This window comes from Polynucleobacter sp. KF022, from assembly GCF_027924105.1.
In the GTDB taxonomy this organism is placed as follows: domain Bacteria; phylum Pseudomonadota; class Gammaproteobacteria; order Burkholderiales; family Burkholderiaceae; genus Polynucleobacter.
The window spans coordinates 341,941-454,213 of sequence record NZ_AP026972.1 but is presented as its reverse complement, the minus strand read 5'-3'; the positions used below and the strand labels follow the sequence as shown (position 1 = coordinate 454,213).

Sequence of the window (112,273 nt, the reverse complement as noted above, 5' to 3'; positions counted from 1 at the left end):
TGACCCGCAAGAACTCATTGCGACGATCGGCTTTTAGCCAATCAAAGTCAGCACGCATTAAATACGATTGAGAGAGTTTGGCTTCGCGTCCTTGCAGCTTCAAAATGAATGGGCGAACAAACAATAAGAAAGTTACAAAACTAGAGACCGGATTACCAGGTAGACCAATAAACCAAGCCTCACCGTCTTTTGACTCATTTGATTTGCGTACCGCTCCAAATGCCAGAGGCTTTCCAGGCTTGATTGCGATTTGCCACAGATCCAATCTTCCTTCCGCAGTCACCGCAGGTTTAATGTGGTCTTCTTCACCAACGGATACACCACCGGAGGTAATAATTAAATCGTGATCTTTGCTTGCTTTACGCAACGCTTCACGAGTTGCGTCCAAACGATCGGGAACAATACCTAGATCCGTTGCATCGCAACCCAGGGACTTCAAGCAGGCCAATAAGGTATCGCGATTCGAGTTGTAGATGCCTCCTGGCTTTAAGGGCTCGCCTGGAAGGGCTAACTCGTCACCCGTAAAGAATGCAGCCACCTTTACACGACGCTTAACATTGAGGTGAGTTTGGCCTGCTGAAGCAGCCATACCCAACTCTTGCGGGCGCAAGAATGTACCAGCGACCAGACATGTCTTACCCGCCGTTAAATCCTCACCTCTACGACGAATCCACTGACCCAACGTCGGAGCAATATTGATAGTCACTTGATCGGACTGCCCATCAACCGTGCAATCTTCTTGCATCACTACCGCATCAGCACCGGGAGGAACTGGAGCGCCCGTGAAAATTCTGGCAACTGTGCCGGACTCTAATAGCACGCCTACTGAACCAGCTGGAATGCGTTGCGCAATCTTGAGCGCTTGACCTGGAGTTGCAGTATCCGAACAGCGAACAGCATAACCGTCCATTGAGGTGTTATCCAGCGGCGGAACATCCACCAAGCTTTTTAAGTCTTCAGCCAGCACCCTTCCCAAAGCGGCTTGTGTATTGACCTTCTCACACTCTTTGACCGCTATTGCATGAGAGAGTAAATGGTCTAAGGCCTGCTGCGCTGTCAACATCGGTGGCTTAGTCATAAGGTGATTCCTGATTGCTTAAAGCTTTGGGTTAAATCAATTAACCAAGATGCGTAGTAATGAAAGCTTTAACTTGATTTACATCGGCATCGATATTTTCTACGCGCTGCGGCTTCAATTTAATATCTTTAAAAGCAGGTGGGCACTCGGCGGGACGACCTAGAGCAAGCTCAATCGTCTCTTCAAACTTAATGGGTAATGCCGTCTCCAGGACGATCATTGGAATACCCGCTTGTAAGTGCTCACGTGCAACTTTCACACCATCAGCAGTATGCGTATCGATCATGACGCCATAGCGCTGATCAATGTCGCGAATAGTTGCAAGGCGATTCTCATGTGTACTGCGACCTGATTGGAAGCCGTACTTACCAATTTCTTTAAAAACAGTATCTTTGGAAATGTCAAAGCCGCCAGCCACATCCACTTGCTTAAACATAGCAGCAGTTGCTTTGCCATCTTGACCCATGAAATCAAATACGAAGCGTTCAAAGTTGCTCGCTTTAGAGATATCCATAGATGGGCTGGAGGTGTGCAGCGTTTCTGCTGACTTGCGAGCGCGATAGACGCCAGTTCGGAAGAACTCGTCAAGAACGTCATTCTCGTTGGTAGCAACATTTAAATGTTCAATGGGCAAACCCATCATGCGGGCAATGTGTCCAGCGCAAACATTACCGAAATTGCCTGATGGGACAGTAAATGAAACCTTCTCATTACTAGATTTGGTAGCCAATAAATAACCTTGGAAGTAGTAAACCACTTGAGCCACTACACGACCCCAGTTAATGGAGTTCACGGTACCAATCTGGTTCTTCGCTTTGAAAGCATGATCATTACTGACCGCCTTCACGATATCCTGGCAATCATCAAAGACGCCCGCTACCGCTAAGTTGAAAATATTCGGATCTTGCAAGGAATACATTTGTGCAGATTGGAATGCACTCATCTTGCCGCGCGGTGAAAGCATAAACACCTTTACACCCTCTTTACCGCGCATTGCATATTCTGCAGCACTGCCAGTATCGCCAGAAGTTGCACCCAAAATATTGAGATGCTGACCTTTTTTCTTAAGAGCGTATTCAAAGAGATTGCCAAGCAACTGCATGGCCATATCTTTAAAGGCTAATGTTGGTCCATTTGAGAGACTCAATAAACCAATACGTGTACCTTTTTCCTCGCCCAACCAATGTATTGGGGTAATGTCTTTGGCGTTGTCTTGTGGACGTCCATTGCAATAAACCTGCTCGGTATAAGTTTTACGCAAGAGTGCACGTAAGTCTGCCTCAGGAATATCGTCGGCATACAGACTTAAAACTTCGTAAGCCAAATCAGCATATGACAAACCACGCCAAGAATCTAACTGTGCTGCAGTGACCTTTGGATATTGAACCGGTAAATACAAGCCACCATCAGGCGCCAATCCACCTAACAAAATTTCTAAGAAGGATTGTTGCGGACTATTGCCGCGAGTAGATTGGTAACGCATGTAGTTTGCTAAATTTAACTTAAGACAGATTTTCTAAACGGATCTTCACCACTTCACCGGCAACAGTTTTCAGAGCTTGAATCTCTTTAATTGCAGCAAGCATGTTCTTTTCTTTGGTTTCGTGAGTCAAAGCTACCAAATCCGTCTGACTCTCACCTTCGTCAGCTTCTTTTTGCAAGAGCGCATCGATTGAAACACCATGTGAAGCCAAAATTTTGGTGATGTCAGCCAAGACGCCGGCTTGATCGGCCACGCGCAAGCGCAGGTAATAACTAGTAGTGATCTCGCCAATTGGTAGTACAGGGGTGTCCTGTACAGCATTTGCCTGGAAGGCCAAATATGGAACACGATGCTCAGGATCGGCATTTAATAAGCGGGTGATGTCGACCAAGTCAGCGATTACAGCAGAAGCAGTTGGCTCAGAACCCGCGCCTTTACCGTAATACAAGGTGGTGCCAACTGCATCACCAAATACTTGCACGGCATTCATGGCGCCTTCAACGTTTGCAATCAAACGCTTAGATGGAATGAGTGTTGGGTGTACGCGCAACTCAACACCGGTTGGTGTTTTCTTAGCAATACCTAGCAACTTAATGCGATAGCCTAATTGCTCGGCGTATTTAATATCAATCGCATCTAACTTAGTAATACCTTCAACGTGTGCTTTTTCAAACTGCATTGGAATGCCAAATGCAATCGCACTCATGATGGTCGCTTTATGCGCTGCGTCTACGCCTTCAATATCAAAAGTTGGATCTGCCTCCGCGTAGCCTAAGCGTTGCGCTTCTTTCAGAACTGTTTGGAAATCCAAACCTTTGTCTCGCATCTCAGACAAGATGAAATTCGTTGTGCCATTAATGATGCCGGCAATCCATTCGATGCGGTTGGCAGTTAAGCCCTCGCGCAAAGCTTTAATAATGGGGATACCGCCTGCAACTGCAGCTTCAAAAGCCACCATCACACCTTTGGCATGTGCTGCTTTAAAAATCTCATTGCCGTGTACCGCGATCAATGCCTTATTGGCTGTCACTACGTGCTTACCAGCGGCAATCGCCTCTAGAACTAAGTCCTTAGCAATTCCATAACCACCAATCAATTCAACAACGATATCAATCTCTGGGTTATTAATTACTGCGCGGGCATCACTCACCACTTGTGCGCGATCCTTCACCAACTCTTTGGCACGATCTACATTGAGATCAGCAACGGTATTAATATGAATACCACGGCCAGCGCGACGAGTAATCTCATCCTGGTTACGTTCGAGAACGGTGAATACGCCACCACCAACAGTGCCAATACCTAATAGACCTACTTGAATCGGTTTCATGATGCCTTTGCTGCAGTTGAGGAAGCCTTACGGCTGTGCTTATTACGATAACGCTCCAGAAAACGTGCGAGACGGCCAATAGCCTCCTTGAGCACATCTTCGTGAGGCAAGAACACTACACGGAAGTGGTCAGGCTTGCCCCAGTTAAAACCAGAGCCCTGAACTAACAATACTTTTTCTTCCTTCAAAAGATCGGCAACAAACTGCTGATCATCTTCTATTGGATATACCTCAGGATCAAGTCTTGGAAATAGATACAAAGCTGATTTAGGCTTCACGCAAGTCACACCCGGAATATCAGTAATCAATTTCCATGCGAGATCACGTTGTTTTGCAAGACGACCACCGTCGCCCACCAAGTCATTAATACTTTGATAACCACCTAGTGCAGTTTGAATTGCATATTGGCCTGGCACGTTTGCACACAAGCGCATCGAAGCCAGCATATTCAGACCTTCAATGTAATCACGGACCATTTCTTTATCTCCAGAAACAATCATCCAGCCAGCGCGGTATCCACATGAACGGTAATTCTTGGATAGGCCGTTAAAGGTGATAGTGACTACATCTGTCGATAAAGACGCAAGAGAAATATGCTTCTCACCGTCATACAACATCTTGTCGTAAATCTCATCAGCAAACAAAATCAAACCGTGTTCGCGGGCAATCTGCGTCAGCTCAAGCAAAACTTCTTTGGAATAAATTGCGCCAGTAGGATTGTTGGGATTAATCACCACAATTGCTTTGGTGCGAGGTGTAATTTTTTTACGCAGATCATTTAAGTCTGGAGCCCAATCTTTGGATTCATCACAAAGATAGTGCACAGGCGTGCCACTCGATAAACTCACTGCAGCTGTCCATAACGGATAGTCTGGAGTTGGGACCAATACTTCATCGCCATCATTTAATAGCGCATTCATCGACAGCACGATGAGCTCAGAAACGCCATTGCCGGTATAGACGTCATCCAAGGTCACACCCTGGATACCCTTTTCCTGGCAATACTGCATGATTGCTTTACGAGCAGAAAAGATTCCTTTGGAATCGGAATATGCTGAGGCATTACTTAAATTGCGGATCATGTCCAACTGAATCTCTTCAGGAGGATCAAAACCGAAAACCCCTACGTTTCCGATGTTTAATTTGATGATTTTGTGACCCTCTTCCTCCATGCGCTGAGCAAGCTCGAGCACCGGCCCACGTATGTCATAACAGACGTTATCAAGCTTTTGGGACTTTCGGATTGGTTTCACAATAAATTAAAGGGTAAGTTCTTGAAATATGAGAAAAAACAGCTAGCTATAATCCACATAATTATGACAGAGAGTCCACTTGAAGCTTCAATCTGACCCCCATTCCGGAGCGAATACGATCACTGGCTACGGCGATGGTTACGTAGAGATCAATAAGACTCCTTACGCCCATGCTGTTGTCCTGAGCTCGGATGGTGCCATCTCAGAGTGGTCAGCCCAGTCATTTGATAACTTGGAAGCCTATCACTTCTCGCAACTCGTTGATTTAAAACCAGAATTAATTCTTATTGGGACTGGAAAACACCAGCGCTTTCCCAAACCAGAACTCCTAAAAACTCTGATTTCAGCCAAAATTGGCTTTGAAATCATGGATTCTCAAGCTGCCTGCCGTACTTACAACATTCTGGTGGGTGAAGGACGTCAAGTCTTACTGGCCCTGATTGTGGAGCCTCTTTAATGCAATTTGGCCAAATTCGGCAGTCATCAGCCCTCCATCCAGGCAAGATTTTGCTCTTGGTCATCATTTACGCCCTGCTCTGGTTTGGCACTCTCAACTACCGCCACCTCATTCCATCAGACGAGGGACGCTATGCAGAAATTGCTCGAGAAATGCTGGTTACCGGCGATTGGATTACACCGCGTTACAACGGCTATAAGTATTTTGAAAAACCACCACTACAAGCTTGGGCAACTGCAGCAGCTTTTCAAGTATTCGGTATTGGTGATTGGCAAGCGAGATTGTGGACTGCATTAACAGGCTTTCTGACTATTCTCTTAGTTGGATTTACTGGTGCCCGAATTTATAACGCCAGAACAGGATGGTTAGCAGCAGTGGTATTAGCTTCAAGCCCAATGTGGATCATCAGCGGCCACTTCAATTCATTAGATATGGGCTTGTCTGCTTTTTTGGTGGCTGCTCTGTGTAGCTTATTACTCTCCCAAACCTCCCACAACAAAAACAGCTGCCGAAATTGGATGTGGGCTTGCTGGATATTTATGGCGCTCGCCACTTTATCGAAAGGCGTTATTGGTGCAGCGATTCCTGCGATGGTATTTATGGCTTACTCCATTAGTACCTGGGACTGGAAAATTTGGACTCGACTACGCTTAATTAGCGGAACTATTTTGTTCTTAGCAATCACCGCGCCTTGGTTTGTTTTGGTAGCGCAGCGCAATCCTGAATTTTTAGAATTCTTCTTCATTCATGAGCATCTGCAACGCTTCACACAAGATGCCCACAGCAGAACTGGTCCTATTTATTACTTTGTACCACTACTGTTAATTGGGTTGCTTCCTTGGGTACTTCAAATCCCCGGAGCCATTGCGCAAGCCTGGAGCGAACGCCGCCGCGAATTTTCTGCCGGGTGGTTGTTAGTCTGCTGGTTTGTCGTAATCTTTGCGTTCTTTAGCGTTTCACGTTCTAAATTACCTGGCTACATCATCCCCATTTTCCCAGCCCTTGCTCTCATTATTGGCAACCGTTTAGATCGCTTGCTCGGTCACACTAATACCATGGCAGTGCCATGGAAATTACAAACGCTTGGCTTTGCAATTCTTGGTTGTATTGGTTTTTTCTTTTTAGATGCCATTGGCAAGCAAGCTAGACCTGATGAGATTGAGGCTTATGCGCAATATACGTACTGGGTAATTGCCGCATTGGTAGCGTTAGTTATTTTTAGCATTTATGCCTCTTGGCAAAGTAAGCGCAATGGCATTCAAAGTATCGTGAGTTTTGCTTGCGGATTTTTTCTCTGTGCCATCATCGCAGGCACAGGTCATGAAACATTAGGTCGCGCAGTCTCCGGCATCGATTTAGTTGAACGTGTAAAGGCTTCCATTCCTGAGAAAGTCAATTTCTATTCAGTGCGACTCTTGGATCACACCGTGCCATTCTATTTAGGTAGAACTATGATCATGGTGGAGTCTCCAGATGAGCTCGAGTTTGGCGTTAAGCAAGAACCAGATCTCTGGATGCCTACTCTAGATGCATTTATCGCCCGCTGGAAAGAAGACCAAACGGCCTACGCGATCATGGTTCCAGAACAGTTTGATGCACTTCAGGCACAAAATTTTCCAATGCAAGAAGTTGATCGTGATTCTCGTAGAGTCATTGTGAAACATCCAGAAGCTTCGCAGTAAGCCATTCAAGTAATATAAGTCATCATGTCAGACTCTCGCCAGCCATTCATCCCCTTCACCCGCCCAAGCTTCAATCAAGAAACCATTGATGCCGTTTCAGAAGTATTGCGTTCTGGCTGGGTGACCTCAGGCCCTAAGTTGGCTGAGTTTGAAGCCAGCTTAAGCACCTACTTTGGCGGTCGCCCTGTACGCTGTTTTGCTAACGGCACAGCAACTATGAAGATTGCACTTCAAGTCGCAGGCATTGGTGAAGGTGATGAGGTCATTACAACGCCTATTTCTTGGGTGGCAACATCGAACGTCATTTTGAGTGTTGGTGCTAAACCGGTGTTTGTAGATATTGATCCGGTCACACGCAATATTGATCTCAGCAAAGTATCGACAGCAATTACATCCAAGACTCGCGCCATCATGCCAGTCTATTTAGCCGGCCTGCCTGTCGATATGGATCAACTTTACGCATTAGCCAAACAACATGATCTGCGCGTGATCGAAGATGCCGCACAAGCCTTTGGGTCTCTGTGGAAAGGCAAGAAGATTGGTAGCTTTGGCGACTTAGTCAGCTTTAGCTTTCAGGCGAATAAGAATCTCACCACTGTTGAAGGTGGTTGCCTTGTTCTCAATAATGTAGATGAGGCAAAGCTTGCTGAGAAATTTCGCCTACAAGGATTAACCCGCCAGGGTATGGACGGTATGGATGTCGATGTATTGGGCGGCAAAGATAATTTGACTGATGTGAATGCGGCAATTGGTCTTGAGCAACTCAAGCAACTTCCCTCATATCAAGCACGTCGTGCTGCTTTAGCGCGCCAATACTTTGATGTCATTCGCGCTGAATTAAAAGCTGCTGCATTAGAGAATTTGAAGTTAGAACTTCCAGTTGAAAACTTTACTGAAAGTAACTGGCACATGTTCCAAGTGGTTTTACCGCTTGATCAGTTAAATACAGATCGCGCCCAAGTCATGACTGAGTTAAAAGATTTGGGTATTGGCACTGGCGTTCATTACCCCGCTATTACAGGCTTTACGCTGTATAAAAACCAAGGCTATAAAACCTCCGACACACCGATTGCAGAACGAATCGGTAAATCCATCCTCACCCTCCCCTTGTTTCCTGCAATGGGAGATGAGGATATTGGCCGCATAGCCAGGGGTTTGGTAGGAATTTTGCTGAAATACCGCAAAAACTAGTGTTATTAGGGCTAAGCCCAGAGAATCAGGCAAAATTGCGGCATGACTGCCAATTTAGTTGCCAACCCAACACTCAGTATTGTTATTCCCGTTTACAACGAGGAAGATGGCCTCCAGGCTCTATTTGATCGCCTCTATCCCGCTTTAGATGCACTAGCAGCTAAACGCAAAATCACCTATGAAGTTGTATTTGTGAATGATGGCAGCAAAGATCGCTCCGCCGGCATTCTTTCTAAGCAAGTGGAATTACGTCCCGACGTCACTCGAGCAGTTTTATTTCACAGCAACTTTGGCCAACATATGGCGATCATGGCTGGCTTTGAATATGCCCAAGGGGAATACATCATCACCTTGGATGCGGACTTACAAAATCCTCCTGAAGAAATTGATGCTTTGACAGAGCAATTATTAAAAGGTCATGACTACGTTGGCACTATTCGCGCCGATCGTCAGGACAGCTTCTTTAGAAAATTTGCATCTCGTGCGATGAATCGCTTACGTGAAAACATCACCCGCATCACGATGACTGATCAAGGCTGTATGCTGCGTGGCTATAGTCGTCGCATTGTTGATTTGGTTCGTCAATGTGATGAGAGCAATACTTTTATTCCGGCGCTGGCCTATACCTTTTCTGCTAACCCAGTGGAAATCTCAGTGAAACACGAAGAGCGTTTTGCAGGTGAATCTAAGTACACCCTGTATCAACTCATTCGCTTAAACTTTGACTTGGTTACCGGGTTTTCAATCATGCCACTGCAGATCTTTTCGATTCTCGGCATGCTCTTATCTCTTGCTGCTGGCAGCCTTTTCGCCTACCTACTAGTACGTCGCTTCGTTTTAGGCGCTGAGGTTGAGGGAGTATTTACCCTCTTCGCGCTGACCTTCTTCCTGATTGGCGTCATGCTCTTTGGGCTTGGTCTTTTAGGTGAATATATTGGTCGTATCTATCAGCAAATTCGCAAACGTCCACGTTATGTTGTGCAAACTGTTTTAGAGAAAAAGTAATTGCACGCAGTCGTCTTTGCTTATCACGATGTAGGCGTTAATTGCCTGAAAGCACTTCTCGGTGCCGGCATACAAGTTGACCTCGTGGTCACCCATCAAGATGATCCCAATGAAAATGTTTGGTTTGGGAGTGTGGCCAAACTGTGTGCCGAGAAAAATATTCCATACATCACACCAAATGCAAATGAATTGGTAGACCTCATTCCGAAGTTTCAAGCGCTGGCACCGGATTACATCTTTTCCTTCTACTATCGCTTCATGATTCCGGAGCAGATTCTGAAGTGCGCAAAAATTGCTGCACTTAATATGCATGGCTCACTACTACCAAAATATCGTGGACGTGCCCCAATCAACTGGGCAATCTTGCATGGTGAGGCTGAAACTGGAGCAACCTTGCATGTCATGGAAGCAAAGCCGGATGCGGGAGATATTGTTGGGCAAGCGGCCGTCGGCATCGACCCAGATGAAACTGCTACTGATGTATTTGGCAAAGTGAGCCAAGCTGCCGTGACCGTCATTGAGCAAGCTTTGCCCAGCCTGTTAGAGGGCAAAGTTCCTCGAAAGCCTAATGAACTCCAAAAAGGTAGCTATTTTGGGGGTCGAAAGCCCGCAGATGGTCAAATTCACTGGAATCAGACTGCCAAACAGGTCCATGACCTTGTCAGAGCAGTTGCACCCCCGTATCCAGGCGCTTTTACAGACCATGACAATAAGACCATGATCGTCGCCCGTACCAGCCTACATGGGGCATTTCCAGCCAATCTCGATCTTGGGGTTTGCGGCATCCAAGTGGTTGATAATCGAGTATTCGGCATTTGTGGCGACCATCAAGCGGTAGAAATCCTGGAATGGTTTCCAGTAAGCAAATAAATTAGATTAAAACGAGGCAGTAAAGATGAAAAAAGTACTCATTCTTGGCGTTAACGGTTTTATTGGTCACCACCTTTCAAAGCGCATTCTCGAGACAACCGACTGGGATGTCTATGGAATGGATATGCAAAACGATCGCCTTGGTGACTTAATTAATCATCCACGTATGCATTTCTTTGAAGGTGATATCACCATCAACAAAGAATGGGTTGAGTATCACATTCGTAAATGTGATGTCATTCTGCCTTTAGTTGCGATTGCCACACCTGCAACTTATGTACAGCAACCTCTCAAAGTGTTTGAGCTCGACTTCGAAGCTAACCTTCCGATCGTGCGCTCCGCAGTCAAATACAAAAAGCATTTGGTGTTCCCATCCACTTCTGAAGTGTATGGAATGTGTGAAGATAGTGAATTCGATCCCGCTAAATCCAATATGGTTTACGGCCCAATCAATAAGCCACGCTGGATCTACGCTTGCTCCAAGCAGTTAATGGATCGTGTGATTTGGGGCTATGGCATGGAAGGTCTGCGCTTCACCCTCTTCCGTCCATTTAACTGGATTGGCCCAGGCCTTGATAGCATTTACACACCAAAAGAAGGCTCTTCACGCGTAGTGACTCAGTTCTTGGGTCATATTGTTCGCGGCGAATCCATCAACGTGGTTGACGGTGGTGCCCAGAAGCGCGCCTTTACTTATGTTGACGATGGTATCGACGCCTTAATGCGCATCATCGACAACAAAGATGGTGTTGCAAATGGCAAGATCTACAACATCGGCAATCCAAAGAACAATCACTCTATTCGCGAACTAGCGAATCAGATGTTAGAAATCGCTCGTAGCATTCCTGAATATGCGAAGACTGCGAATGAAGTGAAGATTGTGGAAACTACATCTGGCGCTTACTACGGTGAAGGCTATCAAGATGTTCAGAACCGTGTTCCGGCGATTGACAACACGATGAACGAACTGGGTTGGAAGCCAACCACCACGATGTCTGATGCGCTCAAGAATATTTTTGAAGCGTATCGTGAAGACGTAGAAAAAGCGCGCACCTTAGTCGATAAAGAATAAGTAAATTTAAGAGTTCATGGCTAAGATTGCTCTCAAGGTTGATGTTGATACCTTACGCGGCACCAAAGAAGGTGTACCCAATCTAGCTCGTACTCTAGAGCGTTTTGGACTCAAAGCGACCTTTCTCTTTAGTCTTGGCCCTGATCACACTGGCTGGGCCTTAAAGCGTGTATTCCGCCCAGGTTTTCTGAAAAAAGTAAGTCGTACCTCTGTTGTAGAACACTACGGCATTAAGACCTTGCTCTATGGCGTTCTGCTACCAGGACCAGATATTGGCAAGAGAGCTGCAGTAGAAATGCGTGCCATTGATCAAGCAGGTCACGAGACTGGCATTCATACCTGGGATCACGTTGCTTGGCAAGATGCAGTGCGTACTCAAGATGTGACATGGACCAAAGCCATGATGCAAAAAAGTTGGGATCGCTTTGTAGAAATTTTTGGTCATGCACCAGTGACTTATGGTGCCGCTGGTTGGCAAATGAATGAGGCAGCTTTTGAGCAGCTCGATCAATGGGGTATTGCTTATTCCTCTGATGGCAGAGCAGAACCAAACCTCATGCCTTATCGACTTAATCTGTCTTCAGGCAAAGCTAAGCATGTCCAATATCCGACAACACTCCCCACTTTTGATGAGTTGATTGGCATCGACGGTGCAGATGAATTTGGTGCAGTGAAAAAGCTTTTAGAGATTACTCAAAGCAACCCTAACGACCAAGTCTTCACCCTGCACGCTGAACTAGAAGGGCAAAAGCTTTTGCCTGCCTTTGAACAGCTATTGGCTGGATGGCTAAATCAAGGTCATGATCTAGTCACTATGGGCCAACTTCACAAATCCTGGGAAGCCACCAAACAACTCGATAAAATAGCTGTATTACCGCTTACATGGGGTGAAATACCTAACCGCAGCGGCGATTTAATCATTCAAAATAATTAATAATCCATTAAGCATTAGAGACAACTAAAGAAGGATCATCATGACAGTAGCTATCGGTAAACCTATGCCGCAGTGCGCGATTCCAGCAACCTCTGGATTGACGTTTTCACCTGCGTCTGCCAAAGGCAAAAAACTGGTTCTCTACTTTTATCCAAAAGATATGACTCCTGGCTGCACAGCCGAGTCCGGAGAATTTAGAGACAATATTGAAGCATTCACCAAAGCTAATACTCTGGTGGTAGGGGTTTCCCGAGATAGCCTCAAGTCACACGATAACTTCCGCAGCAAATTGCAGCTCCCTTTCGAGCTAGTTGCCGATACCGAAGAAAAACTTTGCCAGATCTTTGGTGTGATGAAAATGAAGAATATGTACGGCAAACAAGTCCGTGGCGTAGAGCGCAGCACCTTCTTATTTGACTCCTCAGGGAATCTGGTTAAAGAGTGGCGCGGTCTTAAGGTTCCAGGCCATGTGACAGAGGTGTTACAAGCGGCCCAAGCCACTAAATAATTTTTACAACAATTTGTTCTGAGGTGCTTGCAAACCCCAAAATTTGGGGTAAAGTGATTCATATGCACCGTAAACGACGGGAAAGTCTGACAATCCGTTTGAATCAGAAACCTGAATATCTCAGATCAGGTGCGGAGAGTAACCCCCTCCGTTTTTTAAGTCTCGATGCAACCAGTTTCGTAATAAACCGTCAATGCACTCCGCTTGGCGGTTTTTTCTTTTAGGAGAGTCCATGCCACTGCCCCCAATCCCCACTCAAATTGCTGATCAAGTGAAACTCAGTCGCAAAGATACTCCTGACTTAAAGAAGCGCCCTGCTCCAGCAAAACCAGTGGTAGTAGAAGCAGTTGATTGGACCAATGATGCTGAGGAAGATTTAACTGAGGCAGAAGTAGCTCTCGAAAAAATTAAGGCGGATCATCGCCCTCTTCGACATGAGCGCAATGAAAGTAAAGCGCCAGCTCCTGCAAAACCAAAGCGCGTAATCCGCACTGGACCACCCAGCCTGTTTGTCTTAGACACTAACGTGCTAATGCATGATCCAAGCTCCCTGTTCCGCTTCTCAGAGCATGACCTGTATTTACCGATGACCACTCTGGAAGAGCTGGATAACCATAAAAAAGGGATGACTGAGGTTGCGCGCAATGCTCGTACCGTCAGCAGATCTCTAGATCAGCTTATTGCTGGCACCAGCGGCACCTTGGATGATGGTATTCCACTCAATAAATTAGGCAACCAAGATGTCACAGGTCGCTTATTTTTCCAGACTAAATTAACTACACAGGCTTTGCCAGAGGGCTTACCTGAAGGCAAAGGTGACAACCTTATTCTCGCCGTCGTTAGTGAGCTGCAAAAAACACGTAAGGGTCAAGAAGTGGTGCTGGTATCTAAAGATATCAACATGCGCATTAAAGCCCGTGCACTTGGCTTACCTGCTGAAGACTACTTCAATGACCAGGTATTAGAAGATCGCGATCTCATGTATGCCGGCGTGATGACATTGCCGGCTGATTTTTGGCCTAAGCATGGCAAAGACATGGAGAGCTGGGCTGATTCCAAATCTGGCACGATGTTCTACCGAGTGACTGGTCCGTCTGTAAATAGCATGCTGGTAAATCAATTTGTTTACCAAGAAAATCCTGATGGTTCCACGCCTTTCTATGCCCAAGTCAAAGAAATTAATGGCAAAACTGCTCTCTTACAAACTTTAAGAGACTTCTCACATCAGAAGAACAATGTCTGGAGCGTTACTGCACGTAACCGCGAGCAGAACTTTGCGATGAACTTGCTCATGAATCCAGACGTGGACTTTGTCACTCTGCTTGGGCAAGCAGGAACAGGAAAAACCTTACTGGCATTAGCAGCAGGTCTTGAACAGGTGCTTGATAGCAAGCGTTATAACGAGATCATCATCACTCGCGCTACAGTACCTGTTGGCGAAGACATTGGCTTCCTACCAGGCACCGAAGAAGAAAAAATGCAGCCTTGGATGGGTGCATTTGACGATAACCTCGAAGTTTTGCAGCGCAATGATGATGGAGCTGGCGAATGGGGTCGCGCTGCCACTCAAGAACTTATTCGCTCGCGCATTAAAGTGAAAAGCATGAACTTTATGCGGGGCAGAACTTTCGTAAGTAAGTTTGTCATCATCGATGAAGCACAAAACCTCACACCAAAGCAAATGAAAACTCTGGTTACCCGCGCGGGACCAGGAACCAAAATTGTTTGCTTAGGAAATATTGCTCAGATCGACACTCCATACTTAACAGAGGGCTCCTCTGGCTTAACTTATGTAGTTGATCGCTTCAAGGGTTGGCGTCATGGTGGTCATGTGACTCTAGCTCGAGGTGAGCGCTCTCGTCTTGCGGATCATGCTGCTGACGCACTCTAAGCAAACCCCCTCATGCCGCACTCTTCTTGGGTGCGGCATTTTTATTTGCAGCTTACTCATCCTAAGCGGATGTAGCACGTTCAGCAGTAAATCAGGATCCTCCTCCAGAGTCTCTCAATTCAAGCAAGACACTAGTGTTGGTACTGAAGATATCTCAATAGCAGCGGTAGGTTTAGTGGATGTACCTTACCGCTATGGCGGCAATACACCAAAAGGTGGTTTTGATTGCAGCGGTCTGATTGTTTATGTCTATAACAAAGCAGCTGGTATCAAACTGCCTCGTACTATTCAGCTGATGAGTACCAAAGGAAGGAGTATTGAAGGTCAACCACCTGCTCCAGGTGATCTAGTTTTCTTTAATACTACCGGTGAAAAATATTCCCACGCTGGTATCTATGTTGGACAAGGTAGATTTGTGCATGCTCCAAGTGCCGGCGGAACCGTACGCCTAGATTACATCACCTCACCTTATTGGGCAGCCAAATTTACTGAGGCCCGTCGTATAACACCCTGATAGCGAGATTCTTAAGGGTTAATAGCGCTTTCCCTATATTTCCTAAATTCATAATTTTGATTACAGTAATTTATCGAGCAATCCATTAACTGAATACCCTCACAGGAGATGTCATGAAAAGTATCATCGTCGCTTTAAGTATTACACTGAGTTTTGCAATCCCTACTTATGCATTTGCTGATCAAGCCGCTTGCGAAGCTAAAGCAGTCAGCAAAGATGGCAAGCCACTGTATGGCGCAGCTAAAGATGCCTCTATTAAGAAATGCATGAGTGATGCCAAGCCGAATGATTGCGAAGCTAAAGCAGTAAGCAAAGATGGTAAGCCACTGTATGGCGCAGCTAAAGATGCTTCCATCAAAAAATGTATGGGTGGTAAATAAGATTACTTATTACGATCTAATTTTTGATCCATTAAAAAAGCCTCACACTGTGAGGCTTTTTCTTTATCTGTTTATGTTTCAGTTTATTTTTTTATTGTTTCTTTACCTAGAACGGCTCGTAACCACCAGAAGAGTAACCGATAGAGCCCATCGCCAAGTTATCAAACTTGGTATACGGACCTTGCCAGCTTAAGCGCACTGTACCGATTGGGCCGTTACGTTGCTTACCAATAATGATCTCTGCAATACCTTTATCTGTCGTAGTATCTGGGTGATAAACCTCATCACGATAGATGAACATAATTAAGTCGGCATCTTGCTCAATAGCACCGGATTCACGCAAGTCGGACATGATCGGACGCTTATTAGGACGCTGCTCAAGGCCACGATTTAACTGGGAGAGGGCTACTACTGGGCATTGCAATTCTTTTGCAAGAGATTTCAGTGAGCGAGAGATTTCAGAGATTTCTGTTGCACGGTTTTCTGATCCAGAACCACTCATCAACTGCAAGTAGTCGATCACCACCAATCCAAGAGTGCCGCCAAAGTTTCTGGCGATACGACGTGCACGTGCGCGCAACTCTAGACTTGATAAAGAACCAGTCTCATCAATCAAAATTTGGGTATTACTTAAGCGCGCAATTGCATCAGTAACGCGTGGCCACTCATCATCCTGCAACTTGCCAGTACGCATGCGACCTTGATCTACGCGCCCTACCGATCCTAGTAAACGCGCTGCTAATTGTTCGCCTGACATCTCCATCGAGAAAACAACGACCGGCAATCCTTCAGCAAGAGCAACATTCTCCGCAATATTCAAGGCAAAGGCAGTGTTGTGAGTAACGACATAATCATTCGTTACATAAGTTCTTTGTGGGTGGCTAACTGAAATACATTGCGCCTCAGACATCCTAGAAGGCTCAATACTTTGAAATGAAAGTCTACGTTGGCGATCCCAGCTCGCTCTTAATCTTTCAGTCTTTTCAGGCAGAGTAAAGGCTTGAAAACCGGGGCCAAAACTCATATTTAAAACATAAGATAGACGACCTTGCTTCTTTTCACCCTTATAGGTATAGCTGGTTTGCTTGTACGCTATTGAGCAAAAACCCCCTAACGACCTAGCTAAAGCTGCAACATCTTCAGACAATTGCTTACTTGCCGTACAAAAGCGAATAGAGCCCCACTTCTCAATCCATCCATCGGTATCCATCAAACCTTGGAACAATGCAAGTCGAGAAGTCTTATTGGCCTCAAGATAAGTTGCTGGAATGTGTTTATCAAAACTTCTGCAGCCAAGAACGCCTATATCCTGCAATGCAGACCTGAAATAATTTTCTGGAACTGCTTGGCGTGCGCCATTGGCGGCGATTCTGGCCTTAGAGACAAGCCTCCAGTCGTACGCATTAGCGTGAGCCAACTCCATCTCAAAGCCCGCAAGCATATTTATGCGATCTATAAGCTCGGGAGACTTGGTTGAAAACATCACCGAGCTGTGAGATAGAGCCAACGTTCCATCTCCAAGCAACGCACCCAAAACCCACGGATGAACTGGCAATGCATTCGAATGTCCAAAATCACCTGAGACAGGATCAATCCATAATCTGTTTTTATATCGAACACATTGCAGCATTTCCATCAATCGGACGGTATTAATAACGCGTGGCTCAGACCAATCTCGATACATCACACGCCATAGGTGCTCATCGCAACACTCAGCCACTCGCCCATCGGAGAAGGTGACTTTATAAATCTGTTTAATACCTTGTGGATAAATACCGGTGACCATTGAATGCTGACCATCGACAGAGGCGAGGCGATCACCAAACTTCAGATCACCCATCAGCTTCCAACCATCAACCGTTTTCACTTTTGCGTCTAGTGGTTGCGCCTTACCCATAGACGGACGACCAGCAACAATCACGAGGTCGCCTTTTTGTAGGCCACTAGTTTGCTTATCTAAATCTAAGAAGCCAGTTGCAATGCCAGTAATGTCGCTACCGCCTTGGCGGTTATAGAGCTCATCAATGCGGGCTACAACAGCTTTGAGTAAAGGCTCAATCTCGAGGTAATCCGCTTTGCGACTACCCTCTTCACCAATTTGCAAAATGCGTGATTCTGCTTCATCCAAAAGCGTTCTAACAGTACGCCCCTCTGGAACGAATGCAGAATTTACAATGCTGTCTGAAACTTCAATCAAGCGACGCAGAATACTGCGGTCACGAACAATGTCGGCATAGCCTTTAATATTCGCTGCGCTAGGTGTGTTTTGCGCTAAAGAATTGAGATAGTCAATACTGACTAAGTCGCCACCCTGTTCAGACTTCACAGCGTCGTAAACAGTGATCACGTCAGCAGGATGATTGTCACCAACCAAACGTGCAATGACCTTGTAGATCAGAGCATGCTCAGGGCGATAGAAATCTTTATCGTTCAATACTCCGCCAAGGTTATCCCAAGAGGAGTTATCAATAAGTAGACCACCGAGCAGAGATTGCTCGGCTTCTACCGAATGTGGTGGAACTTTTAAAGCCTGCACGACTGCATCCCCAGAACCCATCATGCCGGGATTCAGCGTAACGGAACGTGAACGGGATTCAGCCATGAGGCTAGTTTACAGACTTAACTTAAGCTTGCTCGCCAACTACACGAATAGTGATGTCTGTAACTACGTCGGTATGAACAGCAACCGCTACAGGGTGATCACCAACCATTTTCAATGGGCCAGTAGGCATGCGAACTGAAGACTTCTCAATTGTGAAGCCTTTAGCTTTCAAAGCATCAGCGATGTCATGATTGGTTACAGAACCAAACAAACGACCGTCAACACCTGCTTTTTGACCGATTTCGAGAACCAAGTCTTTGAGCTTGATGCCAACTGCTTCAGCAGCAGCCAATTTCTCAGCAGCCAATTTCTCCAACTCAGCACGACGTACTGCAAAGTCAGCAATAGCTGCTTCAGTCGCACGACGAGCTTTACGTTGTGGGATTAAGAAGTTACGAGCGAAACCGTCTTTAACGCGAACGATGTCGCCGAGGTTGCCCAGGTTTGTTACTTTTTCTAAAAGAATGATTTGCATTGAGGGCTCCTAATTATTTCTTGTGTTGATCGGAGAATGGCAACAAAGCCAAGTAACGAGCACGCTTGATAGCAGTGTCTAATTGACGCTGATACTTTGCTTTTGTGCCTGTCAAACGAGCAGGAGTGATCTTGGCGTTTTCGCCAATGAAGTCCTTCAATGTATCTACATCTTTGTAATCAATCTGTTCTACGCCAGCAACAGTGAAACGGCAATAACGCTTACGCTTGAACAATGGGTTCTGAGCTGGTTTCTTTTTGAAATCGGGTTTCTTTCCAAACGCCATGATGATTTCCTCTTTAATTTTTCAATTGAATATGGGTAATATGGAAAACAAGTCTTTGATTACGTAGAGTCTTGGGTGCTAAGAATCCCTCAAACACTGCCTCAGTTCCTAAATCCATTCGCTCTAGATCCTTTTGTATCGGACCGATTGTGATGGCTTCAACGTTCATCTGAATTTTCCTCGCTACTCCTACCTCGTTTGCCTGGCCGCTATGTTCTAGCTGACAATGCATCACCGGTATTCCTGCTGGTGTAAATCGAATCGCGTCTTTAGATACCAAGATTGCAGTTAGGGTGAAATGATTCAACGCCGCTCCGCTTCTCTGATACGTTTTCTAGTCTGTGTATTCCTCTTCAAATTTCTAACTTAGGCTGCCGCTACAGGAGCGTCGGCTTGAGCTGATTTGCGCGCTTCTTCGCGTTGCACTTCTTTCATCATGATGGAAGGCTCTGTTTCAGCTTTCTTTGTCTTGATGATGAGGTGACGCAAAACAGCATCGTTAAATTTGAACGCATGCTCGAGCTCTTCCAGAGTTTTCTGGTCGCACTCAATGTTCATACAAACGTAATGGGCTTTAGCAAGCTTGTCGATCATGTAAGCCATCTGACGACGACCCCAGTCTTCCATACGATGAATTTTGCCGCCCGCAGCTGCTAATGTAGCTTTGTAACGATCGATCATCGCTGGCACTTGCTCGCTTTGGTCCGGATGGACGATAAAGACGATTTCATAATGACGCATCAAACACTCCTTAAGGATTAAGTCACCTGGGCGTCTTGCTAAGTTCTGATGGTTGTGAACTCAGCGCCAGTGTGACAAGGTAGTAACAAATTGTAGGTAGTACTTACAACACTTTTACAGCCGCTTTTCAGCGCTTACCGAATAACAGGCAAGACCGCTATTCTAGCAAAAAAATCCTGCCAAGTCAGGGATTTACCAGCGGCCTGAGCATGTTTTTCAGCATTGAGAGCTAATTGAAGCGCAATTCTGGCTCTGGGTGCTGAAAGACTGCCGGACGCCAAGCATCCAGAGATATCCTTTTCAGGGAGATTGGGAACGGTTTCTCCCGCCCCGGTTCTTGTAGTTCGCACCAGAGCAATCCCATGCTTGACTGCCGCCACCAGAGAATCCCTCCAGGCATCATGAAAGCCCCCCATGCCTGTACCGGCAAGCACTAGACCCTTTACTTTGGAGCTTAGCCATTGGGTAATCGTCTCCGCACGAGCGCCAGCATGACTAGTCAATATTTCTACCCAAGGCCATTCATTCTCTTTAGGAATCGGCAAATCCTCTACCCAAAGGGCTTGAACCGCCTTTACCCCAGAAAGCCACGAAGGATTAATCAACCCAACGGAGCTGCTTGGAGACCCCTGAATGGGTGCATTTAAGGCGCTGCCGTGTCGTTTAGCTAAATCCATAGCTAAACAGCCCCTGCCATCCATAACGGCATAAATACCACCGGGGCAGTTATCGATTGGGGTAGATGCCCAGCGAATAGCGTCCAGTAAATTGGATGGGCCATCTGCTTTAGGCGCATTTGCCGGCAACATGGCGCCGGTCAAGATGACCCTCTTGCCTAAATTTTGAGCATTTTTACCACAAGTCAGCTGTAAAAAGACGCCTGTTTCTTCGATAGTGTCAGTTCCGTGAGTGACCACTATGCCTTTAACCAAGGCATCAGCAAGGGACTCCTGAACAGCATTGCCAAGTTGCGTTAACAAGGCTTCAGTCAAGTTGCGACTATTGATGTTGGCCAACTGTCTAGAAACGAGCTTGACGCCTTCGGGCACCGCAGATTGGATTTGGGCTAACAAGGAAGTAATTTCAACTTGGCCCGCTTCATACTCCATTGGCTTTTCTGTTGGGTGCGGCGCCAAACCTGCAATTGTGCCGCCCATGCCTAGCACCAGGATATAAGGTGAAGTTTCTAAATGGTTTTCAATTGAGCTCATGCCCCATTATCCCCTCTAAATTACTTGATATATCAAATACTGCTGTATACAATCCCAGTATGGACATAAACACAGTCGATTTTCCGGAGGAGCTGACTGCCCTCCCCAAGCTCACTCCACGTCAGAATGAGATTTTGGAGTTGATCACAAAAGCCATTGATGAGAGTGGCTTACCCCCAACTCGTGCAGAAATTGCAACACAACTTGGCTTTGCTTCTGCCAATGCTGCCGAAGAACATTTGCGCGCCTTAGCGAAAAAAGGCTATATCGAATTAACGCCGGGCACTTCACGCGGCATTCGTATTCCACAGCGATTTAATCAATCACACCACAGCAACAAATATCGCCAACTTTCTTTGCCATCAGGCGCTTTGCAACAACTGACTCTGCCATTGATCGGACGAGTTGCTGCTGGCTCTCCAATCATGGCGGTTGAACATATTGAGAAACAAGTTCCAATTGATCCAAGTCTGTTTAGCAAAGGTGCTGATTACTTATTAAAAGTAAAAGGAATGAGCATGCGCGATGCGGGAATTTTGGATGGCGATTATTTGGCTATCAGAAAAACAACTGAAGTTCGCAACGGCGATATTGTTGTTGCTCGTCTTGATGATGAGGTCACAGTAAAGCGTTGGCAGCAAAAGAAAACTGCTGATGGCATGGTCATTGAGTTACAAGCAGAGAATCCAGACTTCAAAAATATTTTGGTAGATAGCCGTCAACCTAACTTTGCGATTGAAGGTCAAGCAGTTGGTCTCATTAGGGCTGAAGGGCTGTAAGCTAGAGCCCCTAAAGTAAAAGGCCTCTTTTAAGAGGCCTTTTTGTTTATTTGCGCTACCGAAAGAAATTACTTACGAGTTGGAGCAACCACATTTGCATTTTTAGGTGATGAAGTGATCACGATCACTGATTTTGGTCCACCCAAAGATCCATCTACTATTTCAATAGTTGCAGTTCTATCGCCTTTTGTGAAAACCAAGATGCTGGTTTTTGCTTTCACAGCAGTAACCGTTGTCCAACCAGCCTTTGGATATTCCGATTGAAAGAAAGCATAAACATCTGTTGAGCCTTGCAATGCATTAACGATTGCTCTACCAACCCACTCATTCCCACGACCGATAATGATCGAATCAGTGCCATTCAATCGCGCACCTTGTGGCAAGAGCATATCGCCCAATAACTGTGATTGAACTTCCTGCACCTCTTGAGGCGAGCCAGAAGGAGAGTCACCTGAGCTAGCGCACGCACCTAAGATCGCTGCCATAAATAATGCTAGGGCACTAACTTTGAGAGTTTGGGTTGTGATCATGTGTGTTTAATTTGATTAAGGTAGTTATCGCTTTTACTTGCAATAGTTAAAAGCATTTTAGGTGATACCCCTAATTCGTCAAGACAAATTACTGGAGGCGCGTGAGGGAATCGAACCCCCGTACGAAGCTTTGCAGGCTCCTGCCTAACCACTCGGCCAACGCGCCATACTCTTGAATCAAAAATGGGAAGCTTTTTAGGGCTTCCCATCGAACTTGGAGCGGGAAAGGAGGTTCGAACTCCCGACCTATACCTTGGCAAGGTATCGCTCTACCAGCTGAGCTATTCCCGCATAACAGGGCGATAGTTTAACAAACAATCGCAAAGAAAGCATTATTCCCAAAAATGGGGGGATGTAATTACCATGAAAACCGTATCCAGCTGGGCTTTTGAATACCTAGTCGATTTTTCCGGCTAACTGCGGCAACGCCTTTTTCATGTAATAGAACATCGACCAGAGCGTTAAAAATGAGGCAATCCAAATTAACCAAGTACCTACTTGCGCGCAATTTAACCAACCAAATAAGGTGTCATTGAGCAATAAAAATGGAATGGCTATAAGTTGAGCAGTCGTTTTTAGCTTACCAACCATATGAACGGCCACACTTTTTCCTGCACCTAACAAAGCCATCCACTCCCTCAAAGCAGAAATAGTAATTTCACGTCCAATAATGATGAGTGCCACCCAAACTTGTACTCGATCCATATTGAGCAATACCAATAATGCTGCCGCAACAATCAACTTATCCGCAACTGGATCCAAAAACTGGCCGAATGCGGATTCCTGCTTTAAACGACGCGCCAAGAAGCCATCCAACCAATCGGTAATCGCAGCAGAGATAAAAATAATTGCCGCGAATAAATTCTTTTCAAAAGGGGTAAGCCAAGCATTAGGTAGATAAAAAATTGCTACCAACAGCGGGATAGCAGCAACGCGTAACCAGGTTAGGGCTATTGGTAAATTGAATGGCATTTGTTAAGCATAAACCAAGTGACGCTGGCCCTAGTGGAGCTGACGATAGATTTGCTCAGCTAGGGTTAAAGAGACCCCCTCAACGCTGGCTATTTCTTCAATACTGGCGTTAGCAACCCCTTTTAAACCACCAAATCGAGCAAGCAATTTTTGACGACGTTTGGCGCCGATACCCTCAATCTCTTCTAAGCGAGAAATGGTTCTTGCTTTAGCGCGTTTTGCACGCATGCCTGTAATCGCAAAGCGATGAGCCTCATCCCGTATCTGGGCCACTAATAGCAATGCTGCGCTATCTATACCCAGCTCTAAAGCCTCACGGCCATCGGCAAAAATGAGCGTCTCGAGACCGACCTTGCGGCCCTCACCCTTGGCAACACCAACAATTAAACCCACATCCATACCAAACTCAGAGAGCACTTGGCGCGCTATCTCCACTTGACCTTTGCCGCCATCAATCAAAATAACTTGCGGAATTTTTTCTACTGGTAGCTCTTGAAAGTTAGCATAACGTCTTTGCAAAACTTGACGCATAGCTGCGTAATCATCCCCCGGGGTGATGTCATTGATATTGAAGCGTCGATACTCACTCGATTGCATTGCATTCTTAGCGTAGACCACACAAGATGCTTGAGTAGCTTCACCAGAAGTATGGCTAATATCAAAACATTCGATCCGCAACTGCTCCAGACTTTCTAACTCGAGTCCCAGGATGTCCGCCAAGGATCTTGCTCTAGCTAACTGCCCACCGGTTTCTACTAAGCGTTTAGTCAATGCAATCTTGGCATTGCCTTCAGCCATCGCTAACCAGTGCCGCCTTTGGCCCTGAGGCTGATGTAAGAAAGTAATTTTTCTACCTGCCTGCGTATTGAGTAGCTCATGCAAGTCTTCAGGTGGAGATTCATTTAACTGCGTGAGGTCATCGCTTGCCGATTGCAAGGCGTGATTTAAAACTAATACCGGTGGGATCAAATTGCTAGTTGTCTCACTAATATTTTCTTCCAAATAATGCTGGGTGATAAAGGCTTGCAATATCTCCGCAGGTGTTGGTAACTCACCAGAGCTTGTGCGCAAACCCTTAGGGAAATAAGCTCTGTCACCTAAATGACGACCGCCGCGGACCATTGCTAGGTTTACGCAGACCATGCCTTCCATTTGAGCTACGGCAATGATGTCTACGTCACCCTCGCCTTCAGCAACAACATCCATGGATTGCTGTTGTAAAACACTAGATAAGTCTGCAATGCGATCGCGCAATACGGCGGCCATCTCAAATTCCATTGATTCGCTATGCTTGTGCATTTCTTTTTCAAGCTCAGATAAAACTTGAGTGTGGTCGCCCTCTAAAAAACGTGTTGCTTGAGCAACATCTTGGCCATATTGCTCGACACTAAGACGCCCTACGCATGGCGCACTACAGCGATGAATTTGATGCAATAGGCATGGTCTGCTGCGATTTTTAAATACCGAATCCTCACAAGTCCTCAGTCGAAATACCTTTTGCAGAATCTGCACACTATTGCGCACTGCCCAGCTATTTGGGAATGGCCCAAAGTAATGATTACGTTTGTCTACTTTCCCGCGATAAGAGGCTAATCTTGGGAACTGATGCCCCGTTAACATCACATAAGGGTAGGACTTATCATCACGGAACAGAATATTGAATGGTGGAGCCAACTCTTTAATCAGGTTGTTCTCTAGAATGAGGGCTTCAGTTTCAGTCCGTGTTACCGTTGTCTCATAGCGGGCAATTTTACCTACCATCAGCTCGATACGCGGTGATAGCTGTGTTCGCTGAAAATAACTTGAAACGCGCTTTTTAAGGTTACGTGCTTTGCCTACATACAGAATATGTCCCGCTTCATCAAAAAAGCGATATACCCCCGGTAATCCGGGTAGCCGTTTAACATCCTGCTGAAGGGTTTCAAAAAGCGAATTGCTCATGCGTTGGGATATTTTCTGTCAAATCGTCGATAACTATGGTGATGCTGGTGTTTGCTGGCGTCTAGCCCGAAGCTTATCAAGCATTCATGGGCAAGAGGTGCGTATTTTTTGCGATGATCTGCCAACCCTTAATTTACTCGCTTCAGGTGTAGATCCTGCCATGAAGCAAAAAATTGATCTGCAACCATGGGAAGCTAGCTATGCGAATGCGCGGCACCCAGTCCAAACCCCCGATATTGTCATCGAGGCCTTTGGTTGTGAATTACCAGAGCGGTATCTTGCAGGCCTGTTTATTGCCCCCATTAAGCCCATCATCATCAACCTAGAGTACCTTAGCGCTGAGCCTTGGGTGATTGAGTTCCACGGTAAGGCGTCACCACAATCACACGGCATTCCTAAGTATTTTTTCTTCCCCGGCTTTCAAGATGAAGTCGGCGGGCTATTGCTCGATCCCATTCAACCAGAAGGTCATCTCGCCGAGAAACAAATACCGAAAGACCTACAAACCATCTGGTCAAAAATGCGCCCCAATGCAAAACGAATTAGCGTCTTTTGCTATCCAGGGGCACCTCTTAAAAAATGGTTAGATGATTTAGCTGGTTTTGGTGAAGATATTGATGTCTTGCTTGCCCAGGGTCATGTAGAGCAACTTAATCTTTATGGAGAGCAGCCAATATCCCTGCCAGAAAATCTACAGTTGCTATCCATGCCATTCGTTTCTCAGGATGCGTATGACTGGGTCTTATCGCAATGCGACTTCAATATTGTGCGCGGAGAAGATTCTTTTATACGAGCACAGCTTGCTGGTAAGCCCTTTATTTGGCATATCTACCCGCAAGAGGATCGCGCCCATGAAGTCAAATTAGCTGCCTTTCTAGATTTATATCTGGAGGAGGCCAGTCAAGAGTTAAGGTTGGCTACGATTGCTGCCATGACTTGGGCAATGCCCAGCGAATGGTTTGGAGACTTAAGCGGCTGGAATATGCATGCCAAGCACTGGCGCACCCATTTACTTGAAAAACAAGCAGATGGCGGCCTGCCAGCGCGTTTAATCCGCTTTGTCGCCTAATCCCAAGCAATAAAGGCTTGCGGGCGGTTACAATCTTGTTTTTGATAAAAACCGCAGAAAATTAGCTCTGCCCCCAGGAATAGCAAGATGAAAACAGCACAAGAACTCCGCGTTGGTAACGTAGTAATGATCGGTACTGATGCCCAAGTCGTTTTAAAAGCCGAATATAGCCGCTCTGGCCGCAACTCCTCTGTTGTGAAAATGAAATTTAAGAACTTGTTAACCGGTGCGCCGAATGAAGGCGTTTACAAAGCGGATGACAAGTTTGATGTTGTGATTCTCGATAAGAAAGAATGTACCTACTCTTATTTTGCAGATCCAATGTATGTGTTTATGGATGGTGATTACAACCAATATGAAGTCGAAGCCGAGTTCATGGGTGACGCATTGAATTACCTTGAAGAAAGCATGCCATGCGAAGTAGTGTTCTACGAAGGTAAGGCGCTGTCAGTAGCAATGCCTAATTCATTGGTTCGCGAAATTATTTATACAGAGCCAGCAGTGAAGGGTGATACCAGCTCAGGCAAAGTATTGAAGAACGCAAAATTGGCAACTGGCTATGAATTGCAAGTTCCTTTGTTCTGCAATACTGGCGATAAGATCGAAATAGATACTCGCACAGGTGAGTACCGTAGCCGCGCTAACTAATTAGCCCACTACAACAGTCAAAAAGCCCGGTTTGCCGGGCTTTTTTATTTGCTGAGTAAGGGTCATAATATCCAAATCATGAATAATGCCTCCTCCCCAGCAATTACTCGACTTGACCTCGCCGATCTCCCACAGTTAATTGACTGCGTTCGGCAGTGTTACGGCGAAAGCTACCCCAACAAAGTGATGTATGACATTAGTCAGCTAGAGGAACTTATCGAAAACAAGTTGATGCACTCGGTAGTTGCAAAACTTGGAGACGGTCAAATTGTTGGGCATTGCGCACTGACTTTTGATGGTACTCATAATGTCTCGCCTGAAGCTGGAAAGATGATGGTGGACCCCAACTTTAGGGGACAACATATCGCAGAAATCATGGCCAAGAAGCGCATTGAGATTGCACAAGAGCTATCTCTGCCAGGGTTTTGGACTGAGTGTGTCACTAACCATCCCTATAGCCAGCATGAAATGATTGCCTTTAATGCAAAGGAAACTGGCCTCTTTATTGGTGATACCCCAGCGACTATTTCTATGAAGGGTCTAGAAAATCATCCCGATACCCGGATGTCGCTGCTAGCGTTTTATCTGCAATTAAATGATCGGCCACACACCATATTTATGCCAGAGCAGCATGTTGAACATGCAAAAGCTCTGGTGCAAGACTTAAATCTACAACGCAAGATTGTGAGCACCAATATTGCGGCTAGCGGCCAGACCACCTTTCATACCGTAATTAACTCAAATATTCAGACTGCAAACCTTGCAATAGATCGTATCGGCAGTGATTTAGTTGCCGCAGTAAAACAGGAGCTCACAAAACTGGAGGCGCTCAACCTTGCATCTATTTATCTCGACATCCCAATCGAGCAAGAGACAGCAGCAGTAGCCTATCTCGAGCTAGAAAGTATTGGATTTTTTTGGGGGTCCTGGATGCCTAATTTTTCAACCAAGGGTGACTCACTAAGACTGCAGAAAATCTATCAGCCTGTAAACGTGGACACCATTGTTTGCGCCAGAGAGCAAGGCTATAGCATTAAAAATTATGTTCTCTCCGAATGGGAAAGAGTTTCAAAGCAATAATTAAGCTGCAGTTTGTTCAACTAATTTAGTTAATTCACTGAATTAACTTACTTAATGAGATTAAGTTGCTCCAATAATCCCTTAGCATGCTGATACTGAGGCTCACTTTGGAGCTCTTGCCAATTTAATGCCAAAGATGTTGGCATGAGCTTATTTAAGCGCCCCGTTGACTCTTGCAACTTCGCTTTTGATACTTTTAATTTACCCAATAACTGATCAGCCAGATCTGGGCGATTACAGATCAGCACCGCATCACAGCCAGCCTCAAGAGCCATTTCTGCACCCTTCACTACCGATCCTGCCACGCTGGCACCTTCCATAGATAAGTCATCACTGAAGATCACACCTTCAAAACCTAGCTCCTGGCGAAGAATGGAGTGCAGCCAAACTTTTGAAAAGCCTGCTGGATTGTTATCTACCTTTGGATAAATCACATGCGCTGGCATTACTGAAGCCAAACTTAGATCGAGCCATTCATATGGCTTGGCATCATCATTCAAGATTTCTTTGAGGCCACGCTCATCTACTGGAATAGCCACGTGTGAATCCGCCTCAGCCCAGCCATGCCCTGGAAAGTGTTTGCCACAGTTAGCCATTCCTGCGAGACGTAAACCCTCATTCAAGCTTTTTGATAATGCAAAAACAATTTGTGGGTCACGACTAAAAGATCGATCACCAATAACACCACTGCGACCAAAATCTAAATCAAGAACTGGCGTAAAACTGAAATCAACACCACATGCGCGTAGCTCAGATGCTAATACATAACCACAGGCTGTAGCTGCAGCCATGGCAATCGCAGCGGATTCGGCAGGATGGCTGGATTTACTCTTGGCACCCCATAATTCACCCAATTTGCGCATTGCAGGTAAATGAGTAAAGCCATCTGTCTTGGCGCGCTGTACTCGTCCACCCTCATGATCAATAGAGATGAGCACATCTGGGCGAAGCTTCTTAATGGCGGCAGTCAATTTGGTGAGTTGCCGGCGATTGGCGAAGTTTCGGCCAAACAAAATAACCCCGCCAGTCAGAGGATGCAAGATACGTCGACGATCCTCGGCATTTAATTCCAAACCAACTACATCTAAGGTAACTGGGCCAGGGGCCATCGTTGTCTTGCTCATTTCTTCCTCTATTTCAATTTTATTTTTTATTTACTCTTGAGTAACGATGACATGTGCAATTGCCATATCCTGCTCATCACTCACAGTAACGTGAGCTTCCCAATTTTTTTCTTGCATAAATTGCGCCAAAGCACCTAAGTAGCTGGTGACAGGCTTACCACTAGGCTCATTCAAAGTCTGGAGTGAACGCCATGTCATGGGCATTCTCATACCCAAGCCAATTGCTTTGGAGAAGGCTTCTTTTGCAGCAAAACGTGTAGCCAAGAAAGCAATGCCGCGCTTGTGATTACGAGCGAGACGATGCTTGAAAACCAACATCTCATCAGGCCCCAGAATTTTTTCAGCAAGACGGCCATTAGTGCGATCGTAAGCCGCTTGTAAGCGCTCAATCTGCAGAATGTCTGTACCGATACCGATGATCATTTTTTAATTTGTAGCTATTGTTTATTCTTGTGCGAGCGCTCTACCCTGGGCCATCAAGGTTTTCATATCGATGATTGCCTTTTGCCAACCCTTAAATAGGGCTTCAGCAACAATAGCGTGACCAATATTGAGCTCCGATAATTCAGCAATAGCCGCAATCGGTTTTACATTGCCTTCATGTAAGCCGTGGCCCGCATTGACCCTCATGCCAATACTTTTTCCAAAGATTGCCGCCTTACGAATACGTTCTAATTCTTTAGCTTGATCGGCGCCAGATAAGTCTGCATAACGACCAGTATGTAACTCCACTACGGTTGCACCCACATCTTTAGCCGCCTGAATTTGCTTTTCTTCTGGGTCAATAAATAAAGAGACTCGGATTCCAGCATCAATCAGTTTTTTTGTGGCGGCTTTTACCGGCTCGAAATGACCCACTACATCTAAACCACCCTCCGTAGTAACTTCCTCACGCTTCTCCGGAACTAGACACACATCATGTGGCTTTACTTGGCACGCAATATCAATCATCTCCGGCGTCACCGCACACTCAAGATTCATGCGGGTTTTAATCAGCGGTCGCAAAGCTAATAAGTCGGCATCTTTAATATGACGACGATCTTCACGCAAATGCAAGGTAATGAGATCTGCGCCAGCCTCCTCAGCCAACGCTGCCGCTCTTAATGGATCGGGATAGACCGTTCCTCGTGCATTACGTAAGGTGGCGACATGGTCGATATTGATACCTAGTTCAAGGCTTGGGTGGCTGCTCATCTCTGTAGATTACTAGATTTTCTTCAGATCAATCAAAATTTGACGCGTAGTCAGAGCTTGATCCTGTAAATGCAAGCCCAGCAGAAAACGCATTAACTGCTTACTCTCAGAAAGCGTCTCGGGATCTGAAAAATCACCAACTGCAATCGCTAACAACGATTTTCCAGTAAGAATAGGCCAATGCCCAGGGTCATCCACTTGCACTGGGCGTACACCACGCTCCGGTTGATAAACGTATTGCTCATGCGCTAGTGGAATTTCATTGGTCTCAACGCAACGATCCAAGGCTGCGGCATAGCCTGTCTCTTGCAAGAGCGATAGCTCGAATGGGCGCAGAATTTCTTCAAGCCCCTTAGATTCAAACTCCAAATTAGATAAAGCATTAATCGTTTCTGCGTAGCGGTCGTAAAGCTTTTCGTAATCATCTTCACGCGCTAAAAACTTGACGAGTAATTCATTTAAATAGAAACCACAAAGCAGGGCATCACCAACTAGAGAGGGCATGCCACCCACCCATTCTGACTTGGTTAAGGTACGTAACTCAGACTTGCCGCTCCAAGAAACCAGTAATGGCTGAAAACGCTGCAAAACGGGACGCAATGTGGAATGTGGACGTTTAGCACCCTTGGCAATCAAAGCCATGCGGCCATATTGCCGAGTAAATACATCCAGAATTAAGCTAGTCTCTTTATAGGGAATGCTGTGCAATACAAAAGCAGGTTCGTCAGCAACTCGAATCGAGGCCATTGAATTTATTCCAGCCCTTGCGCCCGTAATTCGGCACGATCATCAGCCCAACCACGCTTGACCTTTACCCAAGTCTCTAAAAAGACTTTGCCATCAAAGAGCTTTTCCATATCAATGCGAGCATCTGTTGAGATCTTTTTCAGACGTTCACCTTTTTGACCAATGATCATCGCCTTATGACTATCGCGATCAACCAGGATAGTTGCAGCAATACGACGCATCTTGCCATCCATCTTGAACTGATCAATTACTACCGTGCTGGTGTAGGGCAATTCTTCCCCAGTAAAGCGGAAAACTTTTTCACGCAAAATCTCGGCAGCCAAGAAACGCTCGCTGCGATCGGTGATAGTGTCGCCGTCGTATACAGCTGGTGCCTCAGGCAGGTAACCTTCAAGCACGTCTAGCAATCTTTCAATATCCCCCGGGCTCTTCGCACTCATCGGAACAATTTCTGCAAACTCGCACTTCTGATCTTCATGACCGCCTAATTCACACCAAGGGCGAGCCATATCTTTAATAAAGTTTAGTAAGGCCTGACCACGCTCTGATGGTGTCTGAAAGCGGCTATTGAATAAGTCCAACTTATTCAGCACCAGCACAACCGGTAGATCATCTGGCAACAACTTCAACACCTTCTTATCATCCTCACCAAAATAACCCGCCTCAACCACAAAGCAAGCGACATTCACATCCTGCAACGCAGTGGTAACGGTACGGTTGAGCGCCTTGTTCAGCGTATTCATTAAACGCGTCTGAAAACCAGGCGTATCGATAAATATGAACTGAGCTTCCTCGCGATTCTGGATTCCCAGAATACGATGGCGCGTAGTTTGCGCCTTACGAGAAGTAATGCTGATCTTTTGGCCGACCAACGCATTTAACAGTGTTGATTTACCCATATTAGGACGCCCAACAATGGCGATGGTGCCGCATCTAAACACGATTAGCCTTTCAGCTTAAGATTGAACTGCTCTTCGGTTACTTCTTTTTTTGCCGCTTTCTTTTTCGCCGATCGAGTCTTCTTGGGTTTACGAGATTCTTGTGGCAAAGCTTTGAGCATGGCTATCAAGGCCAACTTTGCAGCCGCTTGCTCAGCAGCACGGCGTGAAGCACCCTCACCCTTTACCGCCACCTTATGGCTAGGGATTAAGCACTCCACTTCAAATTGTTGGTTATGCGCTGCGCCAGTAGTGCCAGTAACGTTATAGGCAGGCAAAGGCAGTTGATAGCTTTGTAAACATTCTTGCAAAAGCGTTTTATCGTCTTTACCCAAGGTTTTGGGATCAACATGCTCCAAAATGATGGAGTACAGCTTACGTAAGCTTGTCTTAGCTGCTTCAAATCCACCATCCATAAAGATGGCGCCAGTGACGGCTTCTAAAGTATCTGCCAAGATTGAAGGGCGACGAAATCCACCGCTCTTCAATTCACCCTCGCCTAAGCGCAAGTAATCTGACAAAGAAAGGGTTTGAGCAATTTCATATAAGGCTTGCTGCTTTACTAAATTCGCACGCACGCGAGATAAATCACCTTCATCCAAATCGGAGTAGCGCTCGTAGAGCATTTCAGCGACAACGCAATTAAGAATAGAGTCGCCCAAAAACTCTAGGCGCTCATTGTTCTTTTTACTATGACTGCGATGAGTTAAAGCTTGATTTAGTAACTCGGGCTTCTTAAATGTATAGCCGAGGCGCTCTTGCAGTGGTCCGGTTTCGATAACGGCGCGCGCATTCATGATGGTTACTCGAATCCGCCTATACGGCCAAGGTTACCAAGGTTAAGCCAAACGAAGAAGGCCTTACCGACAATGTTTTTATCTGGCACAAAACCCCAATAACGGGAGTCTGCACTATTGTCACGGTTATCGCCCATAGCGAAGTAATGTCCCGCAGGCACCTTACATGTCATGCCGGACTGTTGATAGCGACAAAATTCAGAGCCAGGGAAGCGCTCGGTTGGAAACACTGTGGCTGGACGATCTGGATCATTGAGGATCTCATGGCGATTGCCCCCTAAGTCTGCTGGAAAGGTTTCTGTGAAACGCTTGGCATAACGCATATTCTCGGGATCAAGATAGGACTCGCCACCGCTGTATTGCAAGGGCTGACCATTAATCGTGAGTCGCTTATTTTCATAAGTGATTTCATCGCCAGGCAAAGCCACTACACGCTTGATGTAGTCCACGGATTCATCACGTGGGTAGCGAAATACCACCACATCACCTCGCTTTGGTGCACCCAAATCCACTACTTTTTGATTCAATACCGGCAAACGAATTCCATAGGTAAATTTATTGACCAAGATAAAGTCGCCAATTTGCAATGTCGGAATCATCGAACCAGAAGGAATCTTAAATGGCTCAGCAATGAAAGAGCGCAATATGAAAACTGCACAAATAACAGGGAAAAATCCTGCCGTGTACTCAAGCCATAAGGGCATACGATCGTTGCCCACTAAACGTCTTTGCGGCGCAAAGTGCAGCTTATCAGCAACCCAAGCGATGCCAGAAATGACTACGAGGATAAAAAGAATTAAAGCAAAGTTCATTAATCTTCCACCTGCAAAATAGCCAAGAAGGCTTCTTGTGGGATCTCTACGTTACCCACCTGCTTCATGCGCTTCTTACCTTCTTTTTGCTTCTCTAATAACTTACGCTTACGAGAAATGTCGCCACCATAGCACTTTGCTAAAACGTTTTTACGTAATGCTTTCACGTTTTCACGGGCAACAATATTGCTACCAATAGCTGCCTGAATTGCTACATCAAACATTTGACGGGGAATAATGCCGCGCATCTTCGCTACAACTTCGCGACCACGATGTTGACTATTACTGCGATGAACAATCACTGAAAGCGCATCAACCCGCTCACTATTAATGAGAATGTCGACCTTCACTACATCTGCTGGACGATATTCTTTGAACTCATAGTCCATCGAGGCATACCCACGTGAAATGGACTTCATCTTGTCAAAGAAATCCAAAACGATCTCCGCCATCGGTAACTCATAAGTGAGCTTTACCTGTCGACCGAGATAATTCATATCCATCTGAATGCCGCGCTTACCCACGCACAAGGTAATAATTGCGCCCACATACTCTTGAGGCATATACAAATTGACTGTCACGATAGGCTCAAGAATCGTATTGATCTTGCTAGCCTCAGGCATCTTTGATGGGTTATCAACCAGCACAATAGTTCCATCGGACTGCTCGACTTGATACACCACCGTTGGAGCAGTAGTGATGAGATTCATGCCGTATTGACGCTCTAAGCGCTCTTGCACAATCTCCATGTGCAATAAACCCAAGAAGCCGCAGCGAAAACCAAATCCAAGAGCTTGTGATACCTCTGGCTCATACAAGAGCGAAGCATCATTCAGTTGTAACTTCTCTAAAGATTCGCGCAACTGATCGTATTCACTGGATTCAACAGGATATAAACCAGCGAATACTTGTGGCTTAACCTCTTTAAAACCAGGAAGTGGCGCAGCCGCAGGAACTCGACCTTGCTGTCCCGGTGAATGGGTAACGGTGTCACCAACCTTGGCAGCTTTTAATTCCTTAATACCAGCAATCACAAAACCTACTTGACCAGCAGATAACTCTGGACGATCTACCGACTTCGGGCTAAAGACGCCAACATGCTCAACTAAATGACTAGAACCGTTAGCCATTAAGGTAATTTTTTCTTTTGGCTTCAGAGTGCCGTTCACAACGCGTACCAACATAACAACACCAACATAGTTATCAAACCAAGAGTCGATAATTAAGGCTTGCAAGGGATCTGCTGCGTTACCCGTTGGCGGAGGTACTCTGGCAATCATTTCTTCGATCACATCCTCAACGCCCATACCTGTCTTAGCTGAGCAGGTGACCGCTTCTGATGCATCAATACCAATGACGTCTTCAATTTCTTTTTTAGCGCGGTCAGGATCAGCCTGAGGTAAGTCGATCTTATTCAGCACTGGCACCACCTCGACACCCAACTCCAGAGCCATGTAACAGTTGGCCACTGTTTGCGCCTCAACACCTTGGCTAGCATCAACCACCAATAAAGCACCCTCACACGCAGATAAAGAGCGGCTAACCTCATAAGAGAAGTCAACGTGTCCCGGGGTATCGATCAAATTGATGTTGTAGATCTTGCCATCTTTAGCTTTGTAATTTAAAGCAGCCGTTTGGGCCTTAATGGTGATGCCGCGCTCACGCTCAATATCCATTGAGTCGAGCACCTGAGCTTCCATTTCGCGATCAGAAAGACCGCCACAGAGTTGAATAATACGATCAGCAAGCGTCGATTTGCCGTGATCAATGTGGGCGATGATAGAAAAATTGCGGATTAAATCCATAGCGTCTTAATAGGTCATTCAAAAAACGCCTTGTCAGAACGCACCACAATGATGCGCTGCAAAAAGGTGTCTTAAAGTGATTGTAATGGGTGGCGCCCAAAAGGCGCCGAACCTCATTTTTAAGCCCAAAATAGGGTTATTTTGGCCTTACAGGGACTACCAAGGTGCTATCAGCGCGGCGTATAAAGACCGGCACAGCCTTATTGGAATCTAAGCCTTTGACCAAGGACTCAAACTGCTTGACGCCTGTAATATCAGCATCTGCAACCCGAATAATGACGTCGCCCGGCCGAATTCCGGCTCTAGCCAAGGGGCCATCCCCTAATCCAGTAACCTCAACCCCGCCTTTGATATTCAAATCCTTCTTTTTGGCGTCTGAAAGCTCTCCCACAGCCACTCCAAGGGCATTCGTACTATTACCAGTCGCAGCTGGAGCATCCGCTTTCTTATTGGCAACTTGGTTCGATTCAGCATCGGCTACGGTAACCGTTAAATCACGAGTGCCTCCTTTACGCCAAACTTGCAACGGTACTGAAGTGCCCGGTTTAATTTCACCCACCACTCTCGGTAAATCAGTTGATCTAGCAATTTCGCGCCCGTTGAAATTCAGAATCACATCGCCGGATTCAATTCCGCCAGCAGCAGCTGGGCCACCTGGCTCAACGTTACGAACATATGCGCCGCGAGGCTTACCTAAGCCAAGACTCTCAGCAACATCTTTAGTCATCTCCCCTAAAGCTACGCCGATACGACCACGCGTCATCTTTCCGTTCGTACGTAATTGATCTGCAACACGCATTGCTTCATCAATCGGAATCGCAAAAGAGATTCCCATGTAACCACCGGAGCGACTGAAGATTTGCGAGTTGATGCCAATCACTTGGCCAGCAGTATTTAATAATGGGCCGCCAGAATTTCCAGGGTTCACTGCAACGTCTGTTTGAATAAATGGCAAGTAGTCACCAGTATCACGACTCTTCGCAGATACAATCCCTGCGGTGACCGTGTTCTCGAGGCCAAACGGGGAGCCAATAGCTAAAACCCATTCACCTACACGCACTCTTGAAGAGTCGCCTAATGGCAGCTTAGGCAAATCGCGCGCTTCAATTTTGACAACAGCAACATCGGTACGTTTATCCATACCAAGCAACTTTGCTTTGAATTCACGCTTGTCAGTTAAGGTGACATAAATAGTAGTTGCACCCTCGACTACGTGAGCATTTGTCAAAATTAAGCCATTAGATTCAATAATGAAACCAGAGCCCACACCACGATCTGCTTCTTGCGGCTTACCGGAGTTCGGTTGCGCTTGCTTAGGACTATTTGGAATTCCAGGAATAGGCACACCAAAGAAACGGCGGAAGAATTCAGCTTGATCCTCGGGTATCCCAGGAATGCCGCCTTGAGCCTGCTGTTGGACAACCTTTTCAGTCGTGCGAATATTCACAACCGCTGGGCTCGCACGCTCAACCAAATCAGCAAAATCAGGAATCGTTACCCGTGGATTTTGCGCAGAGGCTGATGGAATAAATGCAACTTGCCCAAAGCTAAAGATAGCCATGAGCGCAATTAAGTACTTTTTCATAATGCTATAGACCTACTTGGTAAAGACCAACAATGAAGATACTATGAATATTAGGTCAGTTTGCCAAAAATCAATGTACCGTTAGTACCCCCAAAGCCAAAATTGTTTTTGACTGCATGGTCGATCTTCACATCCCTAGCGGTATTGGCGCAGTAGTCCAAGTCGCACTCTGGATCTTGATTGAAGATATTGATGGTAGGCGGCGATTTCTGATGATGAAGCGCCAAAATAGTAAATACAGACTCCAAGCCGCCTGCACCGCCCAAAAGGTGGCCAGTCATCGACTTGGTAGAGTTAATTAAAGCCTTTTTGGCGTGATCGCCTAAAGCAGCTTTGATTGCCTCAGTTTCATTCTTATCACCTAGTGGCGTAGAAGTACCATGGGCATTCAGGTATTGAATCTGATCTGGATTCAGTTTGGCATCGCGCATCGCATTGACCATGCAACGACGTGGCCCATCCATATTGGGAGCAGTCATGTGATATGCATCACCACTCATACCAAAGCCTAATAGTTCGCAATATATTTTTGCACCACGAGCTTTTGCATGTTCGTATTCTTCGAGCACTACAACGCCAGCACCTTCACCGAGAACAAAACCATCACGGTCTTTATCCCAAGGGCGCGATGCAGTTGCAGGATCATCATTGCGTGTAGACAGCGCTCTTGCAGAGGCAAAACCGCCAACACCCAAAGCAGAGATAGTTGATTCAGCGCCACCAGCAACCATGACATCGGCATCGCCATACTGAATTAAACGCGCAGCCAAACCAATGCTGTGCAAACCAGTTGTACAGGCAGTGACCGCAGCAACGTTTGGACCCTTAAGGCCAAACAAAATGCTCAGATGCCCAGAAATCATATTAATGATTGAGCCCGGAACAAAGAATGGTGAGATACGACGCGGGCCACGAGCTAAAAGCTCAGCGCCTGTTTCTTCAATCATTGGCAGGCCGCCGATACCGGATCCAACCATGACGCCAACACGCTCGGCGTTTTGTTCGGTGATCTCTAAACCACTGTCGCGAAGTGCTTGCGTACCAGCAGCGATACCGTAATGGATAAAAGTATCCATATGGCGCGCCTCTTTGGCAGAAACATATTCTTCGACATTGAAATCTTTCACCTCTCCAGCGAAATGAACGCTTAGCGGAGTATGGTCAAACTTAGTGATGGTAGCGATGCCTGATTTGCCCGCGAGCAAATTAGACCAAGCTACATCAACTGAATTACCAACAGGTGAGATGAGACCAAGGCCGGTAACTACTACCCGGCGTCGGCCATTTGATGCTGACACAGTAATACCTAGGCTAGGGAATTAACCCTGAGCTTTTGATTTAGCGAAGTCGATCGCGAGCTGAACTGTAGTGATTTTTTCAGCTTCCTCATCAGGAATTTCGATACCGAATTCATCTTCCAAAGCCATAACCAGCTCAACAGTGTCAAGAGAGTCAGCGCCCAAGTCGTTCACGAAAGAAGATTCATTCTTGATATCTCCTTCTGCGACGCCTAATTGCTCAGCGACGATTTTCTTAACGCGTTGTTCGATGTTGTCCATTAATTTCCCCAGGGGTTGTAAAAAACGATGAAAAGGATTTTATCAGTTTGGCGGACCGAATTAGCAAATTCGCCTAAAAATGACCAAATCCTCGCTTTGCCGTTAGGCTAAATATAGTCCGCCATTGACGTGTAGGGTATTACCCGTAATGTACCCAGCAGCTGGAGAGGCTAAAAACGCCACTGCCTGAGCCACATCTTCTGGGCTACCCAATCGAGCCAAAGGAATGTTCACTTTTAGGGCATTTTGCTGCTCTTCGCTCAAAGCACGGGTCATATCAGTATCGATAAATCCAGGCGCCACGCAATTTACGGTGATGTTTCGGCTTCCGATTTCCCGGGCTAGAGCACGAGTCATCCCAGAAACACCCGCTTTTGCGGCAGCATAATTTGCCTGGCCTGCATTGCCCATATGACCAACGATGGAGGTAATGTTAATAATGCGTCCGGCACGCGCCTTCATCATCGGACGCAATACAGCTTGAGAAAGACGGAAAACTGAACTTAAGTTGGTATCGATCACATCAGTCCACTCTTCTGACTTCATACGCATTGCCAAGTTATCACGAGTGATGCCGGCATTATTTACCAAGATATTGATGCCGCCATATTCTTTGACGATCAAATCAATCATTTCTTCACAAGCGTTTGGTAAGGTGACATTCAAGATCTTCCCTGCACCACCAGAAGCTTTTAAACGCTCATCAATAGCCTTAGCTCCACTCTCAGATGTGGCAGTGCCGATTACCTTGGCGCCGCACTTTACCAACTCATCTGCAATCGCTTGGCCAATGCCACGAGAGGCACCTGTTACGAGGGCAATTTGTCCGCTTAAGTCGAGATTCATATTTATCTTCCGCTGTCTTATTTATTTCTGTAATCTGGATTTTATTTAAGGCTTGCGAGAACTTCAGTCAAGCTAGCTTCATCAAACACTGGCACTCCAGTGACTTGATCATTAATGCGCTTGGTCAGGCCAGCCAATACTTTGCCTGGCCCGCACTCTACAACCTGAGTAATGCCTTGCCCAGCCATCGCCTGAATCGTTTCCTGCCAACGTACAGGCTTGGCGGCCTGCCGTACTAAAGCATCCTTAATAGCAATCGGATCACTCAAGATGGCGACATCGACGTTATTAATCACCGGAATGGTCGGCGCTTTAAATTCGATATTTGCCAAGTAACCTTGTAGCTTTTCAGAAGCAGGTTGCAATAAAGAAGAATGAAATGGTGCTGACACTGGCAATGGCAAAGCACGTTTAGCGCCTGCAGCTTTTAGTAGCTCACATGCTTTAGTAACAGCATCGCTTGCACCTGCAATCACCACTTGTCCTGGCGCATTGAAATTGACCGCTTCAACCACACCGCCAGAAGCAGCACTTGCTTCAGCGCAAACTTTAATCACGGTTGCATCATCTAGGCCCAAAATAGCAGCCATACCGCCAGTACCAACCGGAACGGCACTTTGCATTGCTTCAGCACGAAAACGTACCAAAGGTACGGCATCTTTAAATGAAATCACGCCTGCAGCAACCAAGGCAGAGTACTCGCCAAGACTATGGCCCGCCATCACTTTAGGAGCAGCACCACCAGCAGCCAACCAGGCGCGATAAAACGCCACGCCAGCAGTCAGCATTACAGGCTGAGTATTGGTTGTTAAAGACAATGCTTCAGCAGGGCCTTCGGCAATCAGTTTTGTGACATCTTCACCCAAGGCATCAGATGCCTCTTGCAATGTTGTGCGCACTTCTGGGCGCTGCGCAATAGAGTTGAGCATGCCAACAGATTGAGAACCTTGACCTGGGAATACGAATGCAAATGTCATGAGAATAATTCGCTAAATAATTAAATTAATGAAGGAAAAATTTTTAATACTTGAGAGCTACCGCACCCCAAGCAAAGCCGCCACCAACACCCTCTAATAAGAGATGTTGACCACGCTTAATCTGTCCAGAGCGCACGCCAGAATCTAAGGCCAATGGAATAGAGGCTGCAGATGTATTGCCATGCTCATGCACAGTCACAATGACCTTATCCATTGACATGCCCATCTTCTTGGCAGTGCCCTCCATGATGCGAATATTGGCTTGATGCGGAACTAGCCAGTCAATTTGCTCTGCTTTGAGATTGGCTTTATCAAGCGCCTCATGAGCTACCTGCTCGAGAACTTTAACCGCCAATTTAAATACTGCCTGTCCATCCATTGTCATAAATGGTGAACCGTGTACTTCGCCATTACCAGCACGCCCAGGCACACACAAGATATCGCGTTGACTACCATCAGCATGTAATGCTGTAGATAGGATGCCGGCCTCTTTTGAGGCTTCAAGTACAACTGCTCCAGCGCCGTCGCCGAACAAAACACAAGTTCCACGGTCTTGAAAATTCAGAATACGTGAGAAGGTTTCAGCACCAATCACCAGTACTTTTTTGTATGTGCCAGAGCGGATAAAAGCATCTGCAATAGCGAGTGCGTAAGTAAAGCCGGCACAAACTGCCTGTACATCGAAAGCCGCGCAAGATGTATGCGCACCTAATTTATCTTGCACTACACAAGCGGTGCTTGGAAATCCACCCAAATGATCAGGTGTAGAAGTAGCCAAAATAATGAGATCTAAATCTTCAGAGGTAATACCAGCGCTAGTGAGTGCAGCCTCTGCAGCCTTTACAGCCAAATCGCTTGTGAGCTCATTCTCAGCCGCAAAGTGACGAGCGGAAATACCGCTGCGCGTTTTAATCCATTCGTCGCTAGTCTCTAGGCCTGACTTAGCGAGGCGCTCTACTAAATCTTGATTAGTTAAACGCAGTTCAGGAAGATAACTTCCAGTGCCAGCTACTCTTGCAAAGATACTCATTCTTTTGTCTCCACCACAAAGGCTGCAGCAATGCGCTCTACCATGCGATTCTTGGCCGCCTCATAGGCGCGATCCAAAGCAAAACCAAACGCAAAGCGGTCAGCAGAGCCATGGCTCTTAATGACGCAACCACGTAAACCCAACAATACTGCACCGTTATAACGACGATGATCAACGCGCTTACGCACCCTAAGTAATGGCACCATTGCACAGATCGCCATTAACTTAGTTAACCATGAGCGATTGAATTCTTCTCGAATCATACCGCTCATCATTTTTGCCAAGCCTTCGCTAGCCTTTAAAACAACGTTACCCACAAAACCATCGCACACCACAATATCGGTGGTGCCCTTAAAGATGTCATTACCTTCTACGTTGCCATAAAAGTTTAAGGAAGTTTCACGTAGCAACTCGCTGGTTTGCTTCACAACTTCGTTCCCCTTAATGACTTCCTCGCCAATATTGAGAAGGCCAATCGAAGGATTTTGCTTACCATCAACCACTTGAACCATCACGTTGGCCATTTGAGCAAACTGAACCAAGTGCATTGGCTCGCAATCAGCGTTCGCACCCAAATCCAGCATCGTTGTGCCGCGTCCTAATTCATTGGGGATGGCTGTAGCAATCGCCGGACGATCAACACCTTCAAGGGTTTTAAGGATATAGCGAGAGATCGCCATGAGTGCGCCAGTGTTACCAGAAGAGATAACTGCGTCTGCTGCACCCTCTTTGACTTGCTCAATGGCAACACGCATTGAAGAATCTTTTTTGCGACGCAAAGCTACCTCAATGGGATCATCCATTAAGACCACTTCACTAGCGGGAATAATTTGAATACGCTCCATGGGAGCTTTAGAAGATTTACTCAAGACTTGCTTGATTAAATCGGGATCGCCGACAAGGGCGATCTTCACATCAACATGTTTTTCTAAAAAATCGCAGGCAGCTGGAACCGTCACGACGACTCCATGATCTCCGCCCATGGCATCAATAGCTAGAGTAACGCTCATAAACTCATTGATTGCTGCAAGTGATTTATCCAAGAAAAAAGCGGCTTTTAGTGGAGCCGCTTCTATCTGTTTAGACTAAAAAATTAGTCGTTTTTAGTTTTAACAACTTTACGACCACGATAGTAGCCGTTAGGTGAAATGTGGTGGCGCAAATGAGCCTCACCAGTTGTGGCTTCAACAGCCGTAGCAGGTGCGGTCAAAAAGTCGTGCGCACGATGCATGCCACGTTTGGAAGGTGATTTTTTGTTTTGTTGAACGGCCATATTGAACTCCTAAGCAAGGCGACATTCTAGCACGGAAAAGCGCCTAAATGCTTGATTTATTGACAAAAGGCACGCAAAACAACAGCTGAAATCAAAGCCCTGTTTTCAGTTTTTCCTCATATTTTTCAATATGTTAAAGGGATTTTCACGCTCATTTGACGTCTCTTCATCACCCTCATCCCCGAAAGTAGAGGTATGAGGCTCGCAAAAGCCTTCTGGATGCTTGGGAATAAGGGGTAAAGACAGCAAAACCTCATCCTCAATGGTTTCCAGGAGGTTGAAATGCTGGCTAATGACCAAAGGCTCTTGCTCTTCATCCTCCAAGGGATAGGCGTCAGCCTCTTCGTCAGTGGCCACAAGGACAAAACGCCGCTTTTCTTCCAAATCCACCGCGCAATCCTGTAAACAGCGCTGGCAGACTAGGTGCAGACGGCCTTTTAGGTCTAATTCGAGGATTTGACGTGGATCACTACCAGGTGAGTCTTCAAAATGTGTTTGAACCGACCAGTCAAATCCGTCACTCGGATTGATAGTTGAAGCCTCGTCAGCCACTCTTGGCAGATCTGGGATGCTTAAAAAACCAGCACCCTTATAAGATTGAGGGGCACAAAAATCTATCCTCTTTAAGGCGCTAGGCTCAGAGGATAGTTCGACTTGAGGTAAAACTTGATTACGATTCATAGCATCAGTCTAAATGAAGCGGCACTAGAAAGCACAGAACACGATGAGTAGTTTCCAAAACCCACCCTTAATTCTGGGGTCTACCTCCAAATACCGCCGCGAACTTTTAGAGCGCCTGCGGATTCCTTTTGAAGTCATTTCACCAAAGGTAAATGAAACACCCCTCACTGGTGAGAGCACTCTCGATTTAGCAATGCGTCTCGCGCACGCAAAGGCAGCTGCGGTTGCAAATGAACATCCCGATGCTTGGGTGATAGGATCTGATCAAGTTGCAGATCTTTGTGGCGCAGCAATTGGTAAGCCGGGTAATTTCGAACGCGCGTTAGCGCAATTACAACTCATGCGTGGTCAAACAGTCATTTTCCAAACTGCTCTATGCCTAATGAAAGGCGATACCCAAACTACTTTATGCGTTCCTACCGAAGTTACCTTTCGCAAACTTCCAGACAATGTCTTAGAGGCCTACTTACTTACTGAAGAACCATATGATTGCGCTGGCAGCGCCAAGTCTGAAGGCCTTGGTATTAGCCTGCTGGAATCCATTAGAAGCGATGATCCTACTGCACTCATTGGTCTACCTCTTATTGCATTAACAGGCTTATTGCGCGATGCTGGTTTTTCAATCCCAGCAAAAACTAAGCGCTAAAAAATAAAAGAGGTTATTTATGAGCAAACTCGGTACCCTATATTTAATTCCAAACACCTTGGGTGATGATGGCCGTGCCGAACAATTGCCATGGGTGCTTCCTGCGGAAACAATTACACAATCAGCCAAACTCAAACATTGGATTGTGGAAGACGCTAAAACAGCGCGTGCCCTATTAAAAGCAATTGAGTCTGCCTCACCTTTAGTCTGCACGATTCAAGAAATGCAAATGAGTGAATGGCGTGGTGCAGCACGTAATGCCAAATATGGTGATTCAGTAAAACCTGCTGACTTACTAAAACCTCTGCTTGCCGGAAACGATATGGGCCTCATGTCAGAAGCAGGAGTACCCGGCGTGGCTGATCCAGGCGCAGAGTTGGTTCTAGCAGCTCATAAGTTAGGCGCACAAGTAAAGCCATTGGTTGGGCCAAGCTCAATTTTGCTAGGGCTCATGGCTAGTGGGCTCAATGGTCAGCGCTTTGCATTTCAAGGCTACCTACCTCACGATACTCATGAGCGCACAGCAAAACTCAAGCAGCTGGAAGCTGAGTCTCGTAAATTGCAGCAAACCCAAATTTGGATTGAGACACCCTATCGCAATACCGCAATGCTGATGGCTTGCATGAACTCTTTAGCACCTCAGAGCTTGCTATGTCTTGGCGTCGATTTGAGCCTCCCATCAGAAATGATTACCACGTTGTCGGTTGCAGAATGGCGTAAGCGCTACCCCAATGAAACTGCTTGCGCCTCATTACAAAATAGGCCAACAGTATTTCTACTATTGGCCTAAGTCTTTAATGCTGTAGTTTTAGGTTACGTTTTTTTGCTTAATTTATTTAAGATCAGGCGCCTTAACTAAAGCCTTGCCAGCAGCAGCCCCAGCTTCTGCACCAAAGCGTTTAGCAACACGTTCAGCAAAATTCTCTTTCAAGGTGTAATCAAGAATATCCGGGGCTTTAAAGATATCGCGTGCCACTGTATCCACCGTGCCATATCCATCGGCTAAGCCAATCTTCACCGCTTGCTCGCCATTCCAAATGCGTCCAGAAAATAAATCCGGAACATCTTTTAATCGATCGCCTCGACCTTCCTTAACTACCGCAATAAATTGTTGATGAATCTCATCAATCATGGTTCTCACCATCTCTACTTGCTTAGGATCTTCTTTGCTAAATGGGTCCAGCATGCCTTTATTGGGGCCGGAAGTGATCATACGGCGAGTTACACCTAATTTATCCATCAAGCCTGTAAAACCAAAGCCTTCCATGATCACACCAATGGAACCCACCAAGCTTGCCTTGTCTACCAAGATTTGATCTGCTGCTACAGCAACGTAGTAGCCGCCAGATGCGCAGATATCTTCTACCACTACATAAAATGGTTTTTTGGGGTAGAGCTTGCGTAAGCGATGAATCTCATCATTAATCATCCCCGCTTGTACAGGGGAGCCACCTGGGCTGTTGATACGCAATACAACACCGGCACTACTTTCGTTTTCAAATGCTGCCAATAAGGATGAATTCACATCCATCGCATTGGCCAATGAACTAGAAGAGATCTCACCTTCAAGAGTGACTAGCGCAGTATGTTTTTCAACTCCCATGCCTTTGCCCGGAAGATGAAAATCAAATATTGCTAGCAGGGCGCCTACGATCACCAACAAAGTCAGCACTCGTAATACCGCTTTCCAACGACGTGCCTTACGAGTCTCTTTTAAATTTTCTAATAAGAGATGCTCTAGAGCTTGACGCTCCCAATTTGGGTTTGGATTTTTTTCCATCTTTTTACTTCCTTAGTGTTGCAGTTTATTTTTAAGCCATTGCGAGAGCTGCGCAACATCATCAACATGCGCCAATGATGGCGATTCTTTCAGAGCGCTTGGGGGATGGGCGCCATAAGTAACAGCTACAGCATCTACACCAGCATTAGCAGCCATGTCCAAGTCATGCGTGGTATCGCCAATCATGAGCATACGGCGTGTAGGAACCTGAGTAACGTCCGATAACTCCAACAGCATTCCTGGATGGGGCTTGGAGAATGACTCATCAGCTGTACGGGTCTCGTGGAAGAGGTGACCAATCTGATGATGCTTGAGTGAGCGATCTAAGCCTACTCGTGATTTACCAGTAGCGACGCCTAATAAATATTGCTGAGCATGCAATTCTTCTAAAAGCTCACGAATGCCAACAAACAAATCGAGTTCGTGATCTTTTGCTAAATAGTGATATCGAAAACGTTCAGTTAGCTTTGGAAAATGAGCTGGCTCAATCCAAGGCACCGCTCTTCTCAATGAGTCCTGAATCCCCAAGCCGATCACTGAACTTGCCAGGGTATCGTCTGGCGCCTTAAAGCCTAGATCACGACAGGCCTGCTGAATGCAATGCACGATCGTTGGCGTGGAATCCATAATAGTTCCGTCCCAATCCCAAACAATGAGGTCGTACGGTCGATTCGATTTATTCGTTTGAGACATTCTGATTTTTATTACTCAAAGGTTTTCATCATGGCAGTAAATTCTGGCGGCAGTGGCGACTCTATGCGCATCTTCTCGCCGGTGCGCGGATGGGTAAAGCCAGCCAGATGCGCATGCAGATACAGACGCTTAGATTTAATCACCTTATCCAAATCTTCAAAACCATACTTATCGTCGCCCAAAATAGCATGACCTAGTTTTTGTAGATGAACCCGAATTTGGTGTATGCGTCCCGTCTTTAGCTGGGCCTCTGCAAGCGTAATGGCAGCGCCCTCACGCTTGAGTGCTTTGGTCACCCTCAATGCGGTATGGCTTGGCAAGCCATCTGGGTCGACCCTTACACGACGCTCGCCATTCGGAAGAAGATATTTATGTAGCGGATATTTAAGCTGCATGGTTTGCGCGCCCTGGATGATTTCACCATGCGCTAGCAAGTAATAACGCTTATCCGTTTGACCTTCACGAATTTGGCGATGCAGCTCAACCAAGGCGCTTCGTTTTTTAGCCAAAAGCAAAACGCCTGAGGTATCTCGATCTAAGCGATGTACCAATTCCAAAAATTTGAGTTCGGGGCGAGTAATACGCAAAGTTTCGATTACCCCAAGTGCAATACCAGAACCACCATGCACAGCCAAACCTGCTGGCTTGTTCACTATTAAGAGTGCTTCATCTTCAAACAGAATTGGCATTTTGTCCGAGTAACCATGCGCCCGAGACTTGGTTTGAGCAGAATTCACGGCAGCCATTTGAGCTGGCTCAGCAATACGAACAGGCGGGACGCGCACCACATCACCCTCAACTAGGCGAGTTGTTGGCTCAGCACGCTTTTTATTAACCCGAACCTCTCCCGATCGAATAATTCGGTAAACGTGGCTTTTAGGAACCCCCTTGGCCCAGCGCAGCAAATAATTATCCAAACGCTGGCCTGCCTCTTCCGGACCGATGGTCTGAAGATGCACCGCAGCAGGCGCTGAATTAGTAGGCGTTTTTGCCATATAAGGCTTGGAAATGGGTTCAGATTTCATGATTTATCTCTCTTGCGACCCCGGCAGGGGACGACAAGGGACTCAACAATACCCCATTGTCACGCAACTTGTGCCGTATAATCAACGCTCTAGCCAATTTATTGGCCCGAGACCAACCTGAAGTCAGGTTTGAATCGTGGAGCTTGGAGTCGCCCTTTAAAAGACTCCCGGGGTTGCCCCTCCCCCGTTGCAATGAGGCGCAGGGTTGGTGTGCCGTATGCCGCGACCCGCGATTAGAAGACAGTTTTCAGGCGCGCGCCTGCATTGATGACCTAAAGGAGGTCTCTGCGGCGATCGTCAAGTGTGGCACCGATTTAACCAACCGTTAACTGGGTGAACTAAGCAAAAAGTGCTTAGATTTGCATGATCCACACTCATAAACCGCCTTAGGCTCAGTCCTAAGTGGTATTTAACTTGTCCCCTAACGCAGCGCGCAAGGTCACCCTCCCCCATAGGAGAGTGTTATGAAACGCATGTTGTTTAATGCAACTCAACAAGAAGAGTTGCGAGTTGCCATCGTTGATGGTCAAAAACTCATTGATATCGATATCGAAGCTGCCGGCCGTGAACAACGCAAAGGCAATATCTACAAAGGTGTCATTACCCGTATTGAACCTTCCCTTGAGGCCTGCTTTGTCAATTACGGCGAAGAGCGTCATGGCTTCTTGCCATTCAAGGAAGTAGCCCGCAGTTACTTTAAAGAAGGTATCGACGTTCGCAATGCTTCCATCAAGGATGCCTTGCGCGAAGGTCAAGAAATCATTGTTCAAGTAGAAAAAGAAGAGCGCGGCCAAAAAGGTGCAGCCCTCACCTCCTTTATCTCCTTGGCAGGTCGTTATTTGGTCTTAATGCCAAATAACCCACGTGGAGGCGGCGTATCCCGTCGCATTGAAGGTGAAGACCGTCAAGAACTCCGTGAAGCCATGTCTCAATTAGAAGTGGCTGATGGTATGAGCATCATTGCTCGTACCGCAGGTATTGGTCGCGATGCTACTGAATTGCAGTGGGACTTAAGTTACCTCATGCAATTATGGAAAGCGATCGATGAAGCCGCTAAAGGCAACTCTGCTCCACTATTGATCTATCTTGAATCTAGCTTGGTCATTCGTGCGATTCGCGATTACTTCCAGCCGGATATCGGCGAGATTCTCATCGATACCGATGACATCTACGAACAAGCTGCTGCATTTATGTCTGTTGTAATGCCAGACAACTTGCCACGCGTAAAGCGCTATCAAGATGATGTGCCTTTGTTCTCACGTTTCCAAATTGAGCATCAAATTGAAACTGCGTATTCACGTACAGTGCCACTGCCATCTGGCGGCGCAATCGTGATCGACCACACTGAAGCTTTGGTTTCAGTAGACGTGAACTCCGCACGCGCAACTCGCGGCTCTGATATTGAGGAGACTGCGACGCGCACCAACTTAGAAGCTGCCGATGAAATCGCACGTCAAGCTCGTTTACGTGACTTGGGCGGATTGATCGTGATTGACTTTATCGACATGGAATCAAGCAAGGCTCAGAAGGATGTTGAGAATCGCTTGCGCGATGCTCTGCGTCATGACCGCGCCCGCGTTCAAATGGGCAAGATCTCCAAGTTTGGCTTGATGGAAATGTCCCGCCAGCGCTTGCGTCCAGCATTGTCTGAGGGTAGCCATGTAACCTGCCCACGTTGTAATGGCACTGGCCACATCCGCGATACCGAGTCTTCTGCATTGCAAGTTCTACGCATCATCCAAGAAGAAGCGATGAAGGAAAACACAGCAGCGATTCATACTCAGGTACCAGTCGAAGTGGCTGCATTCCTCTTAAATGAAAAACGTGCTGAAGTGATCAAGATTGAGACTCGCTTCAAAGTGAACGTCTTAATGGTTCCGAATAAGCATTTAGAAACGCCGCATTACAAATTAGAGCGCTTACGTCATGATGATCCTCGTCTCGACGATCAAAAAGCAAGTTATGTCATGGCTGAAGAAGCTGCTCGTGAATTGGAAACCGACACAACTGTTAGCAAAAAAGATGCTGATGTTAAAGCGCGTCCAGAGGCAGCTGTTAAAGGCATTACACCAACACAACCGGCGCCAATTAGCCAACCACGCCCTGCCCGCACAGAAACAGTTAAAGCAGAAAGCTCCGGCGGATTCTTTGGATTTATTAAGAGCCTCTTTGGCTCATCCCCAACGGTTGAAGAAAAGCCAGCACCAAGCAACAATCGTGGTCGTAACCAAGGTCGTAACGGCAACGGCGGTGATCGCAATCGTGGTCGCAATCGTCGCGGAGACCGCACTGAGCGTCCTGCAGCAAATGCAGCTGAAGGCACGCCAAGCGAAGGTGGCAACAATAATCGCAACCGCAACAACCGAAACGGTAACCGCAATCAGGGCAATCAAAATGGTCCTAAGCCAGAACGTCAAGCTAATCCAGCCGCTGTAACGCCTGCAACTGAAGCTGCACCTGGTGGTGAAGCTACTCCAGGCGCAGATGGTGAAGAGCGTCGTGGTCGTGGACGCAATCGTCGTGGTCGTGGACGTGGTCAACGTGGTGAGCGTGTAGAGGGCGGTAATGACGCCACTAATCCACAAGCTACTGCTGTATCAGCAATTCCATTTGCAGGCCCTCCAGTGGGAATGGCTGGTGCATCTGCATCAATGCCAATTCAAAACCTCGCCAATAGCTTTGGTAATGCAAAGCCTGCAGCACAGAAACAGGAAAGACAGGAACGCGCACCCCGCGCCCCACGTCAATCTAATCGCCCTGCGCAAAATACTGCCTCTGCTCCTGCCGCAACTCCAGTTGCCCAAAGCGCATCACCTGTTGCCGTAGTAATGGCTGCTGCAGCTGAAGTCATTAGCAAGCCTGCCCCAGAACTTCCAAAGGTGTCTTTCCAGGCGCTTGAAGAAACTCCATTGCATAGTGTTGTGCAATCTGCTGGCATGATCTGGGTCGCTACAGACTCGTCAAAGCATGCTGAAGCGCAAAGTCAGATTCAGGCAGAGCCTATGGCACATAACTTAGGTAGAACACCTAAGCCTGCTGCCCAACTTCCTGAAGGCCCAATGGTTTTAGTTGAAACCGGCGGCCAAGAAAAAACGGTTTAAACCATCTAAAGCTTTTTCTCCAGACCGCCATTTATCCCAAAAGGATATTTGGCGGTTTGGCAGAAACCCCGTTTCACAGCCATAATTGCGAACATGGTTGAAAAAGTAATCCCCATCCGACTTGACGAAGGCAAAGGCCTGACGCCATCTATTGGCGCGCAGCTTGTTACACCCCATGGTCATACTAAAGATACTCGGGGGCGCACCTTAAGAGATTTACGCATATCTGTTACTGATCGTTGCAACTTCCGCTGCACCTATTGCATGCCTAAAGAAGTCTTTGATCAAAACTATCCGTATCTTGCTCACAAAGAATTACTGAGCTTCGAAGAAATCACCAGACTCACATCCATCTTCAGCACCCTGGGTGTTGAAAAAATTCGACTGACTGGTGGTGAGCCCTTGCTTCGTAAAAACTTAGAAGTGCTCATTGAGATGCTGGCAAAAATTCCAGCACTAGATGGCAAGCCATTAGATCTCACTCTCACCACTAACGGCAGTATCTTGCGTAAGAAAGCCGCTGCATTGAAAGCGGCTGGCTTACAGAGATTAACCGTCAGCCTTGATGGCTTAGATGACGCCATCTTCAAGAAAATGAATGACGTTGATTTTCCAGTGGCGGATGTACTTGATGGAATTGCCGCAGCACAAGAGGTAGGCTTTCAGAACATCAAAGTCAATATGGTCGTTAAAAAAGGAACTAATGATCATGAGATCATTGCAATGGCCAAACACTTTAAGGGCAGCGGAGTCATTCTGCGCTTTATTGAATTTATGGATGTAGGTAGCTCTAATGGTTGGAATATGGAGCAAGTCCTTCCTTCTAAAGAAGTCATTGCCCGCATTCAAGAAGTATTTCCAGTGGAACCTATTGAGGCGAACTACGCTGGCGAAGTTGCACAGCGTTGGCGCTATGTTGATGGATCAGGTGAGATTGGCGTGATCTCCAGTGTCACGCAGACCTTCTGTCACGAATGCTCTAGAGCACGCATCTCCACTGATGGGCAAATGTATCTCTGTCTCTTTGCTAACGAAGGCTTTGATTTCAAAACGTTGTTACGCTCTGGCAAATCTGATTTAGAAATTGCCAACGCCGTGATGAATACCTGGGCAGCCCGCGAGGATCACTATTCTGAGATTAGAGGCTCTAATACCGCAAAGCTAACCTCAGGCAATCGCAAGGTTGAAATGTCTTATATTGGTGGTTAATGATTTCTACTAAAGATATTACTGGGCTAATCCTTGCAGGCGGACGTGCACAACGCATGGGTGGCATTGATAAGGGTCTGATCCCATTTCACGGCAAACCACTAATCGAATCTGCCATTGCAAAACTCAAGCCCCAGGTACAAACCATTGTGATTAATGCCAATCGCAACATCACAAAGTATGCAACTTATGGCTACCCTGTCATCATGGACGAGACGCCTGATTTTTCAGGGCCATTGGCTGGATTCTCAGTGGGCTTGAAATCATGTAAGACTTCTTACCTGATGACTTCACCTTGCGACTCACCGCTACTACCGAGCAATCTCTCTGAACTATTAATCGCTGAGATGGAGCGCGGTGACTTTCAATTAGTTTATGCCTCAAGCAAAGAGGCGGACGGCAAAGTATGGGCACAGCCGGTTTTCTGCTTAATGCGTAGTAATTTACAAGACTCCTTAAATCAATTCCTCCAAAAGGGTGATCTGAAAATTGATCGCTGGTTTAAAGAGTTGCGTAGTAGCACAGTCATTTTTGATGATCCGCAAGTATTTGCCAACGTCAATACTCCTGAAGAACTTAAAGCATTAGAAGAAGTGTCTGCATGAGTCACTCCCCAAATCAGCCAATCCTTTTGACTTCATCACTGCATGTTGAGGATGCGCGCAAAGCAATTGCAGCGTTAGTAGATGACCTCATTCAAGAGTCCAGGGCCATTAATAATCCGGCTGATATTGAAACAGTAGCTCTAGACAAAGCCATTGACCGCATCTTGGCAGTAGACCTGCTCTCGCCAATTGATGTTCCGTCCTCAGATAACTCAGCGATGGACGGCTTTGCTTTTAATGGCATATGCCTCAATACAAGCAGTCCAGTTATTTCGTTGCGTATTGTCGGTACCGCCTTAGCAGGTAAGCCGTATGAGGGCAAAGTAGGGCCCGGCGAATGCCTCAGGATCATGACTGGCGCAGTCATGCCCATAGGCTGCGATACCGTGATTCCTCAAGAGTTCACCACTGCAAAAGATGAACTCACCATCGAATTTAAACAAGATCAATTAAAGCTTGGCGAGAACAGACGTTTACGCGGCGAAGATCTGCAACAAGGCAAACCCGCTATTGCTGCGGGCCGCTTGCTTCGTCCATCCGACTTAGGTCTCGCAGCCTCTTTAGGCATTCCAACACTCCAAGTAAAACGAAAACTGAAGGTAGCTATTCTATCTTCCGGAGATGAACTGCGATCTTTAGGTCAAGCATTGGATGCTGGAAGCATTTACGACAGTAATCGCTATAGTCTCACGGGCTTACTGAATCGATTAAATCTAGAAATTATTGACTGCGGTATTGTGCGTGATGATCCCGCCTCTTTGAAGCAAGCATTTATTGAAGCTGCTAAGAAAGCGGACGTATTGATTTCATCTGGCGGCGTATCTGTTGGTGAAGCGGATTTCACAAAGCAAATCATGCAAGAGTTAGGTGATGTGGGCTTCTGGAAAATCGCCATGCGTCCAGGGCGGCCAATGGCATTTGGTGTACTCAAGCCAGTCGCTGGAAAATCCCCCGCTCGAAAAACCCTCTTCTTTGGCTTGCCGGGAAACCCAGTTGCAGTGATGGTGACTTTCTACCAGTTTGTGCGTGCCGCCCTATTGCAGCTCAACGGCGCAAATCAAACTGAGCCTCCACTGACTCAGGCTATGGCAGAAATGCCAATCCGGAAAAAGCCCGGTCGCACTGAATTTCAACGTGCCATCTTGGGACGCAGCGCTGATGGCAAACCAACAGTCAAACTGACCGGCAGCCAAGGTGCTGGGATCTTACGCTCTATGAGTGAGGCTAATTGCTTTGTCATTCTTGGTCATGATCAAGGAAATGTTGCCGCTGGGGACTGGGTAGATATAGCACTTTTTGATGGACTGCTTTAAGATTGCGTCATCATGAAACTTAGCAAAAAAGAACTGGTCTTTCTTGACCCAATGCATACCGCCAAAACATTAGTTTTGGTTTACCTCTGTTTCTCCGTTCCAATCGTTTTGTTGGCGCTATTTGTTGCCTTCATTCGTGACGGTGCTATCCCTGGATTTACCGTGCTATCAGCCCTTATTCTGAATGCATTACTCGGCTTTGGATTGCTGTGGATTGCATGCAAAGTCTACAACTGGGTTGCAGGTAAGTTCGGCGGTATCGAATTAGCAATGCGCGAACTACCAGAAGAAATTGACGCTGAATAAATGAGCTGATATTTGGAGCTCTACTCCAGACAATAAAGCCGAGTTCTCACTCGGCTTTATTTTTTTGCTTAGTAAATCTGATTCAACTAAGGTTTATAAACTTCTGCATTAATCAAGCTAGGTGGCTTTTTACCATCAAGTGCAGCACGTAAGTTATCTACCGCTAGATCAACCATGGCTCTGCGTGTTTTTTCTGTCGCACTAGCAATATGCGGAGCCAGCACAACATTACTGAGCTTTAGTAACTCTGGGTGCACTTTGGGCTCTCCCTCAAAGACATCTAAACCGGCTGCAAATATTCTCTTTTCTTTAAGCGCCTGAGCCAGCGCAGCATCATCCACAATACCACCACGCGCAATGTTTATCAGGGTTGCGGTCGGTTTCATCAGCGCAATTTCTTTGGCGCCAATCGTATGATGACTCTCAGCGCTGTATGGCAATACCAAGACAACATGATCTGCTGTACGAAGTAATTCCTCCTTGGACACATACTTGGCAGCACAGGCTTTTTCATCAGTCTCTGATAAATGGCTGCGATTGTGATAAATCACATTCATTCCAAAACCCAATGCGCGCTTAGCAATACCTTGACCGATGCGGCCCATGCCAATGATACCTACTGTGCTGTGATGTAAATCCATCCCAAGAGGATTATTCACGATAGACCACTTATCCCAATGACCAGCACGTACCCAGTGCTCTGATTCAGTAATGCGTCTTGCAGTTGCCATCAACAATGCAAATCCAAAGTCAGCGGTTGTATCCGTTAATACATCTGGGGTGTTGGTAGCCATCACACCAGCAGCTGTAATTGCCGGAACATCAAAGTTGTTATATCCCACAGAGATATTGGCTACGATCTTTAGGTCTTTAGCGAGAGCTAGGGCATTCGTATCAATTCTTTCGCTCCCCGCAACTAAAGCCCCTACAACCCCAGAGAGTTCTTTTTGCAACTCTTCTGGACTAAAAATTCGATCCTCTTGGTTAGACCGCACATCAAAAGATTCCTCCAACTTGGTCAGAGCCTCAGGAAAAATGGCTCTCGCAACCAAAATTTTGGGTTTTTGCTTGTTAAATTGGGTATTGGACTGTGTATTCATAGGAGGAACTTTACCTCAAGTAAATTGACGCTTTGACCTGAAAAATAGGCTATTTCAGCTAAAATTGAGCTTTTATAACTTAGCACCCGGCTTTTTGGGGCTCTTGAAACAAATCCACCATGACTTACGTTGTTACCGAATCTTGTATCCGCTGCAAATACACCGACTGCGTTGATGTTTGCCCAGTTGACTGCTTTCGCGAGGGTCCCAATTTTCTCGTGATCGACCCAGACGAGTGCATCGATTGCGCAGTTTGCGTTCCCGAGTGCCCTGTCAATGCAATCTACGCTGAAGATGATGTGCCTGGTGATCAACAAGCATTTATTAAGCTCAATGCTGAACTCTCTCCTTCCTGGACTTCAATTACCAAGTCTAAAGCAGCGCTGCCTGATGCCGAGGAATGGAAAGACGTTAAAAACAAACTCGATCAGCTAGTAAAGTAATTTTCTAGCAAAATAATTCGTGTCACACTCACCCACACAAACCGATGCTGTCATCATTGGCGCCGGTCCTGTGGGTCTCTTTCAGGTCTTTGAGTTAGGGCTCCTAGAAATCAAAGCTCATGTGATTGATTCTCTGCCAGAAGTTGGTGGTCAATGCATCGAGCTTTATCCAGATAAACCCATCTACGATATCCCCGCTATTCCAGTTTGCACTGGACGTGAACTCACCAATAATTTACTGAAGCAAATTGAGCCCTTTGGTGCGCAATTTCATCTCGGTCAAGAGGTGACCAAGCTTGAGCGCCAAGTCGATGGTCGATTTCTTATTATCACCTCGCAAGATAAGCACTTCCTCAGCAAGACCGTCTTTATTGCTGCAGGAGTTGGCGCCTTCCAGCCGCGCACCATCAATCTTGATGGTATTGATCGCTTTATCGGCAAACAGCTCTTCTACCACGTTAAAAGCCCAGAGCAATTTACAGGCAAAAGAATTGTGATTTGTGGAGGCGGCGATGCTGCTCTAGATTGGGCCATTCATTTTTCTGAAATTGCTGCTAGCGTGACCTTAATTCATCGCCGTGATGAATTCAAGGCTGCACCTAAATCGATTGCGAGAATGCGTGAGCTTTGTACCAATCATCAAATGGAACTACTGATTGGACAAGTGAGCGGCTATGAGGCTAGCGATGATCAGCTAAAAGAAATTACCTTCACGAATATTGATAGCGAAACAAAACAGATACCACTGGATGATCTGCTGGTGTTTTTTGGACTTTCACCTAAATTAGGGCCCATTGCGGATTGGGGCCTGAATATCGATCGCAAACAAATTTGTGTGGACACTCAAAAATTCCAAACCAGCATCCCGGGTATTTATGCAGTTGGCGACATCAATGTCTATCCAGGCAAGAAAAAACTAATCCTCTCTGGGTTTCATGAGGCTGCCTTAGCCGCCTTTGCGGCCGCAGAGTACCTCAACCCCGAAAAGCAGATTCAACTCCAATACACCACGACCTCACCAAGGCTTCACAAGGCTCTGGGGGTGCTGTCGCCAACATTCGAGTAAGCTATCCATTATTCATTAATACACAATCATTTTTAGCCAATATATATGCGTCAATATCACGATCTCATGAAGGAAGTCCTCGCTAAGGGGGTGCAAAAGTCCGACAGAACTGGAACAGGCACCGTTTCCGTTTTTGGACACCAAATGCGCTTTAACCTAGCCGATGGCTTTCCGATGGTGACGACCAAAAAGCTGCACCTCAAATCCATCATTTATGAATTGCTCTGGTTCCTCAAAGGGAGCACAAATAACAACTGGCTTAAAGAACGTGGTGTTTCTATCTGGAATGAATGGGCTGCACCTGATGGTGATTTAGGTCCAATCTACGGGTATCAATGGCGCTCATGGCCTGCTCCAAACGGTCAACATATTGATCAAATCTCCGAAGTCGTAGAGACCATCAAAAAGAATCCAGACTCGCGTCGCATCATTGTCTCTGCATGGAACGTTGCTGATATTCCCCGTATGGCTTTAGCGCCTTGTCATGCATTCTTTCAGTTCTATGTGGCTGACGGGAAATTGTCATGCCAACTCTATCAGCGTAGTGCAGATATTTTCTTAGGCGTTCCATTTAATATTGCCAGCTATGCCCTTCTCACTCATATGATGGCGCAACAATGCAATTTAGAAGTAGGCGACTTTATTTGGACTGGTGGCGATTGCCATCTTTATAGTAACCACCTTGAGCAGGTAGAGCTACAGTTGTCTCGGGACTTCTTTCCTCTGCCTAAGCTTAATATCTTGCGCAAGCCTGATTCAATTTTTGATTACGAGTTCGAAGACTTCGAAATCGTAGGTTACGAATCTCACCCTCACATTAAAGCTCCTGTAGCTATTTAAGAATTGCCTCTATGACTCAACCCGCTATCTCTATGATTGTTGCGCGCTCGCGCAATCACGTCATTGGCCGTGACAATCAAATGCCTTGGAAGATCTCGGCTGATTTACAGTTCTTCAAACGCGTGACGATGGGTCACCCCGTCATCATGGGCCGCAAGACCTGGGAATCTATCGGCCGTCCACTTCCCGGTCGTCGCAATATCGTAGTTAGCCGCAATGCTAACTATTCTTTAGCTGGTGGCGAACTAGTGGGCTCACTTGATGAAGCCTTAAAGAGCTTAAGCGAATTTTCGCGGGTATTTGTGATTGGCGGCGAACAACTCTTTACACAGGCATTTGATAAAGCAGACCGTCTTTACATTACTGAAATCGATTTAGATATTGAAGGCGGTGATACCTTCTTTGAGGTGCCCAATGCATCAGCCTGGAAAGAGGTAGAGCGTACGCCCGGGTCTGAAGGCGATATTACCTTTAGCTTTATTACCTTAGAGCGCAAATAAAAAGGGCCCTATAGGGCCCTTTTTATATTGAGAGCAAGCTTTTTACTGAACAATAATTTTTGCATCTTTTGCAAGTTTTCCTAAAAACTCAAACTGCTTTCTTTGCACTAAACCTGCGCGAATAGCCGGCTTAGCCTGCTCAAATGTTGGTGGTTTACTTGATTTTTTATCTTCCAACTTCAGCAAATACCAACCTTGCTGCATCTGAATTGGTGATGGTGATACTTGCCCCTTTGAAAGAGTCACCAGTACCGAAGCTAATTGAGGGGCAACCTGACCAGGCTGAATCCAGCCTACAGCGCCACCTTGCACCTTATTCGGTGCCAAGGAAACGCTCTTAGCAACCTTATCAAATGGCTCCCCTTTTTTAATGCGCGCCAATGCAGCTTGAGCATCTGCTTCAGAGGCAAGCGCAATATCGCTCACTTTATATTCCACGATCATTCCTTGGGGACCCAAAGAAGCTAGCTCTCGGTTGTATTCAGCTTGCACATCAGCATCAGTAACTGGGTTTTGAGCCATATAAGTAGATAACTCAAGATCGGCTAGATAATTCTGACGAATGATCGCCAGCTGGGTATTAGCTCTTTCTGAATTCGCTAAGCCATCTTTTTCTGCTTGCTGAGAAAGTAGCAATACCTCGATAAACTTTTCAATCACCGCACCGCGCAGTTGAGGAGATTCTTTTTGCCCTTGAGCAATAGCAGCTCTAATTCCTTGCTCAACCATATCATTGGTAATGATGGTACCGTTAACGGAGGCTGCAGCATTAATTGGCAAGCCACTTTGCTGTGCAATGGAGCTACCAGCAAAAACGCTAATCAGGAGACCGATTGCAAGAAAGCGCACGATCATCGGATTGAATGCGGGGGAAAAGGATTTCATATGAAGAATGTCTTTCTAAAATTTAGCCTCAATACTACCAGCAGGCATAGGGCGGTTCAGAATAAGCCACAGTAAAATGACTTTATGTGTGTTCAATATCTCTCGACCGCCAATGTTGAATGGGTTAAAACCCATTTTGACCTAGATTTGCCCGCATCCCCCGCTCATGATGTATTTCCGACTTATCCAGGACCCATCATCTTGAAAAGTCACAATACCGGCTGTACAGCGATCGGCTTGGCGCGTTTTGGCTTACTGCCATCCTGGGCCAAAGAGGAAACTTTTGGCAGAAAAACGTATAACGCCAGAGTAGAAACCGTAGCCGAAAAACCATCCTATAAAAATGCTTGGGTAAAGCGACATTACGCCTTAGCTCTTGCAGATTCTTTTTATGAGCCCTGTTATGAGTCGGGCAAGGCAATGCGTACTGCCATTAAACAAGTCAATCAAGAGCCCATGGCAATTGCTTCAATCTGGGATACCTGGACTGAACCTGAGACAGGCGAACTCATTGTCTCTTTTTCTATGATCACCATTGATGCTAGTGATCATCCGGTAATGAAACGCATGCATAAACCTGAAGATGAAAAACGCACTGTGGTTCCGTTACGCCCTGAGCTTTTTAACGCATGGCTTAATGCTACGCCAGAAGAAGCCCAGGCTTTAATGCAATTGGATTCCATTCCTGAAATTGCAATCGCCTAGAAAGTCAAAATAGGTTTCGTTGATTGATATGGATCGGCGGATTGTGTTTCTATCGCCTCAGCCTCTTCCTCGCCCTGAGGTTGATTATAAAATTTTGCATCCAACGAGCGTTGTTTAGCCAAACGTAGATCTTCTCTCTCTGGGTCAACGGGACCAAATGGCCCCTCTACCGGCGACAGAGACTGTCTATTAAATTCCTGAATCTGCTGCGGGGTGTAAGGGGAGAAAGTGGTCGAACCGGGGGGCTTGGGAGGCGCTTGAGTGCAGGCAGAAATACTGATCAATATTAGACAGGGTGCTAGCCGTAGGGCGTATGTATTCATATGGCTTATTGTATGGCAAGCACATACATCTTGTTTTTATATTAATTAAAAACTCCGATGAATTTTTGCAGAGCCTTTGTAGAGTTGCGGCGCTTAATCATGTAGAAGGCACAAAGTTTTAAGATTCTCAGATTCTTAAGTTTTTAGTCTTTGAAGAGTAGTCTTCACTATAGGTAGCCGACAGGCAAGCAATAGAAAAATGACTGCTCCATAGATTGTCACTGTTTCTAAATCATTTTTACCTGCCTTGTGCCACCAATAGTGAGCGATTGCAGTACATGCAAGTAAATAGACCAGCTTGTGCAATAAAGACCAGCGTTTACCCAATTGGCGAACCGACCACTGATTGGAGGTCAGTGCCAGAGGAATCAACAGCAATAAAGTCAGAAAGCCCATGGTAATAAATGGACGCTTAACAACGTCACTCCACATGGATTGCAGGTCTAAATTTTGGTCCAACCAAAACCAGATAGAGAAGTGAATACAGGCATAAAAGAAGCAAAATAAGCCCAGCATACGGCGCAACTTAATCCAGGTAGTTAAACCCGTGATTAAGCGTAATGGGGTCATTGCCAAGGTAATACACAGAAACACAAGCGCCCAGGTACCGGTAGAGCGAGTGATGAATTCAATGGGGTTGGCGCCTAAGTCGTCATGAATTCCGAACCAAACTAAGCGCGCCAGCGGTAGCAAGCAGAGAAGAAAAATGGCCGGTTTTAATAGCTTCATAAGCATCACTGTAAACCAAGCATGGTGAAGAGCACCCTTGGTTATTTAGCTCTATCGAATTAGACTTTAATTTGCTATTCTGAGGGCTCAATTAAGGATAAATATGACCGAAGAAAACCAAACCCAGAATGATGAAGATTTTGACTATGGGTGCGAGTGTGCAATGACCTTGCTCAACGAGCCCACTGAGGATCGTCTGAATGACTTAATTGATGAGCTCGATGAAGATGGCATGATCTCGACCGAAGTAGTCTACGGTTTGCTAGCAACTATCCTCATGAGCATGAATGAGGAAGAACATGAAGGTGATGAGCACTAATTTTTAGAGCTCACTTGGGAGGCAAAAGCATCCATTGCTTTTGCTAACTGAATATCTAGTGCTGTCAAAGCACTAGCAGAGTGAGTGGACAGGAATACCGAAACCTTATTCCAAGAATTTGACCAGTCGGGGTGGTGGTCAATTTCTTCTGCGTACTCGGCACTTAGCGTCATAAATTCAAACGCCTGTTTGAAATTTGTAAAAACAAAATTCCGCCCCATCGCCTTTCCATCATGCTTAAGGGTCCACAGAGGAAGTTCTTTTTCTATATCAATACCCTGAACTATCAAGATACACTCCTTTAGGTAGCAACACTTTGTGAAAGCTGCTTTAAATCTTCTGGATATAGCCAGCGCCATTCACCCTCTGCCAAATCAACAGGAATCTGATAGGCGCCGATTTCAGTACGATGCAATTGGGCAACGTGATTGCCGACCGCAACCATCATGCGCTTTACCTGGTGATAGCGCCCCTCCACAATCGTCATTACCAGAACATGATCTGAGATCTGCTTACAGGCAGTGGCAAAGCAAGGTTTAGGATCGTCATCTAATACAACGCCATTTAATAAGTGATCAATTTGCTTCTGGGTGATGGGCTCTGGGGTAGTGATTTGATACACCTTCCCAATATTTTTCTTAGGGGTCGTCATCTTATGAATGAATTGACCATCATCAGAAATCAAGAGTAAGCCCGTGGTGTCGTAGTCTAAGCGCCCCACACATTGCAAACCTCTTTCAACAAAAGGACTAGGCAATAAGCTATACACACTCGGGTGATGTGTCGTCTTATGAGAGCATTCATAATTAGCCGGCTTATTAAATGCTAGATAAGCCTTCTCGTGGTACTCCCAATCCTTACCTTCTACATTGAGAATCAGGTTCTCGGTAGCAATTCTTTGTTCTGGGTCCTCAGCTAAAACGCCATTTACCTTTACCAACTCTGCATATACCAAATCACTACAGTAGCGCCGCGTACCAAAGCCTTGGCTAAAAAGAATTTTTTCGAGAGAAATAGGTTTTGCCATATGCTGCAAAGGATACTACAGAGCAGGACTCTATTAAGCCCCCTCATTTATTTACCCAATTCATTATCATTAGAAGTAATAACTTCACACAACATAAAAACCATGCTCTCTAACCCCAAACCAAGATCCTTGCTGCATACCCGTGAAATCACTTTCCAGGGTTACGCACGGGAAGATGGCTTATGGGATATTGAGGGGCATTTAAAAGATTTCAAAACCAGCCCCTTTAAAACAAGTGCAAAAGTCTGGGGGCCTGGTGAGGCTTTTCATGACATGTGGGTGCGCGTGACACTTGATAAAGAATTTGTAATTCAAGATATTGAAGCAGTGATGGATGGTCACCCACATGCAGAATGTACTGCTGTGATTCCGCCAATGGATTCACTCATTGGAGCAAAGATAGGCAAAGGTTGGCGCAAGACAATTGATACTCATCTTGGCGGAATCAAGGGTTGTACACATTTACGCGAGCTCCTCACGAGCCTTGCTACAGCAGCCTATCAATCTATTCCAGGAGCATTTTTCGATCCCACCGGAGAAAAGCCGCCACTGTATTTGGGTACCTGTAAATCCTGGGACTTCAATGGGCCAGTGGTGATGCGTGTCTTCCCTAAATTTTATCGCTGGAAGCCGTAGAATTTAGGGTGGACCTTCATGATATTTCTGCGAACACTGGTCCTGCTTTCATTATGTATTCCCGCTACCTTGATGGCGGTTACAGAACCCAGTACATCCGCACCCATTCTAGGACTCGTCAATACATCACAACAAAGGTCATCAGATCACATACTTGAATTCTGGGGCTACCATGACTCTCAAGGCTCCGAGAACTATATCGATACTCTCAAACTCCGTTATTACAATCCCGTAAACCTTGGGGATTGGCACGGCACCATGAGACTTGATACGGCTTATTCAGCTGCTTATGGCCCCCAGCTTCCCGCACAATCCACCGGAACTTTTTCAGCTAATAATGCAATGCTCACGATTTGGGGTGGTCAAGCTGGCTGGTTTGGTAATGTTGGTGCAAGATTATTCGCGCCGCTGAGTAATTTAGGCCAATGGCTGGCCGGACCACAGGTAAGCACCTCATTTGCACCAGCTGGTAGTGAGCAAAAAGTACTATCGGATATTTCACCACTTGCTAGATATATGTTTGGGTTTAATTCTAAAGCGCCATCTGTCGTGAGTCCACCACCCCTGGCAAGCCGTCTTGAGCTATACCCAACCGTAGGTCTGAACTTAGGGCCTAGCACGCAGCTAAGATTTTGGGATGAGAATGGCGCAGTCTATAACGCTGCGGGTGGTGGGTGGTTTGTACCGATCGATGCGATGGTGACTCACCGATTTAATAAACATCTTTTAGTTGCAGTTGGTGGTGCCAAACAAGTGGTGCAAACCTACCAAATTTATAATTGGTCTCTATACGGAAAGATCTCGCTTAGCTTTTGAAATAAACATTCAAGCAAGATCAAACAAGACGTTACCCTCTAATTTTGCAGAACCTGACTTCACCAGAGACTTGGGCAGCCACTGCGTAAATTCATCCATACTCATATTCAGTAATTTTGCCGCACTGATGAGTGCAGGCGTATTGATAATCCAATCATTCACATCTTTGATATCGCGACTACGCCACTCTAATAAGCGATATTTCAGCAAGACTTTAGCGCCATGACGCGCATTACGATCTGGATCAGATGCCAAGTAATCCAGTCTTGAACGAGCCGTAGCAAGCGACTTCGTAATATCCGAAAATGGTACACCATGACCCGGGATCACTAAATCAATTGGCAAGGTCTCAATCAGATCTAAAGTTTGTGCCACCTCTTCAAATCCAGCCTCACCCCATAGCTCAGGAAAAATAACCCCGAAACCCTCTTCCCACAAAGCATCCGCAGAAATCAAAATACGATGATCAGCTTGATACAACATCACGGAATGGGGGTCATGTCCGGGAGCGGCCAAAATTTTCCAGGGGTATCTTCCTAACAATATTTCCTCACCAGGCACTAATACTTGATGATGTAAAAACTGTGGGCATTCCTGCCCTAGATTGTCATAGCTTAATAAAGCACTATCCCAGCTCTTCACTGCTAATGCTTCAGCCGCTGGAATATAGACCTCACAATCAAACGCCTCTGCTAGAGCAGCATTACCTCCACAGTGATCCGAATGAAGATGTGTATTTACTAGCTTATTTAGCGTGATTAAGTGATGTTTTTTTAGGGCGCTATTTACTAAATCTAAAGTCATCTTTTGATGGGCACAGTAACCTGAATCCACCAAGGAAACATCAGTATCACCAAAGTGAAAAATATTATTTGCAGAGAGCCACCCCCTCTCAAAAACTTCAATGCCAGGTGGTAATAAATGCGCTGTCATGCTTGCAGTTTTTTTATTGGCTTTGAATGATTTAATTCTTTGGGGAGGAAGTTTGCGTCGTTAACTCTAGCTTACGAACATCGAACTGCTGAGCTTGTATGCGCTGCAGCGTATCTTCATAAACTTTTTTATCCAATTGTGGTGTTCTTGAGAGGATCCACAGGTACTCGCGGCGTGAATCACTCACTACCGCCACTTGATACTGAGGGTCCAAATCAATCACCCAATAATCACCCCAAACTAATGGAATAAACGATAACCAGGCTGGAGCAAATCGTACTTCCAGCTTAGGCGAGTCTTTTGATCCCACCTGGCGTGCAGTACCCTCAGCGTCGACTACCTCACCATCAACAGTTTTACAACTATTCAATACCTTGAGTGTGCCATCAGCCCTAGGGGAGTAAACCGCCTTGGTATTACTGACGCACTTTCTTTGAAACCAATTGGGATATTTAGCAATCTCATACCAAGTTCCCAGATAGCGCTGTACGTCCAAGGCGGGAATGGTCTTAACGGGAGATTCACTTGCCTGGCTATAAGCAGAGAAGCTGGCTATAGAAATGCAAATACAAAAAAGCGTTGAAAAAATTTTGTTCATCACTAATAGTACTTCTTCAGATCCATGCCTGTATACATGCTGGCGACCTGCTCGCCATAGCCATTAAACATTTGAGTTTTAATCTTCGGCGCGAACATTCCTTTTGGATCACCAATACGCCGCTCAGTCGCCTGACTCCAGCGCGGATGATCTACTTGGGGGTTAACGTTAGAGTAAAAGCCATATTCTCTGGCATCAAACTGACTCCAGCTAGTCTTGGGCATCTCTTCGGTAAAACGAATTTTGACAATGGACTTCGCGCTTTTGAAGCCATACTTCCAAGGCACCACAATGCGTACTGGAGCACCATTCTGCTTGGGCAAGACTTCGCCATACAAGCCTAAGGTTAGTAGCGTTAAGGGATTCATAGCCTCATCCATACGCAAACCTTCGCGATAGGGCCAATCAATAATATTGCTTTTAATCCCAGGCATTTGCTTGCGATCAGCCAATGAAACAAACTCCACATACTTGGCCGATCCCAGTGGCTCTACTTTATTAATAAGCTTAGAGAGTGAGTAGCCATCCCAAGGAATGACCATCGACCAACCTTCGACACAACGCATCCGATAAATACGTTCTTCGATTGGCGCCAATTTGAGCAGCGCATCAATATCCAAGGTCATGGGTTTTTTAACTAAACCCTCAATAGAAATTGTCCAAGGTCGAGTTTGTAAACTTCCTGCATTGGCTGCTGGATCTTCTTTATCCGTGCCAAATTCATAAAAGTTGTTATAGCCAGTCACGTATTTATATGAGGTCAACCCATCCTTATCCGCAAAAGCTGGATTCAATGTAGCTGCCAGTTTTTCTGGGGTCGCCGCCAGAGCCTGCCGAGAAAACCAAGGGGCTAGGGCTAATCCAAAGCCACCAGCGGCTGCAGTCTTAATGATGTTTCTACGATTTTCAAAAACGGCTTGTGGAGTAATGTCACTCGCATGAATGGTCTTATCGATAAAGCGCATGCCGCACCCCTTAGGACTGTAATTCCCCTATTTTGCTACCGATAATTATTTCTTGCTTAAGACTGACTCTCGCGCATTCTATTCATCAAAGCTAGACTATGTTTATCCATGCCACCGACCATCTCAGCGAGAGCGGGATAGTCTCGGGTCAGTGTTTCACCGCCATAGAAGCGTAGCAACCAATCTGGAAAGCTACGCTCTGAGATTTCGCGAATTTCCAAGAGCTCGATACGATGATGACGCTTATCTTCCTGAATACGCTTCCATACTTTCATTACATTGGCGCGCTCGCCTTCAATGACTTGCCCAAACTGCTGGTTGTCATATAAAAGAATGCCTGTGACGCCGTGCTTTTGATTGAAGGCACGTGCCGACTCTAGCAAACGCATTAAGCCAAGAAAAGACATGTCCGAGACTGCTTCGCTCAGATAACTCAATTCCACCAGGTCTTTTGGTTTTGGCATCACTCAAAGATAGTAAGTAAGGATTTATAAATTAAAAAGGCAAACCCGAAGGTTTGCCTATAAATGCTATACCTAATTCAAAAATTAAGTACTTAGCGCTTTCACCTATTAAATTCTTGCCGCCTTGAGAGCTGCATTGAAAGTAGGGCTAGGACGCATTACAGCCTTGCACTTTTCTGGGTCAGCTACAAAGTAACCACCAATATCCGCTGGTTTACCTTGAACAGCCTTGAGTTCATCTGCGATCTTTTGCTCATTCGCAATCAGAGTTTTAGCTAAAGGTGCAAAGAAGGCCTGCAATTCTTTATCTTCAGTTTGAGCAGCCAGAGCCTCAGCCCAGTACATTGCCAAGTAGAACTGGCTACCGCGGTTATCTAACTCGCCAGTACGCGGTGAAGGTGACTTATTGTTATCCAACAACTTGCCAGTCGCCTCATCCAATGTACGCGCCAAGATTTTCACTTTATTGTTACCTGTCTTATCGCCGATATCTTCAAGAGACACCGCTAAAGCCAAGAACTCACCCAGTGAGTCCCAACGCAAATGGTTTTCTTCTACCAACTGTTGAACGTGTTTTGGAGCGGAACCACCTGCACCAGTTTCAAACAAGCCGCCACCAGCCATCAAAGGCACGATAGATAACATCTTCGCGCTAGTTCCTAATTCCATAATCGGGAACAAGTCGGTGAGGTAGTCACGCAAAATATTACCAGTTACAGAAATAGTGTCCTTGCCACGAATCACACGCTCTAAGGTGTAGCGCATTGCGCGTGTCTGGGACATGATCTGAATGTCAACGCCTGTTAGATCGTAGTCTTTAAGGTAAGTATTTACCTTCTTGATCAACTCAGCTTCATGTGGGCGGTACTCATCAAGCCAGAATACTGCTGGAGTATTAGAAAGACGTGCACGATTAACAGCCAACTTGACCCAGTCACGAATTGGCGCATCTTTAACCTGACACATACGCCAAATATCGCCCTCTTCTACATTTTGCTCGAGCAATACAGTGCCATCATCAGCAACAATACGCGCTACACCAGCTTCTGGAATTTCAAAAGTCTTGTCGTGTGAACCGTACTCTTCGGCTTGTTGAGCCATCAAACCCACGTTTGGAACAGTACCCATGGTTGTTGGATCAAAGTTACCGTGGGTCTTACAGAAATTAATCATTTCTTGATAGATGCGGGCAAAAGTACTTTCTGGGATCACGGCCTTGGTGTCATGCAAACGACCATCTGCACCCCACATCTTGCCGCCAACTCGAATCATGGCAGGCATAGAAGCATCCACGATCACGTCGCTTGGGGAATGAAGGTTAGTAATTCCTTTAGCAGAGTCAACCATCGCCAATGCTGGACGATGTTCGTGGCAAGCATGCAAGTCCTGAATAATTTCTTCGCGCTTAGATTCTGGCAAAGTTTTGATTTTTTCATACAAGCTGCTCATACCGTTATTGGCATTCACGCCCAGCTCTTCAAATAACTTAGCGTGCTTTGTAAAGGCGTCTTTGTAGAAAATCTTCACGGCGTGACCAAATACGATCGGATGTGAAACCTTCATCATGGTTGCCTTCACATGCAAGGACAACATCATGCCAGTCTTGTAAGCATCTTCGATTTCTTTCTCGTAGAACTCACATAGCGCTTTTTTGCTCATGTACATGCTGTCGATAATTTCGCCAGCTAACAAGGAAACTTTTGGCTTCAGGACGATAGTCTTGCCGCTCTTGGTTACCAAGTCCATCTTGACATCGCAAGCCTTGGTCATTGTCATGGACTTCTCGCTAGAGTAGAAGTCGCCACCATGCATGTGAGATACGTGTGTACGTGAAGCTTGGCTCCACTCACCCATGGAGTGCGGATTTTTACGAGCGTAACGCTTTACAGCAGGTGGCGCACGGCGATCTGAATTGCCTTCACGCAACACTGGGTTAACCGAGCTACCCAAGCACTTAGAGTAACGAGTGCGAATTGCCTTCTCTTCATCTGTTTTTGGATCTTCAGGGAAATTCGGGATCTTATAGCCTTTAGATTGCAACTCTTTAATAGCCGCTAATAACTGAGGTACAGAAGCGCTAATGTTTGGCAACTTAATGATGTTTGTGTCAGGCAATAAGGTCATCTTACCGAGCGCGCCCAAGTTATCTGGAACTTGCTGCTCAGGAGTTAGGCAATCAGAAAACTCAGCCAAGATACGTGCAGCAACAGAAATGTCGCTCTTCACAATCTCTACGCCAGCAGGTGCCGTAAAAGTACGAATAATTGGCAGAAATGCGCAAGTCGCCAAAAGCGGCGCTTCATCTGTCAGCGTATAAATAATCTTTGATTTCTCTGAAGCCATGAATGTTTCCTCAATTTTGAAAAAATTACAGAGTCAGGTTTTTACCCTGTTGCCCTCAAACCCTCATTTTGCAAGTCGCTTTTAGCGCACTTATTGCCAATGAGGCGAGTCCTCCATTTTAAATCATTGGACCTGGCAAAAATGGTGGTTTTGCCCGTGAAAATAGCTAATTAAGAGTCATTTAAGGGAATTCACCAAGCTCACTAAAGCTGCAAATTCACCGTAAACTGCAAGCCATGACCAGCAAACACCCCTTACTGAATCGAAACCTGGTGCTGCTGATCATTTGTCAGGGCTTATTCCTCACCAATAACGTCACTTTTATTGCTATTAATGGGCTTGTAGGCCTCAGCCTAGCACCAGTCAGCTGGATGGCCACCCTACCCGTCATGGGCTACGTAGTTGGAGGCGCCTTTTCTACTTCCATCGTGGCTAAATCCCAGAATTATTTTGGACGCAAGATTTCATTTCAACTGGGTCTGCTAGTGGCAATGCTCTCCGCCCTTTTATGCGCCTATGCTGCTGTGAGCAAAAACTTTTGGCTTTTGGTTGCAGGAACCTTTATTGCTGGCTACTACAGCGCCAATGGTCAGCTTTATCGCTTTGCTGCAGCAGAACTGACAGATCTAAAGCAACGTGACAAAGCCGTTTCTTGGGTGCTTGCCGGTGGCATCCTTGGCGCTGTTATCGGACCTAACCTCGCCTCATGGACACGAGACCTCTTTGATACCGCCTTCCTGGGCGCCTACCTGACCCTTTCTATCGCTGGCTTCATTGGCATCTTTGTGATGCAGTTCATTCACTTCCCCCAAGAGTTAAAGACTCAACACTCACTCTCTGATGGGCGCCCCTTAAGCGTGATTCTTCGTCAGCCTGTATTTGTTGTTGCCATCATTGGTGCAGCTTTAGGTTATGGGGTGATGAATCTATTAATGGCGGCCACGCCCTTAGCAATGCAAATCTGCGGACTTCCTTTCTCGGACACCGCCTTAGTTCTAGAGTGGCATGTGATTGGTATGTTTGCACCTGGATTTTTTACGGGCTCACTCATCCAGAGATTTGGCACATTAAAGATTATGGGCGTCGGAGTGCTACTGAACTTCATCTGTATCGCCATTGCGCTTACCGGCACTGACCTACATCAATTCTTTATTGCTTTATTTTTACTAGGTGTCGGCTGGAACTTTTTATTTACCGGAGCCACCTCTCTGGCGATGACAGCCTATCAACCAAACGAACGAGACAAAGCTCAAGCGGCAATTAACTTTTTTGTCTTTGGCACCATGGCTTTCACCTCTTTTGGTTCAGGTGCCCTCGTCACCTCTCATGGGTGGAGCATTCTGAATTGGGGATCACTGATTCCTGTAGTGATTACCGGTCTTGCACTTTACTGGCTCGCTCAGCAGCGCAAAAAGTCCCAAGCAATTGTTTAAGAAACTTTTGCCAGCGGTAAGTTAAATAATAGGTTTTGCGGTTTTAACTTGAGCTGCTGTTGATCATTCATAGCAATAGCCATATAGACCGGTTTGCCTGCCTGAGCCTTGGCTACAGCAGCCTCGTCAATAAAATCCAGACGAAATAAACAAATCACTTTTTGCAACTCATCTGCCTCAACTAACTCTTTGTTATAAAGCTTATTCAGAATTTCTGTTGCAGCTGCATCCAAGCCAACATGCCATGACCACTTGGGATCGCTAATTTGCTGCATAGGTGTTATGCGCACACTGACACCCAAGAAGTGCTTAACCCATTTCTCTAAAACACGGCAAAAACGATTAATAGGCTCGTGTCCAAAATTCAATTGCACTGCTAAATCGAAATCTTCGTTGCGCGACCAATACTCCTCAGCATTGTCCTCATGAAGCACATCTAAATCCGCTGATCTCATGGTCATGGACTTACCCTTTAGCAAATCCATGATGTTGCCCGTATCGCCTGCCTGGGCATTGCGAGCGACCACCTCTTCATCGGCGCCCATCACGATGCCATCCTCAATGATGGTAATTTTTTGAGTTCTAAAAAAGAGCTCTCCCATGCGCACTTCCAATGGGTGCGCGTCATCACCCAAAATATGCCTGATAAAGATTTGGGCCAGCAGGGAGATAAATAAGGGTGGAACATCCACCCCCTCGCCTTTAAAGAGGCTCATATAAAAAGCCTCTAAAGAGCTGGCTGACAAAAGGCGCGCTCGATAGCGCAACCAGACACGATAGTTCTCCTGAATATCTTCATCAGCCATTGAGGTGATTTCAGTTTCAACCACTTCAGCACGAGGGTTTTCTGTTAAACGCTGGTGAAGCGATCGCTCAGCAGGGCACGATTCAGGCACTAGTGCGAGCTCAGGCCTTGCCATGTAGGTGCGCAGAAAGTCGTCTGTAACCAGCAACTGGCGGTCAGGGCTGATTGCCAGAGTCTTATATGCGGAATTTGCCCAATAATTTGTCATACGTTTTAACTAAAGTGAGGGTGCCATCAAAATTTACAAAGCTCAGAATATACTAGCCAGTCAATTTGTGTGAAATAGGAAAACATCATGAGTGAACTCAAAAAAATCGATACCGTTGTAGGTGAAGGCAAAGAAGCCGCAGCAGGCAATCATGTAGATGTGCATTACACCGGCTGGTTGTTTGACGAGAAAGCCCCTGACCACAAAGGTCAAAAGTTTGATAGCTCATTAGATCGCGGTCAACTCTTTAGCTTTCCATTAGGCGCAGGCCATGTTATTAAGGGCTGGGATGAAGGCGTAGCGGGCATGAAAATTGGTGGCAAACGCACATTGATTATTCCTTCTGAAATGGGCTATGGTCCCCGTGGTGCAGGCGGTGTTATTCCCCCAAATACGACTCTTGTATTTGATGTGGAATTACACGGCGTTAACTAAAAATTGAGTAGATAGCAAAGCAAAAGCCACCCGAGGGTGGCTTTTTAATTACTTAAGCAGTGGTCTAGAAATTAAGAACGCAAGTCTTTGCCATTCAAGGTAAGGCGATTCGTAGAGCGGTTTTGGCACAAACTAATAAGACGATTTCTTTCAGCGATTACCTTGTCAGCATAGCCGCCATCATCCTCAGCATTGGCAGCGCCTACATAGTATTTCAGGCCATTACGCAATGAACCTGCTGTAGCAATCAGGTATTTCAGAATATAGGCGCCAACGCGAATATTGACTTCTGGCTTAACAGCTTCAGACGTGCCGCCAAAGATTGCGTATTTATCTTTATGCACTGAAGTCATTACCTGCATCAAACCTTCAGCACCTGCATGACTCTTAGTATTGGGATTGAAATTCGATTCCACCGAGATCACAGCCAATAATAGAACTGGATCAATGTTGACTTCTTTGGCAATCAAGATGGTATTAGAAACATACTCTTCAATTTTGGCGCGATCCAATTTGTATTTCTTTTCAAAGAAATCTGCTACGGCTCTTTGGTTCTGAAGCGAGCCCATAAGGTTGCTATCTAATGCCTGTGGATCAATCTTGGAAGTTGGAATGCGATCTGATAAATGAGAAATCGACTTGACCTGCATTTGCGCAACAGAGGGCATTAGCAAAGCGACTGTTTGCTGCTTAGCACTTGCCAAACCTGTAGTAGCTGGTAACTTTGACTTGTTATAAATTACTGCGGCGATACCGGCATCAGTAGTCTGGGTAGCAATATCGTTGGAGTCTTTGTACTGGTTGAGCATCTCAAAGCCATTACTCCAAACCATATGACGCGCCTCATCCGGAACCAGAATGCGAGCAAGATCAAAAGGGCCGGCATTGGTACCGTTGCCCGAGAGCCAGAGACCAACCACCATAAATACAGTAACAACGAGTAAGCCATTAATGACTCGATAGACTGGAGCCATGGCGTGCGAGAGCAGCTCTTTAGCGGCCGACAAGGTAGGCTGCGCATTCTGCATATCGCTCAAATTGTTAGGTAAACATTTACTCATTCATTGTTTGCAAAACCTCAAAAAACTGGACTACCATTTTATGCTGCATTGCAATATCTTAAAAACATGGGTCATCCTAAGAAGTTTCTTATATCAAGTCAAGAATAAAGAACTAGAAAACAATAACTTATTGATCTAGAAATTCGGGAGATCCCGTATATGTACCCTAAAAAACATATATAAGTTAATGAAATCAATAGCTTATGAAAGTTAGGGATCGCTAATTTCACTCTATAAAAAAATGACTAAAGGGGTACTTTTTTTCATTTTTCTTTATAAATTGAAGTCCATAAAAACATACATCTAGTGCTTTTACTCTTTTACTTTTCTAGGGGTAGTAGGCAACACGAGCCTTTTGTAATGAGCCTCCAACCAAAGCAGATTCGGCAATAAGCCTCTCTTAAGTCATGGCAAAAGGTCAACAATGTCCAAATTTCTTATTAGCCATGGAGCTAGTTCAATGTAAAAAGTGAGCAATGCCTTTAGGAGAGGTCCTACACTTAAACACCATGAAATTCTTTCGCAACCTAGTAGCCCTTGCAGCGCTTTCAGCTTCACTACATTCTTTTGCAGCCTTTGAAGACTGCAGGAATCTGTTTCCCCATCAGCAAATACCAACCAGCACTCAAGTTGGGCGAGACCTCTGCTTTGACAGCTTTGCGATTTATTACTCCCCGCAGGATAAGAAACCTATCTATACAGTAGAGAAACTCAACAAAGAACAATTTTCTACCCCGCACCCGCGCAGAAGTAATCAGTTTTACGAGGAGGCCAGGCTGCCCTTCTCAGAACGAGCCTTACTCTCAGATTACCGTGGCAGCGGCTATGATCGCGGCCACAATGCACCCGCAGGCGATATGAGCAATGAGCGCTCAATGGCCCAGTCATTCTCTCTGGCAAATATGATGCCCCAGGCTAGACAAAATAATCAGGGCATCTGGGCGAAAAATGTAGAAGAACCTACACGAGCCTACGTTAAAAGAGCTACCGGTGATATTTATGTATTTACCGGCTCTGTTGGTAATAGCGGCAGTATTGGTAGAAGTCGCGTGACGATTCCGAGTCATCTATACAAATTAGTTTACGATCCAAACAAAAATACTGCTTGGGCTTATTGGGTTGAAAACACCAATGAAGCCAATATGACGTCGCCCATCTCATACAAAGAGCTGGTTCAAAAAACAGGGATTGATTTTCATTTACCTGAGCTGAGCGATACCATCAAGCCAGATGCAGTACCCGTAGAACCCTCTAAAATAGTGGGTCAGAAGCTATTCACTGGTGGTTGGTATCCCGTATTTTTTGATGCATATTCCTCAAGCAAGCTCAATGGAGTCATTGATAACATCAAGGCGGGCAAGGTGGAGAGTATTCAGGTTCAATATGACCGCAATGAAACTCTTGCCAGGCAAATCACTTCTCAAATCGAATCTCAAACCAATCTCAAGGTTGCTTTAATGCAAAGCAGCCCACCAGAGTCTGCAACGGTGACCTACGAACGTAATCGCGTCACACTCATCATTCGCTCAAAGTAATTTCGACTTTGCCTGAATACCATGCGCTCGTTGTATTGGCGCCAGTAATCCACGCAAACCATTGTGATCTAGCGTGTGCATCAACTCTAGAAGCTGCCCCAGCTCGCTTTTAGGAAAACCTTCGCGCGCAAACCACGCTAAATAGTTCCCCGGCAAATCCGCCAACGCACGTCCAGCGTATTTACCAAAGGGCATCTTCATCAAAACGAGTTTTTCTAGAGACTCTGCATTCATCCAGGGAAATCTTACAAGCAAACCAGAAAGGACTTATAGATTCCGCCATTTTTAGGTTCATGGTCATTTAATTAGTTGAGAATCATTCTCATTTAGTGTTATATTGAGAACCGTTCTCATTTAGACTTTTTAACCATCAACCTCAAATGATCATGAAATTAACCATTAATAGACTCCTTGCCTTTAGCTTCTTCCTTGTTGCCACTCTTCACTTTTCCTTTGCCAATGCGGGCGAGGGAGCGTTTGGCTGGATTTACACCTTAGATCTTCAACCCAAGGGCAAGCTGGAATTTGAGCAGCGTCTACAGCTGAATAAACAGCAAGCCGCGGGAACTTACGATGCCTGGACCGCAAGAACTGAACTTGAATATGGCCTCACCAATGACTTACAGGTAGCGGGCTATATCAACTCCTACTACACGAGTGCCGATCAGAATTACACCAATCCAGAGGCGTGCGGTGATACACCAACTTGTACGGGTGGATACGGCGTGCCCTCTTCGCATGATCCATCTACAGCCTATAGAAAAAGTGGTATTGAAGGCGGCTCTCTTGAAGCTATCTACCGCCTGACCAATCCAGTCACCTCACCAGTGGGCGTAGGCCTCTATCTCGAACCAACATGGGGTAGAAATAAAGATGAGCTAGAAGCAAGACTTTTGCTGCAATCTAACTTTATTGATGATCGCCTGATCTTGGCGGGTAACGTTGTGGTTGCTAATGAACGCCTGAAGTTTATTGAAAATGGCAATGTTCCTGAATCGATGCTGGATTTCTTAGTTGGCGCTAGCTATCGCTTTGCTCCCAAATGGTCAGCCGGAGTTGAGGCCCGTTTTCATAACGACTACTCTGAGTTGAATTTACGCAATCAAGTACAAAGAGCAACTTTTGTCGGACCCAATATGCACTATGCAGCTAAAGATTGGTGGGTCACTGGCGCATGGCGCTATCAGCTTGCAGGCGGAACCTGCATGGGCGGCGGCGAAGCTGAATGCTCAAATGCACGTGTTTGGGACAGTCACTCTGTGAACGAATTCATTGTCAAAGTTGGCTTCCCTCTTAACTGATAACTAAGCGAAAGAATCTATGGAAATTCAAAACCTATTAGTTGCAGCCCTGACTCATTTAGTGAAATTTCAGGCTACGCAATGCCAAACTGCTAAACAAAGAGCGCTCATGATGTTTGAAAAACTCTCCAATCTACAGGACATCCATCCAGAAATCCAGGCGCTTTGTAATGAAGCAAACGAATTACTCACCGCATAAATGAACTCATGATCTGGAAACCTTACCCGCTAGCTGCAATTGGCTTAGCAATGATGAGTGCACCCATCATTGCGCATGCAAAAATTTATGTTTCTGTAGAGCAGGCGCAGAAAATCCTCTTACCAAATAAGGCGCTTACTAAGACGCCCATCATCATTACCGATGATCTACAAGAAAGGATGCGAGCAGCATCAAGCATTCGCCACCCTTTTCAAGGAGATCGCATCTGGAGGGCATCTGACGGTAGTTGGCTAGTCATTGATGGGGTAGTTGGTAAACATGAAATGATTACCTATGCTGTTGCCATCAATCCCAGCGGCAGCATCTCTGGCATTGAAATACTGGAATATGTGGAGTCTTATGGCTATGAAGTGGCTGAAGCGCAATGGCGTAAGCAATTTATTGGTAAGACTGCACATGACCCTATTAAGCTCAACCAGGATATTCAAAATATTGGGGGTGCCACTCTTTCTTGTAAGCACCTGACCGATGGAGTGAAGCGAGTTGCTGTCCTATATGAATTAGCTCTGAAAAGCGCTCCCGCACCTGTCGGCCAAATCCAAACTCTCAAAGCAAAATGATTCGATGTAAACCTCTGCTGGGGACTTTTGTAGAAATCTCCACTCAAGAAGATAAGAATGGCTTATTGGCGATTGAGAACGCATTTGCCGCAATCCAACAAGTGCAGGATCTCATGGGATTTCATCATCCTGATACTCAACTTAGTGTTATTAACCAACTCGCCCATAGGGAGGCCGTTGAAGTTCATCCATGGACAGCCCAAGTAATTAAGGTTGCCAAAGAAGTTCATCTTGCATCAGGTGGTCTATTCAATTGTGGCATTGGACATCGCTTGGTTGCTGCAGGCTTACTGCCACGGCACATTACCTTCACAAATCATGATCTTGGTGGAATTGAAGATATTCAGTTCTTAGCTCCCGATCTCATCAAATCGGCACGTCCAGTCTGCCTGGACCTTGGTGGCATCGCTAAAGGATTTGCAGTGGATATGGCGGTGCGAGTCTTAATCTCCGAGGGAATTACTTCGGGCTCCGTCAATGCTGGTGGTGATTTGCGCGTGTTTGGTAAAACCGCCCTACCAATTCAGGTTCGCGATCCAGAACTTCCTAACAGACTGATTGAGATTGGCTCCTTGAAAGATGGCGCCATTGCCACCAGCAGCCTTTACTTCGCAAAAAGGGATCAACAGATTAGCCACATCATTAACCCCCTAGCTCAGAATTTTTCCGAAGTACATGCTGAGGTTTTAGGCTCCTTCTCCATTCTCGCTAAAGAGTGCGTCTATGCAGATGCCCTCACCAAAGTCTTGGCCTTAACAAATAATGAGTATCACCCCTGTTTCTCACACTTTTCAGCACAAGCACTGAGGATTACTATATGAGTCGACTTGGGAAAATGCCAAACTGGCAAAGAACATTTGTCATTCTCGGGATAATGACCTGCTCTATCACTGGCCTCATGTATCTACTGGGCCATCAGTTTCAAATTCAGAGAGCCGCTCTTGGCACTCACAGTATCCTGGCTGCTCATGGCATTGCTGCTATCTTGGCAACCCTAGCTCTTGGTTCAGTGCTGTCATTTCATATTAAGGCTGGCTACAAGTCTCAAAAGAAACGATGGAGCGGCTTTAGTCAATTGAGCTTACTTACTCTGCTGCTTGTTACTGTCGCCTTACTGTATTACGGTCCCGAAGAAATTCGAGACATTACGGTCGATACCCACTGGATGACTGGCTTACTCTTTTTTGTTATCTTTTTGCTGCATGCATTTCAAAAAATTTGCGGCAGTAGCCACGGCAGGTAAATCGACTACTTTTTGCAATAGTGCTTATAGAGCAGACTCATTACCGCCACAGCAACCTCACTGGCCAGAGAATAGTAAATTTGCTTACCCTCTCTGCGTGTCTTAACTAGCTTTTCTTTGCGAAGCACGGTTAATTGCTGAGATAGTGTAGGCTGATGAAGATCTAAGGCGAGCTCTAACTCACTGACGCATTTTTCGCCTTGGCCGATTTCACATAACAGCATCATGCGGTCGCTATTGGATAGAACCTTCATTAACTTACAGGCATCAGCAGCTGACGCCTGCATTTTCTTGAGTTCAGATTTGGTAATCGTCATATTAAAGAGCGTTTAATGGGATTTTTAAATAGGATTTGCCATTCGCTTCAGGCTCAGGCAGATGACCTGCACGTATGTTGACCTGAATCGATGGCAATATCAGAGTAGGCATATCTAGGGTCGCATCCCGCTTACTGCGCATTTGCACGAACTGCTCCTCGGTGACTCCGTCGTGCACATGGATATTAGACTTCTTCTCCTCACCCACGGTTGTGCAATACGCCTCAGGACGATCTGTTGGCGGATAGTCATGGCACATATACAGCTTTGTCTCATCAGGATATGCGAGCACCTTCTGAATAGATCGATATAAAGTCTGGGCGCTACCGCCTGGAAAGTCACAACGCGCTGTACCGACATCAGGCATGAAGAGGGTGTCCCCAACAAATAGTGCATCCCCAATTTCATATGCCATGCAAGCTGGGGTATGGCCAGGCACATAGAGAGCCTTTAAGGAGAGGTTGCCGAACTGCAGTGATTCACCGTCTTTTAGTAAATGATCAAATTGAGATCCATCAATTGCAAATTGCTCATCAAGATTGAAAACACCCTTAAATACGTTTTGCACACTGGTGATGTGATCGCCAATGACAATCTTGCCGCCTAACTTACTCTGAATATAGGGGGCTGCCGTTAGATGATCAGCATGAGCATGCGTTTCTAGGATCCAAGTTAACTGCAATTGCTCGCCTTGAATAAAGCTGATGACTTCGTCAGCAGACCCTGTAGTTGTTCTGCCTGATTTGGGGTCATAGTTCAATACGGAGTCTATGACTACGCAGGGACTTTTTTTGCCTCCATAAACTACATAGGTAAAAGTCCAGGTTTCTGGATCAAAGAATGCCTTAACTTCAGCGCTTGGTTTTGGGTTCATAGCAGGCTTTCCTAAAAATACCTTGATTACCGCTCAAAAAGAGTATTTGATATATATATTTATATATTATCTTAATATAAAATTAATTGCAATGGACTACTCAATCTTCATCAGCCCCGCCCTAGGCCTTATCGTAGGTTTGTTAATGGGTCTTACCGGCGCAGGTGGCGGCATTCTGTCTGTCCCCCTGCTGGTATTTGTTCTACATCTTCCAATAGCGGAGGCAGCGCCAGTCTCTCTTTCTGCTATTGCACTCTCTGCAGGTGTAGGCGCACTACTTGGACTGAAGAATAAAATTTTGCGGTACAAAGCAGCTGGCTTCATGGCGTTATTTGGACTTCTCCTATCGCCACTAGGTCTTTGGGCAGCACAAAGAGTTCCTAACGCTCCGCTACTAATTCTTTTTAGTGCCACGCTGTTTTTTGTCTCAATCCGCTTACTACTTCAAGCTAGAAGAGAAATCCTTCATCTCCCCATGAAAAAGCGCAGCCCACCGCCATGCTTACTCAATCCAGAGCTTGGTAAATTAAGTTGGAGCATTCCTTGCGCTAGATCTCTCATGTTTTCTGGATGCTGGGCGGGATTCTTATCTGGATTACTGGGAGTAGGCGGCGGCTTTGTGATTGTCCCAGCCTTAAAGCGCTATACAGATTTGCCAGTGCAATCAATTGTTGCCACCTCACTAGGCGTACTTGCCATCATCTCTAGCGGAGGGGTAGTATTTTCAGCCATATCAGGCAATCTAGATTTAACGCTGGCAGCACCTTTTTCCATAGGTGCCTTATGCGGTCTTCTAATGGGTCGAGCATTGGGCAAAAAAATAAGCGGTCCAAGGCTGCAACAAATTTTTGCCATACTCACATTTGGAGTTGCAATCAGCCTCACCATTAAAGGCATTAATGCCTTATGAGAAAAACCCTGCAATCTCTAGTCTATATACTGATAATCAGCCTTTTGGGAGTTCTGCTGATGTCCATAAGTAAACCAAGCTCTTTGCTATCCAGTTCTATAAGTTCGATTTCTGGCACGGTGAGCAATCTTAATAATGAATTGCTCGAATACGTAAACCCTGAAAAGCCCACCCACGACCATTCCTCGGTCTACTACAAGCGCTTTTTTATCTCTACATTTAATTTGGGAGATAAGGCAATCGAAGCCAAGTTTTCAGCACCGATGCAGATTGCAGATGGCGATCAAATTACAGTAGCTGGATATCAAAAGGGTGAGTCCCTTCAGGTTCTCGCCTATAACAACCAAACTCAACAAGTCAGCAGCAATGAGAATTGGATCATCCTCGGACTAGGAGCGCTCTTCTTTTTTGCCGTAGCGATTGGCTTACTCAATAGTGAATTAGTAGCTGAAGGCGCATTGATACCCAAGCTCTTTTTGTTTGGATTTACTGTAGTAGCTATATACATGGGGTATCGCGCCCTGCTGATACGAGAAGCGGTAAAGCTTTTAGCTAGCTAAAAAGAAAAAGCCCTTATTACTAAGGGCTTTTTTATTACCGGTAGTTTGGATAACTACTTAGTGGCCACCAGCACCACCCAAGTAAGCTGCTTTCACAGCAGGATCATCCTTGAGCTTAGCAGCAGGTCCGTGAGTAGCGATCTTGCCGTTCTCAAGCACATAACCGTAGTCAGCCACATTCAATGCTGCAGCAGCAAACTGCTCAACCAACAACATGGTCACACCCTGTGACTTCAGGTTAGAGATGATCTTAAATACTTCCTCAACCAAAATTGGTGCCAGACCCATCGATGGCTCATCCAAAAGAATAATCTCTGGATTGAGCATCACTGCACGGGCCATTGCCAACATTTGTTGCTCGCCACCAGATAGCGTTCCCGCCAATTGATTGCGACGCTCTTTCAAGCGAGGAAACATTTCAAGAGACTTTTCTAAGTCATTCTTGATATCGCCTTTTGGACGGCTACCTGTAAAGCGTGGAAATGCGCCCAACAATAAATTGTCGGTAACTGACATCGTCGTAAATACGCGACGACCTTCAGGGCTGTGAGCCAAACCCAAGCGAGCGATTTTATGAGAGTCGTAACCATCAATTTTTTCACCACCTAGAGTGACCTCACCAGCTGTTGGCTTGATCATGCCAGTGATAGCACGCATGGTTGTTGTTTTGCCGGCGCCGTTTGAGCCAATCAAAGTAATGACTTGCCCTTTTGGAACATCAATATTGATGCCGTGGAGGACTTTGACTTTACCGTAGCCTGCTTCAAGATTCTTAATAGATAACATGGTATTTACCGATTCAATATGTTCTAGTGATTAAGTACCCAAGTAGGCATGAATCACCTTCTCGTCTGCCTGAACTTCAGCTGGTTTACCTTCTGCAATCTTCTGACCGAAGTCCAATACAGAAACGGTATCGCAAACTGACATCACCACATCCATGTGATGCTCAATCAGGATGAAGGTAATACCACTATCGCGGATCTTACGAATAATGCGCAAGAGTTCTTTAATGTCAGGAGCTGTCAAGCCTGCTGCTGGCTCATCCAACAAAAGCAACTCAGGATCCAATGCCAAAGCACGGGCAATCTCGAGCAAACGTTGCTTACCGTATGGCAAGTTACGTGCTTCTTCATTGGCCAAGTCATCCAAGCCAACGAACTTGAGGAGCGCCATTGCACGACCATGGGCTTCAGCCTCTTCTCGCTTGTAGCGTGGCAGATTCAATGCAATCTCCACCATGTTCGACTTAAAGGTGTGATGCAAGCCAACCAAAATATTTTGGATAGCAGTCATTTCGCCGAAAAGCTGAACGTTTTGGAAGGTACGAGCGATACCAGATAAGGCGATGTCGGAAGATGTCTTACCAACAACGCTTTCACCAGCGTATAAAACGTTACCAGCTGTAGGTACATAAATACCTGTCAATACGTTCATCATCGTGCTCTTACCGGAACCGTTAGGACCGATCAAACCATGAATAGTGCCGCGCTTGATGCTCAGATCAACATTGTTCAAGGCCTTCAGGCCACCGAACTGCATCAATACAGAGTCAACTTTCAAGAGCTCAGCGCCAGCATTTGCGTTGGATACATTGCTAATGAAGCTGATAGAGTCATCAACTACTTCAGCATCACCACCACGAGTAGTTTTAGCTTTGCCAACGATTGACTGGTAGAAGCTCTTCGCAAAACCAACAATACCGTTTTGCAAGTAGTACACCACCAACAAAATCATGAAGCCGAAAATACTCAAGCGCCAGTCAGAAATCGTATTGAGCCAGAATGAGAATGCTGCCAAGCCCACTACGCCGGCGATAGGTACAGCAACGCGACGCGGGGTTGTAGTCTTCTTGGACAAGGCCATGCCAGCACCAACCACCACTACAACCGCAATAATCGAGGCAACGATACGGAACAAATTGATGTCGTCCAAGAGTTTTGGCAACAATACAATAATAGCTGCACCAATCAAGGCACCTAGGCGAGACTTACGTCCACCCATGATGATGCCGAGCAAGAACAAAACAGCAAGTTCGTTGTTGTAAGTATTTGGTGAAATATATTGCTCAGAGTAGGCGTACAAGCAACCAGCCAAACCTGCAAAGGCAGCGCTGATCACAAATGCGATCACTTTAAAGCGATATACGGATACGCCCATACAGTCACAGGCAATTGGGCTATCACGCAATGCTTCAAAAGCGCGACCAATTTGTGACTTCACAAAACGGTCTACAACGATCATAGAAATGATCAAGATAATGCCAACCATCCAGAAGTACTCTGCTTTGGTCATTGGCACGCCCATTAAATCAGGCTTCGGAATCTTGATGCCCAATGGGCCTTCAGTCAACCAAGTCATCTCATTAATGAGAATCTGTGCAATCGTTCCGAAAGCCAAGGTCACCATCGCCAAATACGGTCCAATTACCTTCAGGGCTGGCAATGCCAAGATACCGCCGAAGATAGAGGTCACGATGATAGATGCAGGTAGAGTTCCCCAAATCGTCCAACCGAAATGGAAGTACAAAACACCAGCGGTGTATGAGCCGATACCAAACAGAGCTGCGTGACCTAAGGAAACCTGACCAACATAACCCACCACGATATCCAAACCATATAACAAGATGGTGTAGATGAGAATGGTTTCAACTAAGTGAATGTAATAAGGGTTATGGACAAACAACGGCAAACAAAAGAGTGCCGCAATCGCAATTAATAGCGGTATTAGAGACTTCTTCATCATTAAACTTTCTTAATTGCAGATTTGCCGAATAGACCAGATGGTTTGTATGCCAATACAAGCAATAACAAAATCAAACCTGGAACATCTTTATAACCAGTAGAGACATAGAAGCCGGTAGCTGTTTCGACAATACCCAAAATCAGACCGCCCACAATGATGCCCATGCCGCTAGACAAGCCGCCAATAATCGCCACTGCGAATGCCTTTAAGCCCAGTGCGCCACCCATAGTTGCACCAGTCAGTGTCAATGGTGCAATCAACACGCCAGCAAAGGCGGCAGTCAAAGAGGAGAGTGCATAAGAGAATGTAATTACTACGCTGGTATTAATACCCATCAAGCCAGCAGCATCACGGTCGTTTGCTGTTGCCACAACCGCCTTACCGTAAATTGTTTTACGGTTAAAAAATTCTACTAACAACATCATGACTAATGCGCCAAACACCACTAAAATTTCCATTGGCAGAATACTTGCGCCCAAGAAATTCATTGGTTCCATTGGTAATGGAGATGGGAATGGCAATGCGTCACGGCCCCAAATGTTTTCTGCCACGTTCTTGAAAATAATGCCGAGAGCGATAGTGGACATAATCCATCCAAACTCGGATTTAATTTTGATCGCAGGACGTACGCCGATTAATTCAACGAAGCTGCCCTGAATCATGCCGAATAAACAAACGACTGGAATCATGACCCAGTAGTTCATGCCAAAAGTGTCAACGCAGGTTAAACCTACGAGGGCACCCAACATCAGCGCTTCACCTTGACCGAAGTTCAAAGTGCCTGATGTGGCAAAGGTGAGCTGGAAACCGAAAGCGATTACCGCATAGATCATCCCCACAGCGATACCGCTCGAGAGGATTTGTGCAAGCATGTCCATTTTGTTGGCCTAAAAGATACTTAAAACTGTTTTATTAACGAATCCGACATTGTAAGCAAAACGCCGCTTTTTGGGCGGCGCTTTGTTTTATCAATTGCTGCGGTGCAAAATATTGAATTATTCTGCACTGCCTGAGTAAATTGAATTACTTCTTCTTGGGTGCTGCGTCCTCAGCATTCAAGAACTCAACACGGCCGTTTTCAACCACACCCATCACTACGTCTTTCATCTTGATAGCGTCGTGATCAGTTGCAGAGAATGGCTTGTTGTAAGTAATAACAACACCATCAACTGGAGTCTTCAGATCTTGCAATGCTGCAACAATCTTTGGTCCTTCTGTGCTGTTTGCTTGCTTAATCGCTGCAGCCAAGAGGTAAACAGAGTCATATCCTTGTGCTGCAGAAACTGGAGATGCAATGTTATTGTTCTTTGGCTTGAACTCGGCCAAGTAAGCAGCTTGGAAAGCTTTACGCTTAGCTGTTGTAGATGGAGTCTGAATGTAAGTTTGTGGCATTGTTGCGCCGTTACCATTCTTACCAGCAGTATCAATAAAGCTAGCCATAGACAATGTCCATGAACCGATCATTGGCTTTTTCCAACCCAACTTCGCCATGCCGTTAGCAATTTGTGCCAACTCAGGTCCGATCGCGTAAGTCAAAATTACTTCAGCGCCAGCATTTTTTGCTTTGAGTAATTGTGAAGTCATGTCAACGTCACCAATGTTGAATTTCTCAACCGCTACTGGTGTTACGCCATAACCTTTCAACGCCTTCTCTAAGTCTTCACGACCCAACTGACCGTAGTTTGTAGAGTCGGCCAAAATCGCTACTTTCTTCAAGCCACGCTTTTCAACCGCTTCCTTAGCGATCAATGGAGCTTGAATATTGTCAGGAGCAGCATTACGGAAAATATAGTTCTCTGGTGCATTAGGGAACTGCTTAGTCAAGATAGAACCAGTAGCAACGTTATTCATTACTGGAATCTTCGCGTCTTGATAGAAGCGCTGTGAAGCCAATGCAACACCAGTGTTGATGTAACCCAAAGTTGCAACAACTTTTTCATTGTTGATCAATTCTTGTGCAATTTGCACGCCACGCTCATTTTTTGCTTCGTCATCGCGCTCAACCAAAACGATTTTGTTGCCATTGATACCACCAGCAGCATTAATCTCTTTTGTAGCAAGACGTACACCGTCACGCATACTGACACCCATGGAGGCAGAGCCGCCAGTAAATGGACCTGAAACACCAAGTTTGATATCGGCAGCGTAAGCACCGGTTGAAAGCATCGCAGTAGCAGCTACTGCAAAAATGTGACGACGAATGTTCATAAAGTCTCCATGACTAAAAATTGCTAATGAATAAATACTTTTTTATAGGTAAAACACAAACGAACAGTTATCTTACTGTTAATACAAAGGCAAAAAAAGGGGCATCTATTAGGGTTTTACATTAGCCTCTAGGGGCGAAAACTCTTAAGAAAAATGCCGCTTGAGTTTGAGTTCAATGCTTGGCCAGAATAAATTGACTATCAAGCCAGCAATCACTAACCCCGCCGCCTCGATCTTCCATGGGGGCAATGGTTCAGCCAGGAAATAAGCGGCAGCCCCCATACCAAATATAGGCACCAATAAGGGGGCAGGCGCCACAACCGCTGCAGGGTGCTTAGACAGTAGCCAGGCCCAAGCCCCATAACCAAAGAGGGTGTTAGCCCAGGATTGCCATAAAACACCAGCCCAAGCCCATACAGGTGCTGAGGCTAATGAGCTACCCATATGGCTCCAGCCACCCTCAAATAGATAGGACATAACAAATAAGGGTGGAATAGCAAATCCACTTGCCCAAACTACATAGGACAGCATATTGATCGAGCCCGCCCTGCGGCTAACTGTATTAGCCACCCCCCAGGAGAGGCCGGCGAATACAACCAAGGCAAGCCCGAGGAAAGTAGTGTTGGCATCAGTGTGCAACGCAATAACTACCAAACCTGTGATTGCTACTAGCAAGGCTATTGTTTGATAAGTTCGCAAACGCTCTTTGGCAAAGAACATAGCAAAGCCGATAGTAAAAAATACCTGCGTCTGAATCACCAAGGAAGCTAGACCCGGGGAGATACGACCATCGATCGCAAAGTACAGAATTCCGAACTGCCCCACCCCAACAGCAACTCCATAAGTACAGAGATTGACCCATGAGACTTTAGGCATAGGAAAGAAAAGTGCCAAGGGTAAAAAAGCAAAGGTATAGCGAAGCGCGGCAAATAAGAATGGAGAAAAAGAATTGAGGGATAACTTAATCACTACAAAGTTAGTCCCCCATACGGCCACAATGGCCAGTGCCAGCAATAAATGGCTCGCTGGTAATGAATAACTCTTTTGCGAAGCTTTATTCACGCGTGAGTAATTCTGCTACGCGCTCAGCAATCATCATGGTCGGCGCAGCAGTGTTACCTGAAGTAATGGTAGGCATCGCTGAAGCATCCACTACTCGTAGATGATGAATACCTCTCACACGTAACTCAGAATCCAGCACAGCCATTGGATCATCAGCACGCCCCATCTTGCATGTGCCTACTGGATGAAAAATCGTAGTGCCAATATCACCCGCCGCTTTTACCAATTCGGCATCCGTTTGATATTGCATGCCTGGTTTGTATTCTTCAGGAGTAAATGGTTTGAGTGCAGACTGCTCAACAATCTTACGCGTTAAGCGTAAAGATTCTGCAGCTACTTTACGATCCTCATCAGTCGATAAGTAATTAGGACTAATGACTGGTGGCGCTTCTGGATCTGCTGAATTAATGTGCACACTACCGCGTGAAGTAGGGCGCAAATTACAAACACTAGCTGTGAAGGCATTAAAGGAATGCAAGTCCTCGCCAAACTTTTCTAAAGATAAAGGCTGTACGTGATATTCCACGTTGGCACTCTTTTGTTCAGGCGAGCTATAAGCAAACGCGCCCAACTGGGATGGCGCCATAGACATTGGGCCAGAACGTTTTAGCAAATACTCTAAGCCAATCATCATCTTGCCTATCAGCGTATTAGCTTTGGTGTTTAGCGTCTTAATACCATTGACTTTGTAAACCATGCGTAATTGCAAATGGTCTTGCAGATTCTCGCCAACACCTGGTAAATCGGCAACCACCGGAATACCTAATTGATTGAGGTGTGCTGCAGCACCAATGCCAGAGCGCTCCAAGATTTGCACACTACCAATGGCGCCGCCACTTAGCAATACTTCACCGCCATTCTCAATGGCGCATAAGGCTTCATGTGTTTGACCATTCTTGATGTACTCAACTCCATAACAACTTTTAGTTACGGGATCGATCTTGAGTTTGTTCACCATCGCTTCAGTCAATACTGTGAGATTGCTGCGCTTTGCAGCGTCTCTTAAGAATGCTTTAGAAGTATTCAAACGCCAACCAGCACGCTGACTCACATCAAAGTAACCCACGCCAAAGTTATCACCCTGATTAAAGTCATCTGTAGCTGGAATGCCCGCCTCCACCGCAGCTTCTTTAAAGCGATCCATGATGGGCCAACGCAAACGCTGCTTTGAAACGGTCCACTCCCCGCCTTTTCCATGCCACTCATTAGCAGCCCCGTGGTAATCCTCGAATGACTTGTAGCGCTTGAGTGCATTTTCCCAAGACCACGATTCATCACCAGTAGCCTGCACCCAAGACTCATAGTCACGAGCTTGCCCACGCATATAGATCATGCCGTTAATGGATGAACATCCACCCAATACGCGGCCACGGGGATATAACAATGAGCGACCGTTCAAACCTTTTTCAGCAGCAGTTTTAAATCGCCAATCTGCTCTAGGGTTATCAATGCAATATAAATATCCAACCGGAATATGAATCCAGATGTAGTTGTCGTTCTTACCCGCTTCGATCAGCAAGACTTTCTTATTGGGGTTTTCAGTCAAACGCTTAGCCAACATGCAGCCAGCACTTCCTGCTCCAATGATGATGTAGTCGTAAGTGTTTGGGTGATTTGTTGTACTCATGTCTCTGCTTTTTGTATGGCTATTTTTAACTCTATTATTTACCAATTCTCCCAATATGAAGAAATTAGGCAATTCAGCTAGAAACCTCAAATACCCGTCTAAAATAGCCATATGCATATTAATGAGAAGAATCGCACTCCCAAGCTAGTTGAGGCTGATGAGGGCCCCAGCAAGTCAGAGCTAAAGCGCCAAATGACTGAGCGCCAAAAGCTGGCCGAAGTATTGGCCGCCTTGAGTAGCGATGCCCTCAAAACCATTCCGCTAGATGAGGCAATTAAGGCCGCGATTGCCGAAACCAACAAGATTAAAAGTTTTGAGGCAATCCGTCGCCATAAGCAATACCTTGGCAAACTCATGCGCTTCTTAGATGATGAAGAGTTGGATGCGATTCAGAAACGCTTGGACGCGATCCAAGGTGTTAGCAAGGCAGAGACTGCCAAACTGCACTTTCTCGAAAGCTATCGCGAGCGGCTGATTGCAAACGATGAAGCTTTCACCAAAATGATTGAGCAATATCCTGATATGGATATTCAAAACATGCGCACCTTGATTCGTAATGCACGCAAGGAAAAAGAGCAAAACAAGCCACCTAAGGCTTATCGCGAGATCTTCCGCGCACTGAAGGATATGGGGCTGTAATCTTTTAGATTAGATCTTGAGTTTATTTGCTGGAACCTCTATCCAGCGATAAAGATAATTTGCTGCAATCACACTAGTTATAACTACCGCTAGTATTAATGTTATTGCTAACGCACCACTTTCATGCGCGTGTATTCCTGATGCAATGTAGATGGTGTTGGCCAGCAAAATAAATGCGAAGTGAATTAAGAATGCAGAGTAAGAGCGCTGGCTTCCCCAGGCGATAGCCTTTGCCCAGCCCTTCTGAATAATGGCTTTAGGATATTGAGTATCACCCCATAAATACAAAGCCAGGGCCACAAACCAAGCAAGGAAATTTCTGAGCCAAACTTGTTGGAATGAAGCTGCAGCAATAATTAAACCAATCAAAATCAATGCCACCTTAGCAAAGCGCTGGATACCTGCATCTTGAAAGCGACTTGCTAAGTAAGCTAAAACTCCTAAACCATATGAGCCAATAAAGTAAATGAAATAGGCTTCATAGTCAGCCGAACGATTAAAGAACAGCAAAGAACTAACGGCTAGAACGCTAATTAACCAAATCAATGCTTGATATCTCGGAAAAGAGATTAACAAAATTGCCAGCACGGAATACAGCTGCCAATCAATCGCGACATACCAAGCGCCAGCAGAAATCGAATCAAGACCCAAGATTCCTTGGATAAAAAAGAGGTGCGCCAAAAATTGCGATAGCGTTTCTGATTCCCCAATGAATTCATCATTGACCCAGAGGCGCGCAATATATGCGCACGCAATAGTAAAAATAAGTGCGATAGCGTATGGTGCAAACAAGCGCAGATAACGATTCAGAATGAGCTTGAGCAAACTATTGGCACTAAATTTGAGGTTAGCGTAACGACTCAAAGATTGAGCGGCCAAATATCCGGCCATCACTAGGAAGATTTGCACAGCATAGCGCCCATACTCAAATAGCCAAGTCATCAGACCCGGAAGAACGCGGCGTGCATCCTCGGCAATTTGCCCATAACTAGAGAGGTGATGCAGGATGATTAACAAGGCCGCAAAGACCTTTAGGAGATCAATCAGAAAAAGCGGGGCTACTTTCTTCAAGAATTACTTTGACTTGGATTTGCCCATTAAAGAAGCTAGCAAGGGGTTCGCACTTGCTAGCTCCTTCTTAGACTTTGCCTTCTCATCTGCGCCTAGTTTGGGAGTCTTGGCGGCATTCTTCATTCCCTGTGCAGTTTTCAAAGCTAAATTCTTATAGAGGTCGGTTTTTTTCATTGCCATGATGAAGTCTCTTTACTCTGCCTTCTGAATCAAATGAGTTATTTAGTAAGTGAGCGTGCCGCTAATCCCATAAACAACAATGACCAACCTTGCAATAAGAGCTCAATCGCAATCAACATACCAGGCAACCAAAGGCTAGACTCTGGATAACCATTCATGATGAGTACGCCCATCAAAATGGAGATTGCTGAAGACAATACCAACCAGAACCATTCACGAAAGTGACGATACTGAAACGCGGAGATCAAACGTAAAGCGCCGGTCACAAAAAAGATCGCAGCCAACCAAAGCGTGATTGCCTCTAGCGCTGGAATTGGAAATGCCCAAGTGAAGATTGCTGCTGCAATATAAAGTGCTGCCAAAATCAGCTGTACGCCAACACTTTTCCAGCCATGCGACTTGAGAGCATGAGCACCCTGAAGAAGGCCACCAGAAAATAAGAAAATGCCCAACACATTAACCGAGATAAATGAGAATAAGGTTTGACCTGCAATACCGATCATGCCCAGAACGATAAATAAAATTCCCAGGCCAATTAATGCGCCTGGAATTTTGGCGGCAGCGCCCAATACTTTTGTACGGATCTCTTGAATCTGAGCGGTTGATAGTTCGGCCATAGAGATGCTTTCGAATGAATTAGTTGAAAAGTAGCCTCTACTGTATCAACAAACCACTTTTAGCCCTGAATAACACCGATTGATGAGCCCCAAAGCAGCGCTAAGCCGCATGGGAAACAAAAACAGGTATTCTTTAGCCTTTACAGCCAATCCCCAGAGATTGTTAGCAAAGAAAGTTTCAGTATGGATAACACCTTAACCGTTATTTTAGGCATCGTTGCGATGCTCCTCCCCTTAGTTGTGGGACGTCTTTATTGGAAGCGCTTTGATCATTACTTTGGCAGAGGTGATGAGGTCTACATGGATAGCCTTGAATATTTCCTCAAGAAAATTGGTTCAACCGTATTAATTGCTTTTATTATTTTGTGGATTGGTATCAGCCTCGTGTTTAACGGCAGCGCCTCATAAAGCCATGGGCGATCAATTTAAAACCATTCTTCTCAAAGCAAAGCTCAACTTTGCTATCTTGGCATCTATTTTGGTCATTGCTGTATTGGGCAAGTTCACTAACCCCGAGCTTACAAATAGTATTTTTGTAACAGCTGATCAACTTGTTTCTGATCTTTACATTGTCTTTATCGCCATTACCTTAGGAGCCTTTGTCCCAAACTTTAAATTGGTGGCATTCGGATCCATGGCCGCCTTCATTGTTGCGGCTGTCCTGGTGCAGATGGGTGTGTATACCTACCTCACAACAGAGTACTTATTTGCGGTATTAATTGTGGTTCTGGGTTTTGCATCCATTGCCAATCTCTATAAGCACTATCGAGAAAACGGACTGTAATCGGGATTTTGCTATTAATCCAGTGTCGTTCAAAGCAAGATGAAATATTTTTTCAAACAGTGTCTACCTTATTTTTTTATATGGGCTTTCCTGATAGCGCTGTTCTATGGCACTGGATATAATCGCAACTGGTCCTTTTGGGCTGATCAAGAACTAACTCTAGGCTATAACGGCCTTCTAATTAACTCCGGTCTGAATCAAGAATATGTCGATCACCCTGGGTTCTTTTCCATTCATTTGATCGCTTTGATACTAAAAGCCAGTAACTTTTTAGGCTTAAGTGATATCTCTAACATTACTCAGTTTAATCAGGCGCCAACGATATTTGATGCCATGCGTTACCTAGTAATTTCTGCAAGACACGCTGCATTAGTGAGTACTCTTGTATTGGTTTCTGGTATTTACTACCTGAGCAATAAAATCTTTAAGAGCACCTTCATTGCTCTGTTGGTTGCTTTTTTAGCTTTCATAAGTAATGGTGTTTTTTATCACTTTACTGCGATGCGCACAGAGCCCATCGCCTTTATGTTTTTAATGCTGGCGCTTTACTACTTCATCGCTAGCTATCAAAAAAATACTCTTAAGTCTTACTGCTTGCTACAGCTCTGCCTTTTTTGTTTTTTCTGCGCAGCACTCAATAAAGCACAAATTCTTGTACTGGCCCCTTTTTACTTTTGCTGGGCTGCTTACTTCGTTCCAAATGCGGTTTCCCCTGAAAAAGAAAGTGCTCATCATATTTTCTTCATTTTTACAGCAGCGCTATCCTACATTCTCTTACTTTTCTTTTATTCACCTCGATCAACAGGGTTGGGTTTTATTTTTAACGTGCTGTTAGTCAGCTTTTTCAATTTTCTTATTGCAGTCATTGCAATTAATGTTCGGCGCTACAACACCTTTATAGCAATCACTATTTTTAATGTGTGCTACTTGGTTGCCTTTCTTCTCGTAGAGTTTACTAGCACTCAAATCAATCTAGGTATATCTATTTTTGGAAATATTGCTGATCCAATGAGCATGACTCGTTTTCTTAAGGGGTCGGAGAGTGCATTTATGGCAAACCCATTCTCAAGCGATGGTTTACTCAATACGCTGAATTTCCTCATCAGCCCACTAGTAGAGACTTTCGGCAAATTCTCATCGCCTACCCTACTAATTGGATTTTCTGTAGGCTACCTGATTTACTACCGCCATAGCATTACACAAAAAGAATGGTGGTTTTTTGGCTTTACTCTAGCTAGTTTTTATATCGTCAATTTGGTCAACAAAATTCGATATATCGATAACCCTCACTACCGGATTTTCTCTGAGTTTTTTCTGTTTACTTTTGCACTCTTGCTGATTTATAAAATGCCACAACGTACTCAAAAAAGAACGCTGAGTATTTTGATTTTTCTTACTTTGCTCGCTAATTTAGTGCCCTATACCAATTACTACAATTGGCTCATTCGAAAAGGTTCTCATCCCTTTTGCAAATCTGGTCTCATCCAATATCACCAGCAAATGGATATCAAGAGAATTGAGGCGGAATGCGCTCAACCCTCTTCCGAGCAATAGTTTTTAGCCTTGAAGTCAAGTAAATTTAATTCTGCGGGCGGCAAAAGCCACCATTTTGAGTAATAGCCAGCCGTGACTCCAGCGGGAGATGTTGGTCTCGCCATAACGCCTTGCCCGATACCGAATGGGCACCTCAACAATTTTGAGATTTAGGCGGGCCGCACCAAAGAGCAGATCAAAATCGCCAAATGGATCAAAATCGCCAAAGTATTTACGATTATCAGCAATCCGTTCGTAATCCGTTTTCCAAAGAACCTTAGTGCCGCATAAGGTATCTCGTATAGGCTGACCAATCAGCCAACTAAATGCCCATGAGAAAAACTTATTGCCAAGTAAGTTTAAAAAACGCATTGCTTCATCTTGCATGGGGTATACCAAGCGCACCCCATTCACAAACTCTCCAAGCCCGCTTGCCATAATGTTGTAGCAACGGGTTAAATCTTCGGGGGGTACAGTAATATCGGCATCCAAAATCATCAAGATGTCACCGGTAGCCGCATCAAAACCATTGCGGACTGCATTGCCTTTACCTTTGCCAGTTTGCTTAAGTAATTTGCAATTGCACTCAGGTCGCTTGGCCATCTCGCTAGCAATAACATCATAGGTATCGTCAGTCGAGTTGCCCTCCACAAAAATGATCTCAGTCGCAGATCCCATGTGAGGAACGCGTTCAAAGAGCTCAGCAATATGACCAGACTCGTTGCGGGCAGCAATGATGACAGAAACGCTAGGATTTTTCTTTTCTTGCATACCCACCGGTCTTGCAATGATGAAGTTGGTGATTGCCAATAGTTCAAAGGGCCAAATTTTGGCCAGATAACGATTACAGAAATTGGAGATCAACGGAATATGAATTGGCGCAATAATTTCTCGCCACTGGCGCAGACTCTCGTACTGCGAGATTTCCAGCAGGTTATTCATATCGTGGCGTGTCAGCCAGTTCTGAGGTAGATTTGGAGTAGCTAAAGCTAGCGCGCGAGCCGCTCGTAAGGGAATATTCCAAGCATGACTAAAAAAGTTAAATACGATACGCGTCTCAGCATGACAATACGGATGCATGCTTTCTAACATTGTTTGTACATCCCATAAATCATTTACTAAATCTGAGATGACTATGTAATCAAAGACTTGATCACCTAGATCAAGCTGCTGAGCATCAGCACAAATAAATTGCAAACTAGGATAATGCTTACGTGCTTTAATGAGTGCTTGCTCGCTGAAATCTACGCCCACTCCAATCGAAGGCTTAAGAGCATGCAATAAATCACCACCACGACAGCCCAATTCCAAAACTTTGCAATTACTCGGTACTATATTTTGATAAACATGCGCCAATCTCTTTTGGTAATATGCGCCTAATGAGTGGCTACGAGAACTGTTCACTGAGTCCCAAAACTGCCCACGTCGCTCTTGATACTCAGAAAACTCTAGTTCATACGGATTGGTGTTTGGGTTCATATTCATATTAGAAATATAACCCAGCTCGTGACATTCATAAATATTTAAAGTCAGGTTTACTTTTTTAGTCACGAAATAACCTTTACAGCTTATGCAACCAATTCAAATACCCAAATTCCCAGCTTAATAATCACTGGGTTTTCTTACAGTTTGCCAAAGCTACCTTTATCAATGACAATTACAACATTTAGCAAATTGCCTCACCATATATTTAAATGCCCAATAACACGCCAGAAAAATTTAACTCTAACTATCTTGACTGGAAGTCATGGGGATCCACTGATTTTGGCAAGCTCTCGTTTAAGGATAAGCATTATTTTGCCGCTGAATTAAAGCGGCTTCCATTGAATATTGATAAACCAATTTCAGTAATGGAGATTGGTTTTGGAAATGGTCATTTCCTGAAATTTGGCCTTGATAAAGGCTGGAATATAGTCGGTACAGAAGCTAACCCCCACCTAGTAAATGCTGCTTCCAATGCTGGCTTTCAGGCATTACATACGGAAAGCCTAAGCGAGTTTTCGAATAATCAATTTGATTTAGTGGTTGCGTTTGATGTTTTAGAGCATATTCCCCAAGATGATCTGCTATTTTTCCTTGAAGAAATTCGGCGTATTTTAAAACCGGGGGGGATATTTTTAGGGCGCTCCCCAAATGGGGATTCACCTTTTGGCCTAAGCCTACAACATGGTGATGTGACTCATATTACGATTCTGGGTTCTGGAAAAATTCATTATTTTGCAAAACAATTAAATATGAATTTACTGTATTGCTGCGGCCAAGCAGAAACATTACTACGCAAAAATCCAATTTCTACCCTCAGAAGGCTAATCGCACTCTTTTTTAGAAAAATAATTAACGGCTTTGTTTTTATCGTGTTTTATCCAACGCAAGATTTCTGTTCTGAAAACCTTGCTTTTGCCTTTCAAAAACAATCAGGTTAGCACCTCTTTTGGACCTTAAAATATACCGCTTCCTTTGTGAAAATTTAAAAACCCCTTTAGCAAGGCTTAAAAGCAAGGGATGAATTATCTATATATCTATTTAGATATATAAAAAGGATTTTTCAGTATTTGAAAGTATATAAAAAACCTTCGACAATCGTGGCATATGTATAAATATGACCACATTGACCAGACCCTGGTAGACCAACGGGTTGCCCAATTTAGAGATCAAGTATCTAGACGCCTCAATGGCACTTTGGCAGAAGAAGAATTCCGCCCTATTCGCCTTCAAAATGGTCTGTATCACCAACGCCACGCATTTATGCTGCGCGTTGCCATCCCCTACGGATTATTTAGCGCTAAGCAATTGCGCACCTTAGCACTCATCTCAGAAAAATATGACCGTGGTTACGGTCACTTCACCACACGTCAAAATATTCAATACAACTGGGTAACACTAGAAGACACTCCCGATATTTTGGCTGAACTAGCTAAAGTAGAAATGCATGCCATCCAAACATCGGGCAACTGCATTCGAAATATTACAAGCGATGCTTTTGCAGGAGTGGCTGGTGATGAGTATGTTGACCCCCGTCCAGTTTGCGAACTCTTGCGTCAGTGGTCAACGTTACATCCTGAATTCGCTCATTTACCACGCAAGTTTAAGTTTGCCGTGAATGGCGCCAAAGAAGATCGCACCGTATTACTTTGTCATGATGTTGGCATTGAGCTCAAGAAAAATACCAACAATGAATTAACTGCCGATATTTATGCAGGTGGCGGCATGGGTCGCACACCAATCCTGGGCTCTCTCATCAAACAAGACCTTCCATGGCATGTCTTGCCAAGCTATCTCACTGCCTTGCTGCGTGTATATAACCGCTTTGGCAGAAGAGATAACCTCTACAAGGCACGCATTAAGATTTTGGTCAAAGCCTTAGGCCCTGAAGAATTTGCCCGCCAAGTAGAAGGTGAATGGCTACACATCAAAAATGGTGATGATAACTTCACACAAGCAGAGTGGAACCGGGTTGCTCAGCACTTTACTAAGCCAGCCTATAAGAGCTTGACTGCGTTAAGCGCTGCGCAAGTCATTGACCTTGCTACCGAAGCTGAGAAGGCTGCTTTTGCACGTTGGATTGAGCGAAACGTAAAGTCACATCAAGTTCCCGGTTATACCAGCGTGATCTTGTCACTCAAGCCACATGGTACGGTTGCTCCTGGTGATGTGACTACTGCACAAATGTTGGCAATTGCAGATCTAGCGGATCAATATAGCTTTGGTGAATTGCGTGCCACCCATGAACAAAACTTAGTCTTGGCTGATGTTGAGCAATCCAAGCTATATGAACTCTGGCAAGAAGCGAAAAGGCAAAAAGTGGCTTTGCCAAACGTCGGCCTGCTCACTGACATCATTGCCTGTCCAGGTGGTGATTTCTGCTCGCTTGCCAATGCTAAATCCCTCCCAATTGCTAAAGCAATTCAGGAGCGTTTTGATGATTTAGATTATTTGTTTGATCTAGGAGGTATTTCTCTTAACATCTCAGGATGCATTAACTCTTGCGGACACCATCACGTTGGCAATATTGGTGTTTTAGGTGTCGATAAAGATGGTGAGGAGTGGTATCAAATTACTTTAGGCGGCGAGCAAGGCAATGATGCTGCTATTGGCAAAGTCATTGGGCCTTCTTTCTATGCTGATGAGATACCTAATGTCATTACCAACATCATCAATACGTATGTAAAAGAGCGTACTGAAGATGAATCCTTCATTAGCACCTATCGCCGTCTAGGTGTAGCGCCTTTTAAAGAGGCTGCCTATAAGGACAAACTCGAGAACGCTAAGAAAAAAGATGAGGTAGGTGATAAAGTTGCTGCGGGAGATGCATCATGAGCAACACCAATACAAGCTCTGCTCATTTAATTGCATCCCATCAGGAAATCGTGCACTTTCCTAAAGGTGGCAAGCCAGCGCTTGCTGCTAATGAATGGCTTGTATGGAGTGGTAGCCAAGATGAAGGTGGCTTACCAGACCTGGAGCACGAGGCCCATAAGGTATTAGCTCCATTTACTTGGTGGATTGAACGCCACCATGAAGCCGATGTCATTGCTAAGGCAAAAAATGGTCAGATTGGTGTTTGGTTTGCGACTGATGATGACATTCTCAAGCATGCCGAACTTATAGAAGCCGGTAAACAATACTGGCCTCTCGTTGCGGCCTACTTTCCGATCTTTAGAGATGGTAGAAGCTTTAGCACTGCCGCCCTATTGCGCGATCGCTTGGGCTGGAATAAGGAAATTCGGATGATTGGTGATGTATTGATCGACCAACTCTTACAAGGTGCAAGAGTAGGTTTTGATAGTTTTGCACTACGTCATGATCAAGATCTTAATGTTGCACTTCAGCAATTTGATTTGTTTTCAGTGACGACGCAAAATAGTTGGCGCGGCAAACGAAGTTTGTTAGCAACTAATTAAGCAAAAAAAGAAATCCATCCTCATGACAAGCAATATCCCGTCCTTCGGTAAAGTCTATTTAGTAGGCGCTGGGCCTGGCGCTGCTGACTTAATTACTGTGCGTGGCGCTAAGTTGCTAGCGCAAGCGGATATTGTGTTTCATGATGCTTTGGTTGAACCAGAAATGCTGCAGCTCTGCCCTCAAGCAATCTTAGTGCCTGTTGGTAAACGTTGTGGCAAGCTCTCCTCTGCGCAGCAGTTTATTAATAAACGTCTAGTAGATGCTGCACAAAAGCACCAATTGATCATTCGCCTCAAAGGCGGAGATCCTATGCTCTTTGGTCGCGCTGATGAAGAAATACAGGCCCTCAAGAATATGGGTATCGATGTTGAAGTTATTCCAGGCATTACCGCAGCCTTGGCTGGTGCAGCAAGCCTACAGCAATCCCTGACCCTACGCGGAGTGAGTAGGAGCGTTGCTTTTATTACCCTGGCTCAAGCAGCTGAAGGTAGCAATGAATCGCTAGGCCAAGAAAAGTTGCAACCGATGAGCAATCCTAGCGCTGATACTCTGGTGTACTACATGGGTCGCAAAGATGCTGCAAAGATTGCTCAGCAGCTCATTGAACAAAGTACCAATCAAACGGTAAATACGCGTGTGCAAATACTAGAGGCGGTATCGACACCACGCGAGCGACTTTGGAGCAGTACGCTACATGAATTAGCTAACGGCAAAGCAGATCAATGGTTTGATCGCAACTCCCCAGCACTCATCATGATTGGTGAAGCACTCAGAAACGCAGTGCAGCCAGAAGGCAGCTTAGAGAGCCCTCGCCCCGAAATCAACAATAGCTTGCAAGACAGCCAAATCCTCGCCGACAGCAGGCGTCGCGCTTAAAGCAATTGCTGGATATTTAGACTTACAAGCATCTAGCAATACTGGAAAGTCATTACGTAAATGGCCGCCCTGACCAAAAAATACAGGCACCACTGTAATTTGCGTAGCACCTTGAGAAACTAAAGAAGCTACCGCATCCTCTATAGTAGGCTGCATCATCTCCAAAAAAGCCAGTTCCACAGGCACGCCAGATTGCCGAACACGCCAGAGATCTGCAAGGCGATCAAATGGTTCACGCCAACGACTGTCTCGAGCACCATGACCAAATAAGATAATTGCCTTCATATCAAAAAATTCCTTAAGACCGCTTAATCATTGGATAATGAAGCTATCTTAATAGCAATCCCTCATTAACGCAGGCATACGTATGACACTTCCTCTTGGCGAGCTTACCAGTCAAACCTGGTTTATTGCCGTCATGGCATGTGTCCTGATTGGTGGCGTGCTTGCAGCGGTACATCATGCAGAAGTAGTGGCCCACAAGACTGGCGAGCCCTATGGCGCGCTCATACTGGCCATTAGCGTCACCATCATCGAAGTAGCTTTAATCATCTCGATGATGCTTTCTGGTCATGATGGCTCGCAATTTATTGCAAGAGATGCAGTATTTGCTACTGTGATGATTGTGATTAATGGTGTGATTGGTTTATGCATCTTTGTTGGCGGCTTACATCATCATGAGCTGACATTCCGCAATGAAGGCACCAATTCTTCTTTAGCAGTGCTCACTGCGTTAGCCACATTCATTCTGGTAATGCCGATTGTAACTATTAGTACGCCAGGACCTGATTTCACCAAGAGCCAGCTTGCTTTTGCAGGCATTGCTTCTTTCGCGCTCTATGCCGCTTTCTTATTCTTCCAAACAGTCAGTCATCGCGACTACTATTTACCTCAAGCAGAAGATAAAAAAACCGATATTAACTTTCATGCGCTCAAGCCAAGTAATCTGAAAACAACCATTAGCGTAATCCTATTAATCATTTCTTTAATTATTGTTGTAGGTCTTGCTGAATTGCTTAGCCCAGCGATCGAGGCAGGCGTAAAAGCTGCTGATGCACCCAAGGCGATTGTAGGTATCGCGATTGCAATGTTGGTTTTATTGCCCGAGGGTTATGCAGCTATTCGAGCAGCCAAAGCCAATCGATTGCAAAGTAGCTTGAACTTGGCGCTTGGTTCAGCATTAGCCAGTATTGGACTATCCATACCAACCATTGCTGGAATTGCTATTTACTTCAACCTCCCACTCAGCCTTGGAATTAGCGATCTCAACATGACGCTAATGTATCTCACCTTCTTTATTGGAGCGCTCACACTAGCAATTGGCAGAACAACCCTACTTCAAGGCGTGGTACACCTAATTATTTTCTTTGAGTATTTGTTTTTAAGTTTGGTGCCTTAATAAATTAAAACGTTAAGTCACATATATTTAATCAATATGCATGCTTATTGATAAAACCCTTAAAAATTGTCATCACAATAATCCTTATATCCAACCACAGGGACCAATTCTCAATATAGTAGATATCGTATTCAATGCGCGTCTTTAAGTCCGTATCGCCGCGCCAACCATGTATCTGTGCCCATCCAGTGATACCCGCTTTAACTAAATGTTTTTTCATATAGTCAGGAATCTCTTCCTTAAATTGCTCAACGAAGATTGGTCGCTCTGGGCGAGGCCCTACGATAGACATATCCCCAATAAGAACATTTAAAAATTGAGGCAATTCATCCAAACTAGTTCGTCGTATAAATTGGCCAAAAGCAGTAGTTGTCTTTGCCGCAGATCCTCCCCACTGAACACCATCAACTTCTACATCAACAGGCATTGACCGAAACTTCAACATATTAAAAGGTTTATTGTTTAAGCCAATTCGCTCTTGGCGATAGAAAATAGGGCCTGGTGAAGAAAGTTTCACCCCAATCGCCAAGAACAGCATGAGCGGACTAATGAATAACAAAATCAAGATAGAGATAATTTTATCCTCACACCATTTTAATAGCTGATTAACCCCAGTCATTGGAGAGGCGGATAAATCAAACATCGGAATACCAAGAACATCAGTTACGCCATGATTAATTAAACGAAGAGCAAATAAATCCGGGACAAAACGAATAGTTGCAGCGCTATGCCTCAGGGTATCCAATACCTTGCGAATTACAAGCTCGTCACTAAGTGGTAATGCCAGCCAAACTTCATCCACTTGAGCCGTTTCTAATTGCCTTAGGGTATGGCCATCTATATTTTTAATATAAAGTGCAATGGTGTAACCGCTCCATCCAGAAACTTCCAGCTGCCCCTCTAATTTCTTAGCAGCAGGACCGTCACCCACTAATGCAATATGGCGTAAATTGAAACCGCGATGACGCAAAAAACGCAAGAATAAATATATTACGCAGCGTTCAATCCACAAAAAAACCATAGCAGTAAATGCCCAAGCTACGAACCAAATACGTGAGAAATCATTAGCAGCCTTCACAACAAATAGCCACAAGAGAATCAGGCTAACAATAGCAAGCCACCGGCCAGCTATACCGGATAGCATGGCTGGCAACTCGGCAGCTCGCCAAGAACGATATACATTGGCTGGTAATGCGGCAAATAAAATTGCGGCAATAGTTCCCATGGCATAGTAGCCAGATAAATCTACAGGAAAATCAATGGCCACATTAAGAACTAGGCGAATCTTTAATGCAACAAAGCCCGCCAATAGAATCATGGAGGCATCCGCCAGCCTTACAAGATATGGCACCCAAGGGGCTGAAAGCCTAATTGATCGGTTCATAAAAAGATATTATCCCTTAGTATGAAGATTCTCGATAGCCTCAATGACTTGCTCAACAGTTAACTTATCGAGTGAATATGCCTCGGAATCACTTTCCGGATACTCAAAGCCGTAGTTTAAATAAGCACTCTTACCGGATTGGGGCAATAAAGAAACTGTATTTGCACCAAGAGGGCCCCAGCGCTCTGGGTTAACGCCCCCATGCAAGCCAATAACAGGCACCCCCGCCTCTACCAAGAGATGTAAAATGCCTGTATTCACCGATACAGCAAACTCAATCTCTTCACTAAAAAAATATAAGAGAGATTTCAAATCTAAGGCGCCAGCCAAATTGATCAAAGGTAGCCCTGTGCGCTCAATGAAATGAGTCGCTGAAGGATAGTCAACAGGGGCTCCACTTATATAGACTGAATAGCCAGCATTTACTAGATACTGAGCCAGCTCTTGCCAATAAGCTGAAGGCCAAGCTTTTAAATAGGCCCTATTACCAGATGGCCACATATGCAAAAGCACTTTACGCGTAGGTACACATGATTTGACCTGATAAAGATTGGGCAAAAGTGTTGGCAGCTGACTGTTGCTATTCACAATCAGGCGGCCAGCCAGCAAATTCATAAAATTTGCAACCTCATGAATGTCGCCTAAGTGGTCAACAACTAAATCATAAGTAGAGTTTCGAATGGCACTATGCGTTTTAAAGCCAATGCTGCTCATATGAGAAGAAAAAAGGACTGCAATACCAGTTTGCATCGGGCCAATATTTGCCCACTGAGTACTATCTACAATTTGACTAATACGAAATTCTTTGCAGACCTTTAACAAAGATAATGGGTTACGAATATCTACCGCAGAAATACCAGCGTAAAAACCTTCATATAACTTAGCGCAAGGGAGGTTTAGTTTTGAACAGGCAAGATAGACTTTGCGACCAGTTAGAATTTGGCGGGCCGCTGTAGTTAAAACAATTAAGTCCCCAATAGCGCCAAAACAAACCAAAAGTATGGCTCCAGAAACTGAAGGCTTTGTTGGGAATAATTGCCGTTTGACTCTCAAGCTAAATGAGAGAGCTAATAAAATTAAAAGACCGATATACCGATCCACAAACTTTAAAAATTTACTGCCGCGCTTCTCAATCATCACAGCCCATTTAAAGATTTGTAGAGGAAAAAAGTTCGCCTACGTTTTTGGGAAAGCTTTTAGTGCGATTCTCATTTTACCAAAATAGATAAAAAAGAACATTAAACCTCCCAGCAGTTAAATAATTCGTAAAATAAAGCAAACAAAAATTATTAGTAATTGAACCTAAAATTTCTAGAAAATTCATCATAATTAGCCAAAAATATGATTTATTAGACCTAAAAATAGCTTGTAACATCTATAATTAACTTATGTCTGGATTAATAGTTGCGTTTCTCACCTCGTTTGCTGTAACCCTATTGATTATTCGCTTTAAGCATTTACATGAGCAATATTCTGGTGATCGGGATTTATCTGGGCCTCAAAAATTTCACAACTCTGTAGTCCCGAGGATTGGAGGTATTAGCATTGCCTTTGGTATTGTTGCTGGCACCCTTATAAAAGCCAGCAACATCGGACCGGGATATATTGGACTGACTCTAATAGTTTGCGCAATTCCAGCTTTTGCTATTGGCCTGACCGAAGACCTGACTAAGAAAATTAGCGTAAGGCATCGCCTACTTCTCACAGCCGTGTCTGCAAGCTGCGTAATTTATCTCCTCAGAATAGAAGTTGTTTCCTTGGGAGATCCTTTACTGAATTTATTGTTTACTATTCCATTTTTTGGAATCATCTTTACAGTTTTTGCTATTACTGGATTAGCAAATGCCTATAACATAATTGACGGTTTTAATGGCCTCTCAAGCATGGTGGGGGTTATTACTTTATTGGCCATTACCTATGTTGGTTACCACGTAAGTGACGCTACGATTATTTTTCTTGCCATAGTCATGGCAGCGGCAATTTTAGGGTTTTTTATCTGGAACTATCCTAATGGACTAATCTTTTTAGGTGATGGCGGCGCTTATCTTATTGGCTTTTGGATCGCATGCTTAAGTATCCTACTATGTTTCAGGAATCCAACTGTTTCTCCCTGGTTCGCCCTACTCATTAATGGTTATCCCATCATGGAAACCCTCTTCAGCATTTATCGAAGAAGGGTTCATCAAAAGAAAAGTCCGGGCGCCCCTGATGGAATTCATTTTCATACGCTAATCTACCGCAGAATCTTACATGCTAAGCACTTCAATAGCACATTCTCAGCAAATGCCAGAACGGCACCTTACCTGTGGCTTTTAGCAGGACTTTCTGTCACACCAGCCGTCTTGTGGTGGCAATCAACTCATATCCTCATGGGCGCTTACGCGCTATTTGTAATAAGTTATGTATGGATTTACTCTAGAATTGTGAAATTTAAGACCCCAAAATGGATGCGGACTTAAAGAAGAAAAGCACATAAAGCGATACTAGCGCTGCTTTTTAAGGTGCACTGCAAGCTGAAATTGGCTCGCAAAGTAAGGTGATCATCTAGCGTAATTTGATCGCAATCCTTTGATTCGAAACTACTTGCATACAAATTAAAGTATGTAAGCATGAAATCACTATTCCGAATAAAAAACCTGATCATTCTTATTGCCCTCAATAAACTCAAAATTCACAGTCCTCTCAATCGCCTCAATTAAAGAAACGGGAGGAATAAATCCGGTTGTTTTAATACTTGATTCATACACTGAATTAGAACAAAATTTCTTAACTCTAATCGCACTGATGGGAAATTTTTTTCCAGTAAATTTTGCGACTAGGTCGAAGCCAGATCCAACCAAAAGCCCAAGAAAGAATGGTAGCCTAAACTTAATCTTAGAGGGCCTGCCCAATAAATTATTAACATGAGTAATCAGAGAATTCATCGTAAAATCTGGCTTATCGCTATAGTTGTAGATGTGTATACCTGGCTTGAAAACCAATGAATGCTCCAAGAAAGCTGCGACGTTTTCAACGTAGGCCATTGACTTTCGGTTGAAGCCATCGCCAACCATAACAAATTTACCTAAAGCAATTTGCCTAAGTAAATTAAATACGTTGCCGCGATTTCTTTCCCCAAAAACAACAGTGGGACGGATAATAACTAGGGTCCTATTTTTAGGATCCTCTGATTGCCAACGCTTATAGATCTCTTCAGCCTCCCACTTGGTCCGACCATAGTCATTAAATGGAAGAATTGCACCAGCTTCATCGGTCCCCAATGGAGCAAAACCATATACAGCTACTGAGCTAGTAAAAATAATTTTTTTAACCGCCGTCTCAGTGGCAATTTCACAAAGATTTCGTGCACCCTGAACATTTACTGCATCATATAGGCTTGGAGGGCTTACATCATCACGATGCTCTGCTGCTAAATTTATCAATACTGCATCACGATCAATTGACCTCCTTAAGTCTTCTAATGATCGTATATCCGCTTTACGAGTTCGCTCGGGGAATGAAAATCCTACGACTTTATCAATAATAGTAAATGGTAGATTTTTTCCAATAAGAATATTTGATAATCTTGTACCAATAAATCCACTGCCACCAATTATATTTATCTTCATATTATGTTTAATGTAATTCGCCTTTAGCGCGGATAAAAAATTATCTGTAAATTATCAAGGCGTAAAATAACCCAATCGTCCAGAAAAAATGACATCCTACAAAACCTGAGGTTAGGAAAAATGCATCCCGAAAACTTCTATCTCGAGCCCTGAAGGAAATCAAAAGAATGAGGGCTAAGTAAGAAAAGATGCCAATAAATAATAATGAATATAGGAATGGGTAAATTACACCTAACCCCGATAATGACAATGCAATTAAAAAGGCGACAGGAAGCACTAGCTGCCGTGGCGCAGAAAACTGACGGTGCTTCATTAAAAATAATCCACGACCAACTCCATAATTAAAGCAAAGCCTAAAAAAAGTTTTAAGACTTTCACGGGGATAATGCCAGGCAATAACACTTGAATCAAGAATAACGCGCCCCCCGGCTTTTCTTAAGCGAAAGTTTAGATCTGAATCTTCGCTGATTTTTGGCAGCCTCTCATCAAACCAGGGTTGCTCAGGCATATATCTCCGACTAAATGCACCTAGATAAAGTGAATCGACATCGCCTTTATAAATTTTATCTCGAAATTTACCACCCCCCAATCCAAAGGGGTGAGACATGATCAACGCAATCAATTTTTGTGACTTAGAATCACCAATGGGAATTTGTACACCTCCAACGTTGGCAACCTTTTCCCTTCGGGCAAGTGTATAAATCTTACTTAAATAATCAGGGTTGATATGAGTCCTTGCATCAAGCCGCACAATCAAACTACCGGAAGCTTCTTTAATCAAAAAGTTTAAGGATGCAGTTCTAGATAAACCTGGAACATGCCAATATTTTAAGATCTTGGATAAATTTCCAAGCGCCTTGAGAGCACGCGTGTGAGAATCACTTCCTGCCTCAAGAAAAAGTATTTCAAAGGAATTGCAGTCGAAATCCTGCCTTGAAATATCCGTGAATATTTTATCGAGGTAGACACTCTCATTAAATGAGGTGATGACTACACTCAATAAAGTTTGCACTTAGTATAGAATTAATTAAAGCTTATAGCCTGCAGCAACAGCATCGGCATAAAACATCTTTACAGTATCAAGTGAATATTCATCCAAATCATATCCTACTAAAGATAGCTTTTTCAGAATGTCATTGGTAACTGTAATAACATGGCATCCGATTTCATCAGCCTGAAAAATGTTCAATAACTCGCGTGGACTCGCCCAAATCAATTCAGCTGCAGGTGCTGCTTTCAATATCTCAACTGCAGCAGTCATCAGGGGGACTGGATCATATCCAGTATCAGCAATGCGGCCGGCAAAGACGGAAACATAGCTGGGAATGTTTGGATTCAACGATGTAACCACATTTCGCACCTGATCAAGAGTCATCAACGCCGTTACGTTTAACTTAACCCTTTGATTTGCAAGCTTCTCTACTAAATCGTAACAAGCCTCTTGCTTAGTATTGGTGACAGGGATTTTTACATATACGTTATCACCCCAACTGGCAATCTCCAATGCTTGACGTTCCATTTCTGCAAAATCGTCAGAAAATACTTCAAACGAGAGTGGTTTGTCATTAATTGATGTAAGAATATCCTTACAAAAAGCTCTGTAATCTGTAATGCCCGCCTTTTTCATTAAAGTAGGATTGGTAGTCAGACCTTTCACATAAGGTTTTTCATACATCTCAAGCATACCGGCTTTGTCAGCCCCATCAGCAAAAATCTTTACTTTTAAATCTTCTACTTTTTTCATTTAAAACTCTCCAAGGATAATTTTTTTTGCTTCTAATAAAGATGAAACGATAAAATCAGGCGCATCTGGTTTTTGTTCCGCATATCGATAATTGATAAAAAAGGTTTTACATCCGGCAGAAGTACCCGCTTCAATATCGCGCCATCGATCGCCAACCATAAAGCTTTTGGATAAATCGATATTATGTTCTTGAGCCGCCTCAAATAACGCACCAGGCAGTGGCTTCCTACAGCTACAGCAGTCCCCGCTATCGTGATAGCAAGTCTTAAAGTCATCTATTGGCAATTGAGAAGACAAAAAAGCATTAATTAGTTCAATATCCTCCCTCTTGGATATACCTCTTGCCACATCAGGTTGATTGGTCACAACCACTAATAAGTAATTTGCATCATGTAGTTGTTGGAGAGCGTCCTGAACACCAGGCAATATTTCTAGCTCTAATAAAGAGGCTGGAGGATAGGGCATACCATCGCGTACGATTGCCCGATTTAGCACTCCATCCCGATCTAAAAAAACTGCACGCCTCAATGGATTTATATCTGCAGCTTATTTAGCCGTAGACTCCCATTTAGTTTGATTTGCTTTTAACTTGGGGTGCGAAACCAAGAGGTGCCATACCACTGCCTGAAAAGCCTCTGAATGTGGGGTCACATTATCAGCATTCACCGTTGGAACAATCACGCAAGCATCGGCAACTTGGGCGGTATACCCCCCATCACGACCTACCACGCCGATTACCTTAGAGCCGATTAACTTGGCAAATTTCAAAGCCTCAACTAAATTAGGGCTGATATTTTTTTCTAGATTACCGCCACCAACAGAAAAAATGAATAGCATATCTTTAGGGGTAATTTTGCTAACTTTTAGCCATTCAATAAAAATTGAAGCCCACCCCTCATCATTTGTACGTGCAGTCAACTCCGATACGTTATCAGTTGGGGCATAAGACTCAATGCCAACGATTTTCCGAAAATCATTTACGGCATGCGAGCAGTTGCCCGCGCTACCTCCTACACCCAAGAAAAAGATTCGACCATTATCTGCCTTAACTTGAGCCAAAAGATCTGCCATTTTTTCAATTGCGGCTACATCCATTTTTTCGATGATTTCAACCGCTTCATTCAAATGTTGCTTTGCATAACCCATAAAATAGCCTTTGTTTTTTTAATTAGATGATTTATTGGGAAATATTTTATTCTATTCTTTAAACATTTCCTATTATTTTCAGCATTAATAAATAATTATAAACATTATAGAGATACATTGCCTTTTAGACGCAGTGAATTCAGAATGCAGCCTATATGCATAAAAAATTCACTTGCTTCAATAAAGTGTTAATGAAAATAAAAGTATTTGAAGATTGCGCCCAGATAACACAACACTTACGGCGAGCGTGTAATTGGGTGAGATCTTTGAGAATTAAGCTTGCGCCAACACCCCATCTGAAACTCTTCTGGATTATCTGTATCAATAACCCCGTTAATAGATGCAGGGCCTTTTACCCAAGCCGCATGCCGCAATTTAATGCTCTCAACCATTTTCATATTTGCCATAATTCCAAGAATTAGGGCAAATATGAAAAAAACGCACATGCCTCGACCAACAAAGAAATTGTTGACATCTTTAATAATTATGCCAATCCAGATACCAAAAAAAATGATCGAGATGAATACACAAACCAAAGAGCTCGTGTGATGCCAGTAAGCAATGCCACTAAATTCTTGGGAAAGCCTTGTTGCCAAACTAAGCACCAAAGCAAACAAACTAAATGAAACTGCAACAATGAGAATCTTTATTGCACGCTCTTGATTGTTACGTGTCAATGAAAAAAATGAATAGCCGGTAGCCAATATTAAAATTATTAGACTACCAATATTAAAATAACCTCTAACCCAGTTTCCAATACCCTGTTTTGAAGTGACCTTAAGAAGAAATGCAATCCTTTCAACTGTAAATTCAAAATTTGGCTTAAGGATCGCTGATCGTACAGCATTGCCCGGTGAAAATAATCCACAAATAAGCCCGCTAACCAAAATCGCGACACTTAAAATAATCCAAAAATTACGATTCAAATCTCTAGTCTTAGGCATGAAAAATATACATGCAGCAATCATGCAGGCAACCAGCAGCAATGAAACCATTTGCACTGGTGCAACGCCGCCAGAGAAAGCCCCGATAACTAGAGGAATCAAAAATGAAGAATATGGATAGCGTCTTTGGTTGGAGAAAGACCAACCGATTGCTAATGCAATGAATATTATCTGTAGTGGCACAACGTAAGCAGAATTAACATTTTGCCAGAATGTTAAGGCGCTAACTATAGAGCTTAGATTGTAGTCATTTGCCGTGGAAAGATTTGTATTTTGGATACCTAAGGCAAAAGTTGCCCACAGAAACACCCACCACAAAAAAGCTATAAAAACTAGCCAGTCCCAACCTAGCTTCAATGGCGATTGAATCGACCTATTAACAGCAAGCACTACTGCACCCATACCAAATGCGGTAAAAATAAAACAAATAGCAGAGGCAATATCAAAAGGTAGAAATGCAAGAGGCATGCCCACCAAAAGAAATGTTATGAAGTTTTGCGATACAAAGCCTGACCATACATTCCACATGAGAAAGACTCCGCCAAATAGGCCAAATTCCCCTGACATTGCCCCAAAACAATAATCGTCGGCTATGGGACGTAAATTATGAGATTCAAAAATAACCCACAAAACGATCGCTGCTGTAATTAGCAATATACCAAACTGAATTCTCTCTGCTGATTTGTTAGACACACATCCCTCGTTTTTTAATTTGCACTTATTCATTTAAATTTCATTTACAGCCCACTAAATTGTTTTTAATACATCCAGCACCTGATTAATAATGTAATCCTGCTTTGTCTCAAGCCCGATCCATAGGGGTAATCTAACTATCCGATCAGCAATATCCTCTGTCACAGACAAGTTACTGTAAGCTCTACCAGCCTTCTTTCCCTGCGGAGAGGCGTGAAGGGGGACATAATGAAAAACGCAATTTATATTACGCTGACGCATTGCGCTAATAAAATTTGTTCTATCCTTTAAATTTCGCATTAAAAGATAGTAAATATGTCCATTATGACCACACCATTCTGGCACTATAGGCCTCCTAATGCGGCCGATTTTCTCAATCCCCTCAAAAGCTTCGTGGTATCGACTCCATATCTCCAGACGACGCTTTGTGATGGATTCGGCTTTATTCATTTGCGCCAACAAGAAAGCTGCAACTATTTCCCCTGGAAGGTAAGAGGAGCCTATATCCACCCACGTGTATTTATCTACCTGCCCCCGAAAAAATTGACTGCGATTTGTGCCTTTTTCTCTAATAATTTCTGCACGTTCGGCTAATTTTGAATCATTAATAAAAAGTGCTCCGCCCTCACCCGAAATAATATTTTTAGTCTCATGAAAGCTTACTGCGCCCAAATTTCCAATTCCACCTAGAGATCTACCTTTGTAGGTGGCTTGAACACCCTGAGCAGCGTCTTCAATAACTAGCAAATTATGTAAATTAGCCAACTCCATAATTCGATCCATCTCACAGGCAACACCAGCATAGTGAACTGGAATGATGGCCCTTGTCTTTGATGAAATATATGACTCGATAAGTTTTTCGTTTAAGTTAAGAGTATCGGGTCTTATATCAACAAAAATTGGGGTTGCCCCACGCAATACAAAAGCATTGGCTGTTGATACAAATGTATAGGAGGGCATAATTACCTCATCACCCGGTTGAATATTTGCAAGAATGGCCGCCATTTCCAGTGCGCCAGTACACGAATGTGTTAGCAATGCTTTTTCGCAACCAATTGACTTCTCAAGCCAAGCATTGCAGGATTTTGTGAACGCCCCATCCCCAGCTAATTGCCCATTTAAATGGGCCTTACTGATATTATCCAGCTCATCGCCAGTTAGATGGGGCTTATTAAATGGAATCACTATTTCTATTTGGCTTTTTTAATATTTAATAAATGATCTTTTGCGAACTTATTATTACCGTACGCTACTACAAATTGTTATATTAGTGACAAACCTCATTATTTAATGCGATATTTTCATTAAAGAATTAATATACTTTACGACTATTTTACCCTTAATTTAATATCACAACTACAACGACCTTATTTATAGCCAATGCCCTACGAGATAAATCCTAAAAAACACCTGAATCAAGAAAATTCGGTAACATTTTTTTTAATGACCGAGAAAGGCTTTAATTTTTTAAAGGTAATGTCAAAAAAATATAGGTCCCTATTTAATTTAGTAGTAGTTGGGAGCGATAAAGCGATTGCAAAAGATTTTGAAGGTGAGATTATAAATTTTTGTGAAGAAGAGAAAATTCCGTGCGTTAAAAAGTCAGAGTTTTCAGGAATTAAAACGAAATATGCGATAGCAATATCTTGGCGCTGGTTAATTAATCATCCACCCGAAAATTTGATTATTTTTCATGATTCTCTCCTACCAAAATATAGAGGCTTTTCCCCATTAGTTAACGCTTTGATAAACGAAGAAAAAGAAATAGGTGTTACTGCATTATTTGGTGCAAATGACTACGATACCGGCGCGATTATTACACAGTTTAAATCTAAAATTTCTTATCCAATAAAAATCTACGATGCTATTCAAATTAATCATGAGAACTATATCAAATGCGCAGATTTTGTTCTCACAAGTTTATTGAAGGGCGAAATTCTAAAAGCATCAGAGCAAGCTGAAAGTGAATCTAGTTATAGCGTATGGCGTGATGAAGAGGACTATAAAATAGATTGGAGTAGAAAAGCCGGGGAGATTCGTAGATTAATTGATGCTGTAGGGTTTCCATACAAGGGGGCGTCAACATTTTATGATGGGAAACTAATTCGCATTATCGCAGCCGAAGAGTCTGCTAATCTAAAAATTGAAAATAGGGACCCTGGAAAAATTATATTTCTAAGAAATGGTGAGCCTTTCATCATATGCGGGGAGGGCATTTTAAAAATAACTGAGGCCTACATCGAAGAAAATGGCTTTAGATCCCCCTTTCTTCCTCTCCCAAAGTATCGAATTAGATTTTCAAACGCCTAAGCCAAAAAATATCTTTAAATGCATCACTAGGAATGATGCTTTTTGCATCAAAATCTAATTGTACCTATGCAGATTAATCGCGATACCTAATGGGATGAATGACAGCTGTAATTAAAAACCAACTTTACGCCTTAGCTCACTAGCGTAGTATTCTTGCCAACTAGATTAGGCTTTTTCAGGAAATACACAAACTCCTTACTCGCGCCTATACAGACTCCCTTATCACGTATGCAGGCCTCTCCATCGTTCGCTGATAAATTCTAGCCAAATATTCGCCCATAATTCCTAAGGCAAATAACTGGGCGCCAGAAAATATTGCCACAATTGATGCAATGAATGCAAAACCGGGAACAATCGATCCATGGAGAAGGTATTGGCTTAAAACATAAGCAAGTACAAGAATGCCAAAAATTGAAAAAAGGAATCCTAGTATTCCTGCTATTTTTAAGGGGATGGTTGAAAAACCAGTTACCATGTTAATTGCATGTTGTATCAACTTTCGCGTAGTGTAGTTAGATGCCCCATACTTCCGCTCGTCATGCTTGACCGGTATTGCCGAGAATTTAGCCGCACCCCAAGTTAATAATACGTCGATGTTTACGGATGGGCCGGTGAAGTC

Annotated in this window: 120 protein-coding genes and 2 tRNA genes (2 of these 122 running past the window's edge); 51 read left to right on the top strand and 71 right to left on the bottom strand. The window is 44.9% G+C overall.

The window, feature by feature from the left end; genetic code table 11:
* The 4 genes in view from glp (PKF022_RS02445) to PKF022_RS02430 are tightly spaced (at most 55 nt apart) and all read right to left on the bottom strand, a layout consistent with a single transcriptional unit that may run on beyond the window.
* Window positions 1–1,063, bottom strand: the 5' portion of a protein-coding gene (glp, locus tag PKF022_RS02445; protein ID WP_281777454.1) for a gephyrin-like molybdotransferase Glp. It extends 161 nt beyond the left edge of the window; the window shows 1,063 of its 1,224 coding nt (coding positions 1–1,063); its start codon is at window positions 1,061–1,063; its stop codon lies beyond the left edge, outside the window.
* Window positions 1,064–1,118: 55 nt separating this feature from the next.
* Window positions 1,119–2,561: a threonine synthase gene (gene thrC, locus PKF022_RS02440; RefSeq protein WP_281777086.1), complete on the bottom strand. Its 1,443-nt coding sequence runs from the start codon at window positions 2,559–2,561 to the stop codon at window positions 1,119–1,121.
* Between the two features lie 19 nt (window positions 2,562–2,580).
* Window positions 2,581–3,891: a homoserine dehydrogenase gene (locus PKF022_RS02435; RefSeq protein ID WP_281777085.1), complete on the bottom strand. Its 1,311-nt coding sequence runs from the start codon at window positions 3,889–3,891 to the stop codon at window positions 2,581–2,583.
* Window positions 3,888–5,144, bottom strand: a complete 1,257-nt coding sequence (locus PKF022_RS02430) for a pyridoxal phosphate-dependent aminotransferase (protein ID WP_215348581.1) — start codon at window positions 5,142–5,144, stop codon at window positions 3,888–3,890. The genes PKF022_RS02435 and PKF022_RS02430 overlap by 4 nt, the downstream gene beginning before the upstream one ends.
* Window positions 5,145–5,223: 79 nt before the next feature.
* Between PKF022_RS02430 and PKF022_RS02425 the strand changes: the two genes are divergently transcribed.
* The 11 genes from PKF022_RS02425 to PKF022_RS02375 all read left to right on the top strand — a co-directional run bounded on the left by PKF022_RS02425 (window position 5,224) and on the right by PKF022_RS02375 (window position 15,648).
* The gene (locus tag PKF022_RS02425; protein WP_281777084.1) at window positions 5,224–5,601 is read left to right on the top strand and encodes an Mth938-like domain-containing protein; all 378 of its coding nucleotides are present in this window, start codon (window positions 5,224–5,226) and stop codon (window positions 5,599–5,601) included.
* A complete protein-coding gene (locus PKF022_RS02420; RefSeq protein ID WP_281777083.1) occupies window positions 5,601–7,283 on the top strand; it encodes a glycosyltransferase family 39 protein in 1,683 nt (560 codons plus the stop codon). The genes PKF022_RS02425 and PKF022_RS02420 overlap by 1 nt, the downstream gene beginning before the upstream one ends.
* Before the next feature lie 24 nt (window positions 7,284–7,307).
* A complete protein-coding gene (locus PKF022_RS02415) occupies window positions 7,308–8,474 on the top strand; it encodes a DegT/DnrJ/EryC1/StrS aminotransferase family protein (protein ID WP_281777082.1) in 1,167 nt (388 codons plus the stop codon).
* 42 nt (window positions 8,475–8,516) lie between these two features.
* Window positions 8,517–9,479: a glycosyltransferase gene (locus PKF022_RS02410; RefSeq protein WP_281777081.1), complete on the top strand. Its 963-nt coding sequence runs from the start codon at window positions 8,517–8,519 to the stop codon at window positions 9,477–9,479.
* Window positions 9,480–10,349, top strand: coding sequence for a formyltransferase (locus PKF022_RS02405; RefSeq protein WP_281777080.1), 870 nt, complete (start codon window positions 9,480–9,482; stop codon window positions 10,347–10,349).
* Between the two features lie 25 nt (window positions 10,350–10,374).
* Window positions 10,375–11,421 carry a bifunctional UDP-4-keto-pentose/UDP-xylose synthase gene (locus PKF022_RS02400; RefSeq protein WP_216231417.1) on the top strand — a complete coding sequence of 349 codons (1,047 nt, stop codon included), beginning with the start codon at window positions 10,375–10,377 and terminating at the stop codon, window positions 11,419–11,421.
* Between the two features lie 16 nt (window positions 11,422–11,437).
* The gene (locus PKF022_RS02395; protein ID WP_281777079.1) at window positions 11,438–12,355 is read left to right on the top strand and encodes a polysaccharide deacetylase family protein; all 918 of its coding nucleotides are present in this window, start codon (window positions 11,438–11,440) and stop codon (window positions 12,353–12,355) included.
* Between the two features lie 40 nt (window positions 12,356–12,395).
* Complete coding sequence (locus PKF022_RS02390; RefSeq protein ID WP_215348566.1) at window positions 12,396–12,863, top strand: peroxiredoxin; 468 nt, start codon at window positions 12,396–12,398, stop codon at window positions 12,861–12,863.
* A gap of 232 nt (window positions 12,864–13,095) precedes the next feature.
* The gene (locus PKF022_RS02385) at window positions 13,096–14,754 is read left to right on the top strand and encodes a PhoH family protein (protein ID WP_281777078.1); all 1,659 of its coding nucleotides are present in this window, start codon (window positions 13,096–13,098) and stop codon (window positions 14,752–14,754) included.
* The gene (locus PKF022_RS02380; RefSeq protein WP_348773171.1) at window positions 14,735–15,268 is read left to right on the top strand and encodes a C40 family peptidase; all 534 of its coding nucleotides are present in this window, start codon (window positions 14,735–14,737) and stop codon (window positions 15,266–15,268) included. Before PKF022_RS02385 ends, PKF022_RS02380 begins: the two co-directional genes overlap by 20 nt.
* A gap of 113 nt (window positions 15,269–15,381) precedes the next feature.
* A complete protein-coding gene (locus PKF022_RS02375; RefSeq protein WP_281777077.1) occupies window positions 15,382–15,648 on the top strand; it encodes a hypothetical protein in 267 nt (88 codons plus the stop codon).
* A 106-nt stretch (window positions 15,649–15,754) separates the two neighbouring features.
* On the opposite strand, the gene dnaB is transcribed toward PKF022_RS02375, so the two are convergent.
* The 6 genes from dnaB to PKF022_RS02345 all read right to left on the bottom strand — a co-directional run bounded on the left by dnaB (window position 15,755) and on the right by PKF022_RS02345 (window position 20,963).
* On the bottom strand, window positions 15,755–18,205 hold the full coding sequence (gene dnaB / locus PKF022_RS02370; protein ID WP_348773180.1) for a replicative DNA helicase: 2,451 nt from the start codon (window positions 18,203–18,205) through the stop codon (window positions 15,755–15,757).
* 67 nt (window positions 18,206–18,272) lie between these two features.
* Entirely contained in the window at window positions 18,273–18,725 is a 453-nt protein-coding gene (gene rplI, locus PKF022_RS02365) for a 50S ribosomal protein L9 (protein WP_216231411.1), read from the bottom strand.
* Window positions 18,726–18,738: 13 nt separating this feature from the next.
* A complete protein-coding gene (gene rpsR, locus PKF022_RS02360; protein ID WP_011902267.1) occupies window positions 18,739–19,011 on the bottom strand; it encodes a 30S ribosomal protein S18 in 273 nt (90 codons plus the stop codon).
* A 13-nt stretch (window positions 19,012–19,024) separates the two neighbouring features.
* Window positions 19,025–19,318, bottom strand: a complete 294-nt coding sequence (gene priB, locus PKF022_RS02355; protein ID WP_072583120.1) for a primosomal replication protein N — start codon at window positions 19,316–19,318, stop codon at window positions 19,025–19,027.
* A gap of 59 nt (window positions 19,319–19,377) precedes the next feature.
* Window positions 19,378–19,752 (bottom strand): 30S ribosomal protein S6, encoded by a 375-nt coding sequence (gene rpsF / locus PKF022_RS02350; RefSeq protein WP_215361101.1) that lies wholly within the window; start codon window positions 19,750–19,752, stop codon window positions 19,378–19,380.
* A gap of 134 nt (window positions 19,753–19,886) precedes the next feature.
* Window positions 19,887–20,963, bottom strand: coding sequence for an asparaginase (locus PKF022_RS02345; protein ID WP_281777076.1), 1,077 nt, complete (start codon window positions 20,961–20,963; stop codon window positions 19,887–19,889).
* A 59-nt stretch (window positions 20,964–21,022) separates the two neighbouring features.
* Between PKF022_RS02345 and lexA the strand changes: the two genes are divergently transcribed.
* Window positions 21,023–21,742 carry a transcriptional repressor LexA gene (gene lexA / locus PKF022_RS02340; RefSeq protein WP_281777075.1) on the top strand — a complete coding sequence of 240 codons (720 nt, stop codon included), beginning with the start codon at window positions 21,023–21,025 and terminating at the stop codon, window positions 21,740–21,742.
* Between the two features lie 68 nt (window positions 21,743–21,810).
* On the opposite strand, the gene PKF022_RS02335 is transcribed toward lexA, so the two are convergent.
* The 5 genes from PKF022_RS02335 to uvrC form a co-directional block, all read right to left on the bottom strand.
* The gene (locus PKF022_RS02335; RefSeq protein WP_216231408.1) at window positions 21,811–22,272 is read right to left on the bottom strand and encodes a hypothetical protein; all 462 of its coding nucleotides are present in this window, start codon (window positions 22,270–22,272) and stop codon (window positions 21,811–21,813) included.
* A 92-nt stretch (window positions 22,273–22,364) separates the two neighbouring features.
* Window positions 22,365–22,438 (bottom strand) — tRNA-Cys (locus PKF022_RS02330).
* Window positions 22,439–22,487: 49 nt separating this feature from the next.
* Window positions 22,488–22,563 (bottom strand) — tRNA-Gly (locus PKF022_RS02325).
* A 105-nt stretch (window positions 22,564–22,668) separates the two neighbouring features.
* Window positions 22,669–23,244, bottom strand: a complete 576-nt coding sequence (pgsA, locus tag PKF022_RS02320) for a CDP-diacylglycerol--glycerol-3-phosphate 3-phosphatidyltransferase (protein WP_281777074.1) — start codon at window positions 23,242–23,244, stop codon at window positions 22,669–22,671.
* A 30-nt stretch (window positions 23,245–23,274) separates the two neighbouring features.
* A complete protein-coding gene (gene uvrC, locus PKF022_RS02315) occupies window positions 23,275–25,185 on the bottom strand; it encodes an excinuclease ABC subunit UvrC (protein ID WP_281777073.1) in 1,911 nt (636 codons plus the stop codon).
* On the opposite strand from uvrC, the gene earP reads away from it, so the two are divergent.
* The 3 genes from earP (at window position 25,184) to PKF022_RS02300 (ending at window position 27,982) form a co-directional block, all read left to right on the top strand.
* On the top strand, window positions 25,184–26,254 hold the full coding sequence (gene earP, locus PKF022_RS02310) for an elongation factor P maturation arginine rhamnosyltransferase EarP (RefSeq protein WP_281777072.1): 1,071 nt from the start codon (window positions 25,184–25,186) through the stop codon (window positions 26,252–26,254). The genes uvrC and earP overlap by 2 nt on opposite strands.
* 87 nt (window positions 26,255–26,341) lie before the next feature.
* Window positions 26,342–26,902: an elongation factor P gene (efp, locus tag PKF022_RS02305; RefSeq protein WP_012357464.1), complete on the top strand. Its 561-nt coding sequence runs from the start codon at window positions 26,342–26,344 to the stop codon at window positions 26,900–26,902.
* 78 nt (window positions 26,903–26,980) lie between these two features.
* Window positions 26,981–27,982: a GNAT family N-acetyltransferase gene (locus tag PKF022_RS02300; protein ID WP_281777071.1), complete on the top strand. Its 1,002-nt coding sequence runs from the start codon at window positions 26,981–26,983 to the stop codon at window positions 27,980–27,982.
* Window positions 27,983–28,029: 47 nt separating this feature from the next.
* On the opposite strand, the gene nagZ is transcribed toward PKF022_RS02300, so the two are convergent.
* The 17 genes from nagZ to PKF022_RS02215 form a co-directional block, all read right to left on the bottom strand.
* Entirely contained in the window at window positions 28,030–29,106 is a 1,077-nt protein-coding gene (nagZ, locus tag PKF022_RS02295) for a beta-N-acetylhexosaminidase (RefSeq protein ID WP_281777070.1), read from the bottom strand.
* A 30-nt stretch (window positions 29,107–29,136) separates the two neighbouring features.
* The gene (acpS, locus tag PKF022_RS02290) at window positions 29,137–29,529 is read right to left on the bottom strand and encodes a holo-ACP synthase (protein ID WP_281777069.1); all 393 of its coding nucleotides are present in this window, start codon (window positions 29,527–29,529) and stop codon (window positions 29,137–29,139) included.
* A gap of 21 nt (window positions 29,530–29,550) precedes the next feature.
* Window positions 29,551–30,300: a pyridoxine 5'-phosphate synthase gene (gene pdxJ / locus PKF022_RS02285; protein ID WP_281777068.1), complete on the bottom strand. Its 750-nt coding sequence runs from the start codon at window positions 30,298–30,300 to the stop codon at window positions 29,551–29,553.
* Between the two features lie 12 nt (window positions 30,301–30,312).
* A complete protein-coding gene (gene recO / locus PKF022_RS02280; protein WP_281777067.1) occupies window positions 30,313–31,047 on the bottom strand; it encodes a DNA repair protein RecO in 735 nt (244 codons plus the stop codon).
* Window positions 31,048–31,052: 5 nt separating this feature from the next.
* Window positions 31,053–31,988 (bottom strand): GTPase Era, encoded by a 936-nt coding sequence (gene era, locus PKF022_RS02275; protein WP_281777066.1) that lies wholly within the window; start codon window positions 31,986–31,988, stop codon window positions 31,053–31,055.
* Window positions 31,989–31,990: 2 nt separating this feature from the next.
* Window positions 31,991–32,782, bottom strand: a complete 792-nt coding sequence (rnc, locus tag PKF022_RS02270; protein ID WP_216188027.1) for a ribonuclease III — start codon at window positions 32,780–32,782, stop codon at window positions 31,991–31,993.
* A gap of 5 nt (window positions 32,783–32,787) precedes the next feature.
* On the bottom strand, window positions 32,788–33,594 hold the full coding sequence (lepB, locus tag PKF022_RS02265; protein WP_281777065.1) for a signal peptidase I: 807 nt from the start codon (window positions 33,592–33,594) through the stop codon (window positions 32,788–32,790).
* Window positions 33,594–35,399, bottom strand: coding sequence for a translation elongation factor 4 (gene lepA, locus PKF022_RS02260; RefSeq protein ID WP_216231398.1), 1,806 nt, complete (start codon window positions 35,397–35,399; stop codon window positions 33,594–33,596). Before lepA ends, lepB begins: the two co-directional genes overlap by 1 nt.
* Window positions 35,400–35,535: 136 nt before the next feature.
* Complete coding sequence (locus tag PKF022_RS02255; RefSeq protein WP_281777064.1) at window positions 35,536–36,984, bottom strand: DegQ family serine endoprotease; 1,449 nt, start codon at window positions 36,982–36,984, stop codon at window positions 35,536–35,538.
* Window positions 36,985–37,034: 50 nt separating this feature from the next.
* Window positions 37,035–38,282: a beta-ketoacyl-ACP synthase II gene (fabF, locus tag PKF022_RS02250; protein WP_216231397.1), complete on the bottom strand. Its 1,248-nt coding sequence runs from the start codon at window positions 38,280–38,282 to the stop codon at window positions 37,035–37,037.
* A gap of 21 nt (window positions 38,283–38,303) precedes the next feature.
* Window positions 38,304–38,543 (bottom strand): acyl carrier protein, encoded by a 240-nt coding sequence (acpP, locus tag PKF022_RS02245; protein ID WP_028819177.1) that lies wholly within the window; start codon window positions 38,541–38,543, stop codon window positions 38,304–38,306.
* Between the two features lie 102 nt (window positions 38,544–38,645).
* Complete coding sequence (gene fabG / locus PKF022_RS02240; RefSeq protein WP_281777063.1) at window positions 38,646–39,389, bottom strand: 3-oxoacyl-ACP reductase FabG; 744 nt, start codon at window positions 39,387–39,389, stop codon at window positions 38,646–38,648.
* Between the two features lie 41 nt (window positions 39,390–39,430).
* Window positions 39,431–40,366 (bottom strand): ACP S-malonyltransferase, encoded by a 936-nt coding sequence (fabD, locus tag PKF022_RS02235; protein ID WP_281777062.1) that lies wholly within the window; start codon window positions 40,364–40,366, stop codon window positions 39,431–39,433.
* 43 nt (window positions 40,367–40,409) lie between these two features.
* Window positions 40,410–41,396: a beta-ketoacyl-ACP synthase III gene (locus PKF022_RS02230; RefSeq protein WP_216860545.1), complete on the bottom strand. Its 987-nt coding sequence runs from the start codon at window positions 41,394–41,396 to the stop codon at window positions 40,410–40,412.
* Window positions 41,393–42,406: a phosphate acyltransferase PlsX gene (plsX, locus tag PKF022_RS02225; protein WP_281777061.1), complete on the bottom strand. Its 1,014-nt coding sequence runs from the start codon at window positions 42,404–42,406 to the stop codon at window positions 41,393–41,395. Before plsX ends, PKF022_RS02230 begins: the two co-directional genes overlap by 4 nt.
* An 83-nt stretch (window positions 42,407–42,489) precedes the next feature.
* Window positions 42,490–42,669 (bottom strand): 50S ribosomal protein L32, encoded by a 180-nt coding sequence (gene rpmF / locus PKF022_RS02220; RefSeq protein WP_011902241.1) that lies wholly within the window; start codon window positions 42,667–42,669, stop codon window positions 42,490–42,492.
* Window positions 42,670–42,774: 105 nt separating this feature from the next.
* Window positions 42,775–43,350 (bottom strand): DUF177 domain-containing protein, encoded by a 576-nt coding sequence (locus PKF022_RS02215; RefSeq protein WP_281777060.1) that lies wholly within the window; start codon window positions 43,348–43,350, stop codon window positions 42,775–42,777.
* A 43-nt stretch (window positions 43,351–43,393) separates the two neighbouring features.
* Between PKF022_RS02215 and PKF022_RS02210 the strand changes: the two genes are divergently transcribed.
* Window positions 43,394–43,996, top strand: a complete 603-nt coding sequence (locus PKF022_RS02210) for a Maf family nucleotide pyrophosphatase (RefSeq protein ID WP_281777059.1) — start codon at window positions 43,394–43,396, stop codon at window positions 43,994–43,996.
* A 19-nt stretch (window positions 43,997–44,015) separates the two neighbouring features.
* Entirely contained in the window at window positions 44,016–44,786 is a 771-nt protein-coding gene (locus PKF022_RS02205) for an SAM-dependent methyltransferase (RefSeq protein WP_281777058.1), read from the top strand.
* 42 nt (window positions 44,787–44,828) lie between these two features.
* Here PKF022_RS02205 and sppA read toward each other — a convergent pair whose 3' ends face one another.
* From sppA to PKF022_RS02190, 3 genes are read right to left on the bottom strand one after another with little or no spacing between them, the layout of a single operon-like run.
* Complete coding sequence (gene sppA, locus PKF022_RS02200; RefSeq protein ID WP_281777057.1) at window positions 44,829–45,776, bottom strand: signal peptide peptidase SppA; 948 nt, start codon at window positions 45,774–45,776, stop codon at window positions 44,829–44,831.
* Window positions 45,777–45,788: 12 nt separating this feature from the next.
* The gene (locus PKF022_RS02195; RefSeq protein ID WP_281777056.1) at window positions 45,789–46,469 is read right to left on the bottom strand and encodes an HAD-IA family hydrolase; all 681 of its coding nucleotides are present in this window, start codon (window positions 46,467–46,469) and stop codon (window positions 45,789–45,791) included.
* 11 nt (window positions 46,470–46,480) lie between these two features.
* Window positions 46,481–47,494: an RluA family pseudouridine synthase gene (locus PKF022_RS02190; protein WP_281777055.1), complete on the bottom strand. Its 1,014-nt coding sequence runs from the start codon at window positions 47,492–47,494 to the stop codon at window positions 46,481–46,483.
* Between the two features lie 464 nt (window positions 47,495–47,958).
* Between PKF022_RS02190 and PKF022_RS02185 the strand changes: the two genes are divergently transcribed.
* The 5 genes from PKF022_RS02185 (at window position 47,959) to PKF022_RS02165 (ending at window position 54,028) form a co-directional block, all read left to right on the top strand.
* Window positions 47,959–50,595 carry an Rne/Rng family ribonuclease gene (locus tag PKF022_RS02185; RefSeq protein WP_281777054.1) on the top strand — a complete coding sequence of 879 codons (2,637 nt, stop codon included), beginning with the start codon at window positions 47,959–47,961 and terminating at the stop codon, window positions 50,593–50,595.
* 93 nt (window positions 50,596–50,688) lie between these two features.
* On the top strand, window positions 50,689–51,804 hold the full coding sequence (gene moaA, locus PKF022_RS02180) for a GTP 3',8-cyclase MoaA (RefSeq protein WP_281777053.1): 1,116 nt from the start codon (window positions 50,689–50,691) through the stop codon (window positions 51,802–51,804).
* Entirely contained in the window at window positions 51,804–52,409 is a 606-nt protein-coding gene (gene mobA / locus PKF022_RS02175; RefSeq protein WP_281777052.1) for a molybdenum cofactor guanylyltransferase MobA, read from the top strand. The genes moaA and mobA overlap by 1 nt, the downstream gene beginning before the upstream one ends.
* Window positions 52,406–53,722, top strand: coding sequence for a gephyrin-like molybdotransferase Glp (gene glp, locus PKF022_RS02170; RefSeq protein WP_281777051.1), 1,317 nt, complete (start codon window positions 52,406–52,408; stop codon window positions 53,720–53,722). The genes mobA and glp (PKF022_RS02170) overlap by 4 nt, the downstream gene beginning before the upstream one ends.
* 12 nt (window positions 53,723–53,734) lie before the next feature.
* Complete coding sequence (locus PKF022_RS02165; RefSeq protein WP_215348514.1) at window positions 53,735–54,028, top strand: hypothetical protein; 294 nt, start codon at window positions 53,735–53,737, stop codon at window positions 54,026–54,028.
* Window positions 54,029–54,114: 86 nt separating this feature from the next.
* Here the strand turns inward: PKF022_RS02165 and PKF022_RS02160 are convergent, their stop codons facing one another.
* The gene (locus tag PKF022_RS02160; protein ID WP_281777050.1) at window positions 54,115–55,128 is read right to left on the bottom strand and encodes a D-glycerate dehydrogenase; all 1,014 of its coding nucleotides are present in this window, start codon (window positions 55,126–55,128) and stop codon (window positions 54,115–54,117) included.
* A 119-nt stretch (window positions 55,129–55,247) separates the two neighbouring features.
* Here PKF022_RS02160 and fdxA point away from each other — a divergent pair, with 119 nt between their 5' ends.
* From fdxA to PKF022_RS02140, 4 genes are read left to right on the top strand one after another with little or no spacing between them, the layout of a single operon-like run.
* Window positions 55,248–55,571, top strand: a complete 324-nt coding sequence (gene fdxA / locus PKF022_RS02155) for a ferredoxin FdxA (RefSeq protein ID WP_068322070.1) — start codon at window positions 55,248–55,250, stop codon at window positions 55,569–55,571.
* A gap of 19 nt (window positions 55,572–55,590) precedes the next feature.
* Window positions 55,591–56,637, top strand: a complete 1,047-nt coding sequence (locus PKF022_RS02150) for an NAD(P)/FAD-dependent oxidoreductase (RefSeq protein ID WP_281777049.1) — start codon at window positions 55,591–55,593, stop codon at window positions 56,635–56,637.
* A gap of 45 nt (window positions 56,638–56,682) precedes the next feature.
* The gene (locus tag PKF022_RS02145) at window positions 56,683–57,477 is read left to right on the top strand and encodes a thymidylate synthase (RefSeq protein ID WP_068322059.1); all 795 of its coding nucleotides are present in this window, start codon (window positions 56,683–56,685) and stop codon (window positions 57,475–57,477) included.
* An 11-nt stretch (window positions 57,478–57,488) separates the two neighbouring features.
* On the top strand, window positions 57,489–57,977 hold the full coding sequence (locus PKF022_RS02140) for a dihydrofolate reductase (protein WP_281777048.1): 489 nt from the start codon (window positions 57,489–57,491) through the stop codon (window positions 57,975–57,977).
* 42 nt (window positions 57,978–58,019) lie between these two features.
* Here PKF022_RS02140 and PKF022_RS02135 read toward each other — a convergent pair whose 3' ends face one another.
* Window positions 58,020–58,862, bottom strand: coding sequence for a peptidylprolyl isomerase (locus PKF022_RS02135; protein WP_281777047.1), 843 nt, complete (start codon window positions 58,860–58,862; stop codon window positions 58,020–58,022).
* Window positions 58,863–58,946: 84 nt separating this feature from the next.
* Here PKF022_RS02135 and PKF022_RS02130 point away from each other — a divergent pair, with 84 nt between their 5' ends.
* Window positions 58,947–59,567 (top strand): SOS response-associated peptidase family protein, encoded by a 621-nt coding sequence (locus tag PKF022_RS02130; RefSeq protein WP_281777046.1) that lies wholly within the window; start codon window positions 58,947–58,949, stop codon window positions 59,565–59,567.
* 458 nt (window positions 59,568–60,025) lie between these two features.
* Here PKF022_RS02130 and PKF022_RS02125 read toward each other — a convergent pair whose 3' ends face one another.
* Window positions 60,026–60,619: a protein-methionine-sulfoxide reductase heme-binding subunit MsrQ gene (locus PKF022_RS02125; RefSeq protein ID WP_281777045.1), complete on the bottom strand. Its 594-nt coding sequence runs from the start codon at window positions 60,617–60,619 to the stop codon at window positions 60,026–60,028.
* Window positions 60,620–60,722: 103 nt separating this feature from the next.
* Between PKF022_RS02125 and PKF022_RS02120 the strand changes: the two genes are divergently transcribed.
* Entirely contained in the window at window positions 60,723–60,938 is a 216-nt protein-coding gene (locus tag PKF022_RS02120) for a hypothetical protein (RefSeq protein ID WP_068322043.1), read from the top strand.
* Here the strand turns inward: PKF022_RS02120 and PKF022_RS02115 are convergent.
* Both PKF022_RS02115 and PKF022_RS02110 read right to left on the bottom strand, forming a co-directional pair.
* Window positions 60,935–61,297, bottom strand: coding sequence for a 4a-hydroxytetrahydrobiopterin dehydratase (locus PKF022_RS02115; protein ID WP_281777044.1), 363 nt, complete (start codon window positions 61,295–61,297; stop codon window positions 60,935–60,937). The two genes, PKF022_RS02120 and PKF022_RS02115, sit on opposite strands and share 4 nt — an antisense overlap.
* Complete coding sequence (locus PKF022_RS02110) at window positions 61,240–61,965, bottom strand: pseudouridine synthase (RefSeq protein ID WP_281777043.1); 726 nt, start codon at window positions 61,963–61,965, stop codon at window positions 61,240–61,242. Before PKF022_RS02110 ends, PKF022_RS02115 begins: the two co-directional genes overlap by 58 nt.
* A 102-nt stretch (window positions 61,966–62,067) precedes the next feature.
* On the opposite strand from PKF022_RS02110, the gene PKF022_RS02105 reads away from it, so the two are divergent.
* Complete coding sequence (locus PKF022_RS02105; RefSeq protein ID WP_281777042.1) at window positions 62,068–62,601, top strand: DUF2889 domain-containing protein; 534 nt, start codon at window positions 62,068–62,070, stop codon at window positions 62,599–62,601.
* Window positions 62,602–62,859: 258 nt separating this feature from the next.
* Complete coding sequence (locus tag PKF022_RS02100; protein ID WP_281777041.1) at window positions 62,860–63,417, top strand: hypothetical protein; 558 nt, start codon at window positions 62,860–62,862, stop codon at window positions 63,415–63,417.
* A 9-nt stretch (window positions 63,418–63,426) separates the two neighbouring features.
* On the opposite strand, the gene PKF022_RS02095 is transcribed toward PKF022_RS02100, so the two are convergent.
* From PKF022_RS02095 to PKF022_RS02075, 5 genes are all read right to left on the bottom strand, one after another.
* Entirely contained in the window at window positions 63,427–64,350 is a 924-nt protein-coding gene (locus PKF022_RS02095; protein ID WP_281777040.1) for an MBL fold metallo-hydrolase, read from the bottom strand.
* A gap of 31 nt (window positions 64,351–64,381) precedes the next feature.
* Window positions 64,382–64,948 carry a lipocalin family protein gene (locus tag PKF022_RS02090; protein ID WP_281777039.1) on the bottom strand — a complete coding sequence of 189 codons (567 nt, stop codon included), beginning with the start codon at window positions 64,946–64,948 and terminating at the stop codon, window positions 64,382–64,384.
* Between the two features lie 2 nt (window positions 64,949–64,950).
* Window positions 64,951–65,913 (bottom strand): protein-methionine-sulfoxide reductase catalytic subunit MsrP, encoded by a 963-nt coding sequence (msrP, locus tag PKF022_RS02085; protein WP_281777038.1) that lies wholly within the window; start codon window positions 65,911–65,913, stop codon window positions 64,951–64,953.
* Between the two features lie 56 nt (window positions 65,914–65,969).
* Window positions 65,970–66,377 (bottom strand): BLUF domain-containing protein, encoded by a 408-nt coding sequence (locus PKF022_RS02080; protein WP_281777037.1) that lies wholly within the window; start codon window positions 66,375–66,377, stop codon window positions 65,970–65,972.
* 108 nt (window positions 66,378–66,485) lie between these two features.
* The gene (locus tag PKF022_RS02075) at window positions 66,486–68,720 is read right to left on the bottom strand and encodes an NADP-dependent isocitrate dehydrogenase (RefSeq protein ID WP_281777036.1); all 2,235 of its coding nucleotides are present in this window, start codon (window positions 68,718–68,720) and stop codon (window positions 66,486–66,488) included.
* 257 nt (window positions 68,721–68,977) lie between these two features.
* On the opposite strand from PKF022_RS02075, the gene PKF022_RS02070 reads away from it, so the two are divergent.
* Entirely contained in the window at window positions 68,978–70,153 is a 1,176-nt protein-coding gene (locus PKF022_RS02070; RefSeq protein ID WP_281777452.1) for an MFS transporter, read from the top strand.
* On the opposite strand, the gene PKF022_RS02065 is transcribed toward PKF022_RS02070, so the two are convergent.
* Complete coding sequence (locus PKF022_RS02065) at window positions 70,150–71,166, bottom strand: DUF6352 family protein (protein WP_281777035.1); 1,017 nt, start codon at window positions 71,164–71,166, stop codon at window positions 70,150–70,152. The genes PKF022_RS02070 and PKF022_RS02065 overlap by 4 nt on opposite strands.
* Window positions 71,167–71,253: 87 nt before the next feature.
* Here PKF022_RS02065 and PKF022_RS02060 point away from each other — a divergent pair, with 87 nt between their 5' ends.
* The gene (locus tag PKF022_RS02060) at window positions 71,254–71,601 is read left to right on the top strand and encodes an FKBP-type peptidyl-prolyl cis-trans isomerase (protein ID WP_281777034.1); all 348 of its coding nucleotides are present in this window, start codon (window positions 71,254–71,256) and stop codon (window positions 71,599–71,601) included.
* 71 nt (window positions 71,602–71,672) lie between these two features.
* On the opposite strand, the gene PKF022_RS02055 is transcribed toward PKF022_RS02060, so the two are convergent.
* Window positions 71,673–72,662 carry a transglycosylase SLT domain-containing protein gene (locus tag PKF022_RS02055; RefSeq protein WP_281777033.1) on the bottom strand — a complete coding sequence of 330 codons (990 nt, stop codon included), beginning with the start codon at window positions 72,660–72,662 and terminating at the stop codon, window positions 71,673–71,675.
* A 509-nt stretch (window positions 72,663–73,171) separates the two neighbouring features.
* Here PKF022_RS02055 and PKF022_RS02050 point away from each other — a divergent pair.
* A complete protein-coding gene (locus PKF022_RS02050) occupies window positions 73,172–74,197 on the top strand; it encodes a DNA/RNA non-specific endonuclease (protein ID WP_281777032.1) in 1,026 nt (341 codons plus the stop codon).
* Here PKF022_RS02050 and PKF022_RS02045 read toward each other — a convergent pair.
* Window positions 74,189–74,431, bottom strand: a complete 243-nt coding sequence (locus tag PKF022_RS02045; RefSeq protein WP_281777031.1) for a DUF3820 family protein — start codon at window positions 74,429–74,431, stop codon at window positions 74,189–74,191. The genes PKF022_RS02050 and PKF022_RS02045 overlap by 9 nt on opposite strands.
* Window positions 74,432–74,583: 152 nt before the next feature.
* Between PKF022_RS02045 and PKF022_RS02040 the strand changes: the two genes are divergently transcribed.
* Genes PKF022_RS02040 through PKF022_RS02020 form a run of 5 tightly spaced genes read left to right on the top strand, consistent with a single transcriptional unit; the run spans window position 74,584 to window position 77,521 of the window.
* Complete coding sequence (locus tag PKF022_RS02040) at window positions 74,584–75,498, top strand: DUF6662 family protein (protein WP_281777030.1); 915 nt, start codon at window positions 74,584–74,586, stop codon at window positions 75,496–75,498.
* 19 nt (window positions 75,499–75,517) lie between these two features.
* A complete protein-coding gene (locus tag PKF022_RS02035) occupies window positions 75,518–75,697 on the top strand; it encodes a hypothetical protein (RefSeq protein WP_281777029.1) in 180 nt (59 codons plus the stop codon).
* 8 nt (window positions 75,698–75,705) lie between these two features.
* Window positions 75,706–76,278, top strand: a complete 573-nt coding sequence (locus PKF022_RS02030) for an FMN-binding protein (protein ID WP_281777028.1) — start codon at window positions 75,706–75,708, stop codon at window positions 76,276–76,278.
* A complete protein-coding gene (locus PKF022_RS02025; protein WP_281777027.1) occupies window positions 76,275–77,099 on the top strand; it encodes an FAD:protein FMN transferase in 825 nt (274 codons plus the stop codon). The genes PKF022_RS02030 and PKF022_RS02025 overlap by 4 nt, the downstream gene beginning before the upstream one ends.
* Window positions 77,096–77,521 carry a hypothetical protein gene (locus PKF022_RS02020; protein WP_281777026.1) on the top strand — a complete coding sequence of 142 codons (426 nt, stop codon included), beginning with the start codon at window positions 77,096–77,098 and terminating at the stop codon, window positions 77,519–77,521. Before PKF022_RS02025 ends, PKF022_RS02020 begins: the two co-directional genes overlap by 4 nt.
* 5 nt (window positions 77,522–77,526) lie before the next feature.
* On the opposite strand, the gene PKF022_RS02015 is transcribed toward PKF022_RS02020, so the two are convergent.
* Together PKF022_RS02015 and PKF022_RS02010 are read right to left on the bottom strand one after the other, a co-directional pair.
* The gene (locus PKF022_RS02015; protein ID WP_281777025.1) at window positions 77,527–77,838 is read right to left on the bottom strand and encodes a metalloregulator ArsR/SmtB family transcription factor; all 312 of its coding nucleotides are present in this window, start codon (window positions 77,836–77,838) and stop codon (window positions 77,527–77,529) included.
* Window position 77,839: 1 nt separating this feature from the next.
* Window positions 77,840–78,712, bottom strand: a complete 873-nt coding sequence (locus PKF022_RS02010) for an MBL fold metallo-hydrolase (protein ID WP_281777024.1) — start codon at window positions 78,710–78,712, stop codon at window positions 77,840–77,842.
* A gap of 91 nt (window positions 78,713–78,803) precedes the next feature.
* Here PKF022_RS02010 and PKF022_RS02005 point away from each other — a divergent pair, with 91 nt between their 5' ends.
* Both PKF022_RS02005 and PKF022_RS02000 read left to right on the top strand, forming a co-directional pair.
* Window positions 78,804–79,622, top strand: coding sequence for a sulfite exporter TauE/SafE family protein (locus PKF022_RS02005; protein ID WP_281777023.1), 819 nt, complete (start codon window positions 78,804–78,806; stop codon window positions 79,620–79,622).
* A gap of 119 nt (window positions 79,623–79,741) precedes the next feature.
* Complete coding sequence (locus PKF022_RS02000; protein WP_281777022.1) at window positions 79,742–80,182, top strand: hypothetical protein; 441 nt, start codon at window positions 79,742–79,744, stop codon at window positions 80,180–80,182.
* Between the two features lie 57 nt (window positions 80,183–80,239).
* On the opposite strand, the gene PKF022_RS01995 is transcribed toward PKF022_RS02000, so the two are convergent.
* The 6 genes from PKF022_RS01995 to PKF022_RS01970 form a co-directional block, all read right to left on the bottom strand.
* Complete coding sequence (locus tag PKF022_RS01995; protein WP_215348454.1) at window positions 80,240–80,968, bottom strand: ABC transporter ATP-binding protein; 729 nt, start codon at window positions 80,966–80,968, stop codon at window positions 80,240–80,242.
* A gap of 30 nt (window positions 80,969–80,998) precedes the next feature.
* A complete protein-coding gene (locus tag PKF022_RS01990) occupies window positions 80,999–82,927 on the bottom strand; it encodes a branched-chain amino acid ABC transporter ATP-binding protein/permease (RefSeq protein ID WP_281777021.1) in 1,929 nt (642 codons plus the stop codon).
* Window positions 82,927–83,805: a branched-chain amino acid ABC transporter permease gene (locus PKF022_RS01985; RefSeq protein WP_216213919.1), complete on the bottom strand. Its 879-nt coding sequence runs from the start codon at window positions 83,803–83,805 to the stop codon at window positions 82,927–82,929. The genes PKF022_RS01990 and PKF022_RS01985 overlap by 1 nt, the downstream gene beginning before the upstream one ends.
* A gap of 145 nt (window positions 83,806–83,950) precedes the next feature.
* Window positions 83,951–85,135 (bottom strand): ABC transporter substrate-binding protein, encoded by a 1,185-nt coding sequence (locus PKF022_RS01980; protein WP_281777020.1) that lies wholly within the window; start codon window positions 85,133–85,135, stop codon window positions 83,951–83,953.
* A 144-nt stretch (window positions 85,136–85,279) separates the two neighbouring features.
* Window positions 85,280–86,197: an EamA family transporter gene (locus PKF022_RS01975; protein WP_281777019.1), complete on the bottom strand. Its 918-nt coding sequence runs from the start codon at window positions 86,195–86,197 to the stop codon at window positions 85,280–85,282.
* Complete coding sequence (locus PKF022_RS01970) at window positions 86,190–87,824, bottom strand: GMC family oxidoreductase N-terminal domain-containing protein (protein ID WP_281777018.1); 1,635 nt, start codon at window positions 87,822–87,824, stop codon at window positions 86,190–86,192. Before PKF022_RS01970 ends, PKF022_RS01975 begins: the two co-directional genes overlap by 8 nt.
* Before the next feature lie 111 nt (window positions 87,825–87,935).
* Here PKF022_RS01970 and yjgA point away from each other — a divergent pair, with 111 nt between their 5' ends.
* Window positions 87,936–88,463: a ribosome biogenesis factor YjgA gene (yjgA, locus tag PKF022_RS01965; protein ID WP_281777017.1), complete on the top strand. Its 528-nt coding sequence runs from the start codon at window positions 87,936–87,938 to the stop codon at window positions 88,461–88,463.
* 9 nt (window positions 88,464–88,472) lie between these two features.
* On the opposite strand, the gene PKF022_RS01960 is transcribed toward yjgA, so the two are convergent.
* The 3 genes from PKF022_RS01960 to PKF022_RS01950 are packed head-to-tail and all read right to left on the bottom strand — an operon-like array spanning window position 88,473 to window position 90,331.
* Window positions 88,473–89,534, bottom strand: coding sequence for an acyltransferase (locus tag PKF022_RS01960; RefSeq protein ID WP_281777016.1), 1,062 nt, complete (start codon window positions 89,532–89,534; stop codon window positions 88,473–88,475).
* Window positions 89,535–89,537: 3 nt separating this feature from the next.
* A complete protein-coding gene (locus PKF022_RS01955) occupies window positions 89,538–89,714 on the bottom strand; it encodes a hypothetical protein (RefSeq protein ID WP_281777015.1) in 177 nt (58 codons plus the stop codon).
* A 38-nt stretch (window positions 89,715–89,752) separates the two neighbouring features.
* Entirely contained in the window at window positions 89,753–90,331 is a 579-nt protein-coding gene (locus PKF022_RS01950; protein ID WP_281777014.1) for a DUF308 domain-containing protein, read from the bottom strand.
* 183 nt (window positions 90,332–90,514) lie between these two features.
* On the opposite strand from PKF022_RS01950, the gene PKF022_RS01945 reads away from it, so the two are divergent.
* Genes PKF022_RS01945 through PKF022_RS01935 form a run of 3 tightly spaced genes read left to right on the top strand, consistent with a single transcriptional unit; the run spans window position 90,515 to window position 92,669 of the window.
* Complete coding sequence (locus PKF022_RS01945) at window positions 90,515–90,739, top strand: hypothetical protein (protein WP_281777013.1); 225 nt, start codon at window positions 90,515–90,517, stop codon at window positions 90,737–90,739.
* A 4-nt stretch (window positions 90,740–90,743) separates the two neighbouring features.
* Complete coding sequence (locus PKF022_RS01940; protein WP_281777012.1) at window positions 90,744–91,115, top strand: hypothetical protein; 372 nt, start codon at window positions 90,744–90,746, stop codon at window positions 91,113–91,115.
* A 39-nt stretch (window positions 91,116–91,154) separates the two neighbouring features.
* Window positions 91,155–92,669, top strand: coding sequence for a phospholipid carrier-dependent glycosyltransferase (locus PKF022_RS01935; RefSeq protein WP_281777011.1), 1,515 nt, complete (start codon window positions 91,155–91,157; stop codon window positions 92,667–92,669).
* Between the two features lie 15 nt (window positions 92,670–92,684).
* Here PKF022_RS01935 and PKF022_RS01930 read toward each other — a convergent pair whose 3' ends face one another.
* Window positions 92,685–94,133, bottom strand: coding sequence for a bifunctional class I SAM-dependent methyltransferase/glycosyltransferase family 2 protein (locus PKF022_RS01930; protein ID WP_281777010.1), 1,449 nt, complete (start codon window positions 94,131–94,133; stop codon window positions 92,685–92,687).
* Window positions 94,134–94,342: 209 nt separating this feature from the next.
* Between PKF022_RS01930 and PKF022_RS01925 the strand changes: the two genes are divergently transcribed.
* From PKF022_RS01925 to cobA, 4 genes are all read left to right on the top strand, one after another.
* Entirely contained in the window at window positions 94,343–95,071 is a 729-nt protein-coding gene (locus tag PKF022_RS01925; RefSeq protein ID WP_281777009.1) for a class I SAM-dependent methyltransferase, read from the top strand.
* Between the two features lie 166 nt (window positions 95,072–95,237).
* The gene (locus PKF022_RS01920) at window positions 95,238–96,965 is read left to right on the top strand and encodes a nitrite/sulfite reductase (RefSeq protein ID WP_281777008.1); all 1,728 of its coding nucleotides are present in this window, start codon (window positions 95,238–95,240) and stop codon (window positions 96,963–96,965) included.
* Entirely contained in the window at window positions 96,962–97,549 is a 588-nt protein-coding gene (locus PKF022_RS01915; protein ID WP_281777007.1) for a DUF934 domain-containing protein, read from the top strand. The genes PKF022_RS01920 and PKF022_RS01915 overlap by 4 nt, the downstream gene beginning before the upstream one ends.
* Window positions 97,550–97,571: 22 nt before the next feature.
* Window positions 97,572–98,426 carry a uroporphyrinogen-III C-methyltransferase gene (gene cobA / locus PKF022_RS01910; protein ID WP_281777006.1) on the top strand — a complete coding sequence of 285 codons (855 nt, stop codon included), beginning with the start codon at window positions 97,572–97,574 and terminating at the stop codon, window positions 98,424–98,426.
* Here the strand turns inward: cobA and PKF022_RS01905 are convergent.
* A complete protein-coding gene (locus tag PKF022_RS01905; protein WP_281777005.1) occupies window positions 98,349–98,711 on the bottom strand; it encodes a CbiX/SirB N-terminal domain-containing protein in 363 nt (120 codons plus the stop codon). The genes cobA and PKF022_RS01905 overlap by 78 nt on opposite strands.
* 82 nt (window positions 98,712–98,793) lie before the next feature.
* Between PKF022_RS01905 and PKF022_RS01900 the strand changes: the two genes are divergently transcribed.
* Entirely contained in the window at window positions 98,794–99,825 is a 1,032-nt protein-coding gene (locus PKF022_RS01900) for an ionic transporter y4hA (RefSeq protein ID WP_281777004.1), read from the top strand.
* Window positions 99,826–99,856: 31 nt separating this feature from the next.
* Here the strand turns inward: PKF022_RS01900 and PKF022_RS01895 are convergent, their stop codons facing one another.
* Both PKF022_RS01895 and PKF022_RS01890 read right to left on the bottom strand, forming a co-directional pair.
* Complete coding sequence (locus tag PKF022_RS01895; RefSeq protein ID WP_281777003.1) at window positions 99,857–101,209, bottom strand: undecaprenyl-phosphate glucose phosphotransferase; 1,353 nt, start codon at window positions 101,207–101,209, stop codon at window positions 99,857–99,859.
* 9 nt (window positions 101,210–101,218) lie between these two features.
* Window positions 101,219–102,346 (bottom strand): glycosyltransferase family 9 protein, encoded by a 1,128-nt coding sequence (locus tag PKF022_RS01890; protein WP_281777002.1) that lies wholly within the window; start codon window positions 102,344–102,346, stop codon window positions 101,219–101,221.
* A gap of 299 nt (window positions 102,347–102,645) precedes the next feature.
* On the opposite strand from PKF022_RS01890, the gene PKF022_RS01885 reads away from it, so the two are divergent.
* Entirely contained in the window at window positions 102,646–103,668 is a 1,023-nt protein-coding gene (locus PKF022_RS01885) for a glycosyltransferase (RefSeq protein ID WP_281777001.1), read from the top strand.
* Between the two features lie 159 nt (window positions 103,669–103,827).
* On the opposite strand, the gene PKF022_RS01880 is transcribed toward PKF022_RS01885, so the two are convergent.
* The 7 genes from PKF022_RS01880 to rffA form a co-directional block, all read right to left on the bottom strand.
* Window positions 103,828–104,817, bottom strand: coding sequence for an NAD-dependent epimerase/dehydratase family protein (locus tag PKF022_RS01880; protein WP_281777000.1), 990 nt, complete (start codon window positions 104,815–104,817; stop codon window positions 103,828–103,830).
* Between the two features lie 40 nt (window positions 104,818–104,857).
* The gene (locus tag PKF022_RS01875) at window positions 104,858–105,817 is read right to left on the bottom strand and encodes a glycosyltransferase (RefSeq protein WP_281776999.1); all 960 of its coding nucleotides are present in this window, start codon (window positions 105,815–105,817) and stop codon (window positions 104,858–104,860) included.
* 27 nt (window positions 105,818–105,844) lie between these two features.
* Window positions 105,845–106,561 (bottom strand): transaldolase, encoded by a 717-nt coding sequence (locus PKF022_RS01870; protein WP_281776998.1) that lies wholly within the window; start codon window positions 106,559–106,561, stop codon window positions 105,845–105,847.
* The gene (locus PKF022_RS01865; RefSeq protein ID WP_281776997.1) at window positions 106,562–107,089 is read right to left on the bottom strand and encodes an HAD family hydrolase; all 528 of its coding nucleotides are present in this window, start codon (window positions 107,087–107,089) and stop codon (window positions 106,562–106,564) included.
* 18 nt (window positions 107,090–107,107) lie between these two features.
* Window positions 107,108–107,707 carry an SIS domain-containing protein gene (locus tag PKF022_RS01860; RefSeq protein WP_281776996.1) on the bottom strand — a complete coding sequence of 200 codons (600 nt, stop codon included), beginning with the start codon at window positions 107,705–107,707 and terminating at the stop codon, window positions 107,108–107,110.
* Between the two features lie 236 nt (window positions 107,708–107,943).
* Window positions 107,944–109,377, bottom strand: coding sequence for a hypothetical protein (locus tag PKF022_RS01855; protein ID WP_281776995.1), 1,434 nt, complete (start codon window positions 109,375–109,377; stop codon window positions 107,944–107,946).
* A 21-nt stretch (window positions 109,378–109,398) separates the two neighbouring features.
* The gene (rffA, locus tag PKF022_RS01850; protein WP_281776994.1) at window positions 109,399–110,529 is read right to left on the bottom strand and encodes a dTDP-4-amino-4,6-dideoxygalactose transaminase; all 1,131 of its coding nucleotides are present in this window, start codon (window positions 110,527–110,529) and stop codon (window positions 109,399–109,401) included.
* Window positions 110,530–110,724: 195 nt separating this feature from the next.
* On the opposite strand from rffA, the gene PKF022_RS01845 reads away from it, so the two are divergent.
* Window positions 110,725–111,654, top strand: coding sequence for a formyltransferase family protein (locus PKF022_RS01845; protein WP_281776993.1), 930 nt, complete (start codon window positions 110,725–110,727; stop codon window positions 111,652–111,654).
* Window positions 111,655–111,859: 205 nt separating this feature from the next.
* Here the strand turns inward: PKF022_RS01845 and PKF022_RS01840 are convergent, their stop codons facing one another.
* On the bottom strand, window positions 111,860–112,273 hold the final stretch of the coding sequence (locus PKF022_RS01840) for a glycosyltransferase family 2 protein (protein WP_281776992.1). 504 nt of this gene lie beyond the right edge of the window; the window shows 414 of its 918 coding nt (coding positions 505–918); its start codon lies beyond the right edge, outside the window; it ends in the stop codon at window positions 111,860–111,862.

What these genes read in the sequence shown, in the direction of transcription:
- thrC (WP_281777086.1), bottom strand. Translation starts at nt 2,561, where the DNA reads ATGCGTTACCAATCTACTCGCGGCAATAGTCCGCAACAATCCTTCTTA.
- PKF022_RS02435 (WP_281777085.1), bottom strand. Translation starts at nt 3,891, where the DNA reads ATGAAACCGATTCAAGTAGGTCTATTAGGTATTGGCACTGTTGGTGGT.
- PKF022_RS02420 (WP_281777083.1), top strand. Translation starts at nt 5,601, where the DNA reads ATGCAATTTGGCCAAATTCGGCAGTCATCAGCCCTCCATCCAGGCAAG.
- PKF022_RS02415 (WP_281777082.1), top strand. Translation starts at nt 7,308, where the DNA reads ATGTCAGACTCTCGCCAGCCATTCATCCCCTTCACCCGCCCAAGCTTC.
- PKF022_RS02410 (WP_281777081.1), top strand. Translation starts at nt 8,517, where the DNA reads ATGACTGCCAATTTAGTTGCCAACCCAACACTCAGTATTGTTATTCCC.
- PKF022_RS02400 (WP_216231417.1), top strand. Translation starts at nt 10,375, where the DNA reads ATGAAAAAAGTACTCATTCTTGGCGTTAACGGTTTTATTGGTCACCAC.
- PKF022_RS02395 (WP_281777079.1), top strand. Translation starts at nt 11,438, where the DNA reads ATGGCTAAGATTGCTCTCAAGGTTGATGTTGATACCTTACGCGGCACC.
- PKF022_RS02390 (WP_215348566.1), top strand. Translation starts at nt 12,396, where the DNA reads ATGACAGTAGCTATCGGTAAACCTATGCCGCAGTGCGCGATTCCAGCA.
- PKF022_RS02385 (WP_281777078.1), top strand. Translation starts at nt 13,096, where the DNA reads ATGCCACTGCCCCCAATCCCCACTCAAATTGCTGATCAAGTGAAACTC.
- PKF022_RS02380 (WP_348773171.1), top strand. Translation starts at nt 14,735, where the DNA reads ATGCTGCTGACGCACTCTAAGCAAACCCCCTCATGCCGCACTCTTCTT.
- PKF022_RS02375 (WP_281777077.1), top strand. Translation starts at nt 15,382, where the DNA reads ATGAAAAGTATCATCGTCGCTTTAAGTATTACACTGAGTTTTGCAATC.
- dnaB (WP_348773180.1), bottom strand. Translation starts at nt 18,205, where the DNA reads ATGGGTTCTGGGGATGCAGTCGTGCAGGCTTTAAAAGTTCCACCACAT.
- rplI (WP_216231411.1), bottom strand. Translation starts at nt 18,725, where the DNA reads ATGCAAATCATTCTTTTAGAAAAAGTAACAAACCTGGGCAACCTCGGC.
- rpsR (WP_011902267.1), bottom strand. Translation starts at nt 19,011, where the DNA reads ATGGCGTTTGGAAAGAAACCCGATTTCAAAAAGAAACCAGCTCAGAAC.
- rpsF (WP_215361101.1), bottom strand. Translation starts at nt 19,752, where the DNA reads ATGCGTCATTATGAAATCGTCTTTATCGTCCATCCGGACCAAAGCGAG.
- PKF022_RS02345 (WP_281777076.1), bottom strand. Translation starts at nt 20,963, where the DNA reads ATGAGCTCAATTGAAAACCATTTAGAAACTTCACCTTATATCCTGGTG.
- lexA (WP_281777075.1), top strand. Translation starts at nt 21,023, where the DNA reads ATGGACATAAACACAGTCGATTTTCCGGAGGAGCTGACTGCCCTCCCC.
- PKF022_RS02335 (WP_216231408.1), bottom strand. Translation starts at nt 22,272, where the DNA reads ATGATCACAACCCAAACTCTCAAAGTTAGTGCCCTAGCATTATTTATG.
- pgsA (WP_281777074.1), bottom strand. Translation starts at nt 23,244, where the DNA reads ATGCCATTCAATTTACCAATAGCCCTAACCTGGTTACGCGTTGCTGCT.
- earP (WP_281777072.1), top strand. Translation starts at nt 25,184, where the DNA reads ATGCGTTGGGATATTTTCTGTCAAATCGTCGATAACTATGGTGATGCT.
- uvrC (WP_281777073.1), bottom strand. Translation starts at nt 25,185, where the DNA reads ATGAGCAATTCGCTTTTTGAAACCCTTCAGCAGGATGTTAAACGGCTA.
- efp (WP_012357464.1), top strand. Translation starts at nt 26,342, where the DNA reads ATGAAAACAGCACAAGAACTCCGCGTTGGTAACGTAGTAATGATCGGT.
- PKF022_RS02300 (WP_281777071.1), top strand. Translation starts at nt 26,981, where the DNA reads ATGAATAATGCCTCCTCCCCAGCAATTACTCGACTTGACCTCGCCGAT.
- nagZ (WP_281777070.1), bottom strand. Translation starts at nt 29,106, where the DNA reads ATGAGCAAGACAACGATGGCCCCTGGCCCAGTTACCTTAGATGTAGTT.
- acpS (WP_281777069.1), bottom strand. Translation starts at nt 29,529, where the DNA reads ATGATCATCGGTATCGGTACAGACATTCTGCAGATTGAGCGCTTACAA.
- pdxJ (WP_281777068.1), bottom strand. Translation starts at nt 30,300, where the DNA reads ATGAGCAGCCACCCAAGCCTTGAACTAGGTATCAATATCGACCATGTC.
- recO (WP_281777067.1), bottom strand. Translation starts at nt 31,047, where the DNA reads ATGGCCTCGATTCGAGTTGCTGACGAACCTGCTTTTGTATTGCACAGC.
- rnc (WP_216188027.1), bottom strand. Translation starts at nt 32,782, where the DNA reads ATGAATGCGCGCGCCGTTATCGAAACCGGACCACTGCAAGAGCGCCTC.
- lepB (WP_281777065.1), bottom strand. Translation starts at nt 33,594, where the DNA reads ATGAACTTTGCTTTAATTCTTTTTATCCTCGTAGTCATTTCTGGCATC.
- lepA (WP_216231398.1), bottom strand. Translation starts at nt 35,399, where the DNA reads ATGGATTTAATCCGCAATTTTTCTATCATCGCCCACATTGATCACGGC.
- PKF022_RS02255 (WP_281777064.1), bottom strand. Translation starts at nt 36,984, where the DNA reads ATGAAAAAGTACTTAATTGCGCTCATGGCTATCTTTAGCTTTGGGCAA.
- acpP (WP_028819177.1), bottom strand. Translation starts at nt 38,543, where the DNA reads ATGGACAACATCGAACAACGCGTTAAGAAAATCGTCGCTGAGCAATTA.
- fabG (WP_281777063.1), bottom strand. Translation starts at nt 39,389, where the DNA reads ATGAATCTCGACTTAAGCGGACAAATTGCCCTCGTAACAGGTGCCTCT.
- fabD (WP_281777062.1), bottom strand. Translation starts at nt 40,366, where the DNA reads ATGACATTTGCATTCGTATTCCCAGGTCAAGGTTCTCAATCTGTTGGC.
- PKF022_RS02230 (WP_216860545.1), bottom strand. Translation starts at nt 41,396, where the DNA reads ATGAGTATCTTTGCAAGAGTAGCTGGCACTGGAAGTTATCTTCCTGAA.
- plsX (WP_281777061.1), bottom strand. Translation starts at nt 42,406, where the DNA reads ATGAGCGTTACTCTAGCTATTGATGCCATGGGCGGAGATCATGGAGTC.
- rpmF (WP_011902241.1), bottom strand. Translation starts at nt 42,669, where the DNA reads ATGGCCGTTCAACAAAACAAAAAATCACCTTCCAAACGTGGCATGCAT.
- PKF022_RS02215 (WP_281777060.1), bottom strand. Translation starts at nt 43,350, where the DNA reads ATGAATCGTAATCAAGTTTTACCTCAAGTCGAACTATCCTCTGAGCCT.
- PKF022_RS02210 (WP_281777059.1), top strand. Translation starts at nt 43,394, where the DNA reads ATGAGTAGTTTCCAAAACCCACCCTTAATTCTGGGGTCTACCTCCAAA.
- PKF022_RS02205 (WP_281777058.1), top strand. Translation starts at nt 44,016, where the DNA reads ATGAGCAAACTCGGTACCCTATATTTAATTCCAAACACCTTGGGTGAT.
- sppA (WP_281777057.1), bottom strand. Translation starts at nt 45,776, where the DNA reads ATGGAAAAAAATCCAAACCCAAATTGGGAGCGTCAAGCTCTAGAGCAT.
- PKF022_RS02195 (WP_281777056.1), bottom strand. Translation starts at nt 46,469, where the DNA reads ATGTCTCAAACGAATAAATCGAATCGACCGTACGACCTCATTGTTTGG.
- PKF022_RS02190 (WP_281777055.1), bottom strand. Translation starts at nt 47,494, where the DNA reads ATGAAATCTGAACCCATTTCCAAGCCTTATATGGCAAAAACGCCTACT.
- PKF022_RS02185 (WP_281777054.1), top strand. Translation starts at nt 47,959, where the DNA reads ATGAAACGCATGTTGTTTAATGCAACTCAACAAGAAGAGTTGCGAGTT.
- moaA (WP_281777053.1), top strand. Translation starts at nt 50,689, where the DNA reads ATGGTTGAAAAAGTAATCCCCATCCGACTTGACGAAGGCAAAGGCCTG.
- mobA (WP_281777052.1), top strand. Translation starts at nt 51,804, where the DNA reads ATGATTTCTACTAAAGATATTACTGGGCTAATCCTTGCAGGCGGACGT.
- glp (WP_281777051.1), top strand. Translation starts at nt 52,406, where the DNA reads ATGAGTCACTCCCCAAATCAGCCAATCCTTTTGACTTCATCACTGCAT.
- PKF022_RS02165 (WP_215348514.1), top strand. Translation starts at nt 53,735, where the DNA reads ATGAAACTTAGCAAAAAAGAACTGGTCTTTCTTGACCCAATGCATACC.
- PKF022_RS02160 (WP_281777050.1), bottom strand. Translation starts at nt 55,128, where the DNA reads ATGAATACACAGTCCAATACCCAATTTAACAAGCAAAAACCCAAAATT.
- fdxA (WP_068322070.1), top strand. Translation starts at nt 55,248, where the DNA reads ATGACTTACGTTGTTACCGAATCTTGTATCCGCTGCAAATACACCGAC.
- PKF022_RS02145 (WP_068322059.1), top strand. Translation starts at nt 56,683, where the DNA reads ATGCGTCAATATCACGATCTCATGAAGGAAGTCCTCGCTAAGGGGGTG.
- PKF022_RS02140 (WP_281777048.1), top strand. Translation starts at nt 57,489, where the DNA reads ATGACTCAACCCGCTATCTCTATGATTGTTGCGCGCTCGCGCAATCAC.
- PKF022_RS02135 (WP_281777047.1), bottom strand. Translation starts at nt 58,862, where the DNA reads ATGAAATCCTTTTCCCCCGCATTCAATCCGATGATCGTGCGCTTTCTT.
- PKF022_RS02130 (WP_281777046.1), top strand. Translation starts at nt 58,947, where the DNA reads ATGTGTGTTCAATATCTCTCGACCGCCAATGTTGAATGGGTTAAAACC.
- PKF022_RS02125 (WP_281777045.1), bottom strand. Translation starts at nt 60,619, where the DNA reads ATGAAGCTATTAAAACCGGCCATTTTTCTTCTCTGCTTGCTACCGCTG.
- PKF022_RS02120 (WP_068322043.1), top strand. Translation starts at nt 60,723, where the DNA reads ATGACCGAAGAAAACCAAACCCAGAATGATGAAGATTTTGACTATGGG.
- PKF022_RS02115 (WP_281777044.1), bottom strand. Translation starts at nt 61,297, where the DNA reads ATGGCGCTGGCTATATCCAGAAGATTTAAAGCAGCTTTCACAAAGTGT.
- PKF022_RS02110 (WP_281777043.1), bottom strand. Translation starts at nt 61,965, where the DNA reads ATGGCAAAACCTATTTCTCTCGAAAAAATTCTTTTTAGCCAAGGCTTT.
- PKF022_RS02105 (WP_281777042.1), top strand. Translation starts at nt 62,068, where the DNA reads ATGCTCTCTAACCCCAAACCAAGATCCTTGCTGCATACCCGTGAAATC.
- PKF022_RS02100 (WP_281777041.1), top strand. Translation starts at nt 62,860, where the DNA reads ATGAGACTTGATACGGCTTATTCAGCTGCTTATGGCCCCCAGCTTCCC.
- PKF022_RS02095 (WP_281777040.1), bottom strand. Translation starts at nt 64,350, where the DNA reads ATGACAGCGCATTTATTACCACCTGGCATTGAAGTTTTTGAGAGGGGG.
- PKF022_RS02090 (WP_281777039.1), bottom strand. Translation starts at nt 64,948, where the DNA reads ATGAACAAAATTTTTTCAACGCTTTTTTGTATTTGCATTTCTATAGCC.
- msrP (WP_281777038.1), bottom strand. Translation starts at nt 65,913, where the DNA reads ATGCGCTTTATCGATAAGACCATTCATGCGAGTGACATTACTCCACAA.
- PKF022_RS02080 (WP_281777037.1), bottom strand. Translation starts at nt 66,377, where the DNA reads ATGCCAAAACCAAAAGACCTGGTGGAATTGAGTTATCTGAGCGAAGCA.
- PKF022_RS02075 (WP_281777036.1), bottom strand. Translation starts at nt 68,720, where the DNA reads ATGGCTTCAGAGAAATCAAAGATTATTTATACGCTGACAGATGAAGCG.
- PKF022_RS02065 (WP_281777035.1), bottom strand. Translation starts at nt 71,166, where the DNA reads ATGACAAATTATTGGGCAAATTCCGCATATAAGACTCTGGCAATCAGC.
- PKF022_RS02060 (WP_281777034.1), top strand. Translation starts at nt 71,254, where the DNA reads ATGAGTGAACTCAAAAAAATCGATACCGTTGTAGGTGAAGGCAAAGAA.
- PKF022_RS02055 (WP_281777033.1), bottom strand. Translation starts at nt 72,662, where the DNA reads ATGAGTAAATGTTTACCTAACAATTTGAGCGATATGCAGAATGCGCAG.
- PKF022_RS02050 (WP_281777032.1), top strand. Translation starts at nt 73,172, where the DNA reads ATGAAATTCTTTCGCAACCTAGTAGCCCTTGCAGCGCTTTCAGCTTCA.
- PKF022_RS02045 (WP_281777031.1), bottom strand. Translation starts at nt 74,431, where the DNA reads ATGAATGCAGAGTCTCTAGAAAAACTCGTTTTGATGAAGATGCCCTTT.
- PKF022_RS02040 (WP_281777030.1), top strand. Translation starts at nt 74,584, where the DNA reads ATGAAATTAACCATTAATAGACTCCTTGCCTTTAGCTTCTTCCTTGTT.
- PKF022_RS02035 (WP_281777029.1), top strand. Translation starts at nt 75,518, where the DNA reads ATGGAAATTCAAAACCTATTAGTTGCAGCCCTGACTCATTTAGTGAAA.
- PKF022_RS02030 (WP_281777028.1), top strand. Translation starts at nt 75,706, where the DNA reads ATGATCTGGAAACCTTACCCGCTAGCTGCAATTGGCTTAGCAATGATG.
- PKF022_RS02025 (WP_281777027.1), top strand. Translation starts at nt 76,275, where the DNA reads ATGATTCGATGTAAACCTCTGCTGGGGACTTTTGTAGAAATCTCCACT.
- PKF022_RS02020 (WP_281777026.1), top strand. Translation starts at nt 77,096, where the DNA reads ATGAGTCGACTTGGGAAAATGCCAAACTGGCAAAGAACATTTGTCATT.
- PKF022_RS02015 (WP_281777025.1), bottom strand. Translation starts at nt 77,838, where the DNA reads ATGACGATTACCAAATCTGAACTCAAGAAAATGCAGGCGTCAGCTGCT.
- PKF022_RS02010 (WP_281777024.1), bottom strand. Translation starts at nt 78,712, where the DNA reads ATGAACCCAAAACCAAGCGCTGAAGTTAAGGCATTCTTTGATCCAGAA.
- PKF022_RS02005 (WP_281777023.1), top strand. Translation starts at nt 78,804, where the DNA reads ATGGACTACTCAATCTTCATCAGCCCCGCCCTAGGCCTTATCGTAGGT.
- PKF022_RS01995 (WP_215348454.1), bottom strand. Translation starts at nt 80,968, where the DNA reads ATGTTATCTATTAAGAATCTTGAAGCAGGCTACGGTAAAGTCAAAGTC.
- PKF022_RS01990 (WP_281777021.1), bottom strand. Translation starts at nt 82,927, where the DNA reads ATGATGAAGAAGTCTCTAATACCGCTATTAATTGCGATTGCGGCACTC.
- PKF022_RS01985 (WP_216213919.1), bottom strand. Translation starts at nt 83,805, where the DNA reads ATGGACATGCTTGCACAAATCCTCTCGAGCGGTATCGCTGTGGGGATG.
- PKF022_RS01980 (WP_281777020.1), bottom strand. Translation starts at nt 85,135, where the DNA reads ATGAACATTCGTCGTCACATTTTTGCAGTAGCTGCTACTGCGATGCTT.
- PKF022_RS01970 (WP_281777018.1), bottom strand. Translation starts at nt 87,824, where the DNA reads ATGAGTACAACAAATCACCCAAACACTTACGACTACATCATCATTGGA.
- yjgA (WP_281777017.1), top strand. Translation starts at nt 87,936, where the DNA reads ATGCATATTAATGAGAAGAATCGCACTCCCAAGCTAGTTGAGGCTGAT.
- PKF022_RS01955 (WP_281777015.1), bottom strand. Translation starts at nt 89,714, where the DNA reads ATGGCAATGAAAAAAACCGACCTCTATAAGAATTTAGCTTTGAAAACT.
- PKF022_RS01950 (WP_281777014.1), bottom strand. Translation starts at nt 90,331, where the DNA reads ATGGCCGAACTATCAACCGCTCAGATTCAAGAGATCCGTACAAAAGTA.
- PKF022_RS01945 (WP_281777013.1), top strand. Translation starts at nt 90,515, where the DNA reads ATGGATAACACCTTAACCGTTATTTTAGGCATCGTTGCGATGCTCCTC.
- PKF022_RS01940 (WP_281777012.1), top strand. Translation starts at nt 90,744, where the DNA reads ATGGGCGATCAATTTAAAACCATTCTTCTCAAAGCAAAGCTCAACTTT.
- PKF022_RS01935 (WP_281777011.1), top strand. Translation starts at nt 91,155, where the DNA reads ATGAAATATTTTTTCAAACAGTGTCTACCTTATTTTTTTATATGGGCT.
- PKF022_RS01930 (WP_281777010.1), bottom strand. Translation starts at nt 94,133, where the DNA reads ATGAATATGAACCCAAACACCAATCCGTATGAACTAGAGTTTTCTGAG.
- PKF022_RS01925 (WP_281777009.1), top strand. Translation starts at nt 94,343, where the DNA reads ATGCCCAATAACACGCCAGAAAAATTTAACTCTAACTATCTTGACTGG.
- PKF022_RS01920 (WP_281777008.1), top strand. Translation starts at nt 95,238, where the DNA reads ATGTATAAATATGACCACATTGACCAGACCCTGGTAGACCAACGGGTT.
- PKF022_RS01915 (WP_281777007.1), top strand. Translation starts at nt 96,962, where the DNA reads ATGAGCAACACCAATACAAGCTCTGCTCATTTAATTGCATCCCATCAG.
- cobA (WP_281777006.1), top strand. Translation starts at nt 97,572, where the DNA reads ATGACAAGCAATATCCCGTCCTTCGGTAAAGTCTATTTAGTAGGCGCT.
- PKF022_RS01905 (WP_281777005.1), bottom strand. Translation starts at nt 98,711, where the DNA reads ATGAAGGCAATTATCTTATTTGGTCATGGTGCTCGAGACAGTCGTTGG.
- PKF022_RS01900 (WP_281777004.1), top strand. Translation starts at nt 98,794, where the DNA reads ATGACACTTCCTCTTGGCGAGCTTACCAGTCAAACCTGGTTTATTGCC.
- PKF022_RS01895 (WP_281777003.1), bottom strand. Translation starts at nt 101,209, where the DNA reads ATGAACCGATCAATTAGGCTTTCAGCCCCTTGGGTGCCATATCTTGTA.
- PKF022_RS01890 (WP_281777002.1), bottom strand. Translation starts at nt 102,346, where the DNA reads ATGATTGAGAAGCGCGGCAGTAAATTTTTAAAGTTTGTGGATCGGTAT.
- PKF022_RS01880 (WP_281777000.1), bottom strand. Translation starts at nt 104,817, where the DNA reads ATGAAGATAAATATAATTGGTGGCAGTGGATTTATTGGTACAAGATTA.
- PKF022_RS01870 (WP_281776998.1), bottom strand. Translation starts at nt 106,561, where the DNA reads ATGAAAAAAGTAGAAGATTTAAAAGTAAAGATTTTTGCTGATGGGGCT.
- PKF022_RS01860 (WP_281776996.1), bottom strand. Translation starts at nt 107,707, where the DNA reads ATGGGTTATGCAAAGCAACATTTGAATGAAGCGGTTGAAATCATCGAA.
- PKF022_RS01855 (WP_281776995.1), bottom strand. Translation starts at nt 109,377, where the DNA reads ATGAATAAGTGCAAATTAAAAAACGAGGGATGTGTGTCTAACAAATCA.
- PKF022_RS01845 (WP_281776993.1), top strand. Translation starts at nt 110,725, where the DNA reads ATGCCCTACGAGATAAATCCTAAAAAACACCTGAATCAAGAAAATTCG.